This is a genomic window from Lysobacter stagni, from assembly GCF_030053425.1.
GTDB lineage: Bacteria > Pseudomonadota > Gammaproteobacteria > Xanthomonadales > Xanthomonadaceae > Lysobacter_J > Lysobacter_J stagni.
Window position 1 is genome coordinate 2161327 of sequence record NZ_JASGBI010000001.1, and the last position, 112444, is coordinate 2273770.

The following is a 112444-nucleotide window of genomic DNA, read 5'->3' on the forward strand; positions in this document are numbered from 1 at the left end:
CGACTTTTTCTCGCACGAAAGGACACGACGTGAAGAAACTCCTGTTGGCCTGCCTCTTCCTCGCCAGCACGGCCACGGCCGCGCCTGCGCAGACCTGTCCCGACACCGCCTCGTACGAACCGGCGCGAAAGGTCATCGCCGACCTCGGGCGCATCGTCGCGCCCAACGGCATCCAGGAAACCTACAAGGCGCACATCGGCGGCATCGAACAGTGGGTGAGCGTGCGCGGTCAGGACAAGTCCAATCCGATCATCCTGTTCGTGCACGGCGGCCCGGCTTCGCCGCTGATGCCGACGACGTGGCAGTTCCAGCGCCCGCTGGAGGAGTACTTCACGATGGTCACCTACGACCAGCGTGCGGCGGGCAAGACCTTCGGTGAGACCGATCCGGCATCCATCTCCGACACGATCCACATCGCGAATTACGTCGACGACGTCATCGGCATGGCCGAGGACGTGCGCAAGCGTTACGGCAAGCAGAAAGTGATCCTGATGGGCCACAGCTGGGGCACGCTGATCAGCCTGCAGGCCGCGCTGAAGCGCCCCGACCTGTTCTACGCCTACGTGGGCATCGGTCAGGTCGTCGACGTGCGCGAGAACGAGCGCGTCAGCTTCGACTACGCGCTCGCACAGGCGAAGGCGCAACGCAACGAGGTGGCCGTGCGCGAGCTGGAATCCATCGCGCCGTATCCGGGCAACACGCCGATCACGCGCGACCGCATCGTCACCGCGCGCAAGTGGGCGCAGCACTACGGCGGCATGACCGCTTTCCGCGATGAATCGGCGCATTACTTCTACCAGGCCTCGAAACTGTCCCCGGAGTACCAGGACAAGGACCGCTGCGCCATCGACGAGGGCAATCTGTTCACGTTGGGCCGCATCCTCCCGGAGTTCCTGGAAACAGACATGTCCGGGGTGCGCGAGTTCCCGATTCCGGTGGTGATGTTCATGGGCCGGCACGACTACACCACGCCCTCCGAACCCACCGCCGCGTGGCTGTCGAAGCTGAAGGCGCCGTACCGCCAGGGCGTCTGGTTCGAGCGTTCCTCGCACATGATCCCGTGGGAAGAGCCGGGCAAGGTGCTGGTCAGCCTGCTGCAGTACGTGCGGCCATTGGCCGACGTCACGACGCGATGACGCATCGGGCGGTCTGCTTGCATCACGCTGACCGCCGCCATCGCCATGACGTTCACCCGCACCTACACCGCCGATGAGCCCGCGCGCGCCGATGTCGACACATGGCGCGGCGATGCGGTGCTCGAGTTCGGCACCGCATGGTGCGGGCACTGCATCGGCGCGCAACCGTTGATCGAGGCGGAACTGGGTGCGCGCGACGTGCGCCACGTGAAGGTCGAGGACGGCCCGGGACGCCCGCTGGGCCGTTCGTACCGGGTGAAGCTGTGGCCCACGCTCATCGTGCTGCGCGATGGCGCGGAAGTGGCACGCGTGGTGCGGCCGGCCACGGCGCAGGACATTCACGACGCGTTGCGCGTGCTCGACGCCAGCTGAATCTCCGGCATCGATCACGATCCGCTCACGCGAAGCTGCACGTCGATCTCACGCCTGGTTCCGAAAACTGCCGGTACCCATCCCGCATGGAGTGCCCATGGATACCAGCACCGTCGCCAATGCCGCCTACAGCGCCAACACGTTCCTGTGGATGTGCCTGTTCGCGTTCGGCCTGATCCTGTCGATCCTGTGGATCCTCGTGCCCTTCGCCGTGTTCGGCATCAAGGGCATCCTGCGGCGCATCGCACGCAACCTGGAAGTGATCGAACGGCAGAACGCCGATCTACTGGCCGCCTGGCGCGACCTTCCACGCGGCGCGGAGACGGTGGTCTATCGCGACGTGCGTCCCGACGGCACCGTGGTCGTGCGCGAGGACCGGACGGTACCGCCGCTGTAAACGCACACGCACGGGCCACGCGCCATCCCACCGTGATGCCGCCGTGCTAGCGTGAAGGCGGCATCATGGCGAGGGCAGGGCATGCGAGTGCATTTCCACGGAGCGGCCGGCGAAGTCACCGGCTCCCTCCACGAAGTCGAAGCGGCGGGCCATCGCGTGCTGCTGGACTGCGGCATGATCCAGGGCAGCCCGGAAGCGGAGCGCCGCAACACCGAGGCCTTCCCATTCGAACCCGCCGGCCTCGATGCGCTGGTGATCAGCCATGTGCACATCGACCACATCGGCCGCGTGCCGCTGCTGGTGAAGCGGGGCTTCTCGGGGCCCATCTACACGCAGGAAGCCTCCGCGGACCTGATGCCGGTGATGCTGACGGATGCGGCATCGATCTCCGAAGGCGATGCGGAGCGCTTCAACCGCTATCGACGCGCCGGCGAACCGGAAGCGCAGCCCTTGTTCACGCGCGACGACGTGCGCGACGCGATGGCGCTTGTGCGGCCGTTGCCCTACGACACGCGCACCACGATCCTGCCAGGCGTCGACATCGCCTTCCGCGAGGCCGGCCACATCCTGGGTTCGGCGAGCGTGGAGTTGTGGGGCGATGGCCGGAAGCTGGTGTTCTCCGGCGACCTGGGTCCGAAGGGCACGCCGATCCTGCGCGACCCGGCGACGATCGACCGCGCCGACCTGGTGATCATGGAATCCACGTATGGCGATCGGCTTCATCGCGATCGCCTGGAGACCATCCGCCAGTTCGGCGAGATTCTCGACACGGCATGGAACGAAGGCGGCACCGTGCTCATTCCCGCCTTCGCGGTGGGACGCAGCCAGGAGCTGCTGTACTGGTTCGCGCGGCATTGGGACGAATGGAACATGGCGCGCTGGCGCATCTTCCTCGACAGCCCGATGGCCGCGAAGGTGGTGGGCATCTACGACCGCCACGCGGACCTGTTCGACGAGGATGCGCGACGCGTGTGGCAGGACAAGCCCAATCCGTTCCGCTTGCCCAACCTGCATTTCACCGCGTCGCGGGATGAGTCGATGGCGATCAACCGCATCGAGAGCGGCGCGATCGTGATCGCCGGTTCCGGCATGGCGAACGCGGGACGCATCCTGCATCACTTCCGTCATCGACTGGGTCGTCGACAGACGCATGTGGTGTTCGTCGGCTACCAGGCCGAAGGCACGTTGGGCCGACGCCTTGTCGACGGAGCGAAATGGGTGCGTATCCACGGTCACGACGTGCGCGTGAACGCGCAGCGCCACACCGTGGGCGGTTTGTCGGCGCATACGGACCAGCACGGCCTGATGGCGTGGTACGGCGCGATCGGCGGGGACGCGGGCGCCGCGCATCCGCCGCTGGCGCTGGTGCACGGCGAGGACCGCGCACGCGAAGCGCTGGCCGGCGAAATCGGCGAGCACTTCGGCGTGCAGGCCCGACTGGCGCGGCCGGGCGATACGCTGGAGGTATGAGCGGCCGCATGGCGCGGCCGCTGTGACTCACTCGCGCGCGACGTCCTGTGTCGCGGCGGCGGTTTCGGGCGTCAGCGGTGTGGCGGCCTGGCGCGGACGGGTGAATGGCGTGGGCGTCGGCCCCGCGCGCAGGTTGCCGAACAGCATGGCCGTGCCCGCGGTCAGGCCTTCGGCCAGTTCCAGCTCGACGCGCTCGGCATCGCGCCGCCGCACTTCCTCGACGATCTCCCGCGCATCGGCCTTGTCGACGCCGAGCTGGCACAACGCGGCCTGGCCGAACTTCATCGCCGACTCGAACGTCTCGCGTATCTGCACGTCGACACCAGCATGGATCAATGCCAGCGAATGCTCGCGATCGTAGGAGCGCGCCAGGAGCCTGGCCTGCGGGAACTCGCTCCTGGACAACTCGACGATACGGTTCACCGCTTCGTTGCCGTTGATGCAGATCGCGATCACCTGCGCGGCCTCCGCGCCGGATGCGCGCAGCACGTCCAGGCGCGTGCCGTCGCCGTAGTAGATCTTGAAGCCGAACGAGCTTGCGCTGCGGATCATCTCCACGTCGTTGTCGATGATGGTCACGTCCACGCCGCGCGCGAGCAGCGACTGGCTGACGACCTGCCCGAAGCGGCCGAAGCCGATCATCAGCACGCTGCCGCTGAGGCCTTCGGCGGCTTCCAGGTCGTCGGTCTTCTCGGCCGGCTTGCGCAGCCACGGACGCACCAGCAGACCCACCAGTGGCGTCAGCGCCATCGACAGGACGACGATGGCGGTGAGGTTGGCGTTGTGCTCGGCGGCGATCACGCCGCGCGCCGCGGCGGTGGAATACAGCACGAAGGCGAACTCGCCGCCCTGCGCCATCAGGGTGGCACGGTCCAGCGCTTCCACGTGACTGGACTTCAGTAGCCGCGCGACGACGTAGATGCACGCCGCCTTGGCCGCCATCATCGCCAGTACCGCGCCGACGATCAGCGTCCAGTGCGAAGCGACGACCGACAGGTCCAGCGCCATGCCCACACCGAGGAAGAACAACCCCAGCAGCAGGCCGCGGAACGGTTCGACGTCGGCCTCCAGCTGATGCCGGAAAGTCGATTCCGACAGCAGCACGCCGGCGAGGAACGCGCCCATCGCCATCGATAGCCCACCCAGCTGCATCAGAAGCGCCGAGCCGAGCACCACCAGCAGCGCCGCAGCCGTCATCACTTCGCGTGCGCGCACCGCAGCGAGCAGACGGAACAGCGGATTGAGCAGCCAGATGCCGGCGGCGACGAGCGCGGCGATCACGCCGGCACCGATCGCGATGGACGCCCAGCGCGAGGACGTTGCCACCTCCGCTCCCACCGGAGCCAGCCCGGTCGGCGCGAGCAGCGCCACCAGCACCAGCAGCGGCACGATCAGCAGATCCTCGAACAGCAGCACCGAGACGATCTTCTGGCCGTGGGGCAGGGCGATGTCGCCCCGCTCGGACAGCAGTTGCATGACGATGGCCGTGGAGGTCAGCACGAAGCCCATGCCCCCGATGAACGACACCACCGGGCTGTAGCCGAACGCCATGCCCACGCCCGTCAGCGCCAGCGCGCACACGGTGATCTGCAGCGTGCCCAGGCCGAAGATCTGGCGGCGCAGGCTCCACAGGTGGGAAGGCCGCATTTCCAGCCCGATGACGAACAGGAACATCACCACGCCCAGTTCGGCGACATGCAGGATCGCCTGGGGGTCGGAGAACCAGCCCAGCCCAAAGGGCCCGATGGCCAGCCCCGCGGCGAGATAGCCCAGCACCGAGCCCAGGCCCAGCCGCCTGAACAGCGGGACCGCCACCACCGCGGCGCCCAGCAGGGCCACCACGCTGACCAGTTCGTTCGAACCGCCTTCCGCCATGCCCCACCCCCGATGCATTCCGTTCAGGCTGGCAGCCTACATTGCTGGCGGCGTCGGCCGCTTTCGCGTAGAGTGCGCCCCGTTCAGCGCACGGCTGCCTCCCGCAAGGGTACGTTTCCCAGGTATGCCCGCCGTGGACCGCATTGCGGTCCGAGCAAACGGCTTCTATCCCGCACGTCTTTCGTCGCGCAGACACGGCCCGGAGCATCCGGCGCCGTCCAATACGATCGCTCGCACCGCGGTTCCAGGGAACGCGCGAGCCATCACGCGGTCGCCGCGCTCATGGCGCGCCGCTCCGCGAACCAAGGAGCTTCACCCCATGACGTTCGAAACCCTCGGGCTCGCGCCCGCGTTGCTGCGCGCGCTGTCCGAACAGAACTACACCACGCCCACGCCGATCCAGGCGCAGGCCATTCCGCTGGCGCTGGCCGGCCATGACCTGCTCGGTGGCGCGCAGACCGGCACCGGCAAGACCGCCGCGTTCGGCCTGCCGCTGATCAACCGCCTGGCCAAGCAGACCTCGGCCAACGGCTTCCGCCGCCCGCGCGCGCTGATCCTGGTCCCCACGCGCGAACTGGCGGTGCAGGTCACCGACAACCTGCGCGGTTATGCCAAGCACCTGCGCATGAACATCAGCGCCATCTTCGGCGGCGCCGGCATGGGCCCGCAGGTGGAGATGTTCCGTCGCGGCGTCGATGTGCTCGTCGCCACGCCGGGCCGTCTGATCGACCACCTGGAGCGCGGCACCGCCAAGCTCGACAGCGTCGAGATCCTCGTGCTGGACGAAGCCGACCGCATGCTAGACATGGGCTTCCTGCCGGCGATGAAGCGCATCCTCGGCAAGCTGCCGCGCGATCGCCAGACCATGATGTTCTCGGCGACGTTCGAAGCGCAGCTCAAGCAGCTGGCCGTGGAGTTCATGCGCGAGCCGAAGCAGGTGCAGGTCGCCGCGCAGAACACCATCGCGCAGACGATCACGCACCGCGCGCATCCGATCGACGTGGCCCGCAAGCGCGACCTCCTGGTCGACATCCTGAGCCGTCGCCACACCGATCAGGCCATCGTGTTCGGTCGCACCAAGCACGGCTGCAACCGTCTGGCCGAACAGCTGGAAGACGCGGGCCTGGTCGCGGTCGCGATCCACGGCAACAAGAGCCAGGCGCAGCGCCAGAAGGCCCTCAACGCGTTCAAGGCCGGCAAGGCCCGCGTGCTGGTGGCCACCGACGTCGCCGCGCGCGGCCTCGACATCCCCAACCTGCCGCTGGTCATCAACTACGACCTGCCGATGGTGGCCGAGGACTACGTGCACCGCATCGGTCGTACCGGTCGCAATGGCGCCAGCGGCGAAGCGTTGTCGCTGGTCGCGCCGGAAGAGGGCGGACTGCTGCGCCAGGTGCAGAACATGCTCAAGGCCGAAGTGGAAGTGGTGGTGGTGGAAGGTTTCGAGCCGTCGCGCCCGATCCAGCTCAACGCGCCGCTGCCCAATCCGCGCCAGAAGCAGGGCGCACGCAAGCCGGCACACCGTCCGCACGGCAAGCCTGCCGCACGCCACGCCCACGCCGGTCCGAAGCAGCACCGCGGCGGTGGACAGGGCCGCGGTTCGCGCAGCGGCATCGCCTGACGTTCCGCCCCTGCAGCGCATTCGCGAAAAGCCCCGGCAGCCGCCGGGGCTTTTTGTTTACGGGGATGCGCTTGTGGCTGCATCGCTCCCTGCCTAAGCTCCTGCGCACACATGCATGCGGGGGCAGGATGCCGTTCCATTACCTGGTGAGCTGGCTGGCCGTGCTGGTGGTGCCGCCGGCGGTGGGCATCGGTGCGTTCGTGTGTGCGCTGCGCGGGAACGTGCCGATGTGGGCTTCGTTGGGCGTGGCGTTCGTGGGCACGTGCCTGACGTTGGTGCTCACCGTATCGCTGTCATGGCGATGCGCGGAGGCGTACGACGTGGTTCTCGCCGCGCGGACGCTGCTGACGCCCGAAGAACGCGGGACGCTGCGCGGCTCGGAATTCCTCTGTCCCGCTACCTACACCTTCGAACGTGACGGCGAGCGGACCTGCCTGGTGCCGGACGGCGACGGCGGCGCGTTCGTCGGTTGCGGCTGAAGCCGGATCAGAACAGGAACAGCCAGATCGCCGTGAGGCCGCCGAGCAGGAACAACCCGGCGCTGGCGACCATGGTGCCCTTCTGGCGCGCGACGTACTGGCCGCGTTCGATGTCCTGTCCGACGCGCCAGTAGCGGTAGATCGACCACAGCAGCAGCGCCATTCCGAGCACCACCATCCCCACGCCTGCATTGCCGGCGCTGCGCAGCATCAGGCGCGTGTCGTCGGCCGTCTTGCCCTGCTGGATCAGGTAGATGCTGAAGCGGTTGAGCGTGATGCCGAAGCCCACCAGCGAGACGGTCGTGCGCAGATAGCTCAGGTGCGTACGTTCGTTGGCCAGGTGCGAACGCAGGTTGGACACCTGCGTGCGATAGACCGACAGGCGCGTGCGATAGATCGACAGCGTGGTGGACGAGGTCGCGGCGTCCGGCTTGCCTTCCAGCTCGTTGGCGAGTTCATCAGGCAGGCGGGGAGGAGTGGGATCGACGACGGCCATGGACGCGCACCTCCGGCGTGAGGGGAATCGACTGCGGGACGCGCGGTGTGGCGGCGTACCGAGCCCTTGCCGAAGGATGGTCCGGGGTTTGCGTTAGGGCGGCGTGAGCGGACGTCGCGATACGGCATCGATGCGGATGCCGTGATGCGACTGCGTACTCACTGTCCGGACGCGGGCACGCTTTCCGGCGCGTCCGAGTCGAGCACCTGCACCGGAGCACCGCCAGTGGTCTGTGCCGTCATGCGCGCATCGGTCACCAGCATGACCACGCCGGGCGTGAGCAGCGGCAGCACCGCGGCGACGAAGTCGCGCGGGATGACGACGCGATTGATCGTCTCCGGGCCGAGCAGCCTGCCAGCGTCCTCGGCGCGGCCGGGGATGCCGATGGTGCTCCAGTTCGGCATCTTCGTACCCGGCAGCAGCGGGTTGTCGCCCGGCAGGAAGCCGTCCTTGACGAGGTACGCATGCGTGCCGAGCGGCAGTTCCGGATTGCGTATCAGTACGCGCGAGCGGCCGATCTCGATGCCGTTGCGGAACACCACGATGCGCTGGTCGCCACCGCTGAGCAGGATCGACACCGGCCCTTCGGTGGAAAGCTCCGGACGCCAGCGCCACTTCTGACCGTCTTCCAGCGGCGGAATGGCGCCTTCCACGCCGGTGCGCGCGTCGATCGGGATCAGCGCGCCCGGGTGGACCATGTCGACCGGCGAGCGGCCTTCCTCGGACACCACCACCGTCATGCCCATGTTCGAGGCGTCGAACAGCAGGCGTGCGAATTCGGAAGGAAGGTGCACGCAGCCGTGCGATTCCGGATACCCCGGCAACCCGCCCGCATGCAGCGCGACGCCATCCCAGGTCAGTCGCTGCATGTAGGGCATGGGCGCGGCGTTGTAGAGGCTGGAACGGTGATCCTTGCTCTTCTGAAGGATGTTGAACACGCCGGTCGGCGTCTCGTAGCCGCGCTTGCCGGTGCTGACCGTGCTGACGCCGATCGGGATGCCGTTGCGGTACACGTACGCGCGTTGTTCGGTCAGGCTCACGACGACGGCGATGGGGCCGGCGCGATGATCGCCGCCCCAGATCCATTCGCCGGGCTTGAGCTGCGCCGGCGCGATATCGACCGGACTGGACTCGCGGGCGCCCCAGACGGGAACCGCAGCCTGGGCGATTCCGCCGATGAGCAGGAGGGAAAGGGCGAGAAACCAGCGCTGCATCGAAAAATCCGTTCGTCGAGGGGCGGGATCAGCCTAGCCCGAGGCCCGGTCCGCACGCCACCCGTGCGCCACACAAAAACCTTTAGGACGTTTCTCATTCATCGCGCCGGCACAGGAGGCGAACATGCCGCGATGCGGGTCCGGCCCCGCCCTCACAGGACGAGATGTACGGCGATGAACAACCTGCACAGCCCCGCTGACGCGATGCCCCAGCTCCTCAAGACCCGCTACGGCGTGATGAATGCCGTGCCCGTCCGCTGCGCGCCGTCGCGTTCGCTGGCGCAGTACGGCGAGTGGATCGACCAGGAACTGGACCTGCTCAGCGAGATCGTCATGGACGACGGTTGCGTATTCGAGTTCGGGAGCGAGTTCGGTGCGCACACCCTCTGGTTCTCGCGGGCGGTAGGCGACCGCGGGCAGGTTCATGTGGCCGAACCGGATCGCATGCTCATGCAGCAGCTGTGCGCCAACCTGGCCCTCAACGGGCTCGCCAACGTGCATACCCACCGGTTGTGGCTGGGCCGCGCCGCCGCGCAGACCCAGCTTGGCGAACTGCTCTCCAACACCGACGCGGCACTGCGGAAGGAACGGGTTCCGGTCCGCGCGCTGGACGACATCGAACTCGACGCGCTCCACCTGATCAAGATCAACTATCCCGGCGAGCTGTGCAGCGTCCTGGATGGCGCGGCCGCGACCATTCGCCGCCATCGCCCGCACCTGTACTTCCGCATGGGTGAGCAGGACTCGGCCGAAGAAGAAGTCCGTCGCGTGAAGGAGCTCGGCTACCGCTGCTGGTCACACCTGCCGTATCTGTATTCCCGCGGCAATCACGCTGGTAACCCGATCAACCTCTTCCCGGGACGCGTCCACCAGAACGTGATCGCAGCGCCGCAGGGGAGCGGCGTGGCCTTCGATCGGCTCGACGAACTCTGACGGCATCGACCAGCCTTGTTTGAAAGGCGGGCAGGAGCCGATGCGAGGCGAGAACGGTGGCGCCGGAGCACACGGAGGCGTTTCTCCGTCGCTGCTGCTCGTGCTGGTCGTTGCGGCGAGCAGCTCCTGCGCTGGCGGACGACTGCCACCGGCATCCGTTAACGGGGTGGCGGCGGATGCTGAGAGTGCCGGGCCGGGCACTGCATCAATGCCGATGCCGCCGCAATCTGGGGGAGCCATCGACCTGCAGCGCATCGCGTCTGCGCAACAGGCCCGCGCCGACCGGATGCCGGTGCACGCGACCACGGGCGGAGCCCCGAACGCACCGGGCATCGAAGCCGTGCCGGTGGCGGCCTCGCCCTCCACACCGAAGGCCATCGCGATACCCGGGCTGGCCATGAGGGATGCCACGTCGGCAACTCCGGCGATTGCGGAAAACCGGTTCCCGAACGGCACCCAGACCGCCATGGATCGCGTGGCCTGGTTGCTGATGGTGGCGGGCACGGCCGCATGGGCCGTGTCGTACGCCGCGCTTCGGGCGATGGGCCGACGTCGATCGAAACGAAGGATGCAGATGACGATGCGCAAACAGGAAGAATGCGAGACGGCGGCCCTGCCCGGCGCCGCGCCGGGAGATGGGATCGGCGCCATGCCGAAGGCATCGGGACATTCTCCCGGGCGTATGCGCACCGAAGTGCCATCGACACCTCGTGTGCCCACGCCTTCGCCGTTGCTGTTCGTGGAGCCGCCTGCTGGCGGCCACGACGAGGTTGCCCTGGCCGGTTCGGGTTCCGTCTCTGTCGAGCCTGCAGCAGTGGCCGATGCAGTCTCCCGATCCAAGCCGCTCTATGTGTTCGCCGCATCGCAATCCGTGACGTCGTCCGTGCCCGGTGCAATCGACATGGACGTTGCCGAGGACGGGCACGAGACACCGGCTTCGGCATCGGTGGAGGGCCGATGCCGCGACGACAACGCGCTCGAGTCGGCGCGGTTGAAACTGGACGGCGGCGACTGGGACGGCGCGCTCGAGGCGCTGGCGGGACCCATGGTCCATCCCGGATCGAGCGCGGAGGTGTGGGTGATCGCTGCGGCCGCGTGGGGGGGCATCGCGCAGCGCAGCGGCGAAGCCCGTGCCTGCGAACAGGCCGCCGATGCCTGCCAACGTATCCTCGACCGAGATCCGAGGCGGCATGACGCGTGGTTGCGCATGGGCACCTGGCGTCGTCTCCAGGCGGAAGGCGAACGCGGTGCGATTCGGGCGCGTACGCTGGATACCGCGATCGCCTGCCTGCGCCGTGCTGCGGATTCCGACTCTCAGGGCGACTACGCACTGCAAGCGGCTCTCGGGGATGCACTGCTCCAGCGCGGGCGGGTTGCCGTCGCCGACGGCGACCTGGACATGGGGCGCGAACGCCTGTCTGAAGCCTCGCAGGTCCTGCATGCCGCCGCCCGCCGTTCGGGCCATGCAGCCTCGCCCGCGGCATGGTCGCTGCAGGAGGCGTTGCAGGCGCGTACCGGCGTGGTCGGACATGCCGAAGCCGCGAAGCTGCGGATGGAGCTCGACGCGCGTTTGCGCGATGGCGTTACCGTCGCGCCAGAACACGATCGGACGAAGTGGTACGCGGCGCGCGTCCAGAACGAGCTGGCGCATGCGGCGCTGGCCGAAGGCGCGACGCGTGCGCTGCACCTGCGAAATCTACGGCGTGATCATCACGGCGTGCTGACGGCGGAATCGGCAGGCGCGGCCTACCTGTCGTGCTGGCTGCAGGTCCTGGCGATGGATATCTCGAACCTGCGGGGTGATGCGGCGGAAGCGCGCTTCGAGGAAGCGCGAACGATCCTGGCGCGGCTCGATGCCATGTGCCCGAACGAGCCCGACGTCGCGCAGATGCGTGCACGCCTGCTGCGCCTGCGCGCGGCGCGCCTCGTGGGTAACGCGCGGCTGTCCGCGCTTTCGGACGCCAATGCCTGCCTGTCGCCCTTCCTGCAGCAAAACGATCACCCGCAGCTGCGCATGGAGGCGGCCGAACTGGCGCTTGCGCAGGCATCCGGCATCACCGGACGCCTCAGCGCCGACGCCTGTGCGCGGGCGATCGAACTGGCGGCTCCCCTGCTCGAAGGCGCGCTGTCGACGCAGGCGCTGTGCTGCACCGCCGAGGCAAGGCTTGCACTGGGCGAATCCATCGATCCGCGCCTGCTTGACCGGCTCCGCGCGCTCGGTTCCATCGATCCGCGTGCCGGTTCGCTGCTTGCCCGCGTGGTCTCGGCCGACCGGTCGCCCCTGCGCTCGGGTGCGCGGCGATGAGCTGGCGTTTCGCGATCAGCCCGATGAAATGCCACGCGCTGGCGTTGTCCGGGCAAGCGCACCCCTGTGCGCGGCGGGGCAGTTGAGCAGCGCCGAACGCGCCAGCCATGCCTGATCCGGGTAGTACGAGAAAACGAACTGGCCGCCCTTGAGCAGATCGATCATCGGGCGTGCCACGGTGCTGCGCACCGCAGGGCATCCCCAGCTGCGGCCCAGTCGGCCCATCGCCTTGCCGCGCTGCGGATCGACGTACGGCGCGCCGTGCATGACGATCGCGCGCGCCATGGCGGCATCGTTGACGCCCGGCTCCAGGCCTTTCATGCGCAGCGAGTAGCCGTTGCGGCCGGTGTAGGTGTCGGCGGTGACGAACAGGCCCAGGCTCGACTGGTGGCTGCCGTCGTCGTTCGAGAAGCGCGTGGCGAAGTTGTCGCCCGAGCCCTGGCCATGGGCGACGACCTCTTCGTACAGGAGTTTTCCGGCGGCCATGTCGAACACCCACAGTCTCGGAACCAGCGACGGGCGGCTGTAGTCGATCACCGCCAGGCGCCGCGCATCGACGCCAACGCCGCTCGCCTGCGCGCAGGACATGGCGGCCATGGCCAGTTCCAGAACCTTGGGGTTGGCGCTCGGTGCCAGCTGTGAGAGCGCCAGCTTCGTGCCGAACACGGCATCGACCGCGGGCAGGCGGATGACGGACGTCGGCCCGGGGCGATCCGCGTGGGTGATCGCAGGGGCGCAGAGCAGGGCGGCAAAGGCGACGGTGAAACGAAGTGCGGTGGGCATCGGGACTACCGGTCCGGGACGGGGCTGGAAGGCCACCGGCGAGGAGAGGGCACCCGGAACCGATCGGACCGCAGGGCGCAGGAAACAGCGATATGCGGTCAAACCGCGGCCGGGTCAAGGGAGGGCCCGATTCCGTTCAGGTTGGCCAGCCGCCGCGGATCAACCGTTCCGGCTCATGGCCCGCCCTGGGAGCGCCCGGAGACCGACCCAAAAAGAAACCGGGCCCGCAAGGGGCCCGGTTTCGCGTCACGACGGAGCCATGGCTCCGGTGGATCAGCCCTTCTTCGACTCGATCCAGCGGTCGACCTTCTGCTGCAGCACGGCCAGCGGCACGGCGCCGTCCTTCAGCACTTCTTCGTGGAACTGACGGATGTCGAACTTCGGACCCAGTTCCTTCTCCGCCTTGGCGCGAAGTTCCTTGATCTTCAGCTCGCCGATCTTGTACGCCAGCGCCTGGCCCGGCCACGCGACATAGCGCTCGGCTTCGGCCACGGCGGTGGTGTCGCTGACCGCCGAGTTCTCCTTCATGTAGGCGATGACCTGGTCGCGCGTCCAGCCCTTGCTGTGCAGGCCGGTGTCGGTGACCAGACGGATCGCGCGCCACAGCTCGTTCTGCAGGTAGCCGAAGTAGGAATACGGATCGGTGTACACGCCCAGATCCTTGCCCAGCGATTCGGCGTACAGGCCCCAGCCTTCGGCGAACGCGCTCTGGATGCTCCAGCGGCGGAACGCCGGCATGTCCTTCAGCTCGATCTGCGTCGCGATCTGGAAGTGGTGGCCCGGGATCGCCTCATGCAGGTACAGGTCTTCCGCGTCCCAGATCTTGCGCGAGGGCAGGTCGTAGGTGTTGACGTAGAAGATGCCCGGACGCGAGCCGTCCTCGCTCGGCGGGTAGTACTGGCCGCCGGCCGCGGACTTCTCGCGGAACGGCTCGACCGGACGGATCTCGAACGGCGACTTCGGGATCACCGAGAACTGCGTCGGGATCTTCTCGTTGATCTTCGCTTCCAGGCCGCGGTAGTACTTGAGCAGTTCGTCCTGGCTCTTGAACTCGAACTTCTTGTCCGTCTGCACGTACTTGAAGAAGTCCTGCAGCGTGCCCTTGAAGCCGACCTGTTCGATCACCTTCTGCATCTCGCCGTGGATGCGCGCGACTTCGTCCAGGCCGATCTGGTGGATCTGCGCCGGGGTCAGGTCGGTGGTGGTGCTCTGCTTGGCGTTGAAGGCGTACCACGCGGCGCCGTTGGGCAGCTTGTCCAGGCCGACGGTGTCGCGCGTCTTGGGCAGGTACTCGTCATTGATGAAGGCGCGCAGCTTCTTGTACGCCGGCATCAGCTGATCGGCGATCATCGCGCGGTACGCGTCCGTCAGGCGCTTCTTGTCGGCGTCGCTGAAGTCCTTGGGCAGGTTGGTGATCGGGCCCCAGAACAGCGTGTCTTCCGGCTTGTCCTTGATCAGCGCATCCAGCTGCGGGACCACCTTCTCCATCAGCACCTTCGGCTGGACGACGCCCGCCGCGATGCCCTGCTTCATGTTGTCGATCTCGGTGTCGAACAGCACCGGGATGCGCGCGCCGCGCTTGAGCCAGTTGTCGTAGTCCTGCACCGTCTTGAACGGCTGAGCGCCACCGCCCGAACCGAACTGCACGGCCAGGCTGGCGGTGCTGTCCATCTGGTTCACCGGCGTCATCCAGCCCGGGAACTGGAAGGATTCGATCTGGTCCTTCGCGTCCTTGGTGAAGATCTCGTAGTTCAGCAGGTCCTGCCCGGTCAGGCCGTCGGAACCGATGGCCTCGGCCTTGGCCAGCCAGTCCTGCGCGGCCTTCTTGGATTCATCGCGATACTGCTGCGAACCGAAATCCGGCAGGTCGGCGTTGAAGCGCGTGTCGCCGGTGAAGGTGGCCAGCACCGGATTGCGCTTGAGGGTGTCTTCCCAGAAATCGGTGTACAGCTTGTTGAGCTGCTCCGCCTTGGCCTGCGCGGTCTGCGTGGCGGCGGGCTTCTCCGCGGTGGCGGTGTCGGTGGCGGGTTTGGAGCAGCCGGCGATCGCCGCGGACACGGCGAGGGCAAGCAGGAGCGGGCGAAGCTGCATGGGGTTCTCCTGGTGGTCTTGGATCCGTCGCTGGCGACGGATCGGGTGAGGGTACGCAGTGGGCGGTCCGGGTGCCAGCGGCGCTCACGCGCCGCGGCAACCGGACATGTCGGGTCAGGCGTTCTTCTTCGTCGCGATCCAGCGGTCGATCTTGCCTTCGAGGATCTCCAGCGGAACCGAGCCGTCGCGCAGCACTTCGGCATGGAACTCGCGCACGTCGAACTTCGTGCCCAGCGCCTTCTCGGCGCGTGCGCGCAGTTCCTTGATCTTCAGCTCGCCCATCTTGTACGCCAGCGCCTGGCCCGGAATGGCCATGTAGCGCTCGGCTTCGGCGGTGGATTGCGTTTCGCTTTCGGCGGAGTTGTCGAGCATGTAGGCGATGACCTGTTCGCGCGTCCAGCCCTTGCTGTGCAGGCCGGTATCCACGACCAGGCGGATCGCGCGCCACAGTTCGTTCTGCAGGTAGCCGAAGTACGAGTACGGATCGGTGTACACGCCCACGTCGCGCCCCAGCGATTCGGCATACAGGCCCCAGCCCTCGCTGAAGGCGGTCTCGCTGCCGAAGCGACGGAACTTCGGCAGGTTGGTCAGTTCCTGCTGCAGCGCGAGCTGGAAGTGATGGCCCGGGATCGCCTCGTGCAGGTACAGGTCTTCCGCGTCCCAGGTCTTGCGGGTGGGCAGGTCGTAGGTGTTCACGTAGAAGATGCCCGGGCGCGAACCGTCGCCGCTGGGCCGCATGTACGAGCCGCCTGCGGCGGACTGCGCGCGGAACGGCTCGACCGGGCGGATCTCGAACGGCGCCTTCGGCGTCAGCGAGAACTGCTCCGGGATCTTCTGGTTGATCTTCGCTTCCAGGCCGCGGTAGTACGCCAGCAGTGCCGGTTCGTCCGCGAAGGTGAAGCGCGGATCGGTCTGCATGAAGTGGAAGAACTCCTTCATCGAGCCCTTGAAGCCGACCTGCTTCATGACCTCGCCGATCTGGCCGTGGATGCGCGTCACCTCGTCCAGGCCGATCTGGTGGATCTGCGCCGGGGTGAGGTTGGTGGTGGTGGAGTTGCGCGCATTGAACGCGTACCACGCCTGGCCATCGGGCAGCGCGCCCATGCCGGACGTGGCGCGCGTCTTCGGCAGGTACTCATCGACGATGAAACCGCGCAGCTTGCGGTAGGCGGGCATCAGCTCGCCCTGGATCATCGTGCGGTACTCGGCCGTCAGGCGCTGCTTGTCGGCATCGTTGAACGAGGCCGGGAAGTTCGTGACCGGACCCCAGAACAGGGTCTGGTCCGCCTGGTCCTTGATCAGCGCGTCGAGCTGCGGGATCACTTTCTCCATGAGCGCACGCGGCTGCACCACGCCGTGCTTCACGCCTTCGCGCGAGTTGGCGATGGCCTGGTCGAACAGCGCCGGGACCTGCGAGGCGCGCTTGCGCCAGTTCTCGTAGTCCTGCACGGTCTTGAACGGCTGCGCGCCCGTGCCCGAACCCAGCTGCGTGACGGTCGCGGCCAGGTTGTAGAACTGGTTGATCGGCTGCTGCCACGTCGGGAAGCGCTCGGATTCCAGCGACTTCTCACGGTCGCGCACGAAGATCTCGTAGCTCAGCAGTGCCTGGCCATCCAGCCCGTCCGGGCCAACGCCCTTCACCGACTTGAGCCAGCGCGTGTTGAAGTCGTGCAACTGCTTGCGGTACTGCGCCGACAGCGTGTTGGGCAGCTGGTCGTTGTAGCGGTTGTCGCCCTGGAAGGTGGCCTGCAGCGGGTTCAACTTCAGCAGTTCTTCCCAGTACTGCTCGTACATCGCGTTGAGCCGTTCGGCCTTGGCGGCCTGCGTGGCCGTTGCGACGGCGGGCGCCCCTGCGGTATGTCCCGGCAGGGCCACGGTGGCGGACAGGGCCAGGGCGATGGCGAGCGGAAGGCGAAGCGAGGGACGCAGGGCTCGGAGCATGGGTTCGGTCAGTGGCGGGCGATCCCGAAGGCTCGCCCGGCCACCCGGGCCCGGCATGGGCCGAAGGTCATGCGCGATGCGTCGCCGGTCCACTTCCTGCGCGTGAACCGTCGCAGGGCCGGCCGATATCGAGCGGGGACCAATCGAGCGGATCGAGGGATGAACGGGCCGTGCGCGATTGCAAGTGCGCGGGCCTCAGGCCAGCATCCCGACCATGCGTAATCGACCGATGTTGCTGATCCTGCTGGTGCTGGGCTGGTGGACCGTGAACGGCCTGGTATGGACCGGCCAGGTCCTGAACATGCGTGACGCCACCGGGCAATGGCTCGACGCGATGCAGGTGCTGCGGCTGGAACTCTCCAGCGCCCTGTTGTGGGTGCCCATCACGCTGGCCCTGTTCTGGTGCGTCGATCGCTACCCCATCGAGCGCGGCCGCGCACTGCGTGCGGTGGCGCTGCAGGGCGCGGCCGTGGTGATGGCGATCTTCGTGCGCGCCCTGGCGGTGATGGTGCTCAACGGCTGGGTGGGCTGGTACGCGCACCTGCCGTCGTTCCAGTCGGTGCTGGCCACCAGCGTGCTCAACAACCTGTTGATGGCGTGGATGATCGTCGGCGTGGCGCATGCGCTGGTCTACGCCGAACGCGCGCAACACCGCGAACGCCAGGCCATCGAGCTGGAATCGCGCCTGGCACAGGCCCGGCTCGAGGCGCTGTCGGCGCAGCTCAACCCGCATTTCCTGTTCAACGCACTCAACTCCATCGCCGAGATGGTGCACCGCGATGCGGAAGCGGCCGACCGCATGCTGGTCGACCTGGGCGCGTTGCTGCGCCACAGCCTGGGTGCGTCCGACCACCAGGAAGTCGCGCTGCGCGACGAGCTGGTCGCGCTGGACCATTACCTGGGCATCGAGAAGATGCGCCTGGGCGAACGCCTGCGCGTGCACTGGGGCATCGATTCCGGATCGCTCGACGCACGCGTACCGCATCTGGTGCTGCAACCTCTGGTGGAGAACGCCATCCACCACGCGGTGGCGGTGCGCACCACGCCCGGCGAGGTCAGCGTGCGTGCCGAACGTGCGCAGGACCGGTTGATCCTGGAAGTGCGCGACGACGGCGGCCCGCAACGCACCTCGCGTGGTTCCGGCATCGGCCTGCGCAACACGCGTGCGCGGCTGTCCTGCCTGTACGGCGCCGACCACCTGCTGGAGATCGTCGCGCTGGTGACCGGCGGTACGCTGGTGCGTCTGGACCTGCCTTACCGGCCCGCGGGAGCCACTCCGTGACGGAACGACTGCGCGCCGTGGTGGCCGACGACGAAACGATGTCGCGCGCGCGGCTGTGCCGCCTGCTCGGACAGACGCAGGACGTGGACGTGCTTGCCGAGTGCGCCGACGGCGACGCCGCGGTGGCGGCGATACGGCGCGTGCGGCCGCAGGTCGTCTTCCTCGACGTGCGCATGCCCGCGCTGAACGGCTTCGGCGTACTGGACGCCTTGCCACCCGCGGCGAGGCCGTGCGTGGTGTTCGTCACCGCGCATGCCGAGCACGCGTTGCGCGCGTTCGACGCGGACGCCACCGACTACCTGCTCAAGCCGTTCTCGATGGAGCGGCTGCGTGAATCCCTGGATCGCGTGCGCCGCCACCTGGGCATGGAGAGCCCGCGTCACGACGTGCCCATTGTCTCGCCGGACGGCTATGTCGAGCGCCTGGCCGTGCCGGAGGGCACGCGCCTGCGCCTGCTGCCCGTGGATGAGATCGACTGCGTGCTGGCCCAGTCCAACTACGTCGAACTGTACGTGGGCGAACAGCGTTACCGGCTGCGCGACACGATGGCGGGCATCGAAGCGCGCCTAGACCCGCAACGGTTCATGCGCGTGCATCGTTCGCGGCTGGTGCGGCTGGGTGCGATCCGCGACATCGAGACGCTTGAACCCGGCCGCTACGTCGTGCGCTTGCACAGCGGCCTGCGCCTGGGCACCGGCGCCAGCTATCGCGACCGCCTGCGCGCGGCGCTGGGTTTGGGCAGCGTGGGGTGAGCCTCAGGCGGCGGCGTGTTCGCGCAGTTCGCGCGCGCGCGCCTCGCCCAGGTAACGTGTGATGGCCACGCGCACCAGGTAGATCATCGGGATCAGCGCGACCGCGGCGAGCATCTTGTACGCATAGTTGACCGTGCTCACCGCCAGGAACAGCGACGTCGGCCACTTCTGCGGGCCCAGCACGAAGGCGATGTAGAGCACCACGAAACTGTCGACCAGCTGCGACACCGCAGTGGAACCGGTCGCGCGCAGCCATACGTGCTTCTCGCCGGTCACGCTGCGGATGCGGTGGAACACGGCCACGTCGATCAGCTGCCCGAGCATGAAGGCGACCAGCGACCCGGCGATGGTCCACAGCCCCTGTCCGAACACCGCGGCGAACGCCGCCTGGTAGTCGGCCACGCCCTGCGACTGGGCTGCCTTGACCCACCACGCCGCCGGCACGATCTCGATGGCCGCGAACGCGAACACAAAGCCGTAGACGATAAGGCCGGCAGCGAGCCAGGAAATCATGCGCACGCCGCGACGGCCGAAGAACTCGTTGATGACATCGGTCATCAGGAACACCACCGGCCACAGTAGCGTGCCGGCGGTGAAGCTGAGCGAGCCGGTCTGGCCGAACAGGTTCCAGTGCAGCGGCGCGATGCCGAGCGTGTCTTCCAGAGCGAAGATCTTGACGCCGATGAACTCGGCGAGCACCGCGTTCACGCAGAAGAACGCGCCCAGCACGATGAACAGCCGCACGGCGCGATCGTTGATCGTGCCCGCGGGCTGGATGGAACCGGAGGCGGAGGCAGTGGTTTCGCTCACGCGCGTTTCCCCTGTGGATACACGTGGCTTACGGCGCGTGGCTGCCGGGTGGCGAGAATGGAATGCTGTCGGGCGCGACGGCGCCACCGGAGATGATGAAGCTCATCGCCTGGTCGACGGTCCAGTCGGTGGGCGTGATCTTCTCCACCGGCACGATCTCCAGGTAGCCGGAGGTCGGGTTCGGCGTGGTCGGCACGTACACCGCCGCGAGCTCGCGGCCGGTTCCGTGTTCGCGGATGACGCGGGTGACGAAGCCGATGGACTTCATCTCCTTGTGCGGGAAGTCCACCAGCACCACGCGCTGCGTGCCGTCGGGCTTGGTCTGCAGGATGTCCAGCAATTGGCGCGCGCTGGAGTAGATGGTGCTGGCCAGCGGAATGCGCTGGATCAACGCCTCGAACCAGCGCAGCAGGCGCTGGCCGAACACGCGCCGGGCCATCACGCCGGAAAACAGGATCACCGCGACGGTGGCCAGCATCGCCATCACCGTGCGCACCCACGGTTCGGTCAGCCACGCGAGCGAGGGGTACGACGACGCCAGGTTCTGCAGAAGCGGCGTGATGAACGGTTGGCTGATGTCCGACAACAGCACGAACACGAACTTCACCACCACCCAGGTGAGCCAGATGGGCAGCAGGGTCAGCAGGCCGGTGAGGAAGAGTTTCTGGAGACTCGGCCGCGCGGGAGCGGGCCGGGGGGCGGGAGCGGGGGAGGTCGACATGCGGCGGATTGTAGAGCGTGAGGCAGGCCGCTTGCGCGGCATTGCCACGCGGGACCGGTCATGGATGGCCGGGTCGGCCGCTCAACGCTCGCGGACGAGGCGGAAGCCCACGTCGTCGTAGCCGCGCGCGGCCAGCAGCGTGCGCTGCCCCTCCTGGCTGCGCCAGGATTCGCCCGCGACCTGGCGTTGCTGGCAATTGCGCCCGCAGTCGCGCAGCCACATCGACACTGCGCGACCGTCGATCTCGGCCGGCAGCTGTGCGATCTCTTCGTGGCTGGGCAGGCGATAGCGGCGGCCGGTCTGCGCGCTGTACCACTGCGCATAGGCCTGCGCGTCTTCCATGGAGATGCACACGACCGGGTCGTTCTCGCCCTGGCGGAATCCGGGCGACTGCCAGTCGCGTGGATCGATCACGCGCAGGATCGACGCGCGTTCGCGGCACAGCGACGGGTCGCGGCCGTTGGCCACGGCGAAGCGCGCGTACTCGCGGCGGCTGACCGGGCGCGGCGTGAGTGCCACGCTGACCTTGGCGCTGGCCTGCGAGACGGCATCGAGCGTGGCGCCGCGCGCCAGACCCTTCGGCAGATCCTTCGCCCGCGCAAGCAGTCGCGCGTCGAGCGGACGCGGCAGTTGCAGCGCGGCGGCCAGCGCGGTGATGCGTTGCACGTCGGAGCCATCGCGGCGGCGAACGGCGAGCTGCAGTCGCGCGTCGAGCGCCTTGCCGACCTGTTCGCGCAACTGCTGCTGGGCGGGCGAGCCCGCGGTTCCGGTCTGTTGCCCCAGCGCGGTCGCGCGGCTGCCGAGCTCGCGCGCGTGCTCGTCGCGGCCGTCCTTCACGGCGCGCACGATCTGTTCGCCGAACACGCGCGTCAGATCGTCGATGGCCTTGGCCACGTCCGGGTGCGTGCTGTCGGTATGCCAGGCCAGCAGCACGCTGTCGAAGGCGTTGGCGTCCGGCGGCTCGGTGAGGCGGCCGCGCGCGATCTGCTGGCGTGCAAGCTCCAGCGCGCGCTGCAGCGGTGCTTCGGGCAGCGGCTGCAGCATCGCAGCCGTGGGATCGACGACCGGCGTGGCATTGGGCGCGGTGGACATCATCGGTGCCGGCGCCGGGCGCTCGTCGTCCTCGTCGTGCCCCAGGCTGAAGCCGAGCACCACCAGCGTGACGGCGGTGACGCCCAGCGTGGCCCACACCGGCATCGCCCAGCGCGGCGACGGACGCAGGCGTTGGAGCACTTCCACCGCCGGCGACCACGGCTTGCGCTGCTGCACCGAACGGATCGCATCGGCCATCTGCGCCGCATCCTGGAACCGGTGCGCGGCCTGCTTGGTCAGTGCGCGATTCATGAATCGCTGCCAGTGACGCAGGTGGTGCGGCAGTTTCGGAATCGGATCCTGCGCGTGCATCACCGCCATCGACAGCGCGTCGGACGCCTCGAACGGCAGGCGACCGGTGAGCATTTCCCAGAACAGCACGCCCATGCTGTAGAGATCGGCGCGTCCATCGACGTCCTCGCCACGCGCCTGTTCGGGCGCCATGTACGCGGTGCTGCCGACAGCCAGGCCAGCCGTGGTGACGCGAGGGCCGAAGCCACGGCGCAGCGCGATGCCGAAGTCGGCCAGCAACACGCGCTCGCCTTCGTCGAACAGCACGTTCTCGGCTTTCACGTCGCGATGCACGACGCCGCGCGAATGCGCGTACTCCAGCGCGGACAGCAACGTCATCGCGATCTCGATCGCGCGGGGTTCGTCCTTGCTCAGATCGCGCTGGCCCAGATGGCCGCGCGGAAGGAACGGCATCGCGTAGTACGGCAGCCCTTCGTGCGTGCGACCGACTTCGTGGATGCCGACGATGTTGGGATGTTCCAGCCGCGCGATGGTGCGCACTTCGTTTTCGAAGCGGCGACGACTGACTTCATCGGCCAGCGCGACGGGCAGCATCACCTTGATGGCGACTTCGCGCGACAACGCGATCTGGTGGCCCAGATACACGGTCGACATGCCACCGTGGTTGATCACGCGGTGCAGTCGATACCCCGTGATCTCCGGCAATGGCGATGCGTTGTCGTTGTTGGATGCAGACCCGGACATCGCGGCGCCCCCTGTCGCGAAGAGGGAGCATACGCCGAGAGAGGCGAAACCTCACGACATGCTCATCACATACACGATGTGAATCGACGTGTTCGTTCGGCGTGATGACGCGCAGGGTCAGTTTTTGTCGGAAAGGTCCAGTTTTCCGTCAGTTTTGGCCGTTCTCGCCGTTGCCGTCGGCGTCGCGATGCGCCGGTTTGCGCCGCACGTAAAGCTGCTTGCGAACCTTGGCGACAACGTCCCCGTTTTCGTCGATGACATCGGTGTCGAACCATCGCAATGCCTTCTCGCCGTTCGCGGTAGCGGCGCGCAGTTCGTCGAGTACGTCCTCGCGCAGGCGGAAGTCCGCACGTACGGTGCCGCGTCCCGGCTTCACGAAATCGATCGTGCCGGCCTTGTCCCAGACCCAGAATTCGCTACCCAGCGCCTTCATGGCCAGCAGCATCCAGAACGGGTCGGTCATCGCGAACAGGCTGCCGCCGAAATGCGTGCCGACGTAGTTGCGGTTCCAGGGGCGCATGCGCAGCTCGACGTGCGCATGGCGGTAGTCGTCGGCGATGGCGGTGACGTGGATGCCGCTGAACAGGAACGGCGGCCAGAGGTTCAGGCCGCGGCGCAGGGTGCTGGCTTTCATGCGGGGGGAGGCGTGGGGCGGGAGGGCGCCCAGCCTGCCATACGGATGCGTACTGTGGTAGCCCGGCCGAGGCCGGGCGCCAGAATCAGAACAGCAGCGAGGACATCTTGCGGCGGTAGCGTCCCACCAGATCCTCGTCCTCGACCACGCGGAAGGCGTCGATGAGGGCCTTGCGCGGCAGACCGTCGGCGTAACCGCGGTCGCGGCGCAGCATTTCCAGGAACTGCTCCAGGCCCGCCTCGGCGTCGCCATCGACGATATGCAACGTGCCCAGCAGGTGGCGGGCGCGCAGGTCGTCGGGATTGCTGGCGATGGCTGCCTGCAGCACTTCCGGCGCCGGCGCGTCCTTCAGCAGCGTCGCGAAACCCAGGCGCGAACGGGCGCGCTGGGCGCGGTCGTCGGTAGCGAGGTTGGCGGGCAGGGCGTCGAGCAACTGTTCGGCTTCCGTGGCTGCGCCGGTGCGCAGCAGGGCCAGTGCCAGTTCCAGCTTGAGTTCGGCGTTGTCCGGGGCCGCGGCGGATTCAGTGCGCAGGCGGATCACCTCCGCGTGCGGGTCCAGCGGGACAGCCGTTTCGGCCGGTGCTTCGGGCTCGTTCGCGGCCGGTTCGATGCCGTGGTGCTTCAGGAACTCGCGGATCTGGCCTTCCGGCAGCGCGCCGGGGAAGCCATCGACCAGCTGGCCGTCCTTCACCAGGAACACCGTCGGAATCGAGCGCACCTGGAACGCGCCGGCCAGCTGCGGCTCCTTGTCGACATCGACCTTGGCCAGGCGGAACGCGCCGTGGTAGTCGGCCGCCAGCTTCTCCAGGATCGGGCCCAGCGTCTTGCAGGGGCCGCACCATTCGGCCCAGAAATCGATCAGCACCGGCGTCTGCAGGGATTTCTGCAGCACCTCGGTCTCGAAGGTGTCGGCGGTGGCGTCGAAGACGTGGGCGGTGTCGGCGTTCTGGTCGGTCATCGGCGGGAACTCATTTCGTCGTTGCACGGGACATGGGGACGGCGCGGTCGCGGGGCAAGCGCGCGGGCGGCGGTCACGCTAGCATGCCGGCATGAATCGACCGGGATTCCCCGCGATGCTCGACCGCTACGCCGGCTGGATCGCCGCCGCGTGCTGCGTGCTGGCCGCGCTCGGATTCTCCGCCGCGCTGCCGGGCTTTTCGCACACGCAGCATCCGCTGGCCCTGTTGGGCGCGCACGGCGTCGAGCGCGCCGCGGCGTACAACCTGCTCGGCTTCGTCGTGCCCGGATTGCTGGCTGCGTGGACGTTCGCGCGTCTGCGCGACCGGCTGCCCGCCAGCGCGGGGCGCATGGGCGCGATCGGCGTGTGGCTGCTGGTCATCGGCGCGCTGGCCTTCACCGCGCAGGGCATCTGGCCGCTGGACCCGAACGATCTGGACGGCGCGGTCAGCCAGCGCCATGCGACGGCGTGGATGCTGTGGTGGCTGTCGTTCGCCGTGGGCGGTGTGCTGTTCGGAATCGGAGTGCGCAGCAACGGAGCATGGCGTGGCACCGGTTTCGCGCTGGCCGCGGCGGGCGTGCTTGCCATCGCGCTGAACGTGGTCGCCAGCCGGTGGATGCCCGGCCCCTGGGCGCAGCGGGTCGTGCTGCTGCTGTGGCTGGCCTGCGTGGTGCTGGCATCGCGCCGACGTTGAGCCGGCGCGACGCGCATGTGGGCGCTCAGCGCCCCGGGCTGCGGTAGATCTTGCCGTCCTTCATCACGAAGTCGACCTTCATCACCTGGTTGATGTCTTCCAGCGGATTGCCGGGAACCGCGACGATGTCGGCGCGCTTGCCGGCCTCGATCACGCCCTGGTCGTCCACACCCAGCACTTCGGCGGCGCGGATGGTTGCCGCCTGCAAGGCGACCGGCGCCGGGATACCGGCCTCGACCATGTAGATGAATTCGCGTGCGTTGTCGCCGTGCGGCCCCACGCCCATGTCCGTGCCGAAGGCGATCTTCACGCCGTTCTTGTACGCGCGCGCCGCGGTGTCCTGGATCAGCGCGCCGATGCGCTGCGCTTTCGGGCGAACCACGTCGGGGAAGTAACCGTCGATCTTGGCCTTGTCGGCGACGAAGCGGCCGGCATAGATCGTCGGCACGTACCACGTGCCCTTCTGCTTCATCAGCGACATAGTTTCCGGCGACATGTACGTGCCGTGCTCGATGGAGGTCACGCCGCCGAGCACCGCACGCCGGATGCCTTCATCGCCGTGTGCGTGCGCGGCGACGCGGTAGCCGTAGTCCTTGGCGGTGTCGACGATGGCCTTCACCTCCTCGACGGTGAACTGCGGCGCGTCGCCGGACTTCGCGTACGACAGCACGCCGCCGGTGGCGGTGATCTTGATGACGTCGCTGCCTTCCTTGTAACGCTGGCGCACGGCCTGGCGGGCATCGTCGATGGAGTTGATGACGCCTTCGGTCGGGCCGGGCGGGCCGATCAGGTGCGAGAGCGCGTCGTTGTAGCCATTGGTGGGATCGGCATGGCCGCCGGTGGTGGCGATGGACTTGCCCGCCGCCCAGATGCGCGGCCCATCGACCAGGCCCTGGTTGATCGCATCGCGCAGGTGCGGACTGACTTCACCGCCCAGGTCGCGCACGCTGGTGAATCCGGCCATCAGGGTTTTCTTCGCGAATCCGACGGAGCGGAAGGCGAAGTCGACCTCGTCCAGCCGGAAGCCTTCCGAGTAACTCTGCGGGCTCGATTCGCTGCCCAGGTGCACGTGCAGGTCGGTCCAGCCGGGCATGCAGGTGTGGCCGCTCAGGTCGACCGCCGTGGCACCGGCCAGTTCGGCCGCTCCACCGCTGACGACGCGCTCGATTTTCCCCTGGCGGACCAGCAGCGTTTGCGGGCCGGCGAGCTTGCCGGTGCGGGAGTCGAACACCTGGCCGCATTGCAGGGCCTGGAGTTCGCCGGCAGGCGCGGCGGTTTCGGCGGCATGGGCGGTGGAAAGGCCGGCCAATACGGCCAGCAAGGCAAGGCAGAGCGGATTGCGCACGTACGACTCCCCGTTGATCGGTCCCCTGGAACGCCGGATTGAAGCACAGGCGCGCCCCGGGACGGCGCGATGCGGCGCGCAGAACGGCCACGACAAGGCCTGCATGGCGGGGGATGTTGCGCTGCGGTAGGCTTGACGGTCTTTCCGAACGTCCCCCGAACGCCGTGTCCGCCGAAGCCGCAACCGAAACCCGTCCCTTCGACCCGCAGGCCATCGAGGCCGATGCGCAGCGATTCTGGGAGGGCACGCGCGCCTTCGAGGTCGCCGAGTCGTCGGACAAGCCCAAGTACTACTGCCTGTCGATGCTGCCGTACCCCTCCGGTGCGCTGCACATGGGCCACGTGCGCAACTACACCATCGGCGACGTCATCAGCCGCTACAAGCGCATGACCGGCCACAACGTCCTGCAGCCGATGGGCTGGGACGCCTTCGGCCTGCCGGCGGAGAACGCCGCGATCAAGAACAAGACCGCGCCGGCGAAGTGGACCTACGCCAACATCGCGCACATGAAGGCCCAGCTGCAGCAGATGGGCTATGCGATCGACTGGTCGCGCGAGTTCGCCACCTGCACGCCGGACTACTACGTGCACGAGCAGCGCATGTTCGTGCGCCTGATGAAGAAGGGCCTGGCGTACCGCAAGAACTCGGTGGTGAACTGGGACCCGGTCGACCAGACCGTGCTGGCCAACGAGCAGGTGATCGACGGCCGCGGCTGGCGCACCGGCGCGCTGGTGGAGAAGCGCGAGATCCCGCAGTGGTTCCTCAAGATCACCGACTACGCGCAGGAGCTGCTCGACGGGCTGGATTCGCTGCCGGGCTGGCCGGATGCGGTCAAGACGATGCAGCGCAACTGGATCGGCCGCAGCGAAGGCCTGGAGATCCGCTTCGACGTCGTCGACGACGCGGGCAGGCCGGTGGAGCCGCTGCACGTGTTCACCACGCGCCCCGACACGCTCATGGGCGTGACGTTCGTGTCGATCGCCGCCGAGCATCCGCTGGCGTTGCATGCCGCGCAGGGGAATGAAGCCCTGGCCGCGTTCATCGCCGACCTGCGCAAGGGTGGCGTGTCCGAAGCGGAACTGGAAACGCAGGAAAAGCGCGGCATGGACACCGGCCTGCGCGCCATCCATCCGATCACCGGCGAGCAGGTGCCGGTGTTCGTCGCCAACTTCGTGCTGATGGGCTACGGCACCGGTGCGGTGATGGCGGTGCCGGGCCACGACCAGCGAGACTGGGAATTCGCCCGCAACTATTCGCTGCCGATCCGCATGGTGATCGTGCCCACGCACATCCGCGATGCGCTGGCCGAAATCGGCCAGCATCTGGCGCAGCACGACGACCCCATGCGCAGCGCGCTGGGCGCCGCGCCGTCGGTGGATGTGTACGAAACCTCCGCGGCCGTGCAGGTGGTGGCGGAGTTCGAGCGCCGCATCGCGGAGGAGGAGTCGTACACCGAACGCGGCTGGCTGGTGAATTCGGGCGAGCTCGATGGCATGGACTTCCAGCAGGCGCTGGACGCACTGGCCGCGCGCTTCGAGGCCGACGGCCGCGGCCAGCGCCGCGTGAACTATCGCCTGCGCGACTGGGGCGTGAGCCGCCAGCGTTACTGGGGTTGCCCGATTCCGGTGATCCTGTGCGCGAAGTGCGGCGACGTGCCTGTGCCGGAAGACCAGCTGCCGGTCGTGCTGCCGGAAGACGTCGCCTTCAGCGGCGTGACCTCGCCGATCAAGTCCGATCCGCAGTGGCGCAAGACCACGTGCCCGCAGTGCGGTGGCGCCGCCGAGCGCGAAACCGACACCTTCGACACCTTCATGGAGTCGAGCTGGTACTACGCGCGCTACACCTCGCCGGGTGCCGCGCAGCAGGTCGACGAGCGCGCCAAGTACTGGACGCCGGTCGACCAGTACATCGGCGGCATCGAACACGCGATCCTGCACCTGCTGTACTTCCGCTTCTACCACAAGCTCATGCGCGACCAGGGCCTGGTGTACAGCGATGAGCCGGCGACCAACCTGCTCACGCAGGGCATGGTCATCGCCGAGACGTTCTACCGCGGACAGAAGGGCGCCGAGGACTGGTTCAACCCGGCCGACGTCGAAGTGATCCGCGACGAACGCGGTCGCATCACCGGCGCGACGCTGAAGGCCGACGGCCAACCGGTGGAGATCGGTGGCGTCGAGAAGATGTCGAAGTCGAAGAACAACGGCGTCGATCCGCAGGTGATGGTCGGCAAGTTCGGCGCCGACACCGTGCGCCTGTTTTCGATGTTCGCCGCGCCGCCGGAGCAGTCGCTGGAATGGAACGAGGCCGGCGTGGAAGGCATGGCGCGCTTCCTTCGCCGCTTCTGGCGCGAAGTGGTGACGCACGCTTCGCAGCCGGACCATCCGGAGGTCGACGCCTCGAAGCTGGACGCCGCGCAGAAGACGCTGCGCCGCCAGTTGCACGAGACCATCCAGAAGGTGGGCGACGATTACGGCCGCCGCCACAGCTTCAACACCGCCATCGCCGCGCTGATGGAACTGCTCAACCATGTCGGCAAGTTCGACGACATGAGCGACCAGGGCCGCGCCGTGCGTCATGAGGCGCTGCAGGCGATGGTGCTGCTGCTCAACCCGGTCACGCCGCACGTCTCGCACGCGCTGTGGCAGGCGCTGGGCCACCCGGAAACGCTGCTGGAGGACGTGCCGTTCCCGGTCGCCGATGCGGCCGCGCTCACGCGCGATGCTGTGACGCTGGCGGTGCAGGTCAACGGCAAGCTGCGCGGCACCATCGAGGTGCCGGTGAACGTGGCGAAGGAAGAAGCCGAGCGCCTCGCGCTGTCCGAGCCGAACGTGGTCAAGTACATGGAAGGCCTGACCGTGCGCAAGGTGATCGTGGTGCCGGGCAAGATCGTCAATATCGTTGCTGCCTGATCCACAAGGCGGATCAAGTCCCGAAGTGTCTTGCTGCATAACCTTCGTGACCCGCGCCTTTGGTGCCATACCCGCCCTTCCGCGCCTGCGGCGCGAACCGCCCCTGACTCAGGGGCCAGGGCAACCGGCTTTCAGCCCCTCTCCCTGCGGGAGAGGGGTTGGGGTGAGGGGCGGCGGAGTGCTCGCGTCGCCGATCGATGTTGCCGCCAAACAGTTGGGATAAGCGCAGTTCGGGTCAGCCTGAGAGGCCGCGCCGGGGCATATCGATCCCCATCTCAGCTGAACCGCGTTGACGCGCCCGCTATTGCTGGGCGCGGGCGCCTCGTCCAGACTTCCCGCATGAGCTTTCGCCTACTGAAACGCGCGGCCCCGGTCGCCCTGGTGCTGGCCCTGTCGGCCTGCGGTTTCCACCTTCGCAACCAACTCGTGCTGCCGCCCGACATGGGGCCGGTGCGGGTGGTGTCGGTGGATCGCTTCAGCCCGCTGGCCGAGTCCCTTGCGCAGGCGCTGACGCGTGCCGGTGCGGTGCCCGCGACCGAGCGGACTCCCGATGCCACCGTGCTCGATCTGCTGTCCGAACGTTGGGGCGATCGCCCCATCGCGCTGGACGAACTCGGTCGCGCGCAGGAGTTCTCGCTGCGTTACGCGGTGACCTTCGAACTGCGCCGCGCCGACGGCACCACGCCGGTACCGCGCCAGACCATCGAGCTGGCGCGCGACTACGTCTCCAACCCCGTGCAGGCCATCGGCACCGAGGGTGAGCGCGAGATCCTGCAAACCGAAATGCGCCGCGAGATGGTCGCCTCCATTCTGCGTCGCCTCGACGCCGTTGCGCGCCATACCTTCAACGCCGCCGAAGCATCGCCGGCAGGCGCCCAGCCCGATGCGCCGCGGGCCGCGGATGCGGTCGAGGTACCGAAGGCCGAAGACGCCCCGACCGCGACCCCGACGCCGACGCCGACGCCGACGCCCTGATGGAACTGCGTCCGGAGCAGCTGGTCGCGCAACTGGGGCTGGACAAGCCCGAACCGGCGCGGCTCGCGCCCGCCTACCTGATCGCCGGCCCCGAACCGCTGCGCGTGCTGGAGGCCGCCGATGCCGTGCGCGCCGCCGCGCGCCGTGCGGGCTTCGCCGAACGCGAGGTGTTCGAGGCCGAAGGCAACCAGCGCGAGCCCGACTGGAATGCGCTGTCGGCCAGCCTCCGCGCACCGAGCCTGTTCGCCAGTCGTCGCCTGATCGAAGTGCGCCTGCCCAGTGGAAAGCCCGGCAAGGAAGGTTCGGAAGTCATCGTCGATTTCTGCGCCGATCCGCCGGCGGACGTCGCCCTGCTGGTCACCGCGGGCGAGTGGAGCAAGCAGCACGGTGGCAAGTGGAGCGAGGCGATCGGCCGCATCGGCCAGATTGCCGTCGCATGGACGATCAAGCCGCACGAATTGCCCGAGTGGATCGAGCGTCGCCTGCGCGCACGCGGTCTGCGTGCCGACCACGCCGCGGTGCAGAATCTCGCCGACCGCGTCGAGGGCAACCTGCTCGCCGCCGCGCAGGAGATCGACAAACTGGCGCTTCTGTCCGACGGGCAGGTGCTGGACAGCCAGCGCATGGACGAACTGGTCGCCGATGCGGCGCGGTTCGACGTGTTCCGTCTGGTCGATGCCACGATGAACGGCCAGGGCGCGCAGGTGTCGCGCATGCTGGCCGGCCTGCGAGCGGAAGGCGAAGCCGTACCCGGCCTGCTGGGCATGATCGTGATGGAACTGCAGCGCGCCGCATCGCTGGCGCGGGTACAGGAACGCGGCGGCAATCTCGCGTCCGAATTCAAGGCGCAGCGCATCTGGGATTCCAAGCAGCCCATGTATCGCCGCGCGCTGCAGCGCCATGCGGCACCGCGCTGGGATGCCTTCGTCGCCGAAGCAGGGCGCGTGGATCGCATCGCGAAGGGGCGTGGGCGCATGGGCGAGGAGCCCGCCGATGCGTGGCTCGCGCTGGAGCGCCTGCTGCTGGCGGTGGCCGAACCGCGCGCCGCGCGCCTGCTCGTCGGCTGACGCGTGGGCGTGATCGCTCCGCGCGTGTATTACGGCGGCACCTTCGATCCGGTGCACGAAGGCCATCTGTCCGTCGCGCGCGAAGTGCGCGACGCGCTGGACGCGACGGTCTTCCTCGTGCCCGCCGCCGATCCACCGCACAAGGACATCACGCATGCCGACGCCGCCGAGCGTGCGCGCATGCTCGACATCGCCGTGGCCGGCGAACCGCGCCTGAAAGTCGACCGGCGCGAACTGCGCCGCGAAGGCCCGTCCTACACGGTCGATACCCTGCGCGAACTGCGCGCCGAACTGGGCCCGGATGCACCCATCGTGTGGATGGTCGGCGGCGATTCGCTGCTGCAGCTGCACACCTGGAACCGGTGGCACGAGCTGTTCGAACATGGCCACGTGCTCGCGGTGGCCCGGCCCGGCGCGGCGCTCGATCCGGCCTCCGTCGGCGCGCTCGCGCCGCAGGTCGAGGCGGAGATCGGTCCGCGTCGGCGGCCTCCCGAGGAGCTGAACAGCGCGCCGGCGGGGGGATTCGCCGTGTTTGCACTGGCGCGGGAGCGTCCTGAATCGTCCACCGAGCTGCGTCGTCGCATCGCGGCCGGCGAGCCGTGGCAGGACGGGGTTCCCGCCGCCGTGGCCGAATACATCCGCCGACACGCCCTGTACGTCCGGGGCGTCACGTCCGCTTCGTTATAATCCACAGGCACCAAGCCCCCGATCCGAGAGCCATCCCCCTTTGAGTACCGAAGCGCAAGTCATCAAGACCCGGCTGCCCAACCCGCCGCCGCCGGTGGACCTCCTGCTGAAGACCGTGCATGCGGCAGTCGAGGAACTCAAGGCCCGCGATGTCACCGAGATCGATGTGCGAGGCAAGAGCAGCGTCACCGACTACATGGTGATCGCCTCGGGCACCTCCACGCGTCACGTGAAGTCGATCGCCGACGAAGTCATCAAGTTCTCCAAGAACCTCGACGTCCAGCCGCTGGGCGTGGAAGGCGAGCGCGAGGCCGAGTGGGTGCTGGTGGACCTGGGCGACGTGGTCGTGCACGTCATGCTGCCGCGCGTGCGCGAGTTCTACGCGCTGGAACGCCTGTGGACCGTCGGTGACCAGCCGCCGGAACTCGAGGACGACGAATTCGAAACCGGCACCGCGAGCCGCCTGTAAGGCATGCCCGCATGAACTCCGCGACGGCGCCCTGGGGCGCCGTTCGCGTTTTGAGGGTCAGGGAATGCGCTGCAGCGGAATGCGCGCCAGCACTTCGTCCCAGGGAAACCGCGGGCCCGGATCGCGCTTGCGACGGACCTTCATGTCGGGATCGTCGGTCGCGGCCACTTCGGTGGTGTCCAGGTCCTCGTGCCCGGCGATGAAGCGCAGCGACGGCAGTTGCGCGTGCAGAACCTGCACGAGCGCGACCAGCGATTCGACCTGCGCCGCGCGGTAGGGCTCGTCCATCGCCTGGTGAGAGGCGGCCAGCCAATCGGGATAACGCCCGCGATTGACCAGCTCCACGCCGATCGCGCGCGCGTTGTATCCGCGCACGTGGTGCGCGACACGATCGATCGCCACGTACTGGTGCACGCTGCCGTCGCGATCGATGTAGTAGTGGCCGCTGTTGCCGGTGCGAGAGCCCTCGTAGAGCTCTTCTTCGCCGAAACGCCGCGCCATCGTCAGGTCCGGCAGCTCCGTGCAGTGAATGACGACGAGATCGATCGCAGCGGCCTCGCGCGCGTCGAGGCGTTCCTGGTAGGGCAGGGGATCGAAGGCGATCGGCAGGGCCGGCGGGTCGGGCAGCATGGGGCCGGATGCTACCATTCGTCCTCCCGCCGGACCGTTCCGAGTCCCGCGAAGGTAAGGCCCGCGACGCCCGCGCCGACCGACCGCCCTGCACGGAGCCGCCATGCAACGTCCACCCGCCGACTCCGAGCTCGGCAAACTGATGGCCACGCTTCCGCGCCCCGGACGGGTGGAGTGGATCGGCCTGCGACCCGCGCGCATGGCGCCGATGGACGAAGTCGGTGAGGTGGTCGCCGAAACCGGCGCCGGACTGGCGGGCGACCGCTACGCCGCTGGCAGCGGCAAGCGCGGCGTCACGCTGATCCAGGCGGAACACCTGCCCGTGATCGCGGCGCTGTCGGGGCATGCGGCCGTGTCGCCGGCGACGCTGCGCCGCAACCTCGTGGTCTCCGGACTGCCGCTGGTGGCGCTGAAGGGCCGGCGCTTCCGCGTCGGCCAGACGCTGCTGGAAGGCACCGACAGCTGCGATCCGTGCTCGCGCATGGAAGCCGCACTGGGCCCGGGCGGATTCAACGCGATGCGCGGCCACGGCGGCCTGTGTGCGCGCATCGTCGAAGGCGGAACGATCCGCGTCGGCGATGCGGTCGTCGCGCTGCCGGACGCGTCCTGATCCACGCACTCCGATCAACCCACTTCTATGTTCCCTCATGCCGGGGGAACGGATTTCCCCACGAATGAGCACACGCGGACACTGCATTCTTTCCCACGGTTTCGAAAGCGGACCCGATGCCACGAAGGTGACGGCGCTGGCCGAGGCCGCGCAGCGCCTGGGCTGGACGCATGAGCGTCCCGACTACACCGACCTGGACGCCAAGCGCGAGGTCAGCGAAGTGGGCGATGTGCCTGCGCGCGTGCAACGCCTGCTCGACCTGGCGAGCGATGCCGCCTCGCGCGGCCCGCTGGTGCTGGCCGGATCGAGCCTGGGCGCCTACATCTCCGGGCTGGTGTCGCTGCAGGTGCCGACGCGCGCGTTGTTCCTGATGGCACCGCCGGTGCGCATGGGCGAAGCGCCGCGCCTTGAGGCCGCGCGCGTGCCCACATCGGTCATCCACGGCTGGAACGACGAGCTGATCCCGGCCGCCGAAGTGGTGGCCTGGTCGTACGCGCGCAGTGCGCGCCTGCTGCTCGTGGACGACAGCCATCGCCTTTCCGACAACGTGCAGACGAGCGCCGACGCGTTCGCCGCACTACTGGCCACGCTCTGACATGAAGTTCTTCGCAAGCTGCGGTAAAGGACTGGAATACCTGCTCGCCGACGAGCTGATGGCGCTGGGTTGCACGCGCGCCACCGCCGCCATCGCCGGCGTCAACGTCGAAGGCACGCTGCAGGACGCGCAGCGCGCCGTGCTGTGGTCGCGCCTGGCCAGTCGCGTGTTGTGGCCCATCACCGAATTCGATTGCCCGGACGAACACGCGTTGTACGCCGGTGTCGCGGCCGTGGCGTGGCCGGAACATCTTGCGCAAGGCCACACGCTCGCGGTGGATGCGCATGTGTCGGGCGAGGCCATCACGCACGCGCGCTACGCCGCGCAGCGCGTGAAGGACGCCGTCGTCGACGTGATGCGGGCCCAGACCGGCACGCGCCCCGACGTGGATGTCGAACACCCGGACCTGCGCCTGAGCTTCGTGCTGCGCAAGGGGCGCGCGGTGCTCTCCATCGACCTGTCGGGCGGTCCCATGCACCGTCGCGGCTGGCGCACGAAGCAGGGCGAGGCGCCGCTTAAGGAAAACCTCGCCGCCGCGGTGCTGATGCGCGGACAGTGGGCCAAGCGTTACGCCGAAGGCGGAGCGCTGCTCGATCCCATGTGCGGCAGCGGCACGCTCCTGATCGAAGGTGCGCTGATGGCGGCCGACGTGGCGCCCGGATTGCAGCGCCATGAGAGCCAGCCGCCCACGCACTGGCGCGGCTTCGACGAAGGGACGTGGCGCGTGCTGGTCGACGAAGCGCGCAGGCGCGAAGCGGCCGGCATGAACGCACTGCGCCCGGCGTTCTTCGGTCGCGATACCGATCCGCACGCGATCCGCGCTGCGCAGGACAACGCCGTGCTCGCCGGGCTGGCGGGCCTGATCGACTTCCGCACCGGCGACGTGCGCTCGCTCGAGGCGAACGCTGTGCTGCGCGAGGGCGACGATGCATCGGCGCCCGTTGCGCCCGGCCTGGTCGTCTGCAACCCGCCCTACGACGCACGTCTGTCGGCCGACCCGGCGCTGTACCGCGCGCTGGGCGATGCGCTCAAGCGCGCGGTGCCGGACTGGCGTGCCAGCCTCCTGTGCGGCGATGCGGAACTCGCCTTCGCCACCGGCCTGCGCGCGCAGAAGAAATACCAGCTGTTCAACGGCGCCATCGAATGCACGCTGATCGTGTGCGAGCCGGTCGCGCCACCGCAGCGTGAGCGTGCCGACGCGCCCCCGGCGCTGTCGGAAGGCGCGCAGATGGTCGCCAACCGCCTGCGCAAGAACCTGCACAAGCTCAAGCGCTGGCGCGAGCGCGAGGATGTGACCTGCTATCGCGCCTACGACGCGGACATCCCCGAATACGCGGCGGCCATCGACGTCTACATCACGGACGAAGCCACGCCGCGCACGTGGCTGCACGTGCAGGAATATGCGGCGCCGGCGGAAATCCCCGAGAACGTGCAGCGCCGCCGCCTCAACGAACTGCTGGCCGCGGTGCGCGAGGTGTTCGCGGTGCCGCGCGAGCAGGTCGCGCTCAAGACCCGCGCGCGCGGCAAGGGTGGCAGCAAGTACGGGCAGATGGATTCGCGTGGCGAGTTTCTCACCGTGCGCGAAGGCGACGCGCGACTGCGCGTGAACCTGTTCGATTACCTCGACACCGGCCTGTTCCTCGACCATCGCCCGATGCGTCTGCGCATCGCGGCCGAGGCGGAGGACACGCGGTTCCTCAACCTGTTCGGCTATACCGGCGCGGCCACGGTGCATGCGGCGGTTGGACGCGCGCGCCTGACCACCACCGTGGATCTGTCGGCGACCTACCTGGACTGGTGCGCCGACAACCTGCGCGAGAACGACATCGGCGGCACCCGTCATCGCCTGGTGCAGGCCGACGCGCTGACGTGGCTGGAATCGGATGGGCTGGAGTACGACCTGATCTTCTGCGATCCGCCGACGTTCTCCAATTCCAAACGCGCCGATGACTTCGACGTGCAGGCCCAGCATGTTCGCCTGCTGAGCGCCGCCGTGGCCCGGCTGGCGCCCGACGGCGTGCTGTATTTCTCCAACAACTACCGTCGCTTCCGCCTGGACGAAGCCGCGGTCGCGGCATTCGCCGACTGCGTGGAGATCACGGCGAAGACCCTGCCGCCAGACTTCGAGCGCGATGCGCGCATTCATCGCTGCTGGCGACTGCAGCGGCGCAGGGGCGGGTGATGGAGGTGCGCCGCCACCGCTGGAAACGCCAGCGCCTGCACGGCGCATGGACGTTCTTCCGGCAGTGGCTGCGCAATCCGCTGCGCACCGCGGCGGTGACGCCGTCCGGAGTGGAACTGGCTGCGGCGATGATCGCCGAGCTGCCCCGGGACGCGCGGCGCGTGATCGAACTCGGGGGCGGCACCGGCGCCATCACGCGTGAGTTGCTCGCGCACGGCGTCCTCGGGCGCGACCTGCTCGTCGTCGAGCTCAACCCGGCCCTGCACAGGCACCTTCAAGCCCGATTTCCGAAGGTGCGCATCGTGCTCGGCGACGCGCAGGACCTGGAGCGCATCGCCAATGACAACGGTTACCTCGGCAATGGCCGGGTCGATGCCATCGTGTCGGGGTTGGGCATGTTGTCGATGGATCGCGACGCGCAGAGCGCCGTGCTCCGCGCTGCGTTTTCCTGCCTCAAGCCGGGTGGGACCTTTGTCCAGTTCACCTATGGGGCGCGTGCTCCGGTGCTCGATGAAGTGGCACGTGACTTGCGGTTGAGCGTTCGCAAGGCGGCATTCGTATTGCGTAACGTGCCGCCTGCGACGGTGTATGTGTACTCGGCGTGAGCAGACCGGATCTTCATTTTGCGTGCACGTTGCGGCGGGTAATGACGAACCGGTCATGACGCTGTCTGGACGAACGTAACGCGCCGCTGTATCGCGCTCCTGCCCGCGCACGATGTGGCGCCGCTTCCTCCTATTCCGACCGCGTGCGTGACGTCAGTCCCCACGTTCGGAGTCCGTCATGAACATGAACGATCGTCCGGAGGCAGACCCGCCACGGCAACAGCAACGCGCATTCGCCGGTTTTCGTCATGGCGCCACGTCGTTCGGCTCGCTGGTGGCGCTGGCGGTTGCATCCCTTCCGACCGATGCCATCGCGCAGGCGTCATGTACCGGCCCGGGCGGGCAGGTGGTCAGCGGTGCGGGATCGTTCGTATGCGGTTCCAACGCGACGGCATCGTCGGCGGGCGGTAACGCGACCGCATTCGGCAATCAGACCTCGGCGACCGGAACCGGCGCGACCGCGCTCGGCGCGGGTGCGAACACGAATGGCGTGCAGGCCAGCGCGATCGGCACGCAATCGCAGGCCAACGGTCTGGGCGCGACCGCCGTTGGTGCGCAGTCGCATGCGAACGCAAGCGGTGCGCTCGCCGTGGGTGGCTTCGTCGACCTCGACGGCGATGGCGTGGTCGACGCGAACGAGAGCACCACCGCGAACTTCGCCAACGCGACCGCCGTGGGTAACGGCGCGCAGGTGAGCGGAGCGGGTGGGTCGGCATTCGGCAATCAGAGCCGTGCTGGGACCAGTGCGACGGCGCTCGGCAACGGCAGCCAGGCACTGGGCGCGAACACCCTTGCCGCCGGATTCAACAGCCAGGCCGCCGGCCCCGGCGATGTCGCCCTCGGTGGCAACGCACGCGTGCTGGCCGACAGCAGCACCGCTGTGGGCGACAGCGCGCTGATCGTCGCCGGTGCAGTGCAGTCCACCGCCGTCGGCGCGAGCGCGACGGTGTCGGCCACGCAGGGCACGGCGCTGGGTTTCGGCACGGCCATCACTGGCGCGCAGGGCACGGCGCTGGGCGAGGGTTCGAGCGTCTCGGCGGCCGGTGCGGTCGCCCTCGGCGCCGGCTCTGCCGCCGATCGCGTCAACACGGTCTCGGTCGGCACGGCGAGTGCGCAGCGACAGATCGTCAACGTGGCTGCCGGCACGCAGGGCACCGACGCGGTCAACCTCGACCAGCTCAACGCCGCTGTCTCGGCAGGCTCGGGCGAACTGCGCTACTTCCAGGCCGACGGTCTCGACGACGGTACCGACAACGCCTCCACGACGGGTCAGTTCAGCCTCGCCGCCGGCAGCGCGGCGAATGCGAACGGCCCCGGCGCCACCGCGCTGGGTTCCAGCAGCACGGCAACGGGCGAAGCAGCCATCGCGGTGGGCGCGTTCGCGCAGGCGACGGCCGACCAGACGCTGGCCGTCGGCACGGGCGCGCAGGCGACGGTGATCGGCGCGCAGGCGTTCGGCATCGGCGCGAACGCGGGTGCCGACCGAGCACTGGCTGTCGGCGGCGGTTCGCAGGCGACCGGCGCGACGAGCATCTCGGTCGGCAACGAGGTCGTCGCCAGCGGACGAAGCAGCGTCGCGATGGGGTACCGCACCTCCGCCACCAACACATTGACCACTGCCATCGGCGGCTGGAACGACAGCAACGCCGACGGCATCGTCGACGCGAACGAAGTCACCACGGCATCGGGAGAGGGCGCCATCGCCATTGGACCGGCCGCGCAGGGATCGGGACAGGGAACGGTGGTGATCGGCGCGAACAGTCAGGCGACCGCACAGGCGAGCACGGCGGTGGGCACGACGGCCATCGCGACGGGTCTGGGCAGCGCGGCGTTCGGCTTCGACTCCCAGGCCACGCAGCAGGCCGCCCTGGCACTGGGTGGTGGATCGCGTGCAACGGCCACCAACAGTACCGCCGTGGGTACGCTGGCGCAGGCGCAGGCGAACAACACCATCGCCATCGGCTTCCAGTCGCTTGCCGTCGCGACCGACAGCGTCGTGGTCGGCACGAACGCGCAGGTCGCCGCAGCGGGCATCAATGGCATTTCCATTGGCAACAACAGCCGGGTGAATTCGCTCAACGGTCTGGCGCTGGGCACGGGTGCGATCGTCGCCGCCACCGATCCCGGCGGCACTGCCGTGCAGAACGGCATCGCCATGGGCAACAACAGCCGCGCCAACAATTCCGATGCGACGGCGGTCGGCACCAATGCCATTGCCAACGGTCAGAACAGTGTCGCGTTCGGTACCTCGTCCAATGCGCAGGGGCCGCAGGCCAGCGCCATCGGCCAGAACGCGCGCGCCATCGGCAGCAATTCGGTTGCGCTGGGCACCTCGGCGCTGGCACAGGGCAACGTGAGTACGGCGCTGGGACAGAACGCCACGGCGACTGGTTCGCTGAGCGTGGCGCTGGGTCAATCCGCCGACGCGACCGCAAGCGAAGCGCTCGCGGTGGGCAACAACGCGCAGGCGACGGCGGCCAACGCGACGTCGCTGGGGCGTTCTGCGAATGCATCGCAGACGGGAGCCCTGTCGCTGGGGGCCGATTCGGCCGCCAGTGCGGTCGACGCGTTCGCGGGCGGTCGCGGCAGCACTGCAACGGGTGCGGGCAGCATTGCGCTGGGCGCGGCGAGCTTCGCCGCTGGCCCGGGCGACACGGCCATCGGTCGCAACGCTCGCGTCAACGCCGACCAGAGCACGGCGGTCGGCGAGAACGCGACGATTGCCGTGGGCGCATTGCAGGCCTCCGCCTTCGGCGCCAACACCAACATCACCGCATCACAGGGCACGGCACTTGGATTCGGCAGCAGTGTCACCGCCACCAATGCGGTCGCACTCGGCGCGGGCAGTGTCGCCGATCAGGCGAACACCGTGTCCGTGGGCACGGTCGGAGGCGAGCGTCGCATCGTCAACGTGGCTGCCGGCATCGCGCCGACGGATGCAGTGAACGTCAGTCAGCTGACCACGGCGGTGGGCGAAAGCACACGCTACTTCAAGGCGGTCGGCCTCAACGACGGCACGGACGACGCGGTGGCCGCGGGCAGTTCGTCCATCGCGAGTGCGCAATCGACGACGGCGGTTGGCTCGTTCGCCATCGCCGATATGGAAGGCGCCACGGCCTTCGGTACCGCCGCGCAGGCGCGCGGGCCCAACGCGCTGGCGCTGGGCGGCTTCTCGGTCGCCACACAGGAAGCGACGCTCGCCGTGGGCAACCAGGCGCAGGCGACCGCGCTCGGCGCGCAGGCGGTGGGCAATTTCGCCACCGCCAGCGGCCAGTCGAGTGTCGCCGTCGGTGGCGCGGCGAACACTTCGGCTCAGCGCGCCATCGCAGTGGGCAACTTCTCCAGTGCGCAGGGTGCCGATTCCCTCGCCATCGGCACGCAGGCGCTGATCGCGCCCGCCGCTTCGAGCGGCATCGCCATTGGCGACCGGGCTGCGGTGAACTCCGCCAATGGTCTGGCGATCGGCGCGAACGCCGCGGTCGCGGCAGTCGATCCGGGCGGTACGGCGGTCAACAACGGCATCGCGATCGGCAACAACAGCCGTTCGAACAACACCGATGCGACCGCCGTCGGTGCCAACGCCATCGCCAACGGGCAGAACAGCGTTGCCTTCGGCACCGGTGCGCAGGCCGTGGGGCCGCAGGCCAGCGCAATCGGCCAGAACAGTCTCGCGCAGGGCAGCAACTCGGTCGCGCTCGGTACTTCCGCGCGCGCGACGGGCAACGTCAGCACCGCGCTCGGCCAGAACTCCATGGCCACCGGTGCGTTGAGCGTGGCACTGGGCCAGTCCGCCGATGCAACAGCAAGCGAAGCGCTGGCGGTGGGCAACAACGCGCAGGCCACGGCGATCAACGCCACGTCGGTAGGGCGCAATGCCAACGCCTCGCAGCAGGGTGCGCTGGCACTGGGTTCCGATTCTGCCGCCAGCGCGGTGGACGCGTTCGCCGGCGGGCGAAGCAGCAACGCGGTCGGCGCAGGCAGCATCGCGCTGGGCGCGGCGAGCTTCGCCGCAGGTCCCGGCGACACGGCCATCGGCCGCAACGCACGCGTCAACGCCGACCAGAGCACGGCGGTCGGCGAGAACAGCACCATCGCCACCGGCGCGCTGCAGGCGTCAGCGTTCGGCGCGAATACCAGCGTCGGTGCGGTGCAGGGAATGGCACTCGGCTTTGGAAGCAGCGCGACCGTGCAGGGCGCGGTGGCGCTGGGTGCGGGTGCGGTATCCAATCGCACCGTCGCGCCGGCCAGCGGATCGATCCCGGTCGGGTCGGGTGCCATCGAATTCGACACCACCGACAAGACATTGCTCGGCGCGGTGTCGGTGGGAACCGGTACCGCCTACCGCCAGATCACCAACGTGGCGGACGGAACGCAGGCGCAGGATGCTGTGACGCTGCGGCAGCTGCAAGGCGCGCTCGGCTCGCTGTCGAACACGAACACCCTGTACTTCCACGCCAATTCCACGGCGGGCGATTCGCTGGCGATCGGCGCCGAGTCGATCGCGGTCGGCCCGCTCACCGTGGTCAACGGCGACAACGGCATCGGCATCGGCAACGCCGCGACGGTGGACATCGCCGCCCCGGGCGGCATCGCCATCGGGCGTGAATCCAGCGTGCTGCTGGCCTCGGGCGTGGCGATGGGCACGCAGGCGCAGGCCAACGCGGAGCAGGGCGTGGCGTTGGGCGCGGGCGCGCAGAGCAACCACGCGCTGAGCGTCGCGCTGGGCTCGGCTTCGCAGACGAGCGTGGGCGCGCAGACCGGCTACACGGCGTTCGGACTGACCGCGCCGCAGAACTCCGTGGGTGAGGTGTCCATCGGCAGTGCCGGTGAAGAGCGCAAGCTCACCAACCTGGCGGCCGGTAGCGCCGACACAGATGCGGTGAACGTCGCGCAGCTGCGTTCGGTGCAGGCCGTCGCCAGCGACGCGTTGCTATGGGACCCCGCGGCCAACGGCGGGGCAGGCGCGTTCTCGGCCAACCACCTGGGCGTGGGGCCAAGCCGCATCACCAACGTGGCTCCGGGGGTGATCGGCGTGGGCAGTCTGGACGCGATCAATGGCGCCCAGTTGCTGGCCTCGATGCAGCAGGTGAGTTCCGTGTTCGTCGGCAACACTTCCCTGCTCGGCGCCGGTGGCGTGCTGGAGAGGCCGCAGTTCGTGCTGGACGGCAACATTTTCAATGATGTCGAGTCCGCGCTCGTGTTCCTCGATGGGCGCGTGGATTCGATCGATGGAGGCGGCGGTGCGGATGCGCGCTTCACTGCCCAGGACGCCGCGCCGGCATCGGCGGCCGCCACGAATTCGGTCGCGGCCGGCAGCAACGCACAGGCGAACGCGGCCAACAGCGTCGCGCTCGGTGCGAACTCGGTGGCCGACCGGGCCAACACGGTGTCGGTGGGCTCCGCCGGTAACGAGCGCCAGGTCGCCAACGTCGCCGCCGGCAGCGCCCCGACGGATGCGGTCAACGTGCAACAGATGCAGGCGCAGTCGATCACCACGATCAACCAGGCCAACGCCTACACCGACCAGCGCGTGCAGGAGATCGTCGCCGTGCCGATGCAGGCGATCGAGGACCTGCGCGGTGAAGTGAATGACGAGTTCCGCCACACGGACCGGCGCATCAACCGGCAAGGCGCGATGAACGCGGCGATGGTGCACATGGCTTCCAGCGCGGCGAACATCCAGACGATCAACCGCGTGTCCGTCGGTGCGGGCTATTCCGAGGGCGAGGAAGCGCTTGCGGTGGGCTACCAGCGCCAGCTCAAGCGCAACGTGTCGCTGTCGCTCGGCGCTGCCTTCAGCGGAAGCGAGCAGTCGGCTGGCGTGGGTTTGGGCATCGGCTGGTGATGCCCGGAAACGGACGGGTCCGTTCGAACCGGACGGACCCGTCGCGGTGCACGGTCAGGGCCGGGCTAGGTCAGTGGGAACGCTGGGTTCCGGCTGGCCTGCCGTCATTTCGCCGGCCTCGAACACCCGCCGGTACGTGGCTTCGTCGATGCGCTGGATGCGCTGGATCGTGCACGGCAGTTCCAGTCCGGTGTGCCCGCCACCGAGCGGAACCACCGCATCGCCGAGATCGCCACAGATGCGACCGTCGGCGGTGACCGGGTCGCTTGCGGTGTCGGGGTTGTAGCCGCGACCGGAACCGAGCGGCGAGGGGCGCAGGCCTTCGCGGAAGCCCAGATAGGGCTCGCGCTTGAGGTCGCGGCAGCTCGCGTTCAACCGGATGTCGTAGTAGCGCTTGCCCAGGCTCTTCACGACCATGCGCTGATCGTCGACGACGCCCCATTCCATCACGTCGCGGGCGACCAGGCAGTCGCCGATCGGGCGGATGGGTGCGGATCGTCTCGCCGACTGCTCCGGCTGGGTTGCCAATGACGCGCTCGCACCCAGGCTCAGCGTGACGGCCAACAGAGTTGTGATCGATGCCTTCATGGCAGCCTCCAGCGCGTGGAAACGCTTGAGCCAACGTGGGTCTGGCGCGGTTAATCTGGCATGAACCCTGCGGGTCGCGTAGCCGTTTGCCGACGCACGGTCGCGGCGGCGTAACCGTCCGTTCCAGTGGCGGTACTGTCGCTCGCCGTGAGCGGCCCGCACCTTGTGGCATCGACCTCCGAGGAACCGCCATGAACGCCCCTTCTCCTGCCGCCCGCATCGGCCGCCTCCTGCGCGGCATGCCCGCCTCCGATGGTGCGGGCGTCAAGCTGACCCGCGTGATCGGTTCGCCCGAACTGGAGATGCTCGATCCGTTCCTGCTGCTGGACGAATTCGGCACCGACCGGCCCGACGACTATCTCGCCGGTTTTCCCGATCATCCGCATCGCGGCTTCGAGACGGTGACCTACATGCTCGACGGCCGCATGCGCCACAAGGACAACCACGGCAACGAGGGCGTCCTGGTGCCCGGCAGCGTGCAGTGGATGACCGCTGGCAGCGGCCTGGTTCATTCGGAGATGCCCGAGCAGCAGGAAGGCCGCATGCGCGGTTTCCAGCTGTGGGTGAACCTGCCCGCGCGCGAGAAGATGACGCGGCCGCAGTACCAGGAATACGCACCCGACCGCATTCCGCAGTTGCAGCCGGCCGACGGTGTGCGCGTGAAGGTGATCGCCGGTCGCGTGGGCGACGTCGATGGCCCGATCCGCCAGCCCGCGACCGACCCGGTGTACCTGGATATCGAGCTGGCACCGCACGCTTCGTGGCACTACGAACTGCCCGAAGGCCACAACGCCTTCGCGTATGCGTTCGAAGGCGAGGGCTCGGTGGGCGAGGGCGATGACGCGCGTGCGCTGTCGGCGCAGCAACTTGCCGTGCTGATCGGCGGGCCGCGCGTCGTGATGACCGCGGGTGCGTCGGGCTTGCGCCTGATCGTCGTGGCCGGTCGCCCGTTGCGCGAACCCGTCGCGCGCTACGGCCCGTTCGTGATGAACACGCGGGAGCAGATCATGCAGGCCTTCGTCGATTTCCAGGAAGGACGCTTCTGAGGAGGGTGACCTGATGGCCGCGCGCGAACATCGTTACCGCATCACCGTCGAGCACATCGGTGCGCCGCGCGAGGACATCGCGCTGCATGCACCGCTGACGTTCGAGGACGGCAACCACGACGACCTGTTCCGCATCGTCGATCTGCAACGCGGCAGCGGTCGTTTCGCCAGCGAGGACGAAGCCGCCGCCTTCGCCATTGGCCTCAAGCTGGTGAGCGAGGCGGTGCTGCGCAACCGCGACGATCCGCTCCTGCAGCAACTCAGGTCGCCACTGGGCGACTTCATCCGCCAGCTCAAGGCCGCGGCGAGCACGGGATGACACGGAAAGGCCACGCCGGAGCGTGGCCTTCCGCAGGGATTCGCGTCAGCGCGAAGTTGCGCCCGTGTCCTCTCCCAGCCATCGGTAGATCACCCCGCCCAGCAGACCGCCGGCGATCGGTGCGATCCAGAACAGCCACAGCTGCGACATTGCCACCGAGCCTGCGAACACGGCCACGCCGGTGGAGCGCGCCGGGTTCACGGAGGTGTTGGTCACGGGAATGCTGATCAGGTGGATGAGCGTCAGGGCCAGGCCGATGGCGAGGGGTGCGAAACCAGCGGGGGCCTTGGGGTGCGTCGCGCCGAGGATGACGACCAGGAACATCGCCGTCATGACGATCTCGCACAGGAAGGCCGCGTTGAGGCTGTATCCGCCGGGCGAGTGACTGCCGAAGCCGTTGCTGGCAAATGCGCCGGCGGCGTTGGGATCGACCGCGAAGCCCGGTGCGCCGGCAGCGATGTGCCACAGGATGAAGCCCGCGAGCAGTGCGCCGAGCACTTGCACGACGATGTACGGAGCCAGGTCGCGCGCGGGAAAACGTCCCGCTGCCCACAGTCCGAAGCTCACCGCGGGATTGAAGTGACCGCCGGATATGTGGCCCAGCGCGTACGCGCCGGTGAGGACCGTGAGGCCGAACGCGAGCGATACGCCGAGCAGTCCGATGCCCAGGGGATTGCCATCGCCACCGAAATTCGCGGCCAGTACCGCGCTGCCGCAACCGCCCAGTACCAGCCAGAACGTGCCGATGAACTCGGCCGCGAGACGCTTGATCATGCTGCCTCCTCTTCTTCCTTGCGAAAGTGACGGAATCAGCCCGGGTCGTACTGCCAACCCCCGCCCCGAGCGGCGCTGTTGCAGTCTGCATGGCCCCGCCGCAGGGCAGGGACCGGCCAAGTCTTGGGCATGCGGGTGCAGTGCGCGTGAAGGCAGCGCCTGCGGGAGCGCGACGCGCGGTTGCGCGCGTGCGCGGCCCGGCATCGAAGCCGGGCCATTGCGGGTCGAACGCTTACTTGCTGCTCAGGCGCGTGGTGGGAAAGCGGATCGCCTGGGCCTGGTTGATCGCGCCCGACAACTGCGGGGCTTCCGCCTGCAGCCAGATGTGCGCGAGGCGACCATCGGCCAGCTCGACCACCGTCTCACGTACCTCGACGTTGGGCTTGAGCGCGAGCTCGCCCTTGTACCAGTACATGCTCAGGCCATCGATCACGCCGGCCTCGGCGCGATTGCCGCGCTTGGGCTCGAACGTCGCCTTGCGCGAGATGTAGAGCCCGAACGCCTCCGACCCGTCCGCACGCAGGGCGCGGCAGAAATCCGCGTCACCGGTGCTCTTGGCCTCCCAGGCCAAGCCCGAGTCCGCGGGCAGTTCCGGACAGTTCCCCTGTTCCTGCGCGTTCGCATTCGCCCCAAGACCGGCGAGCACGAGCAGGGCCGACATACGCCATGCCGTCGTTTTCACGACTAACCCCCTGTGTGGTTGCCAAACACCCCTTCAGCGCGACCGGGAAAACATGACGCTTTGCCCGATCTGGCTCGAACATAGTCCAGATTTCGGCACTTGACAAATAACCATGCTTAATAGGCGCATGGCCGGACTTATGAATCACGGCCAGCCATGTGCGGGGCTAATGGCCCTCAGCGCTCGGGCAGGGGGATGAACTCGTCGTCGCCGGGGACCTTGCCGAAGCGCCCGTCCTGCCAGTCCAGCTTGGCCTGCTCGATCCGTTCCCTGGAACTGGAGACGAAGTTCCACCACAGGTGGCGCGGGCCATCCAGCGGCTCGCCGCCCAGCAGCATGGCCTTCACGGGCGTGCGTGCGCGCAGCCGGTGTCGGGTGCCGGGGTCGAGCACGATCAGGTGCATCGCGGGGATGTCGGCGCCGTCCAGCTGGGCCTCTCCCTCCAGCACGTAGAGCGCGCGCTGCGGATGCGAGTCGTCCAGCGGCAGTTCGGCATCGGCATCCAGATCGATGGCGACGTAGAGCGTGTCCGCATACACGCGCACCGGCGACTCCTCGCCGTAGCCGCGGCCGGCGACCACGCGCAGCCAGCTGCCGTCGCGGCGCTGCTGCGGCAGGGTGGCGGCGGGGTGATGGAAGAAGCCAGGGTCGGCTTCCTCGTCGGAGCGCGGCAGCGCGACCCAGGTCTGCATGCCGTGCAGCGGATGTTCGTGCGCACGCAGCGTGGCGGGCGTGCGCTCCGAGTGCGCGATGCCGCGGCCGGCCGTCATCCAGTTCACGTCGCCGGGATTGATGTCCTGCAGGCTGCCCAGCGTGTCGCGGTGCGTGATGGTGCCCGACCACAGGAAGGTCACCGTCGCCAGGCCGATGTGCGGATGCGGACGCACGTCGATGCCGCGTCCGGGTTCGAACACGGCCGGCCCCATGTGGTCGACGAAGACGAACGGGCCGACCGAGCGCGCCTGGATGCTGGGCACGGCGCGTCGCACCTGGAAGCCGCCGAGATCGTGCACGCGGGGGGAAACGATGGTGGTCATGTCCGGTTCCTCGTGGGGGCATCGCTAGCGTCGCACGGTCGCATCCTCCGTGCGTGACGCGGTGGGTGTCGTCTACGGCACGGCCTGTTCCACGCGCACGGTGGCGACCGGTGCCGCGTCGTGGGTCAGCCGCAGCAACGAGATGCGCAACCCGTCCGCATCGGTGGGCCAGCGTGCGGAGGCACGCAGCGTCAGGTCCTTCGATGCGCCCGCGCGCTGCAGTTGCAGCCGCACCTGCGCATCGCCTGCATGGATGCATTGCACGTCCGGCGGGCAGCGCGAGTCCTCGAAGGTGCCCACGTAGCGCAGCCGTGCGTCGCCGGGAAGCGCGACCGACTGGCCCGGGTGGAGTTCGGCGTCCATCGGCAGGCGCGCGGGCGTCGTCGCGCAGCCGTTCAGTACCAGGGCGGACAGCAGCAGGGCGATGGTGGCTTTCATCGTGGATACGCGAAGGAACATGCCGCCAGTCTAGCGGCCACCCGGTGTGAAGCGGTCGTCGCACGGCGGTGGCTAGAATCGCCGCACCGTCACACGCCGGAGCGTCATGACCAGGAAGCTGCGCTGGGTGGCCGCCGCCGTATTGCTGCTGGTGGTGGCGTCGCTGCTCTCGGTCTACAGCTACGGCCGCTTCGCCGAAAACGCGCGTGGCGCGCCTTCGCAGGCCCTCGTCGCCGATCGCGTGGAGACCGCGATCGACCACGCGATCGTGCCGCTGGAACAGGCGCATCCCGGGCAGGCGGGCCTGTCCCTGTTCGCCGACAACCTGGATGCCTTCGCCATACGTGCAGTGACCGCGCGCGCCGCGGGTCGCAGCCTCGACGTCCAGTACTACATCTGGAAGGCGGACCTCACCGGCAACCTCATCGTCAACGAACTGCTCCGCGCTGCCGACCGCGGCGTGCGCGTGCGATTGCTGCTCGACGACCTCAACGCGCATGCGAAGGATTCGGTGCTGTCCGCACTCGACCGGCATCCCAACGCCGAAGTGCGCATGTTCAACCCTTCGCGCGGCCGGAAATCCAGTTTCACGCGTGGCGTGGAGTTGCTGCTGCGCGGCCTCAGCCTCAACCGGCGCATGCACAACAAGGCGTGGATCGTGGATGGTCGCGTGGCGGTGGTGGGCGGTCGCAACATCGGTGATGAGTATTTCGGCGCGGCCGAGGCGGCCAACTTCCTCGATGCCGACCTCGCGGTCGTGGGGCCGCCCGTGGCCGAGACCTCACGCATCTTCGACGCGTTCTGGAACAGCGCGTCGGCCATTCCGCTCGGTGCGCTGGTGTCCAGCGACGAACTCTCGCTGGACCGGTTGCGTCGCGCCGGCGCGCTGCAGTACCGCTCGCGCGACGCGGTGCCGTACGCGGAGCGCCTGGCGAAATCACCCGACGTGAAGGCACTGCTCAAGGGCAGTCGCGCGCTGCACTGGACCTACGACGCGCACGTGTATTCCGACCCGCCGGAGAAGGCCGAAGGCGCACCGCGCAACAACTGGCTGATCGACGCCCTGCTGCCGCCGGCACTCGCGGCGCGGCACGAGTTGTTCGTCATCTCGCCGTATTTCGTTCCTGGCGATCAGGGCGTGGACCTGTTCCTTCGCATGCGGGCCAAGGGCGTGGACGTCGGTGTGCTGACCAACTCGCTGGCGGCCACCGACGTGGCCCTCGTGCACGGCGGTTACGCGCCGTATCGCGTCCCGCTGCTGCGCGGCGGCGTGGAGCTGTTCGAGCTGAAGACCCGCGGCCTGCGCACCGGCGGCGGCAGTGGCCTGCTGGGCTCCTCGTCGAGCGAGGCGAGCCTGCACACCAAGGCGTTCATGGTGGACGGCGAGCAGGGCTTCGTCGGTTCCTTCAACCTCGATCCACGCTCGATCAACCTCAACACCGAGATGGGCATCCTGTTCAACGATCGCCAGCTCACCAGCGAACTGCGCCGGCTGTACGAATGGAAGATCGGTCGCGAGAGCAGCTACCGCCTGTGGTTGCAGGACGACGAACTTCGCTGGGACGACGCCTCGGCAAAGCCGCCACGCGTGTGGACCCACGACCCCGACGCATCGTGGGCGCGTCGTGCGACGGCGAAGGTCGTCAGCTGGCTGCCGCTGGAATCGCAGCTGTGAGGCGCGTCAGTCCTGCCGGCCTTCGTCCAGCGTGGCATGGCCTTCCGCGTCGATGCGCACGGTGGTGAGGCGGTCGTACTCGGCTTCGCTCATCGGCGCGGCGGGACAGCCACACAGCGCCGTAGCGATGTCGGGAATGGTGTTGCTGTGGCCGACGACCAGCACGGTGCCGCGGGCGTGGTCGCGCCGCAGTTGCGCGGCCAGTTGCGGCGCAGGCAGTTTGGCGTCGTAGGTGATGACATCCAGCTTGTGCGCGTGCGCGGTGGGCGCGGCGGTCTGCTGCGTGCGCTGGAATCCGGTCGCATAGACCGCCGACAGCGGCGTGGAGGCCAACCGTCGCGACAACGCCTGCGCACGCTGCTCGCCGTCTGCGGTGAGAGGCGGGTCCTTCGAACCATCCGCAACCTTCTCCGCGTGCCGGACGAGGATGAACGTCGTGCGCGCCTCGTCCTTCGGCATGGACGCGCAACCCGCCAGCAGGGCCAGGGCAAGCAGGACCGGTGCGAACTTCATGGATGACCTCTGTACGGCAATGGGTGGCGATGGAGCGACACCATAGCCGACCTCACGCCGCCGGTTGAAGCGCCGTGAGGATGCCGCGCGCGGCCAGGACGCGCGCCGACGCGTCCGGCAGGTCCAGCGTCATGCGCAACTTGTCCGGGCCTTCCATCTTGTAGAGCTTCGGCTGGCCCTGGATGAGGCGGATGATCGTCATCGGATCGACGTTGGGTTTCTCGACGAAATGCACGCGGCCGCCCTTGTCGCCCAGGTCGAGCTTGCGGATGCCCAGTCGGGTCGCGCGCAACTTCAGCTCCGCGATGGCGAACAGGTGCTTGGCCGCGTCGGGCAGCAGGCCGAAACGGTCGATCATCTCCACCTGCAGTTCGCGCAGCTGTTCGGCGTCGCGGGCCCCGCTGATGCGCTTGTACAGCGTCAGGCGCGTGTGCACGTCGGGCAGGTAGTCATCGGGGATCAGCGAGGGCACGCGCAGCTCCACGTCCGCGCCGCGCACCTCGTGTGCGTCCACGTCCGGAAGCTTGCCCTGCCGGATGGACGCCACGGCGCGTTCCAGCAGTTCGGTGTACAGGCTGAAGCCGACCTCGGCCATCTGGCCGCTCTGCTCCTCGCCGAGCAGCTCGCCCGCGCCGCGGATCTCCAGATCGTGCGTGGCCAGCGTGAAGCCGGCGCCCAGTTCGTCCATCGCCGCGATCGCGTCCAGTCGCTTGCGCGCGTCGTCCGTCATCGCCTTGCGGTCGGGAGGCACGACGAGATAGGCATACGCGCGATGGTGCGAGCGGCCGACGCGGCCACGCAGCTGGTGCAGCTGCGCCAGGCCGAAGCGGTCGGCGCGGTGGATGATGATGGTGTTGGCGTTGGGAATGTCGATGCCCGATTCGATGATCGTGGTCGACAGCAGCACGTTGTAGCGCTGCTTGTGGAAGTCGAGCATCACGCGTTCGAGTTCGCGTTCCGGCATCTGTCCGTGCGCCACGCCGATGCGCGCCTCGGGCACCAGTTCTTCCAGCTGGCGTTGCATGCGGACGATGCTTTCCACGTCGTTGTGCAGGAAGTACACCTGGCCGCCGCGCGAGAGTTCGCGCTGGAAGGCTTCGCGCAGCTGCATGTCGTCCCAGGGCACGACGAAGGTCTGCACGGCCAGGCGGTGCGCGGGCGGGGTGGCGATGATCGACAGGTCGCGCAGGCCGGCCATCGCCATGTTCAGCGTGCGCGGGATCGGCGTGGCGGTGAGCGTGAGCAGGTGCACGTTGGCGCGCAGCGCCTTCAATGCTTCCTTCTGGCGCACGCCGAAGCGCTGCTCCTCGTCGACGATGACCGCGCCCAGATCCTTGAAGCGCACGTCCGGCTGCAGCAGGCGGTGCGTGCCCACGATCACGTCGATCTTGCCTTCGGACACCCTCGCCAGTTCGGTCTCGATCTCCTTCTTGGTCTTGAAGCGCGACAGCACTTCGACCTTGATCGGCCAATCGGCGAAACGGTCGCGGAAATTGCGGTAATGCTGTTCGGCCAGCAGCGTGGTCGGCACCAGCACGGCCACCTGCTTGCCGGACATGGCGCTGACGAACGCCGCACGCACGGCGACTTCCGTCTTGCCGAAGCCCACGTCGCCGCACACCACGCGGTCCATAGGCTGGCTGGACGCCAGGTCGCGGATCACCGCTTCGATCGCCGAGTGCTGGTCCGGCGTTTCCTCGAACGGGAAGGCGGCGGCGAACGGCTCGTACGCGGCGCGGTCGACGTCGATGGCCAGGCCCGCGCGTGCGCGACGCTTGGCCTGGATCTCAAGAAGTTCGGCGGCGACGTCGCGAACCTTCTCCTGCGCCTTGCGCTTGGCCTTGGCCCATTGCTCGCCGCCCAGCGAATGCAGCGGCGCGGTTTCGTCCGACGCACCGGAATAGCGGTTGATCAGGTGCAGCTGCGCGACCGGGACGTACAGACGGTCGCCCTTCGCGTATTCGATTTCCAGGTACTCGGCCGGCATGCCGCCGGCATCCAGCGTGACCAGGCCGCGGTACCGGCCCACGCCGTGGTCTTCGTGGACGATGGGTGCGCCTTCGCTCAGCTCGCCCAGGTCCTTGATGATGGCCTCGGGCTCGCGCCCGACGCGGCGTCGGCGGCGCGGCTGGCCGGCGCGTTCCGGGAACAGCTGGCGTTCGGTGAGCACCGCCAGTGCGGGCTCGGTGATGGCGAAGCCGTCTTCCAGCGGTGCGACCGCGATGGCGAAGCGTTCGTCACCCGAGGCGAATGTGTTCCAGTCCGGCAGCACGCGAGGTGCGAGCGTGGCGGCCTGCAGCAGTTCCAGCAGCGCTTCGCGACGGCCGGGCGAATCGGCGGCGATCAGCACGCGGCCGGGATAGCTGGACAGGAACGAACGCAATGCATCGGCCGGTGCGTGATCGCGTGCAGCCAGCGGCAGCGAAGGCGCAGGCTGGTCGCCCAGTGCGGCAGCGCGCTCGCGTTGCGCATGGCCTTCGCCGCACACCTCGATGCGCTCGCCTTCGTTGAGGCGCGCACGCAGGGTATCGGGCGACAGGTACAGCGCGTCCGGCGGAAGCAGCGGGCGTTCGAGGTCGTGGCGGCGCTGCTCGTAACGCTCGCCGGTGTGCGTCCAGAACTGTTCGGCCGCTTCCATCGCGCCGTCTGCGATGACCGGCAGCGTGTCCTTCGCGAGGTAGTCGAACAGGGTCGAGGTGCTGTCGAAGAACAGCGGCAGGTAGTACTCGATGCCCGGCGCGGCCAGCCCGGCCTTCAGGTCCTGGTAGAGCGCGCTGCGGCGCGTGTCCAGGTCGAAACGTTCACGCAGTGCGTCGAGCGCGCGCTTGAGCGCGGCATCGTCCAGCGGTACTTCGCGGCCTGGCAGCAGGTGGACTGCGTCGATCTTGTCCAGCGATCGCTGCGATTCCGGATCGAACGCGCGGATGGTCTCGATCTCGTCGTCGAGCAGTTCCACACGGAACGGCTGGTCGGCGCCCATCGGGTAGACATCGAGCAGGCCGCCGCGCACGGCGAAGTCGCCCGGGTCCAGGACCTGCGGCACGTGTCGGTAACCGGCGGACTCGAGTCGGCGCTTCTCGGCGTCCAGGTCCAGGCGCTGGCCGACCTTCACGTCGAAACTGCCGCCGACCACGTGCTTGAGCGGCGCCAGGCGCTGCAGCAGCGTCTGCACGGGAACGATCACGATGCCGCGCTTCAGCGTGGGCAGGCGGTGCAGCGCGGCCAGGCGCTGGCTGACGATGTCGGGGTGCGGGCTGAAGACGTCGTAGGGCAGCGTTTCCCAGTCCGGAAACGTCACGACGGGCAGGTCGTCGCGACCGCCCAGCAACGTGTGCAGGTCGGATTCGAGCTGATGCGCACCGTGGTTGTCGCGGGCCACGACCAGCAGCGGTGCCTTGTTCGCATCGGCGGCGCTGGCGATGTGGAACGCCAGCGCGGAGGCGGAAGCGGGGGCGCGCCACCAGGCGCGTTGTTGTCCGGCGCGGGGCAGGGGAGGCGTCGGAGCGGGAGACTTCGGCATTCGGCAGGGATCCGGTGACTCTGGGCCGCGGGCGGCGATCAAAACGAAGGCAGCGCCGGAGGCCGTCGCCCCCCGCGCAAGAGGGCTGCATTTTACGCGAGGGCGATGAATGGGCGGTCGCGGCCCGCAACGTTCCGTGGCTGGCGATAATGATCGCTTGCAATTAGATAGCGCGCTATGTAAATTTCCGACCCATGAAGACCGCGACCGCCAAGGCGACCAAGGGCCGGAACCTGCAGAAGCTCGACGAGCAGCTGTGTTTCGCGCTGTATTCGACCGGGCTGGCGCTCAACAAGGTGTACCGCCGCCTGCTGACCCCGCTGGGGCTGACCTATCCGCAGTACCTGGCGATGCTGGTGCTATGGGAGCGCGACGGCCTGTCGGTGTCGGAGATCGGCGAGCGCCTGTACCTGGATTCGGCAACGCTCACGCCGCTGCTGAAGCGGATGGAGTCCTCGGGGCTGATCACGCGCACGCGCGCCAGCCATGACGAGCGCCAGGTGGTCATCGAGCTCACCCGCGAGGGTCGCGAGCTGAAGACGAAGGCGCGTTCGATTCCGGCCGACCTGTTCTGCGCGTCGGAATGCTCACCGGAAGATCTCGTGGCGCTGAAGCAGCAGCTGGAGTCGCTGCGCGGCGGACTGATGAAGAACGCCGGATGAAAACGATGTCGATGTCCTGTTTCCCTCATAAGTAGCGCGCTATTCAATAGCTGGCTATGTATAGGCCGCAAGGCCATCACCGCTGTTCCTACCGCTGTCCCCCACCAAGGAGTCATCCCATGTCGCTCGACCAGGTTCTCTATACCGCCCATGCCACCGCCACCGGCGGCCGCGACGGCCGCGCCGTTTCCTCCGACAACGCGCTGGACGTCAAGCTCACCACGCCGCGCGAACTCGGCGGCGCCGGCGGCGAAGGCACCAATCCGGAACAGTTGTTCGCGGCGGGCTACTCGGCCTGCTTCATCGGCGCGCTGAAGTTCGTCGCCGGCAAGGAGAAGATCGCGCTACCCGCCGACACGCGCATCGATGGCAGCGTCGGCATCGGCCCGCTGCCGACCGGTTTCGGCATCCAGGCCGAGTTGAAGATCACGATCCCGGGCATGGCGCGCGAACAGGCCGAGGCGCTGGTGCAGAAGGCGCACCAGGTGTGCCCGTACTCGAACGCCACCCGCGGCAACATCGACGTCACGCTGACCGTCGTCTGAGCAAGACGCGCGGCGCGGGCATCGCTGCCCGCGCCACGCTTGCCCCCTCGCTACTCGGCGGTGACCGGGTCGATGACCGCGGTCACCTCGGAGATCCGGTTGGCGGGAAAGCCTCCACGCTGCGCGTGTTCGAGGATCATCGCTTCGTTGGGCGCGATGTAGACGCAGTAGATCTTGTCGCTGGTGACGTAGCTGTGCTCCCACTGGATCTGCGGCCCCAGGTCTCCCAGCACGTTGCAGGATTTCTGCGAAACCGCGCGCAGTTCGTCGACCGACAGCCGGCCCGCGCCTGGCAGTTCGCGTTCGATCACATACCGGGGCATGGCGACGCTCCTGCGGCTCACGGCCGCGCTTCGAACACCAGGTTGAACGGCGTCTGCGTGGCACGACGGAAGCGGGTGAAACCGGCCTCCTGCATCACCGCGCGCAAGCGCGCCTCGCCGGCCTGCGCGCCCAGCGCCGGTCCGTTGCGTGCCAGCGACACCGGCACGCAGATCTGCGACGAGGCGCCGTAGTACACGCGTCCGACCGGATTGAGGTTGTCCTCCACGCGATCGCCCGCGAAGGGCTCGACCAGCATGCAGATGCCGTCCGCCTTGAGCGCCTGCAGTGCATGCCGCGCCGCGCCCACGGGATCGCCCATGTCGTGCAGGCAGTCGAAGAAGCAGATCAGGTCGAAGTGGTTGCCCGTGTAGCCCGTGGCGTCGGCCGCCTCGAAGTACGCGTTGTCCACGCCGGCCTGGCGCGCGCGCTCGCGTGCGACGTCGATGGAAGGGGCGTGGTAGTCGTAGCCGATGAAGGTGGATTTCGGAAATGCCTGCGCCATCAGCGTGGTGCTGGCGCCGTGGCCGCAGCCCACGTCCGCCACCTTGCCGCCGGCGCGCAGCTTCTCCAGCGTGCCGTCCAGCGCAGGCAGCCATTCGGTGATCAGGTGCGCGTTGTAGCCGGCGCGGAAGAAACGCTCGGTGCCATGGAACAGGCAGGCGTGGTGTTCTCCCCATTCCATGCCCTTGCCGGTACGGAAGTTTTCCTTGGTGCGCTCCAGGGAGTGGAACGTGGCCTCGACGATGGAATAGGCGCCGGGCAGATCGACCGGACCACCGGGATCGGCCAGGCAGAGCGCCTGTTCGGCACTCAGCGAATAGGTGTCGCTGGCCGGGTCGTAATCGACATAGCCGCCGGCCGCCTGGTTGCCCAGCCATTCGCGCACGTAGCGTTCGTGGGTGCCGGTTGCGCGGGCGAGGCCCGCGGCGTTCATCGGCTGCTTCGCCAGGGCCCGGTACAGGCCCAGCTGGTCGCCCACCAGCATGAGGGTGGCGCTGATCGCCGCGCCGAGATCGCCCACGGCATGGCCGAGGAACTGGTTGAGGCGCTCTTCGTTGATGCTCATGGTCGCGTTCCGGAAGGTGTCGTCCTTCCGTGGACGCGCGGCGCAGCCTGCCGCAGGCCCCCCGAGACACCCCCAGTCAACGCGGCCCCCTGCAAGGGGCGGCCAGTTACGGTTTGCCGTTCTTCAGGTTCAGCGACACGCGGATCAGGCCGGGCGCGTCCTGCTGGTATTCGCGCTCGAACCCCAGCGACTGGGCCAGGGCCAGCATCGACTGGTTGTGTTCGAACACGTCGCCGTAGACGCGATCGAGCTTCTTGCCGCGCGCCCATTTCACCAGGCGGGTCATGAGGTAGCGGCCCAGCCCCATGCCGGCGACGTAGTGGCTGACCAGGATGGCGAATTCGGCATCGCGGCCGGCATCGTCGACGGCGATGCGCGCCACCGCACCGACCAGGGCCTCGCCGGGCGGGTAGGGTTCTGCCGCGACCAGCGCGAATTCATTCTTGGGGTTCACCCGGGTCAGGCGGTCGGCCATGTCGGGGGTGAGTTCCTTCAGCGCGTACAGGAAGCGCTGGCGGACCTCTTCGGGCTGCAGCAGCGTGAAGCTGGCACGGATCGGCTCGGCGTCCTCCGGCCGGATCGGGCGTATCAACACCTCGCGCCCATTGGGAAGACGCATGCGTTCATGCCAAGGCGGGAGTCGTTCGCGCGCGGCCATGGCTGGATATTGGCACACTTCCCCTCTAGGGCGTATTCACAATCTTCACGGTGCAGGGGCGGGTCCGATGGACGGAAAAAAGCTGGGAGAGTGGGTCGGTGGCTGGCCGGGCGTGGCCTCGTCGATGAAGTGGGAGGATGACCTGGTCTTCACGGTCGCCGACAAGATGTTCTGCGTGATCTGCGTGCAAGGCCCGAAGGCCGGCAGCCTGAGTTTCAAGGTCGAGGACGAGCGCTTCCTGGAGCTGACCGGGCGCCCCGGTTTCCAGCCCGCGCCCTACCTGGCGCGCGCGCACTGGGTGTACCTGGAGCATCCCGGGAAGGCGTTGTCGGCGGCGGAGCTGCGGACACTGCTGCGCCGCAGTTATGAACTCGTGCGCGAGCGCCTGCCGAAGAAGACGCAGCGCGAGCTGGCGGACTGACCGCAGACGCTCATCGCGCGCGATGGACACGCCGGGCGCGATGCTAGACTCGCGCCGCTTCAGAGCGCGCCGCTCAGATCCGGCGTGTGTCACCAACTTTTAAGGACGAACGGCATGGCAGGTGGTGGTGATTCGACCCGCGCGATCTTCTTCGCGCTGGGCGCCAATTTCGCGATCGCGGTGGCCAAGGGCGTGGCAGCCTTCGTCACGGGGTCCAGCGCGATGCTGGCCGAGACGGTCCATTCGCTGGCCGACTGCGGCAACCAGCTGCTGTTGTTGCTGGGCATGCGCCAGGCCAAGCAGCCGGCCTCGCCCGATTACCCCCTGGGCTACGGCAAGGCGATCTATTTCTGGTCGTTCCTGGTCGCGGTGATGCTGTTCACCGTGGGCGGCATGTTCTCGCTGTACGAAGGCATCCACAAACTGCAGCACCCCGAACCGGTGCTGCACTGGTACTGGGCGGCGGCCGTGCTGGTGTTCGGCATCTGCGCCGAGGCCGTGTCGATGCGTGCCTGCCTGCAGGAGGTCAACAAGGCGCGTGGCGACCGTTCGCTGTGGCAGTGGTTCCGCCAGAGCCGCCAGGCCGAACTGGTGGTGATCTTCGGCGAGGACCTGGCCGCGTTGCTGGGTCTGGTGTTCGCGTTGATCGCCGTGGGCGCGACCGTCGCCACCGGCAACCCGCTGTGGGATGCGCTGGGCACCATCGCCATCGGCGCGCTGCTGATCGTGGTCGCCGTGTTCGTGGCGATCGAGGTCAAGGCGATGCTGATCGGCCAGAGCGTCGATCCGGCCCGCCAGCAGCAGATGCGCGAGTTCCTCGAAGGTCGCCCGGAGATCGCCCGCGTCATCAGCCTGATCACGCTGCAGCTGGGCAACGAAGTGCTGGTGTCGGTGCAGGCGCAGATGCGCGAGGAGCACGGCGTGCACGGGCTGCTCGACCAGATCAACACGGTCGAACGCGCGCTGAAGCAGAGCTTCCCGGAAGTGCGCTGGAGCTTCTTCGAGCCGGATCGCAAGCTGCCGGCGTGACCCCTCTCCCGACCCCGCAAGGGGGAGAGGTGAGTGCCGCGATTGTGTAAGCAGGGCTGATGTCTTTCCTTCTCCCCTCGTGGGAGAAGGTGCCCCGAAGGGGCGGAAGAGGGGGCGCTTTTCGCGTTGGCGCGCTACCCCCTCTCCCGAAGCGCTTTGCGCATCGACCTCTCCCGCAAGGGGAGAGGTGGGGCATCGCGTTACGCCGGCCGCACCAGCCAGTCCACGCGGCCTTCCGCACCGGCTTCCTCGGCCAACGCCTTCGCCAGCAGCGGCACGACGCCGGCCATGGTCTGGTCGATCTGCCACGGCGGGTTCAGCAGGAGCATGCCGCTGCCGTTCATGCGCAGCGGCGAATCGTCCGGTCGCACCTGCAGTTCGACCAGCAGCGAGGACTTGGCCGGCAGTGTCGCCGCGCGACGGTAGAACTGCTGCAGCGAACGGCGCAGCTTGATCGGGTACCACAGCGCGTAGGATCCCTGCGGCCAGCGTGCGAGCGCATCGCGCAACGCTGCCAGGGCGGTGTCGAATTCCTCCAGCTGCGCTTCGTACGGCGGGTCGATCAGGACCAGGCCGCGGTTGTAGCGGGTCTCGCCCAGGCGCGGCGGCAGCAGGGCCTTCATCGCGGCATAGCCATCGCGCTCGTGCACCGCCACTCGCGGGTCGCGCACGAACACGGTGCTCAGCTGGTTCGCTTCCTCCGGCTGCAGCTCGCAGGTGGCGATGCGGTCCTGCTCGCGCAACGCGTGCGCGAGCAGCCACGGCGAACCGGGGTAGCTGGCCGAGCCATGCTCCTGCCGGCAGGCGCGCACGGCCGACAGGTAGCGCGCGATGGCCGGGTGCTTGGGCGCCTCGGCGATCAACCGGCCGATGCCGCCCTCCGCCTCGCCCGTGCGCTGGGCGGAATTGCTGTCCAGTGCGTACAGGCCCCGTCCGGCGTGCGTGTCCAGCGCGAACGCTGCCGCCGGCTTGGCGGTCAGGGCATCGCACAGGGCCAGCACGGTGATGTGCTTGAGGACATCGGCGTGGTTGCCGGCGTGGAAGGCGTGGCGGTAATTCATCGGAAGGCAGGGCCGGGGGCTTGGGCGGGGGCCGCGACAGGATACGTCCTTGTGTAGTTCGGCGATCCCGGCAACATGCACATACCACGCCCACCCACCCCAGCCCCGGGTCCCCGCGACGATGCTCCTGCTCCTGGTCGAAGACGAAACCGCGATCGCGCAGATCGTCCTGCACGCGCTGCGGGCCGAAGGGTTCGAGGCGGTGCACTGCCTGACCGGTGGGGAGGCGCTGGACATGGCACGCACGCGGACGTTCGACCTGGCCATCCTCGATGTCGGCCTGCCCGACATCGGCGGCTTCGCCCTGTGCCGCGAGCTGCGCCGCGCCGGCGACCTGCCGGTGATCTTCCTCACCGCGCAGAACGCGGAGGCAGACCGCATCCTGGGCCTGGAGATCGGCGCCGACGACTACGTGACCAAACCCTTCTCGCCGCGCGAACTGGTCGCGCGCGTGCGCGTGGTGCTGCGGCGCATGCATCCGCCCTTGGCGCCGGCCGCGAGCGGGTTGGCCTTCGTCCATGACGCGCAGGGCCGGCGCATCCGGTTCCGCGGCCATGCGCTGGACCTCACCCGCTACGAATACGGATTGCTGGCCGCGCTGTTGCAGCGGCCGGGCGCCGTGCTGTCGCGCGCGCAGCTGATGGACCGCGTCTGGGGCGATGCGCTGGAGAGCGGCGACCGCACCGTCGATACGCACATCAAGACGCTGCGCGCCAAGCTGCGCGACGTCGCGCCCGACGTCGACCCGATCCGCACGCACCGCGGGTTGGGTTACTCGCTGGACACGGACGCGTGAGGGCGCGGCAATGAAAATAGGCCTGCGCGTTTTCCTGGGGTACTTCGTCATCGTCGCGCTGGCGGGACTGCTGCTGGCGCAGGTGTTCGTCGCGCAGGTGAAGCCCGGCGTTCGCCAGGCGATGGAGGACACGCTGGTCGACACCGCCAACGTGCTGGCGGAACTGGCCACCGACGACCTGCTGGCCGGACGCATCGCCGACGGCGATTTCGCCCACCGCGTGCGCGCGATGGCGCAGCGCGACTACGGCGCGCGCATCTGGGGCTTCGGCAAGCGCAGCTCGCAGTACCGCATCTACGTCACCGACGCGCACGGCATCGTGGTGTTCGACAGCGAAGGCCGCGACGTCGGGCGCGACTATTCGCGCTGGAACGACGTCTACCGGACCCTGCGCGGTCAGTATGGCGCGCGCTCCACGCGCAGCGATCCGGCCGATCCGGACTCCACCGTGATGCATGTCGCCGCGCCCATCCGCGATCCGCAGGGACGTATCGCCGGCGTGCTCACCGTGGCCAAGCCCAACCGGACGATCGCGCCGTTCATCGAGCGCAGCCAGCGCGTGGTGCAGCGCTGGGGCGCGGTGCTGCTGGGCGTTTCGTTGCTGATCGGGCTGGTGGCGGCGTGGTGGTTGTCGCACCAGCTGGGCCTGCTTCGTCGTTACGCGCACGCCGTCACCGCGGGCGAACGCACCGCGTTGCCGCACACGGCGGGTGAATTCGGCGAGCTGGGGCGCGCGCTGGAAACCATGCGCACGCGCCTGGAAGGAAAGCAGTACGTCGAGCACTACGTCCACACGCTCACGCACGAGATGAAGAGCCCGCTGGCGGCCATCCGCGGCAGCGCCGAGCTGCTGGAAGGGCCGCTGGAAGAGGTCGACCGCCTCCGCTTCGCCGCCAGCATCCGCGCCCAGAGCGACCGGCTCGCGCAGATGATCGACAAGATGCTGGCGCTTGCGGCGGTGGAGCATCGCCAACGGCTGGACCATCCCGAACCGGTGCAGCTGGCGCAGCTGGTGGAGGAGGCGACCTCGCAATGCGCCACCCGCCTGGAACGCGCCGGCCTGTCACTGGACCTGGATGTATCGCCCGATCTGCCGCACGTGCACGGCGACCCGTTCCTGCTACGGCAGGCGCTGGTGAACCTGATCGAGAACGCCATCGACTTCGCGCCGCACGGCAGCCGGATCGGCGTGCGCCTGTTCCGCGATGGCGACCGCCAATGCGTGGAAGTGCTGGACAGTGGCCCGGGAATTCCCGATTACGCGGTCGGTCGCGTGTTCGAGCGTTTCTACTCGCTGCCGCGGCCGGGCAATGGCAGTCGCAGCAGCGGCCTGGGCCTGTGCTTCGTCGCGGAGGTGGCAACGCTGCACGGCGGCGGCGCGGCGCTGTGCAATCGCGACGAAGGGGGAGCGTTGGCGCGGTTGTCGCTACCGGAATAGCGGAGGCGTCGCTTTCACCTCTCCCCTTGCAGGAGAGGTCGACGCGCGAAGCGCTTCGGCAGAGGGAACGCGCAAGCGGCCGACTTCACGCTCGCTTCACCGAAACCCCATCGTCTCCCCACGCGTACCGCGGACCCTGTCGCCATTCCACGACAGGAGTTGCCCATGCTGCGCCTTGCATTGAAGGTCGCGTTCGTCTTTGTCATGACGCTCGCGATCCTGATCCCGCTATCGATGATCCGCGGCGTCATCCACGAGCGCCAGGAGTATCGCGCGCAGGCGGTCGCGGACATCGCGCGCAGCTACGCTGGTGCGCAGTCCTTCGCCGGGCCCGTGCTGGTCGTGCCATACACGCAGACCGAAGAGGTCGAAGATCCCACGCCCTACGACCCGCATCGCAAGGTGCAGCGCGCCAGGACGGACTACTGGACCTTCTTCCCCTCCATGCTCGACGTGCGCGGCCCGATGCGGCCCGACACGCGGCGGCGCGGGTTGCACGAAGTGCGCGTGTTCGAATGGCAGGGCAAGGCCAGGGCGCGTTTCGACGTGCGCATTCCCGTCGAGCCCGGCGCCATCGGTCTGCAGATCGGAAAACCGTGGCTGAGCTACGCCATCGCCGACGTGCGCGGCCTGCGCGCCACGCCGCGACTGCGCATCAACGGACGTGACGTCGCGCTGCAGGAAGGGATGGGTGCCCGCACCGGCCCCGGGTTGCACGTCCGCCTGGAGGCGCCGACGGCCGGGCAGGCCCTGACGCTCGATACCGAGCTCGACATGCGCCTGGGCGGCACCGAATCGCTCGCGCTGGTTCCGCTGGGCAAGACCAATCGTTTCGCGCTCGATTCCAGCTGGCGCCATCCCAGTTTCGGCGGCACCTCGCCGCGACAGGACATCGACGCGCGCGGCTTCCGGGCCGAGTGGGACATCGCCTCGGTCGCAAGTACCGCGCAGCGCCAGTGGCTGGAAGGCCGCTCGTTGCCCGCAATGGACAGCGGCGTGGCCAACATGAGCGGGTTGGACGCGGTGGGCGTTTCGCTGATCGACCCGGTGGACATCTACACCCAGGCCGACCGCGCCACCAAATACGGCCTGCTGTTCGTGCTGCTGACCTTCGTGGGTTTCTTCATCTTCGAGTTGATCAAGCAGTTGCCGATCCACCCCATCCAGTACGGACTGGTCGGACTGTCGCTGGCGATCTTCTTCCTGCTGCTGGTCAGCCTCAGCGAACACTTCGCCTTCGTGTACAGCTATCTGGCCGCCAGCGTCGCCTGCATCGGCCTGCTCGGGTTCTACCTGAGCGCGGTGCTGCGCAGCGTCGGCCGCGGCCTGGGATTCGCGGTGATGCTCGCCACCCTGTATGCGGCGCTGTATGGCCTGCTCGTGTCGGAGGACAACGCGCTGGTGCTCGGCGCGGGCCTGCTGTTCCTGGTGCTGGCCACGATCATGGTGGTGACGCGCAGGGTCGACTGGTACCAGCTGGCCGGTGCGCGCCCGGTGGCGCGTCTGGAGTGAGAGAAGCGCGGTCGCGGGCGGAAGCCCGCGGCCGCCTTCGTCGTGGCCGTCCACGCTCTCACCGTTAGCCAACCGGGGATCCCTAGAATGTACGTCATGGACGTGAAAGCACCCGAGACCACCCGCCCGCTCGACGTGCGTTGCTACAACGGTGCGGCGATCGAACCGTGGCTGGACGACCTGGCGCGGCTGCGCATCGCGGTGTTCCGCGACTGGCCGTACCTCTACGACGGCGACACCGATTACGAAGCCGAATACCTGCGCATCTACCTGCAGTCGCCGCGCAGCATCGCCGTGCTGGCCTTCGACGAGGGACGCGTGGTCGGCGCCTCGACGGGCCTGCCGCTGGTGGACGAATCCGAGGCGTTCCTCACGCCGTTCGCGGACACCTCCATTCCCCCGCAGGAAGTGTTCTATTGCGGCGAATCGGTGCTGTTGCCGCCGTACCGCGGACGCGGCATCGGCCATCGCTTCTTCGACGAGCGCGAGGCACACGCGCGCAGCTACGGCGATTACGCCTGGACCGCGTTCTGCGCGGTCAACCGCGAACCCAACCATCCGCGGCGCCCGGCTTTCCATCGCGGCAACGACGCCTTCTGGACCAAGCGCGGCTATCGCCAGCGCCCCGAACTGCAGGCGCGCCTTCCCTGGCGCGAAGTGGGGCAGCGCAACGAAGTCGAACACACCCTTACGTTCTGGTTGCGACCTTTGGAGCGCACCCGATGAAATCACTGCAGGACCTGGTGGCCGACGGCACCCTGAAGGTGGCGGTGGCCAAGTACACGATCGGCGCGCCGGAGGACTTCGACGCCTTCGCGCGCAAGCAGGCGCAATGGCTGGACGACGCACAGCGCCTGGGCGCGCACATGGCGGTGTTGCCGGAATATCTTTCGCTGGAACTGGCCGCGATCTTCGGCGACGACATCCGTACCGATCTGCACGCCTCCCTGGCCGCCACGCAGCGCTTCCACGGCGCGTGGCTGGAGCTGTTCTCGCGCCTCTCGCGCGAACGTGGCATGCACGTGGTGGCCGGAACGTTCCTGCTGGACACGGGGCGCGGCCGTTATCGCAATCGCAGCTACGTTTTCGCGCCCGACGGCACGCACGTATGGCAGGACAAGCTCCGCTTGACCGGATTCGAGAAGGGCACGCGCGTGATCGAATCGGGCGACGAGTTGAAGGTGTTCGAGACGGCCGGCGTACGCAGCGCGGTCGCGGTCTGCTACGACAGTGAATTCCCGCTGCCCGTGCGTGCGCAGTGCGAAGCGGGCGCCCGCCTGTTGATCGTGCCCAGCTGCACCGACACCGAAGCCGGCGCCACGCGCGTGCGCGTGGGCTGCCTGGCGCGCGCGCTGGAGAACCGCTGCTTCGTCGCCCAGTCGGTGACGGCGGGCGAAGCACCGTGGAGCCCCGCGCTGGACGTGAACACCGGCGAGGCCGCACTGATCGCGCCGATGGACGTCGGCCTGCCGCACGACGGGATGATCGTGGAGACCCGCGGCGAGCAGCGCTGGGTCGCGGCGACGCTGGATTTCGCGGCACTGGAAGCCAGTCGCGCGCATGCGCAGGTGGCCAATGATCGGGACTGGAGCAGTCAGTACTTTCCGAGTGTGGCGCGGGCGAAGGTGGTGAGGGTGGCGTAACCGGCAGTTGCAGTTGTTGCTTTCAGCCACAGCCACAGCCGCAGCCGCAGCCGCAGCCGCAGCCGTTTGCTGTTGCTGTAGCTGTAGCTGCTGCCGTTGTCCTTGCTGTTGCTCTTGCGACTTCGGAGCGAGCCGAGCACCGGAGCCCGGCAGGGGGCGAAGAGTCGCCCATGTTTGAGCGGAGCGCAGCGCAGCGAGTTTGGGCGACGTCCCCCTGTCGGGCGAGGAGCACAGGGGACCGCCGCGCAGCGGCGGATCGCGTAGGGAGCGGATGGTTTTGGTTACTTTTGTCGAAACAAAAGTAACCCGCTCGCTTGCGAGCGGAAGCTGTTGTTGTTGAGGTTGACGTTGCTCGAGCTCGTCATTCCCGCGAAGGCGGGAATCCAACCTTCAGTCATCGCACTCTTTTCGAAAGTCGTGATACGCCGGACACGTGGATAGTGCCGCCATACGGCGGCCCAGAAGACCCCGCCTTCGCGGGAATGACAGCAGCTGTTGCAGAGGCAACGGCACCAGCAGAAGCAAGAGCTTCCGCCCTAAAACGGGCGGGTTACTTTTGTCTTGGCAAAAGTAACCAAAACCGCCAGCTCCCTCCGCGATCCGCCGCTACGCGGCGGTTCCCTGTGCTCCTCGCCGCACGAGGGCACGCCGCCCAAACGGACTTCGCCACATCCATGTGGCGAACCTGCGCTATGCGCAGGCGCCTTCGGCGGTCCAAATCGTTCCAGACGATTTGTCGCGCCGCTACGCGGCACTCAAACATGGGCGGCTCTTCGGCCCTCGCACGGCTCCGGTGCTCGGCTCGCTCCGAAGTCGCAAGATCAACGGCAACGGCAACGGCAACGGCAACGGCAACGGCAACGGCAACCGCAACCGCAACCGCAACCGCAACCGCAACCGCAACCGCAACCGCAACCGCAACGTCCGGAGCAACCGCAAACCGCAATGTGGTGTGTTCGCCCAACTTCAACTTGCAGCTGCAGGTTGTCGGGCTAGAACAACGTCACCCCCGGCACCATCCACAACGACACGCCCGCCAGCGACATGCCGATCCCCGTCGCCGCCAGAACGTCGCTCGGATAATGCAGCCCCAGCACCACGCGCGAGGCCGCCACGCTGGCGGTGAACGGCACCAGCAACCAAGCCAGCATCGGGTAGTGCGCCATCGCCACCAGACTGAAGGCGACCGCGTGCAGCGTGTGGCCCGACGGGAACGAGAACTCGTCCAGCGGTGCCACCCACGCGTGGATGCGTCGGTCCAGGGCGAACGGGCGCGGGCGGCGTGTCCAACGCTTGAGCAGCTTGTACAGCGTCAGCGCGATCACGCCCGTGGCCGCCATGTGCGCCGAGGCGAACAGCCCGTCCATGCCGTCCAGCACGATCAACACGCCCATCAGCGTGTACCAGAACACGCCGTCGCCGAGTCGGCTGATCCATGCGAAGTACGAACGCGAGCGACCGCGCTCGGCCCAGCGGTTGGCGCGCAGGCACCAGCCCGAATCGCCGGCGATCAGTCGTTTGTGCAGGGTCTGACGGTTCATGACGCCTCCCGTTCCGCGGTGGACGGATCCATCGCCGCGCCGTCGGCCTGGCGCGAGCGTGCAAGCTGCTGCAGCAGTGCATCGAAATCGGTGGACACCTGTTCCGGATTCAGACCGATCACGGCCTGTCGCGTGGCCATGCGCATGGCGGTCCGGCTCAGGTCGTCGCCCGCGATCCGGGCGCAGGCGGCGATGAACGCCGCTTCGTCGCCGGGAGCGATGGCCGCGCCGTGCACGCCATCGCGCAGGTGCTCGCGCGCGGCGCCGTAATCGAACGCCACCGTCGGCACGCCGCTGGCCAGCGCCTCCAGGGTGACGTTGCCGAAGGTTTCGCTGAGGCTGGGGAAGACGAACAGATCGCCGCTGGCGAAATGTCGTGCAAGCGCTTCGCCGCGCTGCACGCCGCAGAAGACGAAGTCGGGGTTTTCCAGCTGCAGTTTCGCCCGTGCGGGGCCGTCGCCCACCCACACGAAGCGTGCGTCGGGACGGTTGGCCTGCAGTTCGCGGAACGCGCGCACCGACAGGTCCAGGTTCTTCTCGGCGGCGATGCGGCCGACGTAGATCGCCACGAAGGTGTGCTCGTCCGCACCCCATGCCGCACGCAGGGTGTCGTCGCGATGGCGCGGGTCGAACAGCGCCGTGTCGACCGCGCGCGGCAGGTGCACGACGTTGGCGAAGCGTTGCTGTTGCAGGAAGTCGGCCAGTTCGCGCGTGGGCACCAGGGTGGCCTGCGCGCTGTTGTGGAAGCGGCGCATCCAGCGCAGCGCGGTCTGCGCGAGGAACGCCGCGCCGTAGTCGCGCATGTATTCGTCGAAGCGCGTGTGGAAGCCGGTTGCGGCGGGGATGCCCAACCGCCGCGCCGCACGCAGCGCCGACCAGCCCAGCGGACCTTCGGTGGCGACGTAGATGGCGTCCGGTGGCGCCTCGCGCCACAGCGTCTGCAAGCGTGAGGTCGCCGGCAGTCCCAGACGCAGGCCGGGGTAGCGGGGCAGGGGTGCACCGCGCACCAGCACTTCGTGGTCGGCGCCGTTTCCATCGGCGACCTGACGGGGGCGCACGACCTGGACCTCGTGTCCCCTGGCGCGCAATCCCTGTTCCAGCCCCTGCACGGTGAGGGCGACGCCGTTGATCTCCGGCGGGTAAGTCTCGCTGACGATCGCGTAACGCATGCGCGGCTCCCGGTTTGCGCAAGCGTGATGCGCGGCGGTGAACCGACGATGGCAATGCCATGACGTCCGCATGACGCACCCGGCCACGGTCGATGAAAACGGTTACCCGGGACGCACGTGGCGGAATCGCCTCGTCCGGTGCCTGCATCGCGGCCGCGTTAACGAATCAATCTCTAGAATGAATCGTTTGCCGTCTTGGCCGAAGGAGTTTGCGTGCATCGACGCGAAGTGTTGCTGGCAGGGCTGTCCTGGCCGTTGTGCTCCCTGCTGGGAGGCGAGGCCCGGGCCTGGGCGCCCGCGGGCGGTGTCGTCCCGTTCGATGCGCAGACCGTTCCGGCTCTGGCCAAGGCGTTGGCGGCCAAGCCCTATCAGGCGCAGAGCAAGCAGTTGCCGGCCTCGCTGGATCGGATCGGCTACGACCAGTACCGCGCCATCCGCTTCAATCCGGCGCAGGCGCTGTGGCGCGGCGACGACCTTCGCTTCCAGGCGCAGTTCTTCCATCGCGGATTCTTCTTCCGCGACCGCGTGGACATGCATCAGGTGGTCGATGGCAAGGCCACGCCCGTGGTCTATCGGCCCACGCAGTTCACCTTCGACGGCACGCCGGCCCCGAAGGAAAACGACCTGGGCTTCGCCGGCTTCCGCCTGCATTCGCCGCTCAACCGGCCGGACTATTTCGACGAGGTCGCGGTGTTCCTCGGCGCCAGCTACTTCCGCGCCGTGGCGAAGGGGCTGGCCTATGGCCTGTCCGCGCGCGGGCTGGCCCTGGGCTCGGGCAGCCCTAACGAGGAATTCCCGGTGTTCCGCGCGTTCTGGCTGGAGCGGCCGGCGCGCAATGCCGACCGCGTCGTGGTGCATGCGCTGATGGACAGCCCCAGCGTGGCCGGCGCGTTCCGTTTCGAGATCGCGCCGGGCGTGGAGACCGTGTTCGACGTCGCCTCCGTGCTGTATCCGCGCGTGGCCCTGGATCACGCCGGCATCGCGCCGCTGACCAGCATGTTCCAGTTCGATTCCAACGATCGCGTCGGCATCGACGACTACCGCACGGCGGTGCACGACTCCGACGGCCTGGGCCTGGTCAACGGTCGCGGCGAGCAGGTCTGGCGTCCGCTGCAGAATCCGTCGGTGATCCAGGAGAGCGCGTTCGAGGACACCAACCCGCGCGGTTTCGGTCTGATGCAACGCAAGCGCGCCTTCGCCGACTACGCCGACAGCGAGGCGCATTACGAGAAGCGCCCAAGTCTGTGGATCGAGCCCAAGGGCGAGTGGGGCGAGGGCGCCGTGCGCCTGGTCGAGTTGCCCACGAACGATGAGTTCCACGACAACATCGTCGCGTTCTGGCGCCCGAAGCAAGCGCTCGCCGCGGGCGGCGAATACCGCTTCGATTACCGCATGCACTGGACCACCGAGCACAGCTGGAAGCCGGAGCTGGCCACCGTCGCGCGCACGCGCATCGGCGGTATCGGCATCGCCGGTGGCGGCACCGGCGGGCGCGACGAGCGCGGCCGTCTGGTCGTGATCGATTTCGCCGGTGGTCGCCTGGACGCACTGGGCGATGGCGCGAAAGTCCGTGCCGACGTCACCGCGAGCAAGGGCAAGGTCAGCAACGTGATCGCGCATCCCAATCCCGGCGCGGGCGGCTGGCGCCTCACCTTCGAGCTGCAGCCGGGCAGTGAACGGAGCATCGAACTGCGGGCGGTGCTGGGTGACGACCGCGGGCCGCTGACCGAAACCTGGCTGTACCGGTGGACCCTGTGACGGGCGTGCGCGTGACGACGGACATCGAAGCCAAGGGTCCCTCCGTGCCTGCACCGTGGCTGCCGGCGGAAGTGCCACTGACGATGCCCGTGCAGACGCTGCGTGCGGGCGCGCTGCGCAATCGCGCACTGCCGACCACGCCGCGCGCGATGGCATGGCGACGCCTCATGGTCATCGGCGGCGCCGCGCTGCTGACGTTGATCGCCACCTACCAGATCTGGTGGGTGCTGCGTGGCGGCGGCACCGACCTGCTCGAAGGCATCCTGCTGGTGCTGTTCGTCGGGCTGTTCGCGTGGATCGCGCAGGCCTTCGTCAGCGCGTTCGCCGGTTTCCTGCTGATCATCGGCGGCCATCGAGCGCGCCTGGGCCTGGATTCGGACGGAGCACTACCAGTGCTTTCCGAGCGCACGGCGCTGCTGATGCCCACCTATAACGAGGACCCCGAACGCCTGCTGGCGGGACTGCAGGCGATCTACGAGTCCGTGCGCGACACCGGCCAGCTGTCGCAGTTCGATTTCTTCGTGCTCAGCGACACTACGCGGCCGGAGATCCAGGCCGACGAGGGCCGTGCGTTCCTCGCCCTGCGCGAACGGCTGGGCAGCGATGCCAACCTGTTCTACCGGCACCGCACCGACAACCGCGAACGCAAGGCCGGCAACGTCGCCGAATGGGTGCGCCGGTTTGGTGGCGCATACCCGCACATGCTGATCCTCGACGCGGACAGCCTGATGACCGGCGAGACCATCGTGCGCCTGGCGGGTGCGATGGAGCGCAACGCCGACGTCGCGCTGGTGCAGACGTTGCCGATGATCGTCAACGGCAACACTCTGTTCGCGCGCATGCAGCAGTTCGCCGGTCGCGTGTACGGGCCGGTGATCGCGCACGGCATCGCGTGGTGGCACGGCGCGGAAAGCAATTACTGGGGCCACAACGCGATCATCCGCACGCGCGCGTTCGCCGAGCAGGGCGGCCTGCCCGAGCTGCGTGGGATCAAGCCGTTCCGCGGCACGGTGCTCAGCCACGACTTCGTCGAAGCGGCGCTGCTGCGCCGTGGTGGCTGGGCGCTGCACATGGTGCCCAACCTGGGCGGCAGTTACGAAGAAGGCCCGCCGTCGCTCACCGACATGCTCGTCCGCGATCGCCGCTGGTGCCAGGGCAACCTGCAGCACAGCGCAGTGTTGCCGGCGCGTGGGCTGCACTGGGTCAGCCGCTGGCACCTGATGATGGGCATCGGCCACTACTTCACGTCGCCGATGTGGGCGATGTTGATGCTGGTCGGCCTGGCGATTCCGCTCTACAAGGCAGGCCTGGGCTGGGACACGCTGACGCTACCGGGCTTCTCGCCGTCCGCGTACTGGCGCGAGCAGGACCCGGAACGGTTCCTATGGGTGTTCTTCCTGACGATGTCCGTGCTGCTGGCACCGAAGTTCATGGGCTGGCTCACGCTGTTCTTCGATCGCGACACACGGCGCGGCTGCGGCGGCATGATCGGTTCGTTCGTGAGCATGGTGCTGGAAACGCTGCTGGCCGCGCTGATGGCGCCGATCACGATGTACGTGCAGTCGCGTGGCGTGGCCGAAGTGCTGGCCGGCAAGGATTCCGGCTGGGATGCCCAGCGTCGCGACGACGGCACGCTGCCACTGTCGAGCCTGGTGCGCAGCTACTGGGGCGTGACCCTGCTCGGAGCGATCGCGGGCGTCATGGCGTACCTGGTGTCGCCGTCGTTGGCGGCATGGATGGCGCCGGTGATCCTGGGCCTGCTGCTGTCGATGCCGATCGTGGCGTTCACCTCGGCGCGCGGTCCGGGTGCGTTCCTGCGCCGCTTGTGGATTTTCTCGATCCCGGAAGAGCACACGCCGCCGAAGGTGCTGGTGCGTGCGGCGCAGTTGCGGGCGAAGACGAAGGACTGAATTGCCGGTTGGCGCGCGGGCGCCGCATCCGGTCAGAGAGGCTCAGGGTTTCCTGAGCCACCAGGTGCGCACCGTGTACTCGTGTCCGAAGTCCACGTGCCGGAAGCGGGCGATGTCGCGCGATCCGCGACGGTAGTATCCCCAGCCGGCCTTCGTGCGTGCCTTCGAAGGTTCGAAGAAGACATCCTGGTGACCCACCGGTGTCCCCTTGGGTGTCACGTGCATCACCAGGCTCCGGCGACTGCGCTCGGAACGATGTGGCGCGCCGCCGTGGAACAACTGCGGGTGCCAGATGATCACGTCGCCCTTGGCGACGTGCACGGCAACGGCAGACAGACCCGCCTGGTCGCATTGCGCGCGCACGGCGGCCTGGTAGGCCGTCCAGCCTTCCGGACTCTGCGCCGCGATGGGGCCGTCGCCGAACACGGCACGACGCATCGCCGCGACGTCGATCGGCGCCAGCGCGTGGCTGCCCGCCACGACCTGGAGCGGACCGTTGTCGTCGTCCACGTCGTCGAGCGCGACCCAGACGCCGAGGTAACGCTCGGCGGGATTGGTCGCGAAGACCGGCGTATCGCGATGCAGGTCCTGCTCGGAGCCGCGCTCGTAGTAGAGGCTGGTGTACAGCGCGGTCGGTTCGCCGAAGAACCGGTCGCAGACATCGATCGCGCGGTTGTCGGTCAGCAGGCGGGTGAGCGCGTCGACCGCCAGATGCAGGTTGGCGACGCGGTACAGGCGGGCATGGTCGTCCATGTTCCGCTGGACCGCTTTGGGATTGCGATCCTTGAATCTGGAAACGTCACGGTTGACTTCGTCGCACAGGTGCGAAGGCACGGCGCCCCGCACGACGACGTAGCCTTGCTCCATGAGGGTCGAGTAGGCGTTCTGGACATCCATCTCCGTTGCTTCCCTGTATCCGCAGCCGCACGATTGTAGCTGGCGCTGCCGCCGGAAACGACGGAGGAGAAACTCGCACTGGAGGCGACTACACCGCTTCCAGTTTCAGCGTGATGCCCAGGTTGGCCATGTCGTCCGGCTCGCCTTCCAGATCGGCGCGCACCAGCGGACGCATGTCGAGCCAGCGGCGCGAGACCGTGAGCGTCAGCGTGTTGCCCTCGGCGCGTGCATCCAGTTGCGGGATCGGGTCGGCTTCGTGCGCGCGGTGCAGCAGCACTGCCAAACGCAGCAGCGCGGCCAGGCGGCGTGCGGCGGTGAGCAGGCGGTCGGGCAGGGCGTCGAAGGCCGCCTTCGGAATGCCGCGTCGGTGCGTACGCACCAGCGCCGCGAGGAACTGCTGCTGCTGGCGCGAGAAACCGGCGATGTCGGAGTGTTCCACCACGTAGGCACCGTGCACGTGGTACTGGCTGTGAGCGATCGCCAGGCCCAGCTCGTGCAGGCGTGCGGCGCGCTGCAGCATCAGGCTGTCGTCGGCGTCGAGCGCCCACGCCGGAGCGACCTGCTCGAACAGATGCAGTGCCGTGCCGACCACGCGCCGTGCCTGGCCGTCGTCGATGCCGTAACGCTGCATCAGCGCCGCCACCGAGGCATCGCGCGGATCGTCCGCGCCACCGCGACCGAGCATGTCGTACAACACGCCTTCGCGCATCGCCGCCTTGCTCACGGCCATGCGCTTGAGGCCCAGCGCATCGAACGCGGCCTCCAGGATCAACACTCCGCCGGCGATCACCGAGCGACGCTCGGCGGACAGGCTGGGCAGGTCGATGGCGTCGATACGGTCGGCCTGCAGCAGCCGGTCGCGCAGCACCGGGAGCGCTTCGGCGGTGACCGCGCCCTTGGTCAGGCGCATCGCGGCGCAGATCTCGCCGATGGCCTTGTTCGTGCCGGACGCACCCAGCGCCTCGTTCCAGCCCAGTGCGCGGTAGGTGCCGGCGAACTGCTGGAATTCGGCGGTGACCTCGGTCAGCGCATCCTTCCATTTCTTGCGCGAGAGCTTGCCGTTCTCGAAGAAGCGACGTGTGGTGGCCACGCAGCCCAGCTGCAGGCTTTCGCGCTCGATGGCCTCGAAGCCGGAGCCGATGATGCATTCGGTGGAGCCGCCGCCGATGTCGATCACCAGGCGCAGCTCGCCGGGCTTGGCGGGCTGCGCGTGGGCGACGCCAAGGTAGATCAGACGCGCCTCCTCGCGGCCGGCGACGACTTCGATCGCGTGCCCCAGCGCGGTTTCGGCAGGCATCAGGAACGCCTGCGGTACCGCCAGGCGACGCACCGTGTTGGTGGCGATGGCGCGCACGCGCTGCGGCGGAATGTCGCGGATGCGCTGGCCGAAACGCGCCAGGCATTCGAGTGCGCGCTGGCGCACTTCCGGGGTGAGCCCGCCTTTGCGGTCCAGGCCCTCGGCCATGCGGACGGTTTCGCGCAGGCGGTCGACGATGCGCAGCTGGCCCAGCACGTAACGCGCCACGACCATGTGGAAACTGTTGGACCCCAGGTCCACGGCGGCGAGCAGATCGCCGTCGACGAGCGGCAGTTTGCTGGTGGGGAAGGCGTCGCTCATGCGTACATGATCCCCGTTAAGGTGAGGCGCCGTCCATCCCGGGCCGTATCGGCACCGTCAGCCGCAGATCTTGGCCAGCAGCGAGGACTGGGCCGAGTGCGGCGCGGCGCCCTCGGCAGGGGTCACCCGCTCGTAGTCGCCATCCGGCAACAGCGTCCATGCACTGCAGTTGTCGGCCAGGTAGTTCGACAGCGCCTCCTCGTACACGCGGGCTGCCAGCTCGGGCGCGAGGACCGGGAAGCCGGTCTCGATGCGCCGCAGCAGGTTGCGTTCCAGCCAGTCGGCGCTGGAGCAGAACAGGTCGGGCGAGCCGTCGTTGGCGAACCAGTAGACGCGGTGGTGCTCCAGGAAGCGTCCGACGATCGAGCGCACGCGGATGTTCTCCGAGATGCCCGGCAGGCCCGGTCGCAGCGTGCACGCGCCACGCACGATGAGGTCGATCTGCACGCCTGCCTGCGAGGCCAGGTACAGCGCACGCACCACCTGCGGTTCGTTCAGTGCGTTCATCTTGGCGATGATGCGCGCCGGCTTGCCGGCCTTGGCGTGCCTGGTCTCGCGATCGATGCGCTTGAGCACGCCGGCATGCAGGGTGAAGGGCGACTGCAGCAGGCGCTTGAGCTTGATCGTCGGCGCCAGCCCGGAGAGCTGCTGGAAGATCAGGTGCACGTCGTTGCCGATGTCCGGGTCGGCGGTGAACAGGCCAAAGTCGGTGTACAGGCGCGCGGTGCCGCTGTGGTAGTTGCCGGTGCCCAGGTGCACGTAGCGGCGCAGCTTGCGGCCTTCGCGGCGCACGATGAGCATCATCTTGGCGTGCGTCTTGTAGCCGACCACGCCGTACACCACCTGCACGCCGGCGTCCTGCAGGCGATCGGCCAGGCCCAGGTTGGCTTCCTCGTCGAAGCGCGCGCGCAGTTCGACCACCACGGTGACGTCCTTGCCGTTGCGCGCGGCCTGCACCAGCGAGTCGACGATCGATGAGTCCTTGCCCGTGCGGTACAGCGTCTGCTTGATGGCCAGCACGTTGGGATCTTCGGCCGCCTGCTTGAGCAGCTCCAGCACCGGCGCGAACGAATCGAAGGGATGGTGCAGCAGCACGTCGCCTTCGGACACCTTCTCGAACATGCCTTCCATGCTCGACAGCAGGTGAGGCTGGAACGGCGGGAATTTCAGGTCCGGCCGCTGCACCAGGTCGTAGACCTGGGTGACGCGGTTGAGGTTGACCGGGCCGTTGATCCGGTACACCGCGTTCTCGGTGAGGTCGAAGTTCTCCAGCAGCGTGCGCACGATGTCGTCGGGGCACTGCTCGGCGATCTCCAGCCGCACCGCACGCAGGTAACCACGGCCGACCAGTTCATCGCGCAGCGCGAGTGCCAGGTTCTCGACCTCGTCCTCGTCGACGATCAGTTCCGAGTTGCGGGTCACGCGGAACTGGTAGGCGCCCTTGACCTGCATGCCCGGGAACAGCTCGTCGACGAAGGCCGACAGCACGGCCGACAGGAACACGAAATCGTGCTGGCCGCCGGACACTTCTTCCGGGACCTGGATGATGCGCGGCAGTGAGCGCGGCGCGCGCACGATGGCCAGGTGCCCCTCGCGGCCGAACGCATCCTTGCCCTTGAGCACGACGACGATGTTCAGCGACTTGTTGAGGATCTTCGGGAACGGATGCGCCACGTCCAGGCCCAGCGGCGACAGCACCGGCATGATCTCGTCGCGGAAGTATTCGCGCAGCCACTGCGTCTGCTGTTCGCTCCAGCCGTCGCGGTGCATCACGCGCACGCCGGCTTCGGCCAGCGCCGGGCGCACCACGTTGTTCCAGCAGTCGTACTGCGCCTGCACCAGCTGTGCGGCGCGGTCGTGGATGCGCGAGAGCACGGTCGCCGGTGAAAGCCCATCGGGCCCCGGCGGCACGCCCAGGTCCTGCGCATGGCGCAGCGTACCGGCGCGGATCTCGAAGAATTCATCCAGGTTGGTGCAGGAGATGCACAGGTAACGCAGTCGCTCCAGCAACGGAACCTGCGGGTCCAGTGCTTGCGCCAGCACGCGGAAGTTGAAGTCCAGCTGCGACAGTTCGCGATTGAAGTACAGACTGCTGTCGCGCAGCGGATCGGATTCGAGCGTCGCGTCGACGATGGCGGCGTTCATGGCAAAGCCTCCAGGGAGTGCGCGAAATCCTCGCGCGGGCGCACGCGTTCGGCGCCGAAATGACAGGAAAAGGTACTGCCGCGCCCGACTTCGCTGGTGATCTCCAGCCTTGCCTGGTGCAGGTTCAGCACGTGCTTGACGATGGACAGCCCCAGGCCGGTGCCACCGCTTTCGCGCGAGCGGCTGGTCGAAACGCGGTAGAAGCGCTCGGTGATGCGCGGCAGATGCGCGGGCGGGATGCCATAACCGCTGTCCACCACCTCCAGCACCACGCCCTTGTCCTCGGGACGGAAGCGGATGCGGATGGTGCCGCCCGCCGGCGTGTAGCGCACGGCATTGCTGACCAGATTGGAGAACGCGCTGTGCAGTTCCTTGTTGGAGCCCCACAGGTCCACGCCCGCCGCGTCCTCAAGGATCACTTCATGACGGCCCTGGCTGAGGGCGACCGCTTCACGGCGCAGCGTCGCCAGCATCGGCGCCATCGCCACGGTTTCCTCGCCCGGCAGGCTTTCCTGCGATTCCAGGCGCGAGAGCATCAGCAGGTCCTCGACCAGCTGCGTCATGCGCTGCGATTGGCGCTGCATCTCGGCCAGCATCGGTGCCCAGTCGGGATGCTCGTCCGGGTCGAGCATGTCGAGGTAGCCGTGCACGACCGTCAGTGGCGTGCGCAGTTCGTGCGACACGTTGGCGACGAAGTCGCGGCGCATCTGTTCCAGTTGCAACAGGCGGCTGACGTCGCGCGCGACCAGCATCCACAGGTCGTCCGAGTACGGGATCAGGCGCAGGCTGAGCGTGGCGGCCGGAAGCCATGGCGAGGCGACTTCCAGCGTCTCCGCGTTGCGGCCCGATGCCAGCCAGTGTGAAAGCTGCAGCGGTTGCAGGCGTTGTGCGAGCGGCGCGCCGATGTCGCGCGGGTAGCGCAGCTGCAGCAGGCCGGTGGCCGATTCGTTGAACCACTGGATCCGCTGGCTGTTGCGTTCGACCACGACGATCGCGTCGGGCATGGCGGCGGCCGCGGCGCGGTAGGCGCGCAGCATCTCGATCAGGCGCTTCTTGCGGGCCCGCATTTCCTGCTGGCTGCGGTGGAGCAGGCGGTCCAGCTCGTTCCAGATGCCTTCGCCCAGCGGCGGTTGCAGGCGTTGGCGCGCGGTCAGGCGCAACAGCACATGGCGCAGGCGCCAGTAGTGCCAGGCGACCACGCCCAGGGCGGCCAGCGTCACTACCGGCCAGGGGTACCCGATCAACAGGCCCACGACCGCGGCCGTCGCCAGGATCAGGGCAAGCTGGCCAAGGGTGCGGAACCAGGCGGAACGGGCGCGAGGGGGCATGTCAGGCCGGGATTCGGGAGCAGGGGTGCGGAAGGGCGATGGAGCGGTGGGGCGACATCATCTGGATGGTACTGGTGTCGCCACCGGCTTTTACGACACTCCGATCCCGGTTCCCGAACCCGTGACTCACGCCTCCACCGACGCGGAGAAGCGGTAACCGGCGCCGCGCACGGTCTGCACCATGCCGTCGAGCTGATGCGGCTCCAGCGTCTTGCGCAGGCGGCGGATGTGCACGTCGACCGTGCGCTCCTCCACGTAGACGCTGCCGCCCCATACGTGATCGAGCAGCTGCGTGCGTGTATAGACGCGCTCGGGGTGGGTCATGAAGAAGTGCAGCAGGCGGTATTCGGTGGGGCCGATCTGCACCGGCTGGTCGCCCTCGGCGACGTGGGCGAACACGCGGTGCGCCGCGCCGTCGATGCGCAAGGGACCGACCGCGACGCTGCCGTCCTCGTCGTCCTCGCGCGAGCGGCGCAGCACCGCGCGGATGCGGGCCAGCAGTTCGCGTGCGGAGAAGGGCTTGACCACGTAGTCGTCCACGCCGGCTTCCAGGCCGCCGACACGGTCGTTTTCCTCACCGCGGGCGGTGAGCATGATGATCGGGATCTCGCGGGTGAGCTGGTCCTTGCGCCAGCGGCGGGCGAGCTCCAGGCCGCTGGTGCCGGGCAGCATCCAGTCCAGGAGGATCAGGTCGGGCACACGGTCGGCGATGGCGGCCTGCGCCTCGCGTGCGTCGCCGGCATGCACCGGCTCGTATTCGCCCTTGCGCAGCGCAAAGGACACCATGTCACGGATGGCGGGTTCGTCTTCGACGATCAGGATGCGCTTCTGCACGCGCGGTCACCGGGGAGCGGAGGAGGGGGCCTTCGGAAGCCGCGTCAGTACACTACCGTTTTATGACGGGCGCATGACACCGTCATCCCCGCGGCGCCACAGGCGTTCAGCGCCGTCCCAGTTCCTCGTCGCGCACGCCCTGGCGCTTGAGTTCCAGCACCGTCGGCGTGATCGCGGCGATGCGCGCCTCGATCCGGGCGCGGGCGTAGTAGTCCAGGTCCGCGCGACGCTTCAGCGTATTCAGCTGGACCAGCGCCTGTTCCGGGCGACCGTTCAGATAGGCCGCTTCGGCATAGGCCTCGCCGGCACGGACCGGGTCGCCGGCGATCTCGCAGGTCCGCGCGAACAGACGCTGGAAGATCGCGTCGTTGGCGGAGCTGCCCAGCAGCGGGCGCAGGATGGCCTGGGCACGCTTGCCGGCCTCCGCGGTGTTGCGCTCGGCCAGGACATCGGCGTAGGTGAGCACGACGGCGCGGTTGGTCGGGGTCTGGCGCAGCAGGCTCTCGAAACGCGCATCGGCCGACGCCGCGCGACCGCTCTTGGCTTCGGCCTCGGCCAGGGCCAGGGTGAGCCAGGTGTCGCCGGGGTGGCGCTGCAGCAGCGTGTTGAGTTCGGTGGCGGCCGCCGGGGCCTGGCTGGCTTTCAGGCGCGCGAAGGCCAGGCCGTAGCGCTGGGCGTCGCTGCGCTTGCTCTCGTCGCCCATGCGCTCGTACTCGCGGATGGCGTCGGCGGGGGTGTTCGCGCTGAGTACGCGCAGGCGTTCGCGGGCGTAGTCGAAGCGCCCGGTGCCGCCGGCACCCGAGGCGGCGCCGGCGAGGTTGGCGGTCAGGCCGGGCGGCAACAGCGGGTTGACCGTGCCCTCGCTGGGGAACTGCGGGCGCGGGGCGCTTTCCTTGTTGCACTGGGCCGGGCCGTCCGGATCGCGCACGCACACCTCGCTGGTGCCACGCTCGCGGCGGATGCGTGCCGCGCGCTCCTTGGCCTCGGTGATGCGGGTGATGGTGACCGGGTGCGTCATCAGCCAGTCCGGCGATTCGCCCCAGTAGTTGGCGCCGTTGCTGCGCGAGCGCGCCTGCATGATGGTGAAGAAGTCGGCCATCGCCTCCGGGTCGTAATCGCTGCGTGCCAGCGTCTGGATGCCCAGGCGGTCGGCCTCGGATTCGTTGGAGCGCGTGTAGTCGATCTGGCGCTGCTGCATCAGGCCCATCGCGCCGGCCATGGCCGCCTGCGCGGCATCGTCGGAGGAATTGCCGCCGGCGGCCTGCGCCGCGACGATCGCGCCCAGCATCGCCAGCAGGATCGGCAACTGGTCGCGCTGGGCGCGCTCGGCGCCGCGCAGCACGTGCTGCTGCGTGACGTGCGCGATTTCGTGCGACAGGACGCCCGCGACTTCATCCTCGCGATCGGCCGCCAGGATCAGGCCGGAGTTCACGCCGATGTAGCCGCCCAGGGTGGCGAACGCGTTGATCTGGCGCTCGCGCAGCATGAAGAAGGTGAAGGGCTGGCGTGGCCGGTCGCTGTTCGCGGCCAGACGCGTGCCCAGGGTGTCGAGCCAGCTGTCGATCAGCGGGTCTTCTAAGAGGTAGTCGTAATGGCGCAGCTGCGCCAGCATCATCGCGCCGTATTCCTCCTGCTGGCGCGGCGTCAGCAGTTCACCGGCCGACGAACCGATGTCGGGCAGGTTGGCTTCCTGCGCCGGCGCGCAGACGCTGGCGACAGCGAGGGTGAGGGCAGCGGTGAGCAGGGCGATGCGACGCAAATGGAAGGTCCCTCTGTAGCCGGTCGGGCTCCCGCAGGATGCGGCGGTAGGCCCGGACCGGGATGAATCGCCGTTTAATCCAGCCGGCGGGATGCGATCCTGCGCGCATCCACGTTACGGCAGTGTTCCGCAGGCGGGGTGGAAATGCCTGCGTCGCGAGCCCATATTCGACCACAGCCGCATCCGCGAGTTCACACGCAGGAGTTCCGCTTGAGCAGTACCGCTTCCACCCCCGTCGCCGACACCGCCGCCAAGGGCCCCGAGATCGTCATCTATACCACCGCGATCTGCCCGTATTGCGTCGCCGCCAAGAACTTCCTGAAGAGTAAAGGGCGCGAGTGGACCGAGGTCCGCATCGACCTGGAGCCGGCAGAGCGCGAAAAGATGGTCGCCCGCGCACGGCGCACCAGCGTCCCGCAGATCTTCATCGGCGATACCCACGTGGGCGGGTACGACGACATGATCGCGCTGCATCGCTCCGGCGGGCTGGAACCGCTGCTGGCGGGCTGACACCGCATCACCATTGGATGCCTTCCCGGAACGGGTGGGCCTCCGGACGCGTGACGCATGTGCGTCCGCGGGACGATTACCCCTTGGCCTTCCCGCCGCTGCGCCCGCGCGACGTAAGGCCGTCCTTCTCCGAAACATGAACCCGGGATCCCCATGAGCACCGAAAACGACCGCGTCGCCGAATTCACCGCCTTCCGCAAGCGCATGAACGAACGCATCCTGGCCGAGCCCAACCAGGTCGTGCGCCGTTTCTTCGCGCTGGACACGCAGACCTACCAGGCCGGCGCGCTGGACGTGAAGACCAAGGAACTGCTGGGCCTGGTGGCTTCCATGGTGCTTCGTTGCGACGACTGCATCAGCTACCACGTCGCCCAGTGCAAGGAAGCGGGCGTGAACCGCGACGAGATGTTCGAGGCGTTCTCGGTCGGGCTGGTCGTCGGCGGCTCGATCGTGATCCCCCACCTGCGCCGTGCGGTCGATTTCCTGGACCGTCTGGAGCAGGGCGAGGCGACCGCTCCGGACGGCCACGACCACGGCTGACCGGGCGCCTGAACCCGCTCAGGGCCGGGCCGGGGACCGGAACGGCCGGCAGGCGCGCCTCCGCAAAGCCCGCTACGGCGGGCTTTCGACCAAAGTCCAGCGAAGCCGGATCTGCAGGCGCAGGCCGCTTCCGGCATAATTCTCCGGCTAACCATCCGGCGCCGTACCGCAGCGCGCCCTCAGCTGGAAGAAGAAGATCCCCTATGACGCAGACGATTACGGTCATCCGTGGCGACGGTATCGGCCCGGAAATCATGGATGCCACCTTGCACGTGCTGGACTCGATGAACCTCGGGTTGCAGTACGAATTCGCCGATGCCGGCCTGGTCGCCCTGGAAAAGCACGGTGAACTGCTGCCGCAGGCCACGCTGGATTCCATCCGCAAGAACCGCATCGCGCTGAAGTCGCCGCTGACCACGCCGGTGGGCGAGGGCTTCTCCTCGATCAACGTCGAACTGCGCAAGCGCTTCGACCTGTACGCCAACGTGCGTCCGGCCAAGTCGTTCCCGAACACCAAGTCGCGCTTCGCCGACGGCGTGGACCTGATCACCGTGCGCGAGAACACCGAAGGCGCGTACATCGGTGAAGGCCAGTCCCTCTCGGAAGACGGCGAAACCGCGCTTTTGACGCAGAAGGTGACCCGTCGCGGCTCCGAGCGCATCGTGCGCTATGCCTTCGAGCTGGCCCGCCGCACCGGCCGCAAGAAGGTCACGGTCGTGCACAAGGCCAACATCCTCAAGTCGACCTCGGGCCTGTTCCTCAAGACCGCGCGTGCGGTGGCGACGGAATATCCGGACATCGAGTGCAACGAGATGATCGTGGACAACACCTGCATGCAGCTGGTGATGCGTCCGGAGCAGTTCGACATCATCGTCACCACCAACCTGTTCGGCGACATCATCTCCGACCTGTGCGCCGGCCTCGTCGGCGGCCTGGGCCTGGCGCCGGGCGCGAACATCGGCACCGATGCGGCGATCTTCGAAGCCGTGCACGGCACCGCGCCGGACATCGCCGGCCAGGGCAAGGCCAATCCGTGCGCGCTGCTGCTGGGCGCGGCGCAGATGCTCGACCACCTGGGCCTGCCGGAAAAGGCGACGAAGCTGCGCGAGGCGATCATCGCCACGCTCGAAGCCAAGGACTCGCTGACGCCGGATCTGGGCGGCACGGGCAATACGCTGTCGTTCGCCAAGGCGATCGCCAGCCGTATCTGATCGGCCTGCACGCCTGATCTTCCGGACGGGGCGCCTTCGGGCGCCCCGTTCTGTTTCGGACGGCCGTACTGGGCGAGACTGGCCGCGCGCATGCTCGGCCTGTGTTCCGCCCATGGCGTCGACACCACCGCCTGCGGACGGCAGAATTCGCGCGCTTTTATTTCATTCGGATGGAAAGATGAACCAAACGGTCCGGCCGAGCGCCCTGGCGCTGACGCCACTGCTGGTGTTTCTGGGCCTGTTCTTCGGCGCCGGCCTGTATTTCACCAGCCACGGCGAGGCCATGGGCTTCTACCAGCTGCGCGCGCCGGTGGCGATCCTGCCGGCGCTGGCGCTGGCGGCGTTCATCGCCTGGCGTCGCGGCCTGAAGCCGCTGGAAACGCTGCTGTCGGGCATGGGCGACCACAACGTCGTGCTGATGTGCCTGATCTTCCTGCTGGCCGGTGGCTTCGTGGAGGTGTCCAAGGCCATCGGCGCGGTGGACGCCATCGTCGCGCTGGGCATCGGTCACGTGCATCCGGCGTTGCTGCTGCCGGGCCTGTTCGTCGTCGCCGGGTTCATCTCGTTGTCGCTGGGCACCTCGATGGGCACCATCGCCGCGGTCGCGCCGATCGCGCTGGGCGTGTCGGATGCCTCCGGGCTGGATCGCGCGCTGGTGCTGGGCGCCGTGATCGGCGGCGCCACCTTCGGCGACAACCTGTCGGTGATCTCCGACACCGCCATCGTCGCCAGCCGTACGCAGGGCTGCACGATGCGCGAGAAATTCCGCGAGAACCTCAAGTTCGCGCTGCCCGCCGCGCTGATCACGGTGGTCGCGCTGGGCTTCATCGGCGAGACCGCGCCGGTTCAGAACCTGGATCCGGTGTCGCCCTGGCTGATCGTGCCGTACATCATCGTCCTCGGCTTGGCGTTGGCGGGCGTCGACGTCATCATCGTGCTCGGCCTGGGTCTGGTGATCGCCGGACTGTTCGGCGCGTTCTTCACCGACGAGTTCGGCGTGGCCGCTTACGCGACCCACATCTGGGAAGGCTTCGAGAGCATGGTGGAAATCACCCTGCTGTCGCTGCTGGTCGGCGGCCTGGGCGCGCTGATGAAAGCCACCGGCGGCCTTGCGTGGCTGGCCACGGTAATCGGGCGTTTTGCACGCGGGCACCGCAGCCGCCGCGCGGGAGAAATCAGCATCGCCACGCTGTCGGCGACCACGGACGTCTTCACCGCGAACAACACCGTGGCCATCCTCATCAGCGGCGGCCTGGCGCGCGACATCGCGCAGCAGCACGGCGTTCCTCCGGCGCGTGCGGCCAGCGTGCTCGACATTTTCGCGTGCGTGACCCAGGGCGTGCTGCCGTACGGCGCGCAGATCCTGCTGGCGGCATCGCTGGGTTCGGTGTCGCCGATCGCGCTTGCCGGCAGCGTGTATTACAGCTGGGTGCTCGGCGCCATCACGCTGGTCGCGATGTTGTGGCCCTCCCGCAAGCCCGAACCGGTGCATTCCGACGCGGCCCCCTGAGGGCCTCGACGAAAAAGGGCGCGGAGTGATCCGCGCCCTTTTCGTTTACGGGATGTCGCCGCTCAGTTGCGCGATTGCAGCTTCGAGAGCAGGCGCAGGAATTCGATGTACAGCCACACCAGCGTGACCATCAGGCCGAACGCCGCATACCACTCCATGTACTTGGGCGCATTCTGCTCGACGCCGCTTTCGATGAAGTCGAAATCGAGCACCAGGTTCAGTGCCGCAATCACCACCACGAACAGGCTGAAACCGATGCCGATCAGGCCGGACTCGTGGATGTACGGTACGCGCACGCCGAAGAAGCTGAGCGCGATCGTCACCAGGTAGACCAGGGCGATGCCGCCGGTCGCGGCGACCACGCCGAGCTTGAAGTTCTCCGTGGCCTTGATCAGCCCCGAACGGTAGGCGAAGAGCAGGGCGAACAGGGTGCCGAAGGTCAGCATCACCGCCTGCATCACGATGCCCGGGAAGCGGTGTTCGAAGATCGCCGAGATCGCGCCGAGGAAGAAGCCCTCGGTCAGCGCGTACATCGGCGCCGTCACCGGGGCCCATTCCTTCTTGAAGATCGTCACCATGGCGAACACGAGGCCGCCGATGATCCCGCCCCAGATGTACGGGCCGGCGCCGACCGCACCGGATTCGGTGAACTGCACCTGGCTCCAGGCGAAGGCCGCCGTGATCACGCACAGCAGCAGCAGCGCGCCGGTCTTGTTGACCGTTCCGTTCAGCGTCATCGCGTCGCCGTCGCGGCGGACCACCGTGCCGCTGGCCAGGTCCAGAAACGTGCTTTCCTTCAACGCGGGATTGCCGCTGCGTCCGATCATTGCCTTCCCCTGTTCCGTGGTGAATTGGAGGGGTGAGGATACAACGCACTCCCACGGCGCCTGCCATGCGTTGACAGCGCCGTGCGGTCCGACCACACTATCCGACCTTTCGCGGCGTTGGCGCGCAACGGAAGTCCCGGCTTCGGGGTATAGCTCAGCCTGGTAGAGCGCCAGCTTTGGGAGCTGGATGTCGTGGGTTCGAATCCCTCTGCCCCGACCATCCGGATCGACGTGGCGGTTTTCGACCGGGCTGTGCCGGCGGTGGTGTCAGTTAAGATGTGCGACTGGCGCCCGTAGCTCAACCGGATAGAGCACCGGCCTTCTAAGCCGGTGGTTGTGGGTTCGAGTCCCGCCGGGCGCGCCAGTTGCGTGACACGTTTTATGGTGGCTGTAGCTCAGTTGGTTAGAGTACTGGATTGTGATTCCAGTTGTCGGGGGTTCGAGTCCCCTCAGCCACCCCAGATTGTTGGCGAAGCACGATTTTGTTGTTATAGTTTCGCTTCTGTTGTTCCGGGCCGTTAGCTCAGTTGGTAGAGCAGTTGACTCTTAATCAATAGGTCCAAGGTTCGAATCCTTGACGGCCCACCAATCCCGGAAAAGCACCTGGTCCCCCAGGTGCTTTTTTCTTTTGCGCGGTCGCGTCCTAGAATGCCGCCGCGGTTAGCGTCAGGGACCGCTCGAAGCGAAAGTGGCGGAATTGGTAGACGCCCTGGATTTAGGTTCCAGTGCCGCAAGGCGTGCGGGTTCGAGTCCCGCCTTTCGCACCAATCCGGGAACGCCGCCGCCTTGCCGCGGCGCCTCCTGCCGCGCTGGCGGCGAGGCCGATAATCGGCGAAACTACTGCGTTCCGCTGGCCGGCGAGCTGATCGCCGCGGCTGCGGTCGGACAGGATCATCAACATCGTGCCGTGGCCGGGGCGCCGCGGTGGCAGGAGTGGATATGCAAGTTTCGGTCGAATCGCTCGGCACCCTCGAACGCCGCATGACTTTCAGCCTTCCGGCGGACCGCCTGGAAGCTCAGGTCGACGGCCGCCTGCGCGAGATTTCGCGTGGCGCGAAGATCAAGGGTTTCCGCCCCGGCAAGGTGCCGGCCAAGGTGATCGAGCAGCGCTTCGGCGCGCAGGTCCGTGCCGAGGTCCTTGACGGACTGCTGCGCGAGGGCTTCAGCAACGCCGTGCGCCAGGAGTCGTTGCAGATCGCCGGCAACCCGCAGATCGTCCCGGCAGCGGACACCGCTGACCAGCTGTCGTACGTGGCGACCTTCGAAGTCGTTCCGGACTTCGGCGACGTCGACGTGACCAAGCTCAACGTCGTGCGCCACACCTCGGAAGTCTCCGCGGCGGACATCGACGCGATGATCGAGAACCTGCGCATGCAGCGCCGCAGCTGGAACCCGGTCGAGCGCGAAGCCGCCACCGGCGATGCGGTCGAGATCGAAACCTGGTCGCAGGCCGGCGACGAGCGCCTGCCCGCCGAAGGCGTCGAGCGTGGTGCCACCGTGCTGGGTTCGGCCGCCATGTTCCCGGCCATCGAAGCCGCGCTGGTCGGCATGAAGGCCGGCGACGAGAAGGTCGCCGACATCGAATTCCCGACCGACTGGCGCGTGCCGCAGTTCGCCGGCCGCACGGTCGCGGTGAACCTGAAGGCCACCCGGGTGTCCGAGTCGGTCCTGCCGGAAGTCGATGCGGCCTTCATCAAGAGCTTCGGCGTGCGCAGCGGCGACGTGGACCAGTTCCGCGCCGACATCCGCTCGAACCTGGAGCGCGAGCTCAAGGGCGCGCTGATGACGCGCCTGCGCCGCGAAGTCGGCGAGCAGCTGATCGCGGTCTACTCGCACGTCGAGATGCCGCCCAAGCTGGTCGAGGGCGAAGCCCGTGGCATGGCCGCGCAGGCCATCGAGACGGCCCGACGTCAGGGCCGTGCCGTCGGTGAGATCCCGGCCGATGCGCACGCCGGCTTCATGGACGCTGCGCGCAAGCGCGTCCTGGTCGGCCTGCTCGTGGGCGAGATCGCCCGCCGCAACGAGCTGCGCCTGGATCCCAAGCGCGTCACCGAGACCATGAACCTCATCGCCTCGACCTACGAGGAGCCGCAGCAGGTCATCGACCTGTACCGCAACGATGCGCAGCTGATGGCCGGGCTGCAGGCCCGCGTGATGGAAGAGCAGGTGATCGACTGGATCGCCGAGCGCGCCCAGCACACCGAGCAGCCGATGTCGTTCAACGAGGCGATCCGCCAGTAATGCGAAACCCCGGGCCGCGCATCGCGCGCGGTCCGGTCGATCGAATGGACGTGCCCCTTGCGCTTGCGTCCGGTTGGCCCCAAGTTGACCGGACCTCGCTTCCTGTAAGCGCCTTCCTCTTCAGCCCCAAGGGCCGTCGAACATGGACAACCTGACCAAAGCTCTGAACCTCGTGCCGATGGTGGTCGAACAGACCAGCCGGGGCGAGCGCGCCTACGACATCTATTCGCGCCTGCTCAAGGAGCGCGTGATCTTCCTCGTCGGTGGCGTGGACGACCACGTGGCCAACGTGATCGTGGCGCAGATGCTGTTCCTCGAGGCCGAGAACCCCGAGAAGGACATCAGCCTCTACATCAACTCGCCGGGTGGCGTGGTCACCGCAGGTCTGGCGATCTACGACACCATGCAGTACATCAAGCCGGACGTGAGCACCATCTGCGTCGGCCAAGCCGCCTCGATGGGCGCGCTGCTGCTGGCTGCCGGCGCCAAGGGCAAGCGCTATGCGCTGCCGAATTCGCGCGTGATGATCCACCAACCGCTGGGCGGCTTCCAGGGACAGGCGACGGACATCGACATCCACGCCCGCGAGATCCTGACCCTGCGTCAGCGCCTCAACGAGATCCTGGCCAAGCACACCGGCCAGGCGCTGGAGACCATCGCCCGCGATACCGAGCGCGACAACTTCAAGAGCGCCGAGGCCGCCCGTGAATACGGTCTGGTCGACCAGGTTCTGGAGCGGCGCCCGGAAGATTCGATCCAGGCGGGCTGACCTCAACGCCAGGTCATTGATTCCACGACTTTTCCGGCCCGTGATCCGACCCGCTAGGCGGGCCGGAGCGCTGTGTTATCCTCGGGCCGCAGCACCTGAACGCGTACGGCCACGGCGCGTTCAAGACACGAGCACCATTTGGGCACAAGCATGAGCGACGACCGACAGGGCCGCAGCACCGGCGACAGCAACAAGATCCTCTACTGCTCGTTCTGCGGGAAAAGCCAGCACGAGGTTCGCAAACTCATTGCGGGCCCGAGTGTGTTCATCTGCGATGAATGCGTCGAGTTGTGCAACGACATCATCCGCGAGGAACTCGAGGAGAAGGCGCAGTCGGCCCGCAGCCACCTGCCCAAGCCGCGCGAGATCCTCGAGGTGCTCGACCAGTACGTGATCGGCCAGCAGCGCGCCAAGCGCACGCTCGCGGTCGCCGTGTACAACCACTACAAGCGCATCGAAAGCCGGCAGAAGAACGACGACGTCGAACTGGCCAAGTCGAACATCCTGCTGGTCGGCCCCACCGGTTCGGGCAAGACGCTGCTGGCCGAAACGCTGGCGCGGCTGCTCAACGTGCCTTTCACGATTGCCGATGCCACCACGCTGACCGAAGCCGGCTATGTCGGCGAGGACGTGGAAAACATCATCCAGAAGCTGCTGCAGAAGTGCGACTACGACGTCGAGAAGGCGCAGCAGGGCATCGTGTACATCGACGAGATCGACAAGATCTCGCGCAAGAGCGACAACCCGTCCATCACCCGCGACGTGTCGGGCGAGGGCGTGCAGCAGGCGCTGCTCAAGCTCATCGAAGGCACCATCGCCAGCGTTCCGCCGCAGGGCGGCCGCAAGCACCCGCAGCAGGAATTCCTGCAGGTCGACACGCGCAACATCCTGTTCGTGGTCGGCGGCGCGTTCGCAGGCCTGGACAAGATCATCCAGCAGCGCAGCACCGAGGCCGGCGGCATCGGCTTCGGCGCCAAGGTGAAGAGCAGCGAGCGCAAGAACGACATCGGCAAGCTGCTGGCGGACGTTGAACCGGAAGACCTGATCAAGTTCGGCCTGATCCCCGAGTTCGTCGGCCGCCTGCCGGTGGTCGCCACGCTGGAGGAGCTGGACGAGCCGGCGCTGGTCAAGATCCTGACCGAGCCGAAGAACGCCATCACCAAGCAGTTCAAGAAGCTGTTCGAGATGGAAGGCGTGGAGCTGGAGTTCCGTTCGGACGCCCTTGCCGCCATCGCCCGCAAGGCGCTCAAGCGCAAGACCGGCGCCCGAGGCCTGCGCACCATCGTCGAATCGGTCCTGCTGGACACCATGTACGAGCTGCCGTCGCTGGAGAACGTCAGCAAGGTGGTCGTGGACGAGTCGGTGATCGACCACAAGACCGAGCCGTACCTGATCTACCAGACCCCGCCGCCGGCCGCCCCCAAGGTCGCGTCCGCCGATTGACGGCGCGTGACGGCCGTCGCGCCTTCGCGACGGCCTCCTCGCAGGCTAAACGCCTGATTCACAACGGGTAAATGCCCCCGGCCCGCAGCATTGCCTGCGGGCCGCTTGCATCCATTCGTCGCGGACCCCATAACCGTCGCCATGGGCGACGTGCGCCCAACGATGTCCCGGGCCATTCCGCCCGACCCCCGTTTCCGGAGTCCCCTCATGACTGTTTCATCCGATCACGAGACGCTGAACCTGCCGGTGCTGCCGCTGCGCGACGTCGTCGTGTTCCCGCACATGGTGATCCCGCTGTTCGTCGGTCGCGACAAGTCCATCCATGCGCTGGATCTGGCGATGGAGTCCGACAAGCGGATCCTGCTGGTCGCACAGAAGTCCGCCGAGACGGACGATCCCGGCGCGGACGACCTGTACCGGGTTGGCACGCTCGCGCAGGTGCTGCAGCTGCTGAAGCTGCCCGACGGCACGATCAAGGTGCTGGTCGAAGGCGTCTCGCGCGTGGACGTCCATGACGTCGTCGAGCGCGATGGCGCGCTGAGCGGGCAGGCCGAAGTGGTGGAGCCGGAGAGCGATCGCGAGGAGCGCGAGATCGAAGCGATCGCGCGTTCGCTGATGGGCCTGTTCGAGCAGTACGTGAAAACGAACCGCAAGCTGCCGCCGGAACTGATGCAGACGTTGTCGGGCATCGACGAACCCGGACGCCTGGCCGACACGATCGCTGCGCACCTGGGCGTGCGCATCGGCGACAAGCAGAAGCTGCTCGAGACGCACGGCATCGGCGCGCGCCTGGAACAACTGGTCGGTCTGGTCGACGGCGAGATCGATGTGCAGCAGCTGGAGAAGCGCATCCGCGGCCGCGTGAAGTCGCAGATGGAAAAGAGCCAGCGCGAGTACTACCTCAACGAGCAGATGAAGGCGATCCAGAAGGAGCTCGGTGAGATCGATGACGCACCCAATGACATCGACGAGCTGACCCGCAAGATCGCCGAAGCCGGCATGCCCAAGCCGGTGGAAACCAAGGCCAAGGCAGAGCTCAACAAGCTCAAGCAGATGTCGCCGATGTCGGCCGAAGCCGCTGTCGTGCGCAACTATCTGGACTGGTTGCTGGGCGTGCCGTGGAAGAAGCGCACCAAGGTGCGCAAGGACCTCAAGGCCGCGCAGGACGTGCTTGATGCCGACCACTTCGGCCTGGAAAAGGTGAAGGACCGCATCCTCGAGTATCTGGCGGTGCAGTCGCGCGTGAAGCAGATGAAGGGCCCGATCCTGTGCCTGGTCGGACCGCCGGGCGTGGGCAAGACCTCGCTGGGCCAGTCGATCGCGAAGGCGACGAACCGCAAGTTCGTGCGCATGTCGCTCGGCGGTGTACGCGACGAGGCCGAGATCCGCGGTCATCGCCGTACGTATGTCGGTTCGATGCCGGGCCGCATCGTGCAGAACCTCAACAAGGTCGGCAGCAAGAATCCGCTGTTCGTGCTGGACGAGATCGACAAGATGTCGATGGACTTCCGCGGCGATCCGTCCTCGGCGCTGCTGGAAGTGCTCGATCCCGAGCAGAACCACTCCTTCAACGACCATTACCTCGAGGTCGACCTCGACCTGTCCGAGGTGATGTTCGTCGCCACGTCCAACTCGCTGAACATTCCCGGGCCGTTGCTGGACCGCATGGAAGTGATCCGCATCCCGGGTTACACCGAGGAGGAGAAGCTCAACATCGCCATGCGCTACCTGCTGCCGAAGCAGATCAAGGCCAATGGCTTGAAGCCTGAAGAGCTGAAGGTTGCCGAGGGCGCGGTGCGCGACATCGTTCGCTATTACACGCGTGAGTCGGGCGTGCGTTCGCTCGAGCGCGAGATCGCCAAGATCTGCCGCAAGGTGGTGAAGGAGATCGCGCTCGCCGGACCGGCGAAGAAGAGCACGAAGAAGAGCGCGGTCAACGTCACCTCGAAGAACCTCGACAAGTACCTGGGCGTGCGTCGCTACGACTTCGGTCGTGCCGAGGAGCAGAACGAAGTGGGTCTGGTCACGGGCCTGGCGTGGACGGAAGTCGGTGGCGACCTCCTGCAGATCGAAGCCACGCTGGTGCCGGGCAAGGGCCAGTTGCTGCTGACCGGTCAGCTGGGTGACGTGATGAAGGAATCCGCATCGGCCGCGTTGTCGGTTGTGCGCGCACGCACGGAGCAGCTGGGCATCGACCTGGACTTCCTGCAGAAGCACGACGTCCACGTCCACGTGCCCGAAGGCGCCACGCCGAAGGACGGCCCGAGCGCCGGCATCGCGATGGCGACGGCGCTGGTGTCGATGCTGACGAAGAATCCCGTGAAGGCCGACGTGGCGATGACGGGCGAGATCACCCTGCGCGGTCGCGTCCTGCCGATCGGTGGCCTGAAGGAGAAACTGCTCGCGGCGCTGCGCGGCGGAGTCCGCACCGTGATCATTCCCGAAGAGAACCGCAAGGATCTGACCGACCTGCCGAAGACCGTCACCCAGGGGTTGAAGATCATCCCGGCGAAGTGGATCGACGAGGTGCTGGGCATCGCCCTGGAGCGGGCACCGGCGCCGGTGTCGTCGCCTGCCGGCGGCAGCGAAGTTCCGGTGCGCGAAGGCGCCAAGTCGATCACGCAAACGGACGTCAAACATTGACGCAAACGGTCTCATCGACTTCGTGCAAAAACGCTGGAAGCCGCATCACAGCTAGCTTTCCGGCTTGCACCCCCAAAATGCCGCTGGTATAACGGCTGCGGACCGCGCAGGGCATTGCAGCGCAATGTCTGCGGGGCGAAGTCGATCGGGGGATAGCCTTCGATTACATGCTGCTTCAATCAGAACATGCGGCATCATCCGCACAGGGAGTCAATACGAATGAACAAGGCTGAGTTTGTTGGCGCCGTCGCCGAGGCCGCCGAGCTGTCCAAGACCGACGCCGCGAACGCCGTCGACGCGATGATCAGCGTCGTCACCAAGGCGCTCAAGAAGGGCGACACGGTCACGCTGGTCGGCTTCGGCACCTTCCAGGTCCGCAAGCGCGCTGCGCGCCAGGGCCGCAATCCGAAGACCGGCGAGACGATCAAGATCAAGGCCTCGAAGAATCCGTCCTTCAAGGCTGGCAAGGCGCTGAAGGATGCCGTAAACTAAGCGACTCGCCGACGGGTGCTTAGCTCAGCGGTAGAGCGTCTCCTTTACACGGAGAGGGTCGGGGGTTCGAAACCCTCAGCACCCACCATCAAGCACCCCGCGGGTTGTTTGAAGAGTTTCGAAGCGCGGAGTGGTAGTTCAGTCGGTTAGAATGCTGGCCTGTCACGCCGGAGGTCGCGGGTTCGAGTCCCGTCCACTCCGCCAGTTTCGTCAAGGGCGCCGGAAACGGCGCCTTTGGTTTTATAATGAGTAGGAAGGCCAGAAACGCGATTCAGTGCGTCAGGTCCGGAGCGAAAGCTCCAGGTTTCAAAACGCGGAGTGGTAGTTCAGTCGGTTAGAATGCTGGCCTGTCACGCCGGAGGTCGCGGGTTCGAGTCCCGTCCACTCCGCCAGTTTCGCCAAGGGCGCCGGAAACGGCGCCCTTGTTTTTTTCCGGCATCGGCGCCGCGCCGCCGATACCGGATGCCCGGGCTCCGCCTTCGAAGGCGGCATTCGGCCCCCGGCCCCCGGCCGCCGAGCGGATCTGCCGATGGCGCAAACGGGCCGCCGTGATGGCGCCCTGGCGCGCTAAACTGTCGGGCTACGACCGAACTCGACCCCGACATGCTGCAGAAACTTCGCGATAAGACCTCGGGCTGGATCGCCACCGTGATCCTGGGCCTGTTGATCATTCCCTTCGCCTTCGTGGGCATCGAGCAATACCTCGGGCAGCGCACCGACACTTCGGTGGCGCGCATCGATGCGCCTCCGACCTGGTGGCCGTCGGCGCCGGCATGGTGGCCCGTGTCCGTCCTCTGGCAGCACGACAAGATCAGCATCGAAGAATTCCGCACGCGTTTCGAGCAGGAGCGCCAGCGCGCCCGCGCACAACGTGGCGAAGCCTTCGAGGCCCGTGAGTTCGAGACCGTCGAGAACAAGCGCGCCATCCTCGACACGCTGATCGACGCGCGCGTGCAGCTGATCGCGGCGCGCCGCGAAGGTCTGGTCGTGAGCGACGCGATGGTGAAGCAGGCCATCCACGACATCCCGGCGTTCCAGGTGGACGGCAAGTTCAACTATGACCGCTACAAGCTGACGTTGGCCTCGCTCAACCCGGCCCAGAGCGAGCGCCAGTTCGAGCAGACCATGCGCGAGGATCTGCAGCGTTCGATGCTCGCCGTGGGCGTGGGTACCAGCAACTTCATCACCTCTGCCGAGATGGATCGCCTCGTGCGCCTGATGGGTGAGACGCGTGATGTAAGCCTGCTGCTCCTGCCGCCGGCCGCGCCGGACACCGGCCCGGTGAGCGCCGCGGAAATCCAGCAGTGGTACGACAGCCACGGTGCCCAGTACCGTGCGCCGGAGTCCGTGTCGGTCGAGTTCGTCGAGGTGAATGCCGCGACGCTGCAGGCCGTCGCGCCCGCCGACGAAGCGGCGCTGCGCCAGCGTTACGAGCAGGAAAAGAGCCGCTTCGTCGAACCCGAGCAGCGCCTGGCATCGCACATCCTGGTGCGCGTCGAGGAAGGCGCGGACGCGACCAAGCAGAAGGCAGCCGAGCAGAAGGCCGCAAACCTGGCGGCGCAGGCGAAGGCAGCCGGTGCGGATTTCGCGGCGATCGCGCGCACGAACAGCGAAGACACCGGTTCGCAGGCCGCCGGCGGCGACCTGGGCTGGGTGAGCAAGGGCATGATGGTTGGCCCGTTCGAGGAAGCGCTGTTCGCCATGAAGGCCGGCGAAGTCAGTGCTCCGGTGAAGAGCGAATTCGGCTGGCACGTGATCCAGCTGCGCGAAATCAAGACCGGCGCGCAGGAAACGTTCGAGCAGGCACGTGAAACCCTCGCGCGCGAGCAGGGCGATATCGACCGCGAGCGCAACGCCAGCGAGTTCACCAACCGCCTGGTGGACCTGACGCTGAAGAACCCGTCGTCGCTTGCTCCGGCCGCGCGCGAGATGAACATCCCGTTGCAGAACGCCGGTCCGTTCTCGCGCGGCACCGCGCAGGGCGTGCTTGCCAATCCGGCCGTCTTGCGCGTGGCGTTCTCGGAAGATGCGATCCAGAGCGGCGCCATCAGCGATCCGATCGAAGTCGCGCCGGGCCACAGCGTGCTGTTGCGCGTCACCGCCCATACGCCGGAACGCGCACAGCCGCTGGCGCAGGTGCGCGATCAGGTCATCGCCGCCGTTCGCGCCGACCGTGCCGCCAAGGCGGCCGCGAAGGCGACCGATGCGCTGGTTGCACGCCTGAAGACCGGCGAGACGCTGGAGGCGATTGCGGCCGAGAAGCTGCTGCCGCCGCCGCAGGCCATTCCAGGCCTGCCGCGCGGCGCTCCGGTTCCCGATGCGGCGGTCAACGAGGCCATCTTTGCCGTGCCGGCGCCGGTCGCGGGCAAGGTGACCGCGGGTCATGCCGCGCTGCGCGAGGGCGGTATCGTGCTGTTCTCGGTGAACAAGGTGACGCCGGGCGACGTCGCGGCGATGCCGCAGGCGCAGCGCGAACAGCTGCAGCAGCAGATCGCGCAGATCGGTGGCGGCGACGACGTGCAGGCGCTCGTCAGCGCGCTGCGCAAGCGTGTGAATGTCACGGTGGTCGAGCAGAACCTCTGACCGGTCAGCGGACGAGCCAACAAAAAAGGCCCGGCAATGCCGGGCCTTTTCGTTTTGCCGATCGGAACACTCAGTCGTTGCTGATGCCCGTCATGCCCAGGATGTTGTAACCGGCGTCGACGTAGGTGACTTCGCCCGTCACGCCCGCAGCCAGGTCCGAGCACAGGAACGCGGCCACGTTGCCGACGTCCTCGATCGTGACGGTGCGACGCAGCGGTGCGTTCTCTTCGACGTGGCCGAGGATCTTGCGGAAACCGGAGATGCCGGCGGCGGCCAGCGTCTTGATCGGGCCGGCGGAGATCGCGTTGACGCGGGTGCCTTCCGGACCGAGGTTCAGCGCGAGGTAGCGCACCGACGCTTCCAGGCTGGCCTTCGCCACGCCCATCAGGTTGTAGTTGATCAGTGCGCGTTCGGCGCCGAGGTAGCTCAGCGTGACGATCGAGCCGTTGCGGCCCTTCATGAGCGGACGCGCCGCCTTGGCCAGCGCGGACAGCGAGTAGGACGAGACGTCGTGCGCGATGGCGAAGTTCTCGCGCGTCATGCCTTCCAGGAATTCACCGGCGATGGCTTCGCGCGGCGCGAAGGCGATCGCGTGCACGAGGATGTCGAAACCGTCGGTCCAGTGCTGGCCGAGCTGTTCGAAGCAGGCCGCGATCTGTGCGTCGTCGCTGACGTCGAGCGGCAGCACGATGTCGCTGCCGTAATCCTTCGCCGCCGATTCCACGCGCGATTTCAGCTTGTCGTTCTGGTAGGTGAACGCGAGCTGCGCGCCTTCGCGGTGCATGGCTTCAGCGATGCCGCTGGCGATCGAACGCTCGCTGGCGATGCCGGTGATCAGTGCGCGCTTGCCTTGCAGAAAACCCATGAGCCGTTCCTTTCTGTGGTCGTGACCGCGCGTGCGGTCGAGCAAAGACTCTAGTGTAGCCCCCGCCGGCACCGCGTTGCGGCGATGCGCCGGCGTAGGGTCAGGGCGATCCCGTCGATCCGGGAATCGCGTCACCGTGCTTGCCCAGGGCATCGATGACCAGTATCTGGCCGGGTCGGAGCACGGCCTTCACGGCCAGGCCGTTGCGTTGCAGCAGGTCGCCCACGCCGATGCGGTAACGGCGCGCGATCGTCGAGGCGCTTTCGCCGCGTGCCACGGTGTGGCGGCGCGGCTCGGGCGCTGCTGCGGCGCCGTCAGCACCGGGCGGGGTGACGGGCGAGGCGTCGGCCATCGAATCCGGCGGGGCCACGGACGATCCGGCAACGTCGGCCACCGCAAGCAGCCGCGCGGGCGAGCCGCCGGCGCGGTTGATCCGTCCGTCGGCGAACACCGGATTCAGGCGCCGCAGCTGTTGTGAATCCTGCCCGGTGCGGGCGGCCCACTGATCCACGCGCTGCACGTCGACCTCGACCGCCTGCAGGCGCGGGACGTCGCGGTCGAGCGCGCGCATCCATTCCTCGCGGTCGTCCGCCTGTTCGATCAGGCACGAGAGCGCATGCAGCTTGCGCACATAGGCCGTGGTGATGTCCGGCATACCGACGAGCTTGTCCAGTTGCACGTCGCGTGCGTTCTGGCCACTGCGCCGGAGTGCGTTGAGCACGCGGTACTCGCCGGCGTTGTAGGCCATGACGGCCAGCCGCCAGTCACCGGCGAACATGCCGTGCAGCGTCTTGAGGTAACGCACGGCGGCCTGTGTGGAATCGATCGGGGACAGGCGCCCGTCGTAGCCGGTGCGTATCGGCACGCCATGGTCGCGCGCGGTGATGCCGATCATCTGCCACAGGCCGGCCGGGCCCTGCGCGCTGCGTGCGCTGGGGCGGTAGCCGCTTTCGACGAACGGGATCAGCGCGAACTCGGTGGGCAGGTGGGAGGCGCGCAATGCGTCCACGACGTAGCCGAACAGAGGCAGGACGTCGTCATCGCCATTGGCGAGTTTGCGCGGCACATGGGCGAAGTGCTGGCGCCAGCGCACGGAAGCGGTGTCTGCCGCGCACTCGGGTTCCGCCAGTCCCTCGCGGAACACGCGGTAGATCTCCAGGCCGTTGCGCTTGCCTGGCGCGGGCAGGGTCGGGACCGCGGCAGCGACCGCGGTGGGCGCTTCGGGGCCGCCCGTGATCGCCTCTTCCTGCGCCGAGGCCGGGGTCATGGCGCTCGCCATCGCGAACGCCAGCACTGCGTACCGCCACGCGTGGGCGGCCCTCACGCGACGAATCCGTCCTTCCAGCGCCGCAATCCGGCGAACGTGTCCACGTCATCGGCCGGCTCCGCGGCGAGGTGGCGCGCGACGGCAGCGCGCACGGCGGTCCCGTCCACGCGCAGGAAGGGATTGGTGGCGAGCTCCATCGCGATGGTGCTGGGCAGGGTGGGACGTCCGGTCTCGCGCATGGCCTGCGCCTCCTCGATGCGGCGCTTCAGCGCCGGGTTGCCGGGTTCTACCACGCGGGCGAAGGCGCCGTTTGCGAGCGTGTACTCATGTCCGCAACACACCCGGGTGTCGGGGGGCAGGGCGGCCAACCGCGAGAGCGAGGCGTGCATCTGTGCCGGCGTGCCTTCGAACAACCGTCCGCAGCCGAGACTGAACAGGGTATCGCCGCAGAAGAGCAGCGTTTCACCGACGTAGGCGACGTGGGTGAGGGTGTGGCCGGGCACCTCCAGCACGCGGAACCGCCAGCCGGCCGCATCGACCTCATCGCCCTCGCGGACGCGCCGGTAGCTCGCCGGGATGCGTTCGTCGTCGGGCGCGAAAACGGTCAGGTGCGGCCAGCGTTCGAGCAGGGCCGGCACACCGCCGATATGGTCCGGGTGGTGGTGGGTGAGCAGCACGGCGACCGGCTGCAGGCCGGCCGCGGCCGCCGCAAAGACCGGCGCCGGCTCACTGGGGTCGACGATCAGCGCACGGCTGCCATCGTCCTCCGCGCAGGTCCAGATGTAGTTGTCGCTGAGTGCGGGCAGGGGCTGCAGACGCATGCGGGACTCCTCGATGCTTGCCAGCGGGACGTGGCCGTGCCCCACAATCATCCCCGGCGAATGCCCCGGAGACCGGTCCAGACCATGCCCGCCCCCTCGTACCACCGTCAACACGAAGCCGGCATCGAGCCCCTGGCCTGGTTCGGCAGCGAGGCCGGGCAGGGCCTGCTGGCGGTGCAGGAGGCCGCGATGGCGCGCGTCCTGGCGTCATGGCCGGCCGCTCCCTGGGCCTGGCTGGGCACGCCGGGGGCGGCGCCACCCGACATGCCCGGCGGCCGTGGCGTCGTGCTGCGGCGTGACGGGGAGGGATTCAACGGCGCGGTCCGTTGCCGCCTGCCCCTGCCGTTCGCCAGCGAAGCCATGGGCGCGATCCTGCTGCAACACGCGCTCGACGACGGCTTCGCCATCGACGAGGTCCTGGACGAATGCGCCCGCATCCTCATGCCCGGAGGCACGCTGTGGCTGGCGGCGCTGAATCCGTGGAGCCCCTATCGGGCGCGATGGGCCCGCAGTGGGCTGCGCGCGCGGGACCCGGGCGGCTGGCAGTCCGCGCTGCGGCGCGCGGGCTTCGCCGTGGACACCGTGAGCCTGCAATGGCTCGGCCCGCATTGGCGCGTGGCCCATGGCGACGTGGGCGTCGGTGCCTCCGACCGTCTGCGCGCGGGCATCGCACTGACCGTCAATAAACGCGTGCACGCGCTCATCCCGCCCAAGCCGCTGCGCAATCTGCGCTGGCAGACCGGCACGCGATCCCACCTCGCACGGCGGGCGCCGGCGATAATGGACCGATGAATCAAACCAACACGTCCCCCGCGTCATCCTCCAAGCAAATTGAAGCCCACACCGACGGCGCCTGTCTGGGCAATCCCGGTCCCGGCGGATGGGCCGCGCTGCTTCGTTACCGCGGCCACGAGCGCGAACTGTCCGGCGGTGAGGCCGACACCACCAACAATCGCATGGAGCTGATGGCCGCCATCATGGCGCTGGAAGCGCTGAGCGAGCCCTGCAGCGTCGTGCTCCATACCGATTCGCAGTACGTGCGCCAGGGCATCACCGAGTGGATCGGCAACTGGGTGCGACGCGGCTGGAAGACCGCCGGCGGCGATCCGGTCAAGAACCGCGACCTGTGGGAACGCCTGCACGCCGCGGCGCAGCGCCACAGCGTCGAATGGAAGTGGGTCAAGGGCCATTCCGGCGATCCCGACAACGAACGCGTCGACGTGCTCGCCCGAACGCAGGCGCAGCGGTTGCGCGCAGCGGTCGCACGCTGAGCGACGCCGGGTCGGCACACTGCCGGTCGAACATGTGAGAATGGCGCCGATGCGGCAGATCATCCTGGACACCGAAACCACCGGCCTGAGCTGGGAGCGCGGCAACCGCGTGGTCGAAATCGGCTGCGTCGAGTACGTCGAACGCCGCCCCAGCGGCCGTACCTTCCACGTCTACCTCAAGCCCGACTGCGACTTCGAGCAGGGCGCGCAGGAAGTCACCGGCCTGACCCTGGAGTTCCTGGCCGACAAGCCGGAGTTCGCGGCCATCGTGGACGAGTTCGTCGCGTTCATCGAAGGCGCCGAACTGATCATCCACAACGCCGCGTTCGACCTGGGATTCCTGGACAACGAACTGCGACTGATGGGCCCGGAGTACGGGCGCATCACCGACCGCTGCACCGTCGAGGACACCCTGCTGATGGCGCGGCAGCGGTTCCCCGGCCAGCGCAATTCGCTGGATGCGCTGTGCAAGCGGCTGGGCGTGGACAACTCGCACCGGCAATTGCATGGCGCGCTGCTCGACGCCCAGATCCTGGCCGAGGTCTACCTGGCGCTGACGTCGGGGCAGGAAGAGATCGGGTTTGGCCTCGATACCGCCGCCACCGCCGTCGAGACCGTGCAGTTCCGCACCGATCCGCACGCCGCGCGACCGCGCGTGCAGGTCAGCGAAGAGGAAGTGGCCGCCCACCAGGCGCGCCTGGAAAAGCTGCGCAAGAAGGCCGGCGGAAGCTGCGTGTGGGACCGCTTCGAGGTGGTCGCCGAAGAGACGGTGCTGGAGCCGGCCTGACCGGCGGCGTCCGCAGCCTCAGTGGTTGCGGACGAGGATGACCGTGACGTTGTCGGAGCCGCCGCCGTCGAGTGCGGCGGCGACCAGCGTGTCCACGCATTCCTGCGCGCTGCAGTCGCTCTGCGACAGGACCCGGGCGATGCCGCGGTCGTCGACTTCCTCGGTCAGCCCATCGCTGCACAGCAGCAGCTGCATGCCCGGCTTGAGTTCGCCCGTCATCGTTTCGACGTTCAGATGGCGCGGATCGGTCACGCCCAGTGCCTGCGTCACCACGTTGCGGTGCGGATGGCTGCGCGCCTGTTCCTGCGTGATCGCGCCGTTGGCGATCAGCTCCTGCACGTAGCTGTGGTCCTGCGAGAGCTGTGCAAGGTGACCGTCGCGCCACAGGTAGACGCGGCTGTCGCCGACCCAGGCCACTTCGAAGCGGTTGCCGCTGATGCGCGCGGCCACGACGGTCGTGCCCATGGGCAGCGCATCGTTGCGGCGCTTGGAGGTGCGGATGATTTCCTCGTCGGCGATGCGGATCGCCTGCGCCAGCGGAGTGCCGTCGCGGATCTCGCGCACGATGGTCTCGCGAGCCAGGGCGCTGGCGACCTCACCGTATTCGTGCCCACCCATGCCGTCCGCGACCAGCCAGAGCCCAAGCTCGCCGTCACCGTAATAGGTGTCTTCGTTGAGCTCGCGGCGGAGGCCGACGTGCGTGAGGTGTCCGAATTCGATCATGCGTCGATGATGCCGCTCGCGTCGTGAGGTCTTTCAGGCGGTAACGGAATGATCGACGCGTGGCGGCCGCGAGGCAAGCCGGCATTTGGTACGGGGTATGCACGGGCGATGGTGCGGTGCATCGGGCGTGAAGCCGCGGCGATGCTGGGCGGTGGCATTGGGCAGCCGCCGTTCCGCCGCGCGCGGGCCTGGTGGCGCCCCAGGTTCCCCGAGTCGCCTCATGCTGCAAACAGACGCCTCGTGGGAGGGCGTGTATCGCAGGTCCATGGATGCACGGCGATCTGGCCGGCAGGATGGATTCGCGCCATCCATGGCGCTCACCCCTCCGGCGCTTCGCGCCTGCGGGGCAGCCTGCGGCTGTCCAAATCGGCAGTCCTGCCGATTTGTCGAACCGAGGGGGCGAATCAAACTCCTCGCATCACCCCCAGACAAAAAGAAACGCCCCCTTGCGGGGGCGTTTCTTTTTGTCTGGCGGAGAGGGAGGGATTCGAACCCTCGGTACGCTATAAACGTACGCCTGATTTCGAGTCAGGTACATTCAACCACTCTGCCACCTCTCCGGGTGCAGTGAGCCGGCAATTCTACGGGCACTGGCGGCATGCGGCAAGGTGTCCCATGCCCCGGCTACACTGTGCCCCCCTGAATGAACGGCGCAGTCATGTCCGAAATCCTGGTCCCCGTGTCCTTTGGCGAGCTGCTCGACAAGATCGCGATCCTGCAGATCAAGTCCGAGCGCATGAGCGACCCCGCCAAGCTGGCCAATGTCCGCAACGAGCTGTCCGCGCTGGAAAAGACCTGGATGGCGCATCCGGCCGCCGGCAACGACATCGCGCGCCTGCGTGCCGACCTGAAGGCCGTCAACGAGCGCCTGTGGGTGATCGAGGACGACATCCGCATCAAGGAGAAGGCGCAGGCCTTCGATGACGAGTTCGTCCGCCTGGCCCGCAGCGTCTATTTCGAGAACGACGAGCGCGCGCGCATCAAGAAGGACATCAACCTCGCGCTGGGCTCGGCCTATGTCGAGGAGAAGTCGTACCAGGACTACAAGACCGGCGCCGCGCCCTGATGCGCGCCGCGTTCGCGGGTACGGCCTAGCGCGCCAGCGCCCAGGCGGCGACCGCGAATGCCAGCACCGCCGCGGTGGCCGCCACCGCGGCCACCCATTGCAGACGCAGCAGCCTGCGTTCGTGTTCCACCTGTTGGCGGCGTAGCTCGACCAGCGTGGATTCCAGCTGGCTCGAGGCCTGTTTCAGCGCGGACAGCGTCTGTTCCATCTCACCGGCAAGCGTGCGGATCGCCTGGTCGTTGCGGTCGACCGCGTCCTGCAGTTCGCGGATCTGCTGCGGGATCTGCGACGGCTCGCGGCTGCGCGTGAACATGGGCCGCGCAGCGCGCAGGAGCTCCGGCAGCAGTGGGGCGACGACGCTGAACCAGGCGGCCATCAGCGGATCTCCGGTTCGGCGTGATCGGTGCGGTAGCGTTCGAAGGCGGCGACGGCATCGCCCACGGTGATCAGGTCCATGACGCCGTCGTGCTCGATCTTGGTGCCCCAGCGCAGGTCGGCCGCGGGCTTGCCCAGGTACTTGCGCGCTGCGTCGTCGTAGCGGTCCACGCAGTAGCGCCGGTCGCTGTAGGGGCCGCTGCGCGCGGGATTGCTCGCCGCGTGCAGGCCCAGCACCTTGGTGCCCATCGCGTTGGCGATGTGCATGGGGCCCGAGTCCGGCGTCATCAGCAAATGGCCGCGTTCCAGCAGCGCCGGCAATTGCTTGAGCGTGTCCTTGCCGATCAGGTCCAGCGCGGGTTGGCGCATCGCGGCGAGGATCGCATCGCCGGTCGTGCGCTCCAGGTCGCTGCGGCCGCCGCACAACACCACCCGCCAGCCGCGCGAGGCGGCGTGATCTGCGACGGCGGCCAGCCGGTCGGCGGGCCAGTTGCGAAGCACGTGGCTTGAGCAGGGCGAGATCAGCAGGGTCGGCATGCCGTCCTGCGGCCATTGCGCGCGCGCCCACTCGCGCGCTTCGTCCGGCACCGGAAGGTCCCAGCGCACCTGGTTCTGGTGCAGGCCGAGCGGCTCGCAGAAGCTGCCGATCGCATCGAGCACATGGATGCCCGGGCGATCGGCAATGCGCTCGTTGACGAACAGACCGTGCAGGTCCTTCGAACGCGAACGGTCGTAGCCGACGCGCCGCTTGGCGGGGATATAGGCCGAGAGCAGGTTGGCGCGCGCCGCGACCTGCATCTGCAGCAGTGCGTCGAAGCGGCCCGCCGGGCCCAGCCGCTGCTTCAGCTGGCGCCGCAGCGCGCGCATGCCGGCCAGGCCGGTCTTCTTGTCGTACTCGACGAACTCGACGCCGGGCAGGCCGGCCAGCAGGCGGTGCTCGCCCTTGCCGATGACCCAGGTCAGTTCCACCTGCGGCCAGGCCGATTGCAGCGTGCGCACCAGCGGCACGACGTGGGTCACATCGCCCAGTGCGGACAGTCGCAACAGGCAGATCGAGGCGGGCGCGATGGCCGGGGGGGAAGGTGCAGCGGGCACGTGAATTGCTAGACTCCGGCGGATGACGGGGTTCGATGCTGCCGAGGAGTTGACACCGTTCCGCGACGACAGCGGTTACGGGGCCATTCTGTTCGACCGTAACCGGGTGCGGCAAGCGAGCCCGGAATGGTTCATGCCGTCCTTCTGGCAGCAACGCGCGCGCCCGGTGGAAAGTGGCGGACGTGGCGGCGCGTGGTTCGTCGATGCGCCGTTCGGGCCGGCGCTGCTGCGTCGCTACCTGCGTGGCGGCATGGCCGCACGCGTCAGTCGCGATCGCTACTGGTGGCAGGACGCCTCCAGCACGCGCAGCTTCGCCGAGTTCCGCCTGACCCGCGCGATGGCCGAGAAGGGCGTGCCGGTGCCGCGACCCATTGCCGCCTGCTACCGCCGTGACGGCCTGTTCTACCGTGCGGCGATCCTGCTTGAACGCCTGGACGATGTGCGTTCGCTGGCCGACCGTGCGGCCGTCGCCGGCGATGGCGCGCCGTGGGAGGAAGCCGGGCGCCTGATCGCACGTGCGCACCGCGCCGGCCTCGATCACGCCGACCTCAACGCCCATAACCTGCTGTTCACCACGACGGGGCGAGGCTGGATCATCGACCTCGACCGCGGCCGCGTGCGCATTCCCGCCACCGGGTGGCGCGAACGCAATCTGGCGCGGCTGAAGCGTTCATTGCTGAAGCTGCGCGGGTCGCGACCGGTGGAAGACGTCGAACGCGACTACGGCCGCCTGCGTGCGGCCTACGATCGGGCCTGGGAACGAGGCTACTGAGATGGTCTGGCAATTGCGGCTGCATGGCGTGGGCAACGCATCGGCGGTCGAGCTCGGGTCGGCGATGGCCACCCTCGAGCGCGACGGCCGGCCGTGGCTGACCATCGACTGTGGCGGCGAAGGGCTGACCGCCTATCTGGCGCACTACGGTGAAGCGCCGCGCGCGTTGTTCATCACCCATACCCATCTCGACCACGTTGCCGGTTTCGAGCGCCTGTTCGTCTCCAGCTATTTCGATGCGGCACGCCGCGGCCGCGTGCGCGTGTACGTGCCGGCGACCGTGGTGCCGCTTCTTCACCGTCGCGTCGGCGACTACCCCAACGCGCTGGCCGAAGGCGGCGTGAACTTCTGGGACGCCTTCCAGGTGATTCCGGTCGGCGATTCGTTCTGGCACGACGGCCTGCGCCTGGAAGTCTTCCCGACGCGCCACCACTGGCCGGAGACCGCCTATGGCCTGCGCCTGCGTGGCAGCGTGGTGTGGACGGGCGACACGCGGCCCATCCCCGAGGTGCTGGCGCGCTTCGCGGATGCGGAAGAACTGATCGCCCACGACTGCGCGCTGGAAGGCAACCCGTCGCACAGCGGCATCGACGACCTTGAGCGCGAGTATCCCCCCGCACTGCTGGACCGCTGCCTGCTCTACCACTACGGCAACCGCGAAGAAGGCGAGATCCTCGCCGCACGCGGTTACCGCGTCGCGCATCCCGGTCAGGTCGTGGCGCTGCGCGAACCCACGGCGATGCAGGCCGAGCCCGCATGAACGTGGCTGCAGCGAGCGCGACACAGGCATTGGCGTCCATGCCGCTGGACCGCCGTGGCCGTCCGCTGCGCGACCTGCGCCTGTCGGTGATCGAAGCCTGCAACTTCCGCTGTCCGTATTGCATGCCGGCCGACCGCGTGCCGGACGACTACGGTTTCGACGCCGCCTCGCGCCTGGACTTCGACGAGATCGAAACACTGGTGCGCGGCTTCGTGTCGCTGGGTGTGAGCAAGCTTCGCCTCACCGGTGGCGAGCCGCTGCTGCGCAAGCGCCTGCCGACGCTGATCGAGCGGCTGGCCAGCATCGACGGGCTGGAAGACATCGCGCTGACCACCAATGGTTCGCTGCTGGCACCGCAGGCGCGCGCGCTGCGCGAAGCGGGGCTGGGTCGCATCACGGTGAGCCTGGACGCGCTCGATCCGGACCGCTTCCACCAGATGTCCGGTGGACGCGGCGAGGTGGCCGACGTGCTTGCCGGCATCGAAGCCGCCCAGGCCGCGGGTTTCGGTTCGCTCAAGCTCAACTGCGTGGTCGAACGCGGCATCAACGAGGACCAGGTGTTGCCGCTGGTCGAGCATTTTCGCGGCAGTGGCCATGTCGTGCGCTTCATCGAATACATGGACGTGGGCACCTGCAACGGCTGGGTACGCGAACGCGTGGTGCCGTCGACGGAACTGCGCGACCGCATTGCCGCGCGCTGGCCGATTCGCCCGCTCGAAGCGCAATACCGGGGTGAGGTGGCTTCGCGCTACGCCTTCGAGGACGGGCAGGGCGAAGTCGGATTCGTCAGTTCGGTGAGCGAGCCCTTCTGTGGCGACTGCCATCGCGCACGCGTGTCCGCCGACGGGCGGCTGTACACCTGCCTGTTCGCCGCGGACGGACACGATCTGCGCCCGGCCCTGTCCCAGGGGCAGGATGTCCTGCGCGAACGTGTGGCATCGGTCTGGTCCGGTCGAGTGGATCGTTACAGCGAAGTTCGCGGCGCAGCGACGGCATCGCGCCGCCACGTGGAGATGTACTTGATTGGTGGGTGAGGCAGGCCGCTTGCGCGGCACTGCCGCGCGGCCTGCCGAACGCCCGGCCATGGATGGCCGGGCCGGACGATCCGAAGCCGGTGCGCCGCGCCATGGACGGCAGTCATGGCGCTGTCGAATCCGATACCTGCGCGGCACTGCCGCGCGGTCGCGAACGCCCGGCCATGGATGGACGGGCCGGGCGATCCGAAGCCGGTGCGCCGCGCCATGGACGGCAGTCATGGCGCTGTCGAATCCGATACCTGTGCGGCACTGCCGCGCGGCCAGCCGAACGCACGGCCATGGATGGACGGGCCGGGCGATCCGAAGCCGGTGTGTCGCGCCAAGGACGGCTGCCATCGCGTCATTGAAACCGATGCCTGCGCGGCACTGCCCGAACGCCCCGAAAATCCCACCCCATCGGGCACAATCCCCCGCATGAAAAAGCCCGCCCGCACGCTCACGCACCTGGACCCGCAGGGGCGCCCCGCGATGGTCGATGTCTCGTCCAAGGCCGTCACCGCGCGTGAGGCCCGCGCCGAATGCCGTGTGCGTTTTCCGGTCGACGTCGCGAAGCAACTGCGCGCCTCAGGCCTGAAGAGCGCGAAGGGCGGCATCGTCGAAACCGCGATCATCGCCGGCACCATGGCGGTGAAACGCACGCACGAGCTGATCCCGTTCTGCCACCCGTTGCCGATCGATGGCTGCCGCCTGTCCGTCGACTGGGACGGAGACACTGCGCTGCGCATCGAGTGCTCGGTCAAGACCACGCACCGCACCGGCGTGGAGATGGAGGCCCTCACCGGCGCGACCGTCGCCGCGCTGACGGTGTACGACATGTGCAAGGCACTCTCGCACCGCATCGTGCTGGGCCCGGCGAAAGTGCTGGGCAAGCGCGGCGGTCGCCACGATTTCGGAGCTGCGTGATGGCGCGCGTGACGGTCCTGTATTTCGCCAGCCTGCGCGATGCCGCGGGCGTGGCCTCCGAAGCGATCGAAGCCGATGGCACGCTGCGCGCGGTGTATGAATCGCTGCGGGCGCGCCACGGATTCGCGTTGTCGCAGGAGCGATTGCGCGTCGCGGTCGATGGGGCGTTCGCCCGGTGGGACGATGCTGTTCGCGACGGCAGCGAAGTCGCCTTCATTCCTCCAGTCAGCGGTGGATGAGGCAGGCCGCTTGCGCGGCACTGCCGCGCGGCCTGCCGAACGCCCGGCCAAGGATGGCCGGGCAGGGCGATCCGAAGCCTGTATGCCGCGCCATGGATGGCTGCGTGTGTGTTATCGAAACGATTGCCTGCGCGCCACTGGCGCGCGCGGCCGCGAACGCCCGGCCATGGATGGTCGGGCAGGGCGATCCGAAGCCGCTGTGTCGCGCCATGGACGGCTGAGCAGGCGTTATCGAAACATTGCCTGCGCATCACCGCCGCGCGCGAATCCCGCTCCTGCACGCGCAAGGGCAACACCAATGCCACAATCCACCCCATGACCCGTTTCGCCCTTTCCAATACCCCCATCGACACCGGCACGCTGCGTGCGCAACTGCTCGACGACCGCGTCGGTGGTTACGCCAGTTTCGAAGGCTGGGTGCGCAACCACAACGAAGGGCGGGACGTGCTCGGTCTGCGCTACGAAGCCTATGCCTCGCTCGCCGAAGCCGAAGGCGAGCGCGTGCTGGATGAGGCGGTGGCGAAGTTCGATGTGCTCGATGCGCGTTGCGTTCACCGCGTCGGTGATCTCGCCATCGGCGAGCTGGCGGTGTGGGTGGGCGTCAGCTCGGCCCATCGCGATGCCGCGTTCGCAGCGTGCCGCTACATCATCGATGAGGTGAAGGCGCGCGTGCCGATCTGGAAGCACGAGCGTTACGCCGAAGGCGATGCCGGCTGGCTCCACCCCGATCCGCAACCCTGAGGGCCGCGCGATGATCCGTTCCGCCATGCTGTCGTTGTCCGTGATCTCGATCCTGGGTTTCGCATCGCAGGCGCGCGCCGCGGAGCTGCTGGTCGGCAACAAGTCGGCCGACACCGCCTGGCGGTTGTCCACCGCCGATGGACGCAAGGCAGGCGAATTCACCACAGGGCAAGGGCCGCACGAGATCGTCGTGAGTCGCGATGGCCGCTTCGCGCTCGTGAGCAACTACGGCGCCGCCACGCCGGGCCACAGTCTGTCCGTGCTCGAGCTGCGCAAAGACGGAGCGACGCGCATCATCGACCTGGGCGAGAACACGAAGCCGCATGGCATGCGGCTGCTGCCGGGCGGTGCGCGCGCGGTCGTCACCACCGAGGGTTCGCGCAAGCTGTTGCTGGTGGACATTGCGAAGGGGCGCGTCGAGCACGCCATCGATCTGGGCGAGGGGCGCGGCCACATGGTCGCGCTGTCGCCCGACGGCAAGCACGCGTATGTCACCAAGATCGATGCGGGCACCATCAGCCGGATCGACCTCACCGCGCGCGGCAAGACGCACGAAGTCCCGGCCGGCGCTGGCGCCGAAGGTGTCGCCGTGCATCCGCGCACCGGCGAGGTGTGGGTGAGCAACCGCGAAGCCGGCACGGTCACCGTGCACGACCCGGAGACGCTCGCCACGCGCCAGACCATCGCCAGCCCCGGCTACCCGATCCGTGTCGTGTTCATGCCAGACGGTCGGCATGCGCTGGCCACCAATGCCCGCGCGGCGACGCTCTCCGTCATCGACACGGCGACGAAACAGGTAACGCATACCGTGGCGCTGGCCCGCGACGGCGTCGAGTACCGCGACACGATGCTCGGTCGCGCCGCACTGCCGATCGGCGTCATCGCCGACCCGAAGCAGCCGCGTGTGTATGTCGCCATCAGTGGTGGCGACGAGATCGCCGTGATCGACACGGCGCAGTGGAACGTCGTCGACCACTGGAAGACCGGCCGCGAACCGGACGCACTCGGGATCGTCGAGTAAGTAGCAACTCGCGGTGCCGGGGGCGGTCGACGGCAAGCGTGATGCAGGACGTCCATGGATTCCCGCCTTCGCGGGAATGGCGGGCAGGGGCAGGACTCCGAAATGGGGGGCTGCGCTCGCGTTGCGTCGGTTGAGAAACAGCCCCCTTTGGTAAAGGGGGCGCCCCGGCAGGGGCGGGGAATCGGAGGCACATAGCCGGGGCCCGGGATTTGCCTTGCAAATCCTGGGATTTCGAATGCGCAGCATCGAAATGGCGATGGCCCCGCCGGCTGACCTCGGCACCCGCGTCAGTCGATACCGTTGCTGCCTTCCGGCCCTGGCGGGGTTTTCGACCTAGCGTCGCGAGGGGCCGACGGGGCCACCATAGAGACGTTTCATCAAAAGCCCCGCCTTTCAGCGGGGCTCCTTTAAATCTGGCGGAGAGAGGGGGATTCGAACCCCCGAAGCGCGGTTTAGACGCTTACACACTTTCCAGGCGTGCTCCTTCAACCACTCGGACACCTCTCCGTTTTCCTGGCACGCGATGTTGCCGCATGGGCCTGAATACGGCGTCCGGCCGCGTCAAGGTGTACTCCAGGGGCGTGAATTCTAGCCGCCAGGCCGCGCGCGGACAAGCTCGGTCTGCCGGTCGCGGCCGGTGCGATGGGCCATGGCAGAATGGCGGCATGTCCTACCTCGTCCTCGCCCGTAAGTGGCGTCCGAAGCGCTTTGCCGAACTGGTCGGGCAGGAGCACGTGGTCCGTGCACTGACCAACGCGCTCGATTCGGGCCGCGTCCACCACGCGTTCCTGTTCACGGGTACGCGTGGCGTCGGCAAGACCACCATCGCCCGCATCTTCGCCAAGTCGCTCAACTGCGAGCGCGGCACCTCGGCCGAACCGTGCGGTGAATGCGCGGCCTGCCGGGATATCGACGCGGGCCGGTTCATCGACCTGCTCGAGATCGACGCGGCCAGCAATACCGGCGTGGACGACGTGCGCGAAGTCATCGACAACGCGCAGTACATGCCCAGCCGTGGTCGGGTGAAGGTCTACCTGATCGACGAAGTGCACATGCTGTCCAAGTCGGCCTTCAACGCGTTGCTCAAGACGCTGGAAGAGCCGCCGGGGCACGTGAAGTTCCTGCTCGCCACCACCGACCCGCAGAAACTGCCGGTGACGGTGCTGTCGCGCTGCCTGCAGTTCAACCTGAAACGGCTGGACGAGGCTCAGATCAACGGCCAGATGACGCGCATCCTCGAGGCCGAGGGCATTCCCGCCGATGCCGGCGCGATCCGCCAGCTGTCCAGGGCCGCCGACGGCAGCCTGCGAGATGGCCTGTCGCTGCTGGACCAGGCCATCGCCTACACCGGTGCGAGTGCCGATGGCGGCGCACTGGCCGATGCCGGCGTCGCCGCGATGCTGGGAACGGTCGATCGCACGCGCGTCGGCGCGCTGCTGGCCGCGCTGGCCGACGGCGATGGCGCGCGCCTGCTGGCCGAGGTCGGCACGCTGGCGGAGTTTTCGCCGGACTGGAGCAGTGTGCTGGATGCTTTCAGCGATGCGCTGCACCGCGTCCAGGTGCGGCAGCTGGTGCCTGACGCGCAGGTGGAGGCCGACGGCGTCGATCTCGATGCGCTCGCCGCGCGCCTGCGGCCGGAAGTCGTGCAACTGTGGTACCAGATGGCGCTCAACGGGCGCCGCGATCTTGCACTGGCGCCCAGCCCGCGCGCGGGTTTCGAGATGGCCGTGTTGCGCATGCTGGCGTTCCGTCCCGCCGAAGGCGAGGGCGCGCGTGCTCCGGCTGCCTCGTCGTCGGGTGTCGCACGCGACGTCGCTCCGCGCGGCGCCGCGCCGGCGACGGTCGCGCCGGTGGTTCCCGCCGCACCGGTCGAGCGCGTTCCGCCGCCGAACCCCTTCGCCGAAGCACCGCGTCCGCCGCGTCCGCAGGCGGTCGAACGCGAGGCTCCCGTGCGTGAGGCCCCGCCGATGCGCGAGGCGCCGGTGCGTGAATCCGCGCCCGCTTTCGAACCTCCGAGCCCAGTGGCTGCACCAGTCGCCTCCGCGCCGCTGGTGCATCGCGCCGGACTGGCCGATGCGGATGCCTGGCACGCCATCGTCGCCGGCACCAGCCTGCGCGGCCCTGCGCGACTGTTGGCCGAGCACGCGGGGTTTGTTTCGTACATCGATGGCGTGCTGAGTCTCTCGCTCGGTCCCAACGACGAACACCTGCGCAGTACGGCGGTGGTCGACCTGGTGGCGGATGCGCTCGCGCCCGCGCTGGGTGCCGCGCCGCAGATCCGTTTCGTCGATGCGGGGCGTCCGGCCGAATCGCTGCACCAGCGCAACGAACGCGCGCGCGATGCACGCCAGGCCGCGGCCGAAGCCAGTTTCATGGGCGATCCCGACGTGCAGCGCCTGGTTTCGCAGCACGGCGCCAAGGTCGTGCCCGATTCCATCCGTCCCTACGACGACAACTGATTCCCGCCGCGCCCGGCGCGGCTCCCCCTCGAACGGAAGAGAACGAACATGCGTGGAAACATCGCCCAACTGATGCAGCAGGCGCAGCGGATGCAGGAAAACGTGCAGCGCGCGCAGGAAGAGCTCGGCAAGCTGGAAGTGACCGGCAATGCCGGCGGCGGCATGGTCAGCGTGACCATCACCGGCCGCATGGAGTGCCGCAAGATCCGCATCGATCCCAGCGTGCTGTCCGACCAGGAAATGGTCGAGGACCTCATCGCCGCCGCTTTCAACGATGCCGTGAACAAGGTCAATGCCGAATCGCAGGCGCGGATGTCCGCCGCGACCGCCGGCATGCCGCTGCCGCCCGGCATGAAGATGCCGTTCTGATCCGCGGGGCCGTTCCCGCCGCGCCAGGCGCGGAACAGAACGGCCGCGTGAGGAACGATCCTTCGCAATGACCTCACCGCTCCTCGAACAACTGATCGATGCCCTGCGCGTGCTGCCGGGCGTCGGGCAGAAGTCCGCCCAGCGCATGGCCTATCACGTGCTCGAACGCGAGCGCGCCGGTGGCCAGCGGCTGTCCGCGGCGCTGGCCGCAGCGGTGGAGAACATTCACCACTGCGTGCGCTGTCGCGACTTCAGCGAGACCGAGGTCTGCGCGACCTGCGCCAGCGCCTCGCGCGACGCGCACCAGCTGTGCATTGTCGAATCGCCCGCCGACCGGCTGGCCATCGAGCAGGCCACCGGTTATCGCGGGCAGTACTTCGTCCTGCAGGGACGGCTGTCGCCGCTGGACGGCATCGGCCCGCGCGAGCTCGGCCTGGACCGACTGGCCGAACGCCTGGCCGAAGGCGAAGTGCAGGAACTCATCATCGCCACCAATCCCACCGTGGAGGGCGAGGCGACCGCGCACTACCTGGCGCAGCTGGCGCGCCAGCACAAGGTGCGCCCCAGCCGCCTCGCGCACGGCGTGCCGCTGGGCGGCGAGCTGGAATACGTGGACCGCGGCACGCTGTCGCACGCGTTCGGCAGTCGCAGCGAGATGGAATAGGGCGAAGCTGGCGCCCGTGAATGGCGCCGGGGTTGCGGGCGCGTATCCTCGTGACCGCTTCCGCCGTTCTCCGATCCCCAGCCCAAGCCCTCGATCCCATGTCCGACACCATCTTCCACAAGATCATCCGCCGCGAGATCCCGGCCGACGTCGTCTACGAGGACGAGCACCTGATCGCGTTCCGCGATATCGCGCCGCAAGCGCCGGTGCATGTGCTGTTCGTGCCCAAGACCGACATCGCCACGCTCAACGAACTGCAGCTGGACCAGGCCGCCATCGTCGGCCGCCTTGCCCATGCCGCGGCGCAGTACGCCAAGCGCGAAGGATTCGCCGAAGACGGCTACCGTATCGTGATGAACTGCAACGGCCACGGCGGACAGACCGTGTTCCAGCTCCATCTGCATCTGCTCGCGGGTGCGCAGCTGGGGCGGTTCGGGACGCCGCGGTAAGGCCTTCGCAAGTCAGAGCCACCTGCGGGTTGCCCGCAGGTACTGCCGGTAGACGTCGCCAAACCGTTGCGTCAGCACGCGTTCTTCAGGCCCGATCTGGAATGTGTCCAGGTAGAGGATGAACAGTGGCGTCAGCGCCACCGCAACCACATTGGACAGCTGCACGCCGAGAGCAACAAGGATCAACAGGAATCCGAGATACATCGGATTGCGGGTCAGTCGATAGATTCCGCGCGTCACCAGTGTCGACGAGCTTTCCGGTGCGGTCGGATCGACCGTGGTCCGGACGGAGCGGAACGCCGCAACTCCGC

General features: G+C 68.0%; 99 protein-coding genes, 10 tRNA genes, 1 other RNA gene and 3 pseudogenes (1 of these 113 cut by a window edge). 70 read left to right on the plus strand and 43 right to left on the minus strand.

Annotated features, from left to right (window positions below; translation table 11 throughout):
- Nucleotides 1-29 precede the first annotated feature (29 nt).
- From QLQ15_RS10095 to QLQ15_RS10110, 4 genes are all read left to right on the plus strand, one after another.
- Nucleotides 30-1136: an alpha/beta fold hydrolase gene (locus tag QLQ15_RS10095; RefSeq protein ID WP_283212662.1), complete on the plus strand. Its 1107-nt coding sequence runs from the start codon at nt 30-32 to the stop codon at nt 1134-1136.
- A gap of 45 nt (nt 1137-1181) precedes the next feature.
- A complete protein-coding gene (locus QLQ15_RS10100) occupies nt 1182-1508 on the plus strand; it encodes a thioredoxin family protein (protein ID WP_283212663.1) in 327 nt (108 codons plus the stop codon).
- A 97-nt stretch (nt 1509-1605) separates the two neighbouring features.
- Complete coding sequence (locus QLQ15_RS10105) at nt 1606-1905, plus strand: hypothetical protein (protein WP_283212664.1); 300 nt, start codon at nt 1606-1608, stop codon at nt 1903-1905.
- 81 nt (nt 1906-1986) lie between these two features.
- Nucleotides 1987-3375, plus strand: a complete 1389-nt coding sequence (locus QLQ15_RS10110) for an MBL fold metallo-hydrolase (RefSeq protein WP_283212665.1) — start codon at nt 1987-1989, stop codon at nt 3373-3375.
- A 27-nt stretch (nt 3376-3402) separates the two neighbouring features.
- On the opposite strand, the gene QLQ15_RS10115 is transcribed toward QLQ15_RS10110, so the two are convergent.
- Nucleotides 3403-5250 carry a monovalent cation:proton antiporter-2 (CPA2) family protein gene (locus QLQ15_RS10115; protein ID WP_283213990.1) on the minus strand — a complete coding sequence of 616 codons (1848 nt, stop codon included), beginning with the start codon at nt 5248-5250 and terminating at the stop codon, nt 3403-3405.
- Nucleotides 5251-5569: 319 nt separating this feature from the next.
- Between QLQ15_RS10115 and QLQ15_RS10120 the strand changes: the two genes are divergently transcribed.
- Nucleotides 5570-6871, plus strand: coding sequence for a DEAD/DEAH box helicase (locus tag QLQ15_RS10120; protein WP_283212666.1), 1302 nt, complete (start codon nt 5570-5572; stop codon nt 6869-6871).
- Nucleotides 6872-6999: 128 nt separating this feature from the next.
- The gene (locus QLQ15_RS10125) at nt 7000-7350 is read left to right on the plus strand and encodes a hypothetical protein (protein WP_283212667.1); all 351 of its coding nucleotides are present in this window, start codon (nt 7000-7002) and stop codon (nt 7348-7350) included.
- A gap of 7 nt (nt 7351-7357) precedes the next feature.
- On the opposite strand, the gene QLQ15_RS10130 is transcribed toward QLQ15_RS10125, so the two are convergent.
- Nucleotides 7358-7846 (minus strand): YidH family protein, encoded by a 489-nt coding sequence (locus QLQ15_RS10130; protein ID WP_283212668.1) that lies wholly within the window; start codon nt 7844-7846, stop codon nt 7358-7360.
- A 158-nt stretch (nt 7847-8004) separates the two neighbouring features.
- The gene (locus tag QLQ15_RS10135) at nt 8005-9060 is read right to left on the minus strand and encodes a L,D-transpeptidase (RefSeq protein WP_283212669.1); all 1056 of its coding nucleotides are present in this window, start codon (nt 9058-9060) and stop codon (nt 8005-8007) included.
- A gap of 174 nt (nt 9061-9234) precedes the next feature.
- On the opposite strand from QLQ15_RS10135, the gene QLQ15_RS10140 reads away from it, so the two are divergent.
- Together QLQ15_RS10140 and QLQ15_RS10145 are read left to right on the plus strand one after the other, a co-directional pair.
- Nucleotides 9235-9993: an FkbM family methyltransferase gene (locus QLQ15_RS10140; RefSeq protein WP_283212670.1), complete on the plus strand. Its 759-nt coding sequence runs from the start codon at nt 9235-9237 to the stop codon at nt 9991-9993.
- A gap of 208 nt (nt 9994-10201) precedes the next feature.
- Nucleotides 10202-12298, plus strand: coding sequence for a hypothetical protein (locus QLQ15_RS10145; protein ID WP_283212671.1), 2097 nt, complete (start codon nt 10202-10204; stop codon nt 12296-12298).
- Between the two features lie 15 nt (nt 12299-12313).
- On the opposite strand, the gene QLQ15_RS10150 is transcribed toward QLQ15_RS10145, so the two are convergent.
- From QLQ15_RS10150 to QLQ15_RS10160, 3 genes are all read right to left on the minus strand, one after another.
- Entirely contained in the window at nt 12314-13081 is a 768-nt protein-coding gene (locus QLQ15_RS10150) for a murein L,D-transpeptidase catalytic domain family protein (RefSeq protein ID WP_283212672.1), read from the minus strand.
- Between the two features lie 273 nt (nt 13082-13354).
- The gene (locus tag QLQ15_RS10155; protein WP_283212673.1) at nt 13355-15172 is read right to left on the minus strand and encodes a DUF885 domain-containing protein; all 1818 of its coding nucleotides are present in this window, start codon (nt 15170-15172) and stop codon (nt 13355-13357) included.
- A 114-nt stretch (nt 15173-15286) separates the two neighbouring features.
- Nucleotides 15287-17113, minus strand: coding sequence for a DUF885 domain-containing protein (locus QLQ15_RS10160; protein WP_283212674.1), 1827 nt, complete (start codon nt 17111-17113; stop codon nt 15287-15289).
- A 214-nt stretch (nt 17114-17327) separates the two neighbouring features.
- On the opposite strand from QLQ15_RS10160, the gene QLQ15_RS10165 reads away from it, so the two are divergent.
- Both QLQ15_RS10165 and QLQ15_RS10170 read left to right on the plus strand, forming a co-directional pair.
- Nucleotides 17328-18395 (plus strand): sensor histidine kinase, encoded by a 1068-nt coding sequence (locus QLQ15_RS10165; protein WP_283212675.1) that lies wholly within the window; start codon nt 17328-17330, stop codon nt 18393-18395.
- Entirely contained in the window at nt 18392-19147 is a 756-nt protein-coding gene (locus QLQ15_RS10170; RefSeq protein WP_283212676.1) for a LytR/AlgR family response regulator transcription factor, read from the plus strand. The genes QLQ15_RS10165 and QLQ15_RS10170 overlap by 4 nt, the downstream gene beginning before the upstream one ends.
- A 3-nt stretch (nt 19148-19150) precedes the next feature.
- Here QLQ15_RS10170 and QLQ15_RS10175 read toward each other — a convergent pair whose 3' ends face one another.
- From QLQ15_RS10175 to trxA, 5 genes are all read right to left on the minus strand, one after another.
- Nucleotides 19151-19924 (minus strand): queuosine precursor transporter, encoded by a 774-nt coding sequence (locus QLQ15_RS10175; RefSeq protein WP_283213991.1) that lies wholly within the window; start codon nt 19922-19924, stop codon nt 19151-19153.
- A gap of 61 nt (nt 19925-19985) precedes the next feature.
- Complete coding sequence (locus QLQ15_RS10180; protein ID WP_283212677.1) at nt 19986-20678, minus strand: DUF502 domain-containing protein; 693 nt, start codon at nt 20676-20678, stop codon at nt 19986-19988.
- An 81-nt stretch (nt 20679-20759) separates the two neighbouring features.
- Nucleotides 20760-22766, minus strand: a complete 2007-nt coding sequence (locus QLQ15_RS10185) for a bifunctional serine/threonine-protein kinase/formylglycine-generating enzyme family protein (RefSeq protein ID WP_283212678.1) — start codon at nt 22764-22766, stop codon at nt 20760-20762.
- 148 nt (nt 22767-22914) lie between these two features.
- Nucleotides 22915-23400 carry a DUF4442 domain-containing protein gene (locus tag QLQ15_RS10190; RefSeq protein WP_283212679.1) on the minus strand — a complete coding sequence of 162 codons (486 nt, stop codon included), beginning with the start codon at nt 23398-23400 and terminating at the stop codon, nt 22915-22917.
- A gap of 85 nt (nt 23401-23485) precedes the next feature.
- Nucleotides 23486-24358 carry a thioredoxin gene (trxA, locus tag QLQ15_RS10195; protein ID WP_283212680.1) on the minus strand — a complete coding sequence of 291 codons (873 nt, stop codon included), beginning with the start codon at nt 24356-24358 and terminating at the stop codon, nt 23486-23488.
- Nucleotides 24359-24449: 91 nt separating this feature from the next.
- Between trxA and QLQ15_RS10200 the strand changes: the two genes are divergently transcribed.
- Nucleotides 24450-25052, plus strand: coding sequence for a DUF998 domain-containing protein (locus QLQ15_RS10200; protein ID WP_283212681.1), 603 nt, complete (start codon nt 24450-24452; stop codon nt 25050-25052).
- Between the two features lie 25 nt (nt 25053-25077).
- Here the strand turns inward: QLQ15_RS10200 and QLQ15_RS10205 are convergent, their stop codons facing one another.
- The gene (locus tag QLQ15_RS10205) at nt 25078-26397 is read right to left on the minus strand and encodes a metal-dependent hydrolase family protein (protein WP_283212682.1); all 1320 of its coding nucleotides are present in this window, start codon (nt 26395-26397) and stop codon (nt 25078-25080) included.
- 164 nt (nt 26398-26561) lie between these two features.
- Between QLQ15_RS10205 and leuS the strand changes: the two genes are divergently transcribed.
- The 5 genes from leuS to rsfS all read left to right on the plus strand — a co-directional run bounded on the left by leuS (nt 26562) and on the right by rsfS (nt 32507).
- Nucleotides 26562-29309, plus strand: coding sequence for a leucine--tRNA ligase (leuS, locus tag QLQ15_RS10210; protein ID WP_283212683.1), 2748 nt, complete (start codon nt 26562-26564; stop codon nt 29307-29309).
- A gap of 339 nt (nt 29310-29648) precedes the next feature.
- A complete protein-coding gene (locus QLQ15_RS10215; RefSeq protein WP_283212684.1) occupies nt 29649-30284 on the plus strand; it encodes an LPS-assembly lipoprotein LptE in 636 nt (211 codons plus the stop codon).
- Nucleotides 30284-31351: a DNA polymerase III subunit delta gene (gene holA, locus QLQ15_RS10220; protein WP_283212685.1), complete on the plus strand. Its 1068-nt coding sequence runs from the start codon at nt 30284-30286 to the stop codon at nt 31349-31351. Before QLQ15_RS10215 ends, holA begins: the two co-directional genes overlap by 1 nt.
- 9 nt (nt 31352-31360) lie before the next feature.
- Nucleotides 31361-32038, plus strand: a complete 678-nt coding sequence (gene nadD, locus QLQ15_RS10225) for a nicotinate-nucleotide adenylyltransferase (protein ID WP_283212686.1) — start codon at nt 31361-31363, stop codon at nt 32036-32038.
- A gap of 40 nt (nt 32039-32078) precedes the next feature.
- A complete protein-coding gene (gene rsfS / locus QLQ15_RS10230) occupies nt 32079-32507 on the plus strand; it encodes a ribosome silencing factor (RefSeq protein ID WP_283212687.1) in 429 nt (142 codons plus the stop codon).
- A gap of 57 nt (nt 32508-32564) precedes the next feature.
- On the opposite strand, the gene QLQ15_RS10235 is transcribed toward rsfS, so the two are convergent.
- Nucleotides 32565-33134 carry an N-acetylmuramoyl-L-alanine amidase gene (locus QLQ15_RS10235; RefSeq protein WP_432277851.1) on the minus strand — a complete coding sequence of 190 codons (570 nt, stop codon included), beginning with the start codon at nt 33132-33134 and terminating at the stop codon, nt 32565-32567.
- 106 nt (nt 33135-33240) lie between these two features.
- Between QLQ15_RS10235 and QLQ15_RS10240 the strand changes: the two genes are divergently transcribed.
- The 7 genes and pseudogenes from QLQ15_RS10240 to QLQ15_RS18355 form a co-directional block, all read left to right on the plus strand.
- Complete coding sequence (locus QLQ15_RS10240; protein WP_283212689.1) at nt 33241-33747, plus strand: MOSC domain-containing protein; 507 nt, start codon at nt 33241-33243, stop codon at nt 33745-33747.
- Nucleotides 33748-33811: 64 nt separating this feature from the next.
- Nucleotides 33812-34342, plus strand: coding sequence for an alpha/beta hydrolase (locus QLQ15_RS10245; RefSeq protein ID WP_283212690.1), 531 nt, complete (start codon nt 33812-33814; stop codon nt 34340-34342).
- A gap of 1 nt (nt 34343) precedes the next feature.
- The gene (rlmKL, locus tag QLQ15_RS10250; RefSeq protein ID WP_283212691.1) at nt 34344-36524 is read left to right on the plus strand and encodes a bifunctional 23S rRNA (guanine(2069)-N(7))-methyltransferase RlmK/23S rRNA (guanine(2445)-N(2))-methyltransferase RlmL; all 2181 of its coding nucleotides are present in this window, start codon (nt 34344-34346) and stop codon (nt 36522-36524) included.
- Complete coding sequence (locus QLQ15_RS10255; protein WP_283212692.1) at nt 36524-37129, plus strand: class I SAM-dependent methyltransferase; 606 nt, start codon at nt 36524-36526, stop codon at nt 37127-37129. Before rlmKL ends, QLQ15_RS10255 begins: the two co-directional genes overlap by 1 nt.
- A gap of 184 nt (nt 37130-37313) precedes the next feature.
- A pseudogene (locus tag QLQ15_RS10260) lies at nt 37314-42239 on the plus strand (beta strand repeat-containing protein); the annotation flags it as partial.
- A gap of 174 nt (nt 42240-42413) precedes the next feature.
- Nucleotides 42414-42617 (plus strand): annotated as a pseudogene (locus QLQ15_RS18350) (trimeric autotransporter actin-nucleating factor BimA); the annotation flags it as partial.
- 216 nt (nt 42618-42833) lie between these two features.
- Nucleotides 42834-42974, plus strand: a pseudogene (locus QLQ15_RS18355) (YadA-like family protein); the annotation flags it as partial.
- A gap of 54 nt (nt 42975-43028) precedes the next feature.
- On the opposite strand, the gene QLQ15_RS10265 reads toward QLQ15_RS18355, so the two are convergent.
- On the minus strand, nt 43029-43562 hold the full coding sequence (locus QLQ15_RS10265; RefSeq protein ID WP_283212694.1) for a DUF6491 family protein: 534 nt from the start codon (nt 43560-43562) through the stop codon (nt 43029-43031).
- Nucleotides 43563-43753: 191 nt separating this feature from the next.
- On the opposite strand from QLQ15_RS10265, the gene QLQ15_RS10270 reads away from it, so the two are divergent.
- A complete protein-coding gene (locus QLQ15_RS10270) occupies nt 43754-44608 on the plus strand; it encodes a pirin family protein (protein WP_283212695.1) in 855 nt (284 codons plus the stop codon).
- A gap of 13 nt (nt 44609-44621) precedes the next feature.
- Entirely contained in the window at nt 44622-44927 is a 306-nt protein-coding gene (locus QLQ15_RS10275) for a DUF3861 domain-containing protein (protein WP_283212696.1), read from the plus strand.
- Between the two features lie 45 nt (nt 44928-44972).
- On the opposite strand, the gene aqpZ is transcribed toward QLQ15_RS10275, so the two are convergent.
- The 4 genes from aqpZ to QLQ15_RS10295 form a co-directional block, all read right to left on the minus strand.
- Nucleotides 44973-45701, minus strand: a complete 729-nt coding sequence (gene aqpZ / locus QLQ15_RS10280) for an aquaporin Z (RefSeq protein ID WP_283212697.1) — start codon at nt 45699-45701, stop codon at nt 44973-44975.
- 232 nt (nt 45702-45933) lie between these two features.
- Nucleotides 45934-46362 (minus strand): hypothetical protein, encoded by a 429-nt coding sequence (locus QLQ15_RS10285; RefSeq protein WP_283212698.1) that lies wholly within the window; start codon nt 46360-46362, stop codon nt 45934-45936.
- 197 nt (nt 46363-46559) lie between these two features.
- Entirely contained in the window at nt 46560-47420 is an 861-nt protein-coding gene (locus QLQ15_RS10290) for a pirin family protein (RefSeq protein ID WP_283212699.1), read from the minus strand.
- A gap of 72 nt (nt 47421-47492) precedes the next feature.
- Nucleotides 47493-47858: a hypothetical protein gene (locus tag QLQ15_RS10295; protein ID WP_283212700.1), complete on the minus strand. Its 366-nt coding sequence runs from the start codon at nt 47856-47858 to the stop codon at nt 47493-47495.
- Between the two features lie 106 nt (nt 47859-47964).
- Between QLQ15_RS10295 and QLQ15_RS10300 the strand changes: the two genes are divergently transcribed.
- On the plus strand, nt 47965-49533 hold the full coding sequence (locus QLQ15_RS10300; RefSeq protein WP_283212701.1) for a phospholipase D family protein: 1569 nt from the start codon (nt 47965-47967) through the stop codon (nt 49531-49533).
- 6 nt (nt 49534-49539) lie between these two features.
- On the opposite strand, the gene QLQ15_RS10305 is transcribed toward QLQ15_RS10300, so the two are convergent.
- Both QLQ15_RS10305 and mfd read right to left on the minus strand, forming a co-directional pair.
- Entirely contained in the window at nt 49540-50046 is a 507-nt protein-coding gene (locus tag QLQ15_RS10305; RefSeq protein WP_283212702.1) for a phosphoglycerate mutase family protein, read from the minus strand.
- A gap of 52 nt (nt 50047-50098) precedes the next feature.
- A complete protein-coding gene (gene mfd / locus QLQ15_RS10310; RefSeq protein ID WP_283212703.1) occupies nt 50099-53566 on the minus strand; it encodes a transcription-repair coupling factor in 3468 nt (1155 codons plus the stop codon).
- Nucleotides 53567-53760: 194 nt separating this feature from the next.
- Here mfd and QLQ15_RS10315 point away from each other — a divergent pair, with 194 nt between their 5' ends.
- Complete coding sequence (locus QLQ15_RS10315; RefSeq protein ID WP_283212704.1) at nt 53761-54228, plus strand: MarR family winged helix-turn-helix transcriptional regulator; 468 nt, start codon at nt 53761-53763, stop codon at nt 54226-54228.
- Between the two features lie 119 nt (nt 54229-54347).
- The gene (locus QLQ15_RS10320; RefSeq protein ID WP_283212705.1) at nt 54348-54773 is read left to right on the plus strand and encodes an organic hydroperoxide resistance protein; all 426 of its coding nucleotides are present in this window, start codon (nt 54348-54350) and stop codon (nt 54771-54773) included.
- Nucleotides 54774-54823: 50 nt separating this feature from the next.
- Here QLQ15_RS10320 and QLQ15_RS10325 read toward each other — a convergent pair whose 3' ends face one another.
- The 3 genes from QLQ15_RS10325 to QLQ15_RS10335 all read right to left on the minus strand — a co-directional run bounded on the left by QLQ15_RS10325 (nt 54824) and on the right by QLQ15_RS10335 (nt 56821).
- Complete coding sequence (locus tag QLQ15_RS10325; protein ID WP_283212706.1) at nt 54824-55096, minus strand: DUF4242 domain-containing protein; 273 nt, start codon at nt 55094-55096, stop codon at nt 54824-54826.
- 17 nt (nt 55097-55113) lie between these two features.
- Entirely contained in the window at nt 55114-56163 is a 1050-nt protein-coding gene (locus QLQ15_RS10330; protein WP_283212707.1) for a class I SAM-dependent methyltransferase, read from the minus strand.
- 106 nt (nt 56164-56269) lie between these two features.
- Nucleotides 56270-56821: a GNAT family N-acetyltransferase gene (locus QLQ15_RS10335; protein ID WP_283212708.1), complete on the minus strand. Its 552-nt coding sequence runs from the start codon at nt 56819-56821 to the stop codon at nt 56270-56272.
- Between the two features lie 67 nt (nt 56822-56888).
- Between QLQ15_RS10335 and QLQ15_RS10340 the strand changes: the two genes are divergently transcribed.
- Both QLQ15_RS10340 and QLQ15_RS10345 read left to right on the plus strand, forming a co-directional pair.
- Nucleotides 56889-57242, plus strand: coding sequence for an MmcQ/YjbR family DNA-binding protein (locus QLQ15_RS10340; protein WP_283212709.1), 354 nt, complete (start codon nt 56889-56891; stop codon nt 57240-57242).
- A gap of 114 nt (nt 57243-57356) precedes the next feature.
- Nucleotides 57357-58271: a cation diffusion facilitator family transporter gene (locus QLQ15_RS10345; RefSeq protein ID WP_283212710.1), complete on the plus strand. Its 915-nt coding sequence runs from the start codon at nt 57357-57359 to the stop codon at nt 58269-58271.
- A gap of 200 nt (nt 58272-58471) precedes the next feature.
- On the opposite strand, the gene QLQ15_RS10350 is transcribed toward QLQ15_RS10345, so the two are convergent.
- Nucleotides 58472-59332 carry a 23S rRNA (adenine(2030)-N(6))-methyltransferase RlmJ gene (locus tag QLQ15_RS10350; protein WP_283212711.1) on the minus strand — a complete coding sequence of 287 codons (861 nt, stop codon included), beginning with the start codon at nt 59330-59332 and terminating at the stop codon, nt 58472-58474.
- 121 nt (nt 59333-59453) lie between these two features.
- Here QLQ15_RS10350 and creB point away from each other — a divergent pair, with 121 nt between their 5' ends.
- The 5 genes from creB (at nt 59454) to QLQ15_RS10375 (ending at nt 64721) form a co-directional block, all read left to right on the plus strand.
- Nucleotides 59454-60128 (plus strand): two-component system response regulator CreB, encoded by a 675-nt coding sequence (gene creB, locus QLQ15_RS10355; RefSeq protein ID WP_283212712.1) that lies wholly within the window; start codon nt 59454-59456, stop codon nt 60126-60128.
- A 10-nt stretch (nt 60129-60138) separates the two neighbouring features.
- Nucleotides 60139-61566: a two-component system sensor histidine kinase CreC gene (gene creC, locus QLQ15_RS10360; RefSeq protein WP_283212713.1), complete on the plus strand. Its 1428-nt coding sequence runs from the start codon at nt 60139-60141 to the stop codon at nt 61564-61566.
- A gap of 165 nt (nt 61567-61731) precedes the next feature.
- A complete protein-coding gene (gene creD, locus QLQ15_RS10365) occupies nt 61732-63078 on the plus strand; it encodes a cell envelope integrity protein CreD (protein WP_283212714.1) in 1347 nt (448 codons plus the stop codon).
- Between the two features lie 96 nt (nt 63079-63174).
- Nucleotides 63175-63804 carry a GNAT family N-acetyltransferase gene (locus QLQ15_RS10370; RefSeq protein ID WP_283212715.1) on the plus strand — a complete coding sequence of 210 codons (630 nt, stop codon included), beginning with the start codon at nt 63175-63177 and terminating at the stop codon, nt 63802-63804.
- A 32-nt stretch (nt 63805-63836) separates the two neighbouring features.
- Entirely contained in the window at nt 63837-64721 is an 885-nt protein-coding gene (locus tag QLQ15_RS10375; RefSeq protein ID WP_283213992.1) for a carbon-nitrogen hydrolase family protein, read from the plus strand.
- Between the two features lie 992 nt (nt 64722-65713).
- Here the strand turns inward: QLQ15_RS10375 and QLQ15_RS10380 are convergent.
- Both QLQ15_RS10380 and QLQ15_RS10385 read right to left on the minus strand, forming a co-directional pair.
- Complete coding sequence (locus QLQ15_RS10380) at nt 65714-66262, minus strand: phosphatase PAP2 family protein (protein ID WP_283212716.1); 549 nt, start codon at nt 66260-66262, stop codon at nt 65714-65716.
- Nucleotides 66259-67431, minus strand: coding sequence for a glycosyltransferase family 4 protein (locus QLQ15_RS10385; protein WP_283212717.1), 1173 nt, complete (start codon nt 67429-67431; stop codon nt 66259-66261). Before QLQ15_RS10385 ends, QLQ15_RS10380 begins: the two co-directional genes overlap by 4 nt.
- Nucleotides 67432-67644: 213 nt before the next feature.
- On the opposite strand from QLQ15_RS10385, the gene QLQ15_RS10390 reads away from it, so the two are divergent.
- Together QLQ15_RS10390 and mdoH are read left to right on the plus strand one after the other, a co-directional pair.
- Nucleotides 67645-69189, plus strand: coding sequence for an OpgD/OpgG family glucan biosynthesis protein (locus QLQ15_RS10390; protein WP_283212718.1), 1545 nt, complete (start codon nt 67645-67647; stop codon nt 69187-69189).
- A gap of 11 nt (nt 69190-69200) precedes the next feature.
- The gene (gene mdoH / locus QLQ15_RS10395) at nt 69201-71099 is read left to right on the plus strand and encodes a glucans biosynthesis glucosyltransferase MdoH (protein ID WP_283212719.1); all 1899 of its coding nucleotides are present in this window, start codon (nt 69201-69203) and stop codon (nt 71097-71099) included.
- Nucleotides 71100-71141: 42 nt separating this feature from the next.
- Here mdoH and QLQ15_RS10400 read toward each other — a convergent pair whose 3' ends face one another.
- From QLQ15_RS10400 to QLQ15_RS10425, 6 genes are all read right to left on the minus strand, one after another.
- On the minus strand, nt 71142-71996 hold the full coding sequence (locus QLQ15_RS10400; RefSeq protein WP_283212720.1) for a phytanoyl-CoA dioxygenase family protein: 855 nt from the start codon (nt 71994-71996) through the stop codon (nt 71142-71144).
- Between the two features lie 88 nt (nt 71997-72084).
- Entirely contained in the window at nt 72085-73614 is a 1530-nt protein-coding gene (gene ppx / locus QLQ15_RS10405) for an exopolyphosphatase (protein WP_283212721.1), read from the minus strand.
- 57 nt (nt 73615-73671) lie between these two features.
- Nucleotides 73672-75759 carry a polyphosphate kinase 1 gene (ppk1, locus tag QLQ15_RS10410; RefSeq protein ID WP_283212722.1) on the minus strand — a complete coding sequence of 696 codons (2088 nt, stop codon included), beginning with the start codon at nt 75757-75759 and terminating at the stop codon, nt 73672-73674.
- Nucleotides 75756-77087, minus strand: coding sequence for a phosphate regulon sensor histidine kinase PhoR (phoR, locus tag QLQ15_RS10415; RefSeq protein ID WP_283212723.1), 1332 nt, complete (start codon nt 77085-77087; stop codon nt 75756-75758). The genes ppk1 and phoR overlap by 4 nt, the downstream gene beginning before the upstream one ends.
- A 126-nt stretch (nt 77088-77213) precedes the next feature.
- On the minus strand, nt 77214-77921 hold the full coding sequence (gene phoB, locus QLQ15_RS10420) for a phosphate regulon transcriptional regulator PhoB (RefSeq protein WP_283212724.1): 708 nt from the start codon (nt 77919-77921) through the stop codon (nt 77214-77216).
- 106 nt (nt 77922-78027) lie between these two features.
- Complete coding sequence (locus tag QLQ15_RS10425) at nt 78028-79680, minus strand: M48 family metalloprotease (RefSeq protein WP_283212725.1); 1653 nt, start codon at nt 79678-79680, stop codon at nt 78028-78030.
- A 144-nt stretch (nt 79681-79824) separates the two neighbouring features.
- Here QLQ15_RS10425 and grxC point away from each other — a divergent pair, with 144 nt between their 5' ends.
- The 4 genes from grxC to QLQ15_RS10445 all read left to right on the plus strand — a co-directional run bounded on the left by grxC (nt 79825) and on the right by QLQ15_RS10445 (nt 83451).
- Nucleotides 79825-80190 carry a glutaredoxin 3 gene (grxC, locus tag QLQ15_RS10430; protein ID WP_432277797.1) on the plus strand — a complete coding sequence of 122 codons (366 nt, stop codon included), beginning with the start codon at nt 79825-79827 and terminating at the stop codon, nt 80188-80190.
- A 153-nt stretch (nt 80191-80343) separates the two neighbouring features.
- Nucleotides 80344-80730 (plus strand): carboxymuconolactone decarboxylase family protein, encoded by a 387-nt coding sequence (locus QLQ15_RS10435; protein WP_283212727.1) that lies wholly within the window; start codon nt 80344-80346, stop codon nt 80728-80730.
- A gap of 203 nt (nt 80731-80933) precedes the next feature.
- Nucleotides 80934-81941 carry an isocitrate dehydrogenase gene (locus tag QLQ15_RS10440; protein WP_283212728.1) on the plus strand — a complete coding sequence of 336 codons (1008 nt, stop codon included), beginning with the start codon at nt 80934-80936 and terminating at the stop codon, nt 81939-81941.
- A gap of 178 nt (nt 81942-82119) precedes the next feature.
- The gene (locus QLQ15_RS10445) at nt 82120-83451 is read left to right on the plus strand and encodes a Na+/H+ antiporter NhaC family protein (protein ID WP_283212729.1); all 1332 of its coding nucleotides are present in this window, start codon (nt 82120-82122) and stop codon (nt 83449-83451) included.
- Nucleotides 83452-83513: 62 nt separating this feature from the next.
- Here QLQ15_RS10445 and QLQ15_RS10450 read toward each other — a convergent pair whose 3' ends face one another.
- Nucleotides 83514-84278: a Bax inhibitor-1/YccA family protein gene (locus QLQ15_RS10450; RefSeq protein ID WP_283212730.1), complete on the minus strand. Its 765-nt coding sequence runs from the start codon at nt 84276-84278 to the stop codon at nt 83514-83516.
- Nucleotides 84279-84421: 143 nt separating this feature from the next.
- Here QLQ15_RS10450 and QLQ15_RS10455 point away from each other — a divergent pair.
- The 14 genes from QLQ15_RS10455 to QLQ15_RS10520 all read left to right on the plus strand — a co-directional run bounded on the left by QLQ15_RS10455 (nt 84422) and on the right by QLQ15_RS10520 (nt 94449).
- Nucleotides 84422-84498: transfer RNA gene (locus QLQ15_RS10455), tRNA-Pro, on the plus strand.
- Nucleotides 84499-84565: 67 nt separating this feature from the next.
- Nucleotides 84566-84642 (plus strand) — tRNA-Arg (locus tag QLQ15_RS10460).
- A gap of 20 nt (nt 84643-84662) precedes the next feature.
- A tRNA-His gene (locus QLQ15_RS10465) sits at nt 84663-84739 on the plus strand.
- A 51-nt stretch (nt 84740-84790) separates the two neighbouring features.
- Nucleotides 84791-84866: transfer RNA gene (locus tag QLQ15_RS10470), tRNA-Lys, on the plus strand.
- Between the two features lie 94 nt (nt 84867-84960).
- A tRNA-Leu gene (locus tag QLQ15_RS10475) sits at nt 84961-85045 on the plus strand.
- 172 nt (nt 85046-85217) lie between these two features.
- Entirely contained in the window at nt 85218-86519 is a 1302-nt protein-coding gene (gene tig, locus QLQ15_RS10480) for a trigger factor (protein ID WP_283212731.1), read from the plus strand.
- 142 nt (nt 86520-86661) lie between these two features.
- Complete coding sequence (gene clpP / locus QLQ15_RS10485) at nt 86662-87288, plus strand: ATP-dependent Clp endopeptidase proteolytic subunit ClpP (protein ID WP_115842923.1); 627 nt, start codon at nt 86662-86664, stop codon at nt 87286-87288.
- Between the two features lie 150 nt (nt 87289-87438).
- Complete coding sequence (gene clpX, locus QLQ15_RS10490; RefSeq protein ID WP_283212732.1) at nt 87439-88731, plus strand: ATP-dependent Clp protease ATP-binding subunit ClpX; 1293 nt, start codon at nt 87439-87441, stop codon at nt 88729-88731.
- A gap of 207 nt (nt 88732-88938) precedes the next feature.
- Nucleotides 88939-91374, plus strand: a complete 2436-nt coding sequence (lon, locus tag QLQ15_RS10495; protein ID WP_283212733.1) for an endopeptidase La — start codon at nt 88939-88941, stop codon at nt 91372-91374.
- 219 nt (nt 91375-91593) lie between these two features.
- Nucleotides 91594-91866 (plus strand): HU family DNA-binding protein, encoded by a 273-nt coding sequence (locus QLQ15_RS10500; protein ID WP_158982085.1) that lies wholly within the window; start codon nt 91594-91596, stop codon nt 91864-91866.
- A gap of 13 nt (nt 91867-91879) precedes the next feature.
- Nucleotides 91880-91954 (plus strand) — tRNA-Val (locus tag QLQ15_RS10505).
- Nucleotides 91955-91993: 39 nt separating this feature from the next.
- A tRNA-Asp gene (locus QLQ15_RS10510) sits at nt 91994-92070 on the plus strand.
- Between the two features lie 111 nt (nt 92071-92181).
- Nucleotides 92182-92258: transfer RNA gene (locus QLQ15_RS10515), tRNA-Asp, on the plus strand.
- 211 nt (nt 92259-92469) lie between these two features.
- Nucleotides 92470-94449: a peptidyl-prolyl cis-trans isomerase gene (locus QLQ15_RS10520; RefSeq protein WP_283212734.1), complete on the plus strand. Its 1980-nt coding sequence runs from the start codon at nt 92470-92472 to the stop codon at nt 94447-94449.
- Nucleotides 94450-94519: 70 nt separating this feature from the next.
- On the opposite strand, the gene QLQ15_RS10525 is transcribed toward QLQ15_RS10520, so the two are convergent.
- The 3 genes from QLQ15_RS10525 to gloB form a co-directional block, all read right to left on the minus strand.
- On the minus strand, nt 94520-95314 hold the full coding sequence (locus QLQ15_RS10525; RefSeq protein WP_283212735.1) for an enoyl-ACP reductase FabI: 795 nt from the start codon (nt 95312-95314) through the stop codon (nt 94520-94522).
- 100 nt (nt 95315-95414) lie between these two features.
- Nucleotides 95415-96581, minus strand: a complete 1167-nt coding sequence (locus QLQ15_RS10530) for a lytic transglycosylase domain-containing protein (protein WP_432277852.1) — start codon at nt 96579-96581, stop codon at nt 95415-95417.
- 53 nt (nt 96582-96634) lie between these two features.
- Nucleotides 96635-97402, minus strand: coding sequence for a hydroxyacylglutathione hydrolase (gene gloB, locus QLQ15_RS10535; protein WP_283212737.1), 768 nt, complete (start codon nt 97400-97402; stop codon nt 96635-96637).
- 84 nt (nt 97403-97486) lie between these two features.
- Here gloB and QLQ15_RS10540 point away from each other — a divergent pair, with 84 nt between their 5' ends.
- From QLQ15_RS10540 to dnaQ, 3 genes are read left to right on the plus strand one after another with little or no spacing between them, the layout of a single operon-like run.
- The gene (locus QLQ15_RS10540; RefSeq protein ID WP_283212738.1) at nt 97487-98194 is read left to right on the plus strand and encodes a class I SAM-dependent methyltransferase; all 708 of its coding nucleotides are present in this window, start codon (nt 97487-97489) and stop codon (nt 98192-98194) included.
- Nucleotides 98191-98673: a ribonuclease HI gene (rnhA, locus tag QLQ15_RS10545; protein WP_283212739.1), complete on the plus strand. Its 483-nt coding sequence runs from the start codon at nt 98191-98193 to the stop codon at nt 98671-98673. Before QLQ15_RS10540 ends, rnhA begins: the two co-directional genes overlap by 4 nt.
- A 49-nt stretch (nt 98674-98722) precedes the next feature.
- A complete protein-coding gene (gene dnaQ, locus QLQ15_RS10550) occupies nt 98723-99460 on the plus strand; it encodes a DNA polymerase III subunit epsilon (protein ID WP_283212740.1) in 738 nt (245 codons plus the stop codon).
- An 18-nt stretch (nt 99461-99478) separates the two neighbouring features.
- On the opposite strand, the gene QLQ15_RS10555 is transcribed toward dnaQ, so the two are convergent.
- Complete coding sequence (locus tag QLQ15_RS10555) at nt 99479-100183, minus strand: PP2C family protein-serine/threonine phosphatase (protein ID WP_283212741.1); 705 nt, start codon at nt 100181-100183, stop codon at nt 99479-99481.
- A 469-nt stretch (nt 100184-100652) separates the two neighbouring features.
- Nucleotides 100653-100743 (minus strand) — tRNA-Ser (locus tag QLQ15_RS10560).
- Between the two features lie 98 nt (nt 100744-100841).
- On the opposite strand from QLQ15_RS10560, the gene QLQ15_RS10565 reads away from it, so the two are divergent.
- Complete coding sequence (locus QLQ15_RS10565) at nt 100842-101249, plus strand: DUF6165 family protein (protein ID WP_283212742.1); 408 nt, start codon at nt 100842-100844, stop codon at nt 101247-101249.
- Between the two features lie 25 nt (nt 101250-101274).
- Here QLQ15_RS10565 and QLQ15_RS10570 read toward each other — a convergent pair whose 3' ends face one another.
- Complete coding sequence (locus QLQ15_RS10570; RefSeq protein WP_283212743.1) at nt 101275-101625, minus strand: BAR domain-containing protein; 351 nt, start codon at nt 101623-101625, stop codon at nt 101275-101277.
- The gene (locus QLQ15_RS10575; protein WP_283212744.1) at nt 101625-102719 is read right to left on the minus strand and encodes a glycosyltransferase family 9 protein; all 1095 of its coding nucleotides are present in this window, start codon (nt 102717-102719) and stop codon (nt 101625-101627) included. Before QLQ15_RS10575 ends, QLQ15_RS10570 begins: the two co-directional genes overlap by 1 nt.
- A 22-nt stretch (nt 102720-102741) precedes the next feature.
- Here QLQ15_RS10575 and QLQ15_RS10580 point away from each other — a divergent pair, with 22 nt between their 5' ends.
- The 7 genes from QLQ15_RS10580 to QLQ15_RS10610 all read left to right on the plus strand — a co-directional run bounded on the left by QLQ15_RS10580 (nt 102742) and on the right by QLQ15_RS10610 (nt 108192).
- Nucleotides 102742-103491: a 3-deoxy-D-manno-octulosonic acid kinase gene (locus tag QLQ15_RS10580; RefSeq protein ID WP_283212745.1), complete on the plus strand. Its 750-nt coding sequence runs from the start codon at nt 102742-102744 to the stop codon at nt 103489-103491.
- Between the two features lies 1 nt (nt 103492).
- Nucleotides 103493-104251, plus strand: coding sequence for an MBL fold metallo-hydrolase (locus QLQ15_RS10585; RefSeq protein ID WP_283212746.1), 759 nt, complete (start codon nt 103493-103495; stop codon nt 104249-104251).
- Nucleotides 104248-105285: a GTP 3',8-cyclase MoaA gene (gene moaA / locus QLQ15_RS10590; RefSeq protein ID WP_283212747.1), complete on the plus strand. Its 1038-nt coding sequence runs from the start codon at nt 104248-104250 to the stop codon at nt 105283-105285. The genes QLQ15_RS10585 and moaA overlap by 4 nt, the downstream gene beginning before the upstream one ends.
- Nucleotides 105286-105693: 408 nt before the next feature.
- On the plus strand, nt 105694-106191 hold the full coding sequence (moaC, locus tag QLQ15_RS10595) for a cyclic pyranopterin monophosphate synthase MoaC (RefSeq protein WP_283213993.1): 498 nt from the start codon (nt 105694-105696) through the stop codon (nt 106189-106191).
- The gene (gene moaD / locus QLQ15_RS10600; RefSeq protein WP_283212748.1) at nt 106188-106430 is read left to right on the plus strand and encodes a molybdopterin converting factor subunit 1; all 243 of its coding nucleotides are present in this window, start codon (nt 106188-106190) and stop codon (nt 106428-106430) included. The genes moaC and moaD overlap by 4 nt, the downstream gene beginning before the upstream one ends.
- Nucleotides 106431-106745: 315 nt before the next feature.
- Nucleotides 106746-107171 carry a molybdenum cofactor biosynthesis protein MoaE gene (locus tag QLQ15_RS10605; protein ID WP_283212749.1) on the plus strand — a complete coding sequence of 142 codons (426 nt, stop codon included), beginning with the start codon at nt 106746-106748 and terminating at the stop codon, nt 107169-107171.
- Between the two features lie 10 nt (nt 107172-107181).
- Nucleotides 107182-108192: a YncE family protein gene (locus QLQ15_RS10610; protein ID WP_283212750.1), complete on the plus strand. Its 1011-nt coding sequence runs from the start codon at nt 107182-107184 to the stop codon at nt 108190-108192.
- A 259-nt stretch (nt 108193-108451) separates the two neighbouring features.
- Here QLQ15_RS10610 and ffs read toward each other — a convergent pair.
- Together ffs and QLQ15_RS10620 are read right to left on the minus strand one after the other, a co-directional pair.
- Nucleotides 108452-108548, minus strand: an RNA gene (ffs, locus tag QLQ15_RS10615) — signal recognition particle sRNA small type.
- 58 nt (nt 108549-108606) lie between these two features.
- A tRNA-Ser gene (locus QLQ15_RS10620) sits at nt 108607-108699 on the minus strand.
- A gap of 158 nt (nt 108700-108857) precedes the next feature.
- On the opposite strand from QLQ15_RS10620, the gene dnaX reads away from it, so the two are divergent.
- From dnaX to QLQ15_RS10640, 4 genes are all read left to right on the plus strand, one after another.
- A complete protein-coding gene (gene dnaX, locus QLQ15_RS10625; RefSeq protein ID WP_283212751.1) occupies nt 108858-110651 on the plus strand; it encodes a DNA polymerase III subunit gamma/tau in 1794 nt (597 codons plus the stop codon).
- 48 nt (nt 110652-110699) lie between these two features.
- Nucleotides 110700-111020, plus strand: a complete 321-nt coding sequence (locus QLQ15_RS10630; RefSeq protein ID WP_283212752.1) for a YbaB/EbfC family nucleoid-associated protein — start codon at nt 110700-110702, stop codon at nt 111018-111020.
- 67 nt (nt 111021-111087) lie between these two features.
- On the plus strand, nt 111088-111684 hold the full coding sequence (gene recR / locus QLQ15_RS10635; protein ID WP_283212753.1) for a recombination mediator RecR: 597 nt from the start codon (nt 111088-111090) through the stop codon (nt 111682-111684).
- A gap of 98 nt (nt 111685-111782) precedes the next feature.
- Nucleotides 111783-112133: a histidine triad nucleotide-binding protein gene (locus tag QLQ15_RS10640; protein ID WP_283212754.1), complete on the plus strand. Its 351-nt coding sequence runs from the start codon at nt 111783-111785 to the stop codon at nt 112131-112133.
- A gap of 12 nt (nt 112134-112145) precedes the next feature.
- On the opposite strand, the gene QLQ15_RS10645 is transcribed toward QLQ15_RS10640, so the two are convergent.
- On the minus strand, nt 112146-112444 hold the 3' portion of the coding sequence (locus QLQ15_RS10645; RefSeq protein WP_283212755.1) for a methyltransferase family protein. It continues 103 nt past the right edge of the window; the window shows 299 of its 402 coding nt (coding positions 104-402); the start codon falls outside the window, past its right edge; the stop codon is at nt 112146-112148.

What these genes read in the sequence shown, in the direction of transcription:
- creD (WP_283212714.1), top strand. Translation starts at nt 61,732, where the DNA reads ATGCTGCGCCTTGCATTGAAGGTCGCGTTCGTCTTTGTCATGACGCTC.
- recR (WP_283212753.1), top strand. Translation starts at nt 111,088, where the DNA reads ATGACCTCACCGCTCCTCGAACAACTGATCGATGCCCTGCGCGTGCTG.
- QLQ15_RS10300 (WP_283212701.1), top strand. Translation starts at nt 47,965, where the DNA reads ATGACCAGGAAGCTGCGCTGGGTGGCCGCCGCCGTATTGCTGCTGGTG.
- QLQ15_RS10445 (WP_283212729.1), top strand. Translation starts at nt 82,120, where the DNA reads ATGAACCAAACGGTCCGGCCGAGCGCCCTGGCGCTGACGCCACTGCTG.
- QLQ15_RS10145 (WP_283212671.1), top strand. Translation starts at nt 10,202, where the DNA reads ATGCCGATGCCGCCGCAATCTGGGGGAGCCATCGACCTGCAGCGCATC.
- QLQ15_RS10500 (WP_158982085.1), top strand. Translation starts at nt 91,594, where the DNA reads ATGAACAAGGCTGAGTTTGTTGGCGCCGTCGCCGAGGCCGCCGAGCTG.
- QLQ15_RS10335 (WP_283212708.1), bottom strand. Translation starts at nt 56,821, where the DNA reads ATGGCCGCGCGCGAACGACTCCCGCCTTGGCATGAACGCATGCGTCTT.
- moaA (WP_283212747.1), top strand. Translation starts at nt 104,248, where the DNA reads ATGAACGTGGCTGCAGCGAGCGCGACACAGGCATTGGCGTCCATGCCG.
- QLQ15_RS10185 (WP_283212678.1), bottom strand. Translation starts at nt 22,766, where the DNA reads ATGTCCGGGTCTGCATCCAACAACGACAACGCATCGCCATTGCCGGAG.
- QLQ15_RS10105 (WP_283212664.1), top strand. Translation starts at nt 1,606, where the DNA reads ATGGATACCAGCACCGTCGCCAATGCCGCCTACAGCGCCAACACGTTC.
- QLQ15_RS10520 (WP_283212734.1), top strand. Translation starts at nt 92,470, where the DNA reads ATGCTGCAGAAACTTCGCGATAAGACCTCGGGCTGGATCGCCACCGTG.
- QLQ15_RS10530 (WP_432277852.1), bottom strand. Translation starts at nt 96,581, where the DNA reads ATGACCCCGGCCTCGGCGCAGGAAGAGGCGATCACGGGCGGCCCCGAA.
- QLQ15_RS10200 (WP_283212681.1), top strand. Translation starts at nt 24,450, where the DNA reads ATGAATCGACCGGGATTCCCCGCGATGCTCGACCGCTACGCCGGCTGG.
- QLQ15_RS10380 (WP_283212716.1), bottom strand. Translation starts at nt 66,262, where the DNA reads ATGAACCGTCAGACCCTGCACAAACGACTGATCGCCGGCGATTCGGGC.
- QLQ15_RS10580 (WP_283212745.1), top strand. Translation starts at nt 102,742, where the DNA reads ATGACGGGGTTCGATGCTGCCGAGGAGTTGACACCGTTCCGCGACGAC.
- QLQ15_RS10115 (WP_283213990.1), bottom strand. Translation starts at nt 5,250, where the DNA reads ATGGCGGAAGGCGGTTCGAACGAACTGGTCAGCGTGGTGGCCCTGCTG.
- grxC (WP_432277797.1), top strand. Translation starts at nt 79,825, where the DNA reads ATGCCTGCGTCGCGAGCCCATATTCGACCACAGCCGCATCCGCGAGTT.
- QLQ15_RS10325 (WP_283212706.1), bottom strand. Translation starts at nt 55,096, where the DNA reads ATGCCCCGGTATGTGATCGAACGCGAACTGCCAGGCGCGGGCCGGCTG.
- QLQ15_RS10315 (WP_283212704.1), top strand. Translation starts at nt 53,761, where the DNA reads ATGAAGACCGCGACCGCCAAGGCGACCAAGGGCCGGAACCTGCAGAAG.
- QLQ15_RS10110 (WP_283212665.1), top strand. Translation starts at nt 1,987, where the DNA reads ATGCGAGTGCATTTCCACGGAGCGGCCGGCGAAGTCACCGGCTCCCTC.
- QLQ15_RS10330 (WP_283212707.1), bottom strand. Translation starts at nt 56,163, where the DNA reads ATGAGCATCAACGAAGAGCGCCTCAACCAGTTCCTCGGCCATGCCGTG.
- trxA (WP_283212680.1), bottom strand. Translation starts at nt 24,358, where the DNA reads ATGACCGACCAGAACGCCGACACCGCCCACGTCTTCGACGCCACCGCC.
- QLQ15_RS10140 (WP_283212670.1), top strand. Translation starts at nt 9,235, where the DNA reads ATGAACAACCTGCACAGCCCCGCTGACGCGATGCCCCAGCTCCTCAAG.
- lon (WP_283212733.1), top strand. Translation starts at nt 88,939, where the DNA reads ATGACTGTTTCATCCGATCACGAGACGCTGAACCTGCCGGTGCTGCCG.
- QLQ15_RS10305 (WP_283212702.1), bottom strand. Translation starts at nt 50,046, where the DNA reads ATGAAGTTCGCACCGGTCCTGCTTGCCCTGGCCCTGCTGGCGGGTTGC.
- QLQ15_RS10130 (WP_283212668.1), bottom strand. Translation starts at nt 7,846, where the DNA reads ATGGCCGTCGTCGATCCCACTCCTCCCCGCCTGCCTGATGAACTCGCC.
- clpP (WP_115842923.1), top strand. Translation starts at nt 86,662, where the DNA reads ATGGACAACCTGACCAAAGCTCTGAACCTCGTGCCGATGGTGGTCGAA.
- QLQ15_RS10435 (WP_283212727.1), top strand. Translation starts at nt 80,344, where the DNA reads ATGAGCACCGAAAACGACCGCGTCGCCGAATTCACCGCCTTCCGCAAG.
- QLQ15_RS10400 (WP_283212720.1), bottom strand. Translation starts at nt 71,996, where the DNA reads ATGGATGTCCAGAACGCCTACTCGACCCTCATGGAGCAAGGCTACGTC.
- QLQ15_RS10135 (WP_283212669.1), bottom strand. Translation starts at nt 9,060, where the DNA reads ATGCAGCGCTGGTTTCTCGCCCTTTCCCTCCTGCTCATCGGCGGAATC.
- QLQ15_RS10240 (WP_283212689.1), top strand. Translation starts at nt 33,241, where the DNA reads ATGCAACGTCCACCCGCCGACTCCGAGCTCGGCAAACTGATGGCCACG.
- QLQ15_RS10640 (WP_283212754.1), top strand. Translation starts at nt 111,783, where the DNA reads ATGTCCGACACCATCTTCCACAAGATCATCCGCCGCGAGATCCCGGCC.
- QLQ15_RS10285 (WP_283212698.1), bottom strand. Translation starts at nt 46,362, where the DNA reads ATGTCGGCCCTGCTCGTGCTCGCCGGTCTTGGGGCGAATGCGAACGCG.
- QLQ15_RS10125 (WP_283212667.1), top strand. Translation starts at nt 7,000, where the DNA reads ATGCCGTTCCATTACCTGGTGAGCTGGCTGGCCGTGCTGGTGGTGCCG.
- QLQ15_RS10150 (WP_283212672.1), bottom strand. Translation starts at nt 13,081, where the DNA reads ATGCCCACCGCACTTCGTTTCACCGTCGCCTTTGCCGCCCTGCTCTGC.
- QLQ15_RS10565 (WP_283212742.1), top strand. Translation starts at nt 100,842, where the DNA reads ATGTCCGAAATCCTGGTCCCCGTGTCCTTTGGCGAGCTGCTCGACAAG.
- QLQ15_RS10555 (WP_283212741.1), bottom strand. Translation starts at nt 100,183, where the DNA reads ATGATCGAATTCGGACACCTCACGCACGTCGGCCTCCGCCGCGAGCTC.
- holA (WP_283212685.1), top strand. Translation starts at nt 30,284, where the DNA reads ATGGAACTGCGTCCGGAGCAGCTGGTCGCGCAACTGGGGCTGGACAAG.
- clpX (WP_283212732.1), top strand. Translation starts at nt 87,439, where the DNA reads ATGAGCGACGACCGACAGGGCCGCAGCACCGGCGACAGCAACAAGATC.
- QLQ15_RS10385 (WP_283212717.1), bottom strand. Translation starts at nt 67,431, where the DNA reads ATGCGTTACGCGATCGTCAGCGAGACTTACCCGCCGGAGATCAACGGC.
- creB (WP_283212712.1), top strand. Translation starts at nt 59,454, where the DNA reads ATGCTCCTGCTCCTGGTCGAAGACGAAACCGCGATCGCGCAGATCGTC.
- QLQ15_RS10190 (WP_283212679.1), bottom strand. Translation starts at nt 23,400, where the DNA reads ATGAAAGCCAGCACCCTGCGCCGCGGCCTGAACCTCTGGCCGCCGTTC.
- tig (WP_283212731.1), top strand. Translation starts at nt 85,218, where the DNA reads ATGCAAGTTTCGGTCGAATCGCTCGGCACCCTCGAACGCCGCATGACT.
- QLQ15_RS10275 (WP_283212696.1), top strand. Translation starts at nt 44,622, where the DNA reads ATGGCCGCGCGCGAACATCGTTACCGCATCACCGTCGAGCACATCGGT.
- QLQ15_RS10350 (WP_283212711.1), bottom strand. Translation starts at nt 59,332, where the DNA reads ATGAATTACCGCCACGCCTTCCACGCCGGCAACCACGCCGATGTCCTC.
- QLQ15_RS10630 (WP_283212752.1), top strand. Translation starts at nt 110,700, where the DNA reads ATGCGTGGAAACATCGCCCAACTGATGCAGCAGGCGCAGCGGATGCAG.
- ppk1 (WP_283212722.1), bottom strand. Translation starts at nt 75,759, where the DNA reads ATGAACGCCGCCATCGTCGACGCGACGCTCGAATCCGATCCGCTGCGC.
- QLQ15_RS10610 (WP_283212750.1), top strand. Translation starts at nt 107,182, where the DNA reads ATGATCCGTTCCGCCATGCTGTCGTTGTCCGTGATCTCGATCCTGGGT.
- QLQ15_RS10270 (WP_283212695.1), top strand. Translation starts at nt 43,754, where the DNA reads ATGAACGCCCCTTCTCCTGCCGCCCGCATCGGCCGCCTCCTGCGCGGC.
- QLQ15_RS10245 (WP_283212690.1), top strand. Translation starts at nt 33,812, where the DNA reads ATGAGCACACGCGGACACTGCATTCTTTCCCACGGTTTCGAAAGCGGA.
- QLQ15_RS10155 (WP_283212673.1), bottom strand. Translation starts at nt 15,172, where the DNA reads ATGCAGCTTCGCCCGCTCCTGCTTGCCCTCGCCGTGTCCGCGGCGATC.
- gloB (WP_283212737.1), bottom strand. Translation starts at nt 97,402, where the DNA reads ATGCGTCTGCAGCCCCTGCCCGCACTCAGCGACAACTACATCTGGACC.
- QLQ15_RS10540 (WP_283212738.1), top strand. Translation starts at nt 97,487, where the DNA reads ATGCCCGCCCCCTCGTACCACCGTCAACACGAAGCCGGCATCGAGCCC.
- creC (WP_283212713.1), top strand. Translation starts at nt 60,139, where the DNA reads ATGAAAATAGGCCTGCGCGTTTTCCTGGGGTACTTCGTCATCGTCGCG.
- QLQ15_RS10570 (WP_283212743.1), bottom strand. Translation starts at nt 101,625, where the DNA reads ATGGCCGCCTGGTTCAGCGTCGTCGCCCCACTGCTGCCGGAGCTCCTG.
- QLQ15_RS10165 (WP_283212675.1), top strand. Translation starts at nt 17,328, where the DNA reads ATGCGTAATCGACCGATGTTGCTGATCCTGCTGGTGCTGGGCTGGTGG.
- QLQ15_RS10585 (WP_283212746.1), top strand. Translation starts at nt 103,493, where the DNA reads ATGGTCTGGCAATTGCGGCTGCATGGCGTGGGCAACGCATCGGCGGTC.
- QLQ15_RS10255 (WP_283212692.1), top strand. Translation starts at nt 36,524, where the DNA reads ATGGAGGTGCGCCGCCACCGCTGGAAACGCCAGCGCCTGCACGGCGCA.
- QLQ15_RS10605 (WP_283212749.1), top strand. Translation starts at nt 106,746, where the DNA reads ATGACCCGTTTCGCCCTTTCCAATACCCCCATCGACACCGGCACGCTG.
- QLQ15_RS10160 (WP_283212674.1), bottom strand. Translation starts at nt 17,113, where the DNA reads ATGCTCCGAGCCCTGCGTCCCTCGCTTCGCCTTCCGCTCGCCATCGCC.
- QLQ15_RS10290 (WP_283212699.1), bottom strand. Translation starts at nt 47,420, where the DNA reads ATGACCACCATCGTTTCCCCCCGCGTGCACGATCTCGGCGGCTTCCAG.
- QLQ15_RS10180 (WP_283212677.1), bottom strand. Translation starts at nt 20,678, where the DNA reads ATGTCGACCTCCCCCGCTCCCGCCCCCCGGCCCGCTCCCGCGCGGCCG.
- QLQ15_RS10320 (WP_283212705.1), top strand. Translation starts at nt 54,348, where the DNA reads ATGTCGCTCGACCAGGTTCTCTATACCGCCCATGCCACCGCCACCGGC.
- dnaX (WP_283212751.1), top strand. Translation starts at nt 108,858, where the DNA reads ATGTCCTACCTCGTCCTCGCCCGTAAGTGGCGTCCGAAGCGCTTTGCC.
- aqpZ (WP_283212697.1), bottom strand. Translation starts at nt 45,701, where the DNA reads ATGATCAAGCGTCTCGCGGCCGAGTTCATCGGCACGTTCTGGCTGGTA.
- QLQ15_RS10525 (WP_283212735.1), bottom strand. Translation starts at nt 95,314, where the DNA reads ATGGGTTTTCTGCAAGGCAAGCGCGCACTGATCACCGGCATCGCCAGC.
- ppx (WP_283212721.1), bottom strand. Translation starts at nt 73,614, where the DNA reads ATGAGCGACGCCTTCCCCACCAGCAAACTGCCGCTCGTCGACGGCGAT.
- QLQ15_RS10295 (WP_283212700.1), bottom strand. Translation starts at nt 47,858, where the DNA reads ATGAAAGCCACCATCGCCCTGCTGCTGTCCGCCCTGGTACTGAACGGC.
- QLQ15_RS10340 (WP_283212709.1), top strand. Translation starts at nt 56,889, where the DNA reads ATGGACGGAAAAAAGCTGGGAGAGTGGGTCGGTGGCTGGCCGGGCGTG.
- QLQ15_RS10215 (WP_283212684.1), top strand. Translation starts at nt 29,649, where the DNA reads ATGAGCTTTCGCCTACTGAAACGCGCGGCCCCGGTCGCCCTGGTGCTG.
- QLQ15_RS10265 (WP_283212694.1), bottom strand. Translation starts at nt 43,562, where the DNA reads ATGAAGGCATCGATCACAACTCTGTTGGCCGTCACGCTGAGCCTGGGT.
- mfd (WP_283212703.1), bottom strand. Translation starts at nt 53,566, where the DNA reads ATGCCGAAGTCTCCCGCTCCGACGCCTCCCCTGCCCCGCGCCGGACAA.
- dnaQ (WP_283212740.1), top strand. Translation starts at nt 98,723, where the DNA reads ATGCGGCAGATCATCCTGGACACCGAAACCACCGGCCTGAGCTGGGAG.
- QLQ15_RS10440 (WP_283212728.1), top strand. Translation starts at nt 80,934, where the DNA reads ATGACGCAGACGATTACGGTCATCCGTGGCGACGGTATCGGCCCGGAA.
- QLQ15_RS10120 (WP_283212666.1), top strand. Translation starts at nt 5,570, where the DNA reads ATGACGTTCGAAACCCTCGGGCTCGCGCCCGCGTTGCTGCGCGCGCTG.
- QLQ15_RS10345 (WP_283212710.1), top strand. Translation starts at nt 57,357, where the DNA reads ATGGCAGGTGGTGGTGATTCGACCCGCGCGATCTTCTTCGCGCTGGGC.
- QLQ15_RS10450 (WP_283212730.1), bottom strand. Translation starts at nt 84,278, where the DNA reads ATGATCGGACGCAGCGGCAATCCCGCGTTGAAGGAAAGCACGTTTCTG.
- rnhA (WP_283212739.1), top strand. Translation starts at nt 98,191, where the DNA reads ATGAATCAAACCAACACGTCCCCCGCGTCATCCTCCAAGCAAATTGAA.
- phoR (WP_283212723.1), bottom strand. Translation starts at nt 77,087, where the DNA reads ATGCCCCCTCGCGCCCGTTCCGCCTGGTTCCGCACCCTTGGCCAGCTT.
- QLQ15_RS10100 (WP_283212663.1), top strand. Translation starts at nt 1,182, where the DNA reads ATGACGTTCACCCGCACCTACACCGCCGATGAGCCCGCGCGCGCCGAT.
- rlmKL (WP_283212691.1), top strand. Translation starts at nt 34,344, where the DNA reads ATGAAGTTCTTCGCAAGCTGCGGTAAAGGACTGGAATACCTGCTCGCC.
- QLQ15_RS10370 (WP_283212715.1), top strand. Translation starts at nt 63,175, where the DNA reads ATGGACGTGAAAGCACCCGAGACCACCCGCCCGCTCGACGTGCGTTGC.